Genomic DNA, 115,343 nt, shown 5'->3' on the forward strand with positions numbered 1-115,343 from the left:
CACTCAATGAGGGAGCAAATTTTTTCACTTCGGCTTGCCAGTTATAGATCAAACTCGCCGGTGCTACGATCAAGGCGTCCAATGAACCTTTTTCTTCTTTCTCCGAAAGCAGAAAAGCAATGGTCTGCAACGTTTTCCCTAGACCCATTTCATCAGCTAAAATGCCACCAAACTGATAATGACCTAACATTTTCAACCATTGGAAGCCTTGCTTCTGATAGTCTCTAAGCTCAGCTTGCAAATTCTTTGGTAAAGTAGCTTCGTAATTCGTAGGATCGATCAAGTCTTGAGTCATTTGTTGGAAAGAATCGCCAAAACTAGCATTACTTCCCGTAAATTGTTCTTTGATCATCAACCCTTGATTTTTTGGCACTTGGATAACGCCATCGTCTGAACGGATCGTATCTCTGAACTGTTGTAGGATTTTGCTTGTTTGTTGGAATTCTTCTGAATCAAACGATAATACCTGTCCACTTTCTAAGGTATAAAATGAATCATTTCTTAACAAACTCTGCAAAACATTGTCGATTTCATGCTCGTTGATTCCTGTGACATCAAAGCGGATATCTAGCCATGATCCTGTTTCTTCTACTTCGATCTGTGGTTGGTGTTTTTGTGCGTCTAGATATAATTCCCGTAATTTTTTTCCTATACGGACTTCTCCAAATTGACGAAAAACAGCTAATTCTGTCCGGAAAAACTGATACAATGCTTCACCTTCTGGTAATGGACGTTCGTAGCCCGTTTTATTTTTCCGGTAACGGTACATACGAAACAAATCAAGGACCCGCTGTTCTTGCGCCGTATCTCTCAATATTTCGGTAGTTTGCTCAGCAAGCGTTTCATGTCGTTCATCTGTGGAGAACACAACATCTCCATATACAAAATCGATTCTTGCTTGGATTTGCCCTTTCATTTTTTTAAAAACAAAGACAAACTCTACTGGAATATCTGCGACTTCTGCCGTCACTTCATCGTCAATAGCAACGGTTCCTATTTGATCTAAAAGCGGTAAAATTTCTTTAAATAAAGAAGACAATTCTTTTTTTTGAAAGGCAACTTCTGGCTCTTCAAAACGTTTCATCAGTTGTTTCCAAGTCAAATAGATCGTCTGTTGCTGCTTAGTCAAATGATAGATAGTACCTTGTCTGATCCCCCACTGGTAGTGAGACAAAAACAAATCAAAGTCACTTACGGCAGTCAGTTGATACTGTGTTTCTTTCTTCTTGACTTGAAAACTTAGCGGTTTCGCATCGTCTGAAAATTGGATGCCATGATAAGTTTGATCATTGATCTGTAGTTTCAAACGTGTCGATTGATTCATACGCTCTAACAAAGATTTCGACTGATCGATTGGCAAAAGTAAGTAACGCTTGTCTAATTTCCCTTTTACCAAGACACCGTTTGCGCCTAACAATGTTTGCGTCTGTGCAATACCTGCGAATAGATCCAGTAGTTGTTGATCTTCTTGTTGGAAAACTCGATGCTCTAAACGGAATTGATACTGCTTATTGACCGTATAGTTTTCCTCGTCCGTGTACGCCTGTAGAAACTCATAAATATTTTTTACGATGTATGTTTTCTTAGGTGTTTCTAAAAAGCCCACACGTAGATACACCGCCAAAATAGAAAGTTCTGGATGGTATTGATTGGTTTCGATCTGTTCGACATGATAATCGATCACTAAGGGTTGCAAGGATTTAGTAGAAGTCTTCCCTTTTAATCGGGCAAATCCTTTTGTCAATAGTTCTCCTTCACTGGTCTTTTTCGTCGGTTCGATCATTTTTTGATCTTTCTGCATGATACGAGAAAGTTGTTTCGATCGTAAATAAAGTTCTACTGCAACAGTGTGCTTGCAATAATGATGTTCTTCCCAGTATGGGCATTGACAGTAGTCGATTTCTTTTGCTGTACCATCTAAATCAACTAAATACAGCTCACTACCTAAAACCTCTGCATGCCACACATTTTCTTCTTGATCTGGGACAACCGATAACACACGGTCTTCTTGCAAATATTGACGCCCTCTTGCAATGACTTTTTCCGGAATACTCCATTTCATTGTTATCAATCTCCCTTCTTAACCAAAATGGTAGCGTATTTCACTCTGTCCACTACCTTTTGTATCAATTCGTATTTGTTGCAAGACACGTTCTTTCAACTCACGTACATGGCTGATGATCCCGATCATCCTGCCTTCGCTTTCAACTGTTTCTAATGCTTCCATCGCCATTTCTAAGGCTTCTTCATCCAGTGAACCAAACCCTTCGTCAATAAACAATGCTTCGATCGTGACCCCACCAGCTTGCGCTTGAATCACTTCTGCCAAGGCTAAAGCTAATGATAATGCAGCAATAAAGCTTTCGCCTCCGGATAAAGTATGCGATCCTCTGGTCGTTCCTGCTTCATCATCGTACACGTTGATCTCCAGACCAGTCTTTCCGCGGTAGCTACCGACTTCTTCATCTAATTCAAACTGATAGCGGCTTTTTGTCAATCGTATCAGATGTTCATTAGCGACTTGCAAGACTTCTTGTAAATAAACTTGCAAGACATAACGTTCAATGCTTGTTTTTTTAGGATTCTCGCCATTCATCGTCTGTGATAATTGTTGCAACTGGATCAATTCATCTAGTTGTTCCTGACTATTTTGATAACTTGTAGTAAATGCCATGATCACTTTCTGATTGGTTTTATACTCTTGTTGCAAGTGGTAGATCAATTGTTGTTGCTCTTCAATGTGTTGTTTGTTTTTTTCGATTCGTTCACTCAACACTGTCAAATCTTGGGATTTTTCATCATAGGTGACATGTTCCAATTGTTCTAAGCGAGTGGAAAGAACCAACTGTTTCGTTTGATACTCCTTGATCGTTGTTTTTCTATTTTCGTATGTGACTGTTTCTTTTAACAACGCTGCTATTGCTTCTTGCGAAGAAAAGTCAGTGTGTTGCTCCAAGAAACTAGAGATTTTACGTTGTTCTTTTTCAAATTGAGCAGTTGTCTTTTCGATTTGTTCAGACAACGTTTCGATTTTAGTCGTCAAAACAGCTGATTCTTGCTGGAGTTTCTCACCTTGGGCCATTTGCTCTTCTAATTCTTGCTTGCTCTTGCTCGACTGTTCGGCTAATTGATCAGCTTCTTTTGCTAAAGCATCAATGTCTTCTGTTCCTAATTGTTGACTCAATCCTGCCATCTCACCTTGGAGTCGTTGGATTTTTTCATTATGGAGCATTTGTTGAGCTTTGATCTGTTCACTTTGTTCTTTGTTGCTGGCTAGTTCTTCCATGACCCTGGCATGTGCTTCTTCTGCTTTTTTGATTTCCTTTAAACGAGCATTGAGGGTCTTTTCTATTTCCGCCAACCCTTGAACAATATCTTCTTGCACATCTATTTGGAAAATGGCTTTTAACTCTGTGTTCAAATAAATTGCTTGTTTCTCCAACTGTTGACTCGTTTCCATTTGTTGCTGGCTTAAACGATCAAGCTGTTGTTTGATTTCTTCGATTTCTGCTTCTTTTCGACCAATTTCTTGATGCGTTTTTTCGATCGATTGTTCTGCTTGGACCATTTTTTCTTCAAGCACAGCTAAGTTTTCCTGCACTGATTCACGATTATCCGGTGTCAAGGGATGCTCCGTTGCACCACACACTGGACAAGGTTCACCAGGTATCAATAGGGTTTGTAAATAAGTAATTTGTTGCTTTGCCCAGTCGCTTTTCCATTGATTGAACTCGTGTGTTTGTTGTTCAAGTAATTGTTGTTTTTCTACCAATTGCTCTGTTGTTTGTTCAAAGTACTGATGATTTTTCACTAGTTCTTTGTCAAGGTGAGCAAGGTGTTGCTGTTGTTCACAGTAACGTTCCCCTTCTAAACGTAACCGTTCATAAACCAACTGTTTTTCTTGTAGTTCCCCTTGTGTTGCTAAAACGGTTTGACTCGTTTGTTGTCTTTCTTGAAGGATCAATTGCTGATCTGCCAGTTGTTGGATTTCTTGCTGTAATTCACTGACTTTTTTTTCCATTACGGAAAGTTCCGATTGTTTTTCTCTAAAGGTATCAGCCACTGGGATCAATCGTTGCTTTTCTTGGAGCGTTTGACTCATTTTTGCTATTTTTTGTTCGAGATTTTCTCGTACGTCCGCCTGTTCTTGCCATTTCTGTAAATCACTTGCCACCTTATTGAACGTAATAATTAGTTGCTGTTTTTCACTTTTCTGTGTGGTAAGTGATTCTTGGTATTCTTGGCTACGTTCAAGCGGGGTGCGCAATTGCTGAGCGACTTCATAATGAGAAACCCATCTTTGGTGCTCCTCGATCACTTGCTGTTGCTCATTGAGCGCTTGTTGTTCTGCCAATAATTGTTGCTTTTCTTCATAAGCAGATTTTTGATTTTTCCCGTGATAGTAATCTGTCTCGCTGATTTTTTGTTCTTCTTTCAGTTGCTCTAATACTTCTTGCTCTGATACGAGCCTTGTTGAAATTTGATTTTGATACTCTTGCCACTCATTGATCACTGTCTCAAAAGATTGTAGACCAGCCGGTTGCTTCTCCTCATAGGAACTAAATTGTCTTTGCAATAAGACTAATTCTTGCTCCAAATGATCCAGTTCTTTTTGCTTGTTCTTGGCTTTTTCTTTCAATTGTTCGGTGAATCGTTGAAAGAATTGTGTGCCGAATAAGTTACGTAAAACTGTTTCTTTTTCACTACTAGAGGAAATCAAGAAATTCCGAAATTCTCCTTGCGGCAGTAAGACGATCTGTGAAAATTGCTTCGCATCTAAATTCAATAGTTCTTTGATTTCTTGATCGACTTCACTCCGTTTTGTTAATTGTCGAATTTCTTTTCCTTTTTCATCAAAGATCGTTAAACTTACTTTTGCCGTCTGTTTTCTCATGCCCTCACCCTTGCGTTTAGCTAACAATTGTTCAGGCTTACGTTCGACTTCATACCGCAACTGTTGATGTTCAAACGAAAAAAGGACACTCGTTTCGTCTTCAGGTGTCGCAAATAATGACCGCATCTCTTTGCCAGACCGCAACCTTCCAGATGTTTCTCCAAAAAGCGCATAGGTCATCCCATCAAAAATCGTTGTTTTGCCAGCCCCTGTTTTTCCTGTAATCAAAAACAAGGCCGCTTGGGTCAATTTTGAGAAATCAATCGTTTCATCGATAAATGGGCCAAAATTTTTCAATCGTAATGTCTGTGGTTTCATACTTGATCATTCCGTTTCTGTGAGTTCTTGCAACGTTTCTTCTAACCAGCTCATTTGTTGTTCTGTCATTGGCTCATCCACCATTTCAGTAAAGAACGTTTCCGCGAGTTTTTTTGGTTGCTTGATTTCAAGTGTCTGTCGTTTGCTTGTGGAACGATGCCGTCCATTGACACGTTCGACACCAAGTATTCGAGGATAGATTGCTCGTAATTGGTTCATCATGTTAGGAATAACTGCGCGATCTTTTAAATAAATCTGCAAATAATTTTCTCGGTTGATCGTATGGTAAAAACTTGGGTCTAATAATTCTTTAAAACTAGCAGTTACTTCAGCAATATCATACAAAGGTGTGATTTCTTGAAAATCCAACACCAAGGTGTCAGTTAGATCAACGATCCAAACACCTTTTTTCTGATTGATCTCTGAAAGTGAGAATTTAAGTGGCGAACCACTGTATCTAGCATTTTCTTGCTGCAAGGCTGCTTGATTATGAAGATGTCCTAAAGCGACATAATCAAATGGCTCCAATAGACCGCCTGGAATCGCATCTAGTCCACCCACTTCGATTTTTGTTTCTGAATCTGATTTCTTACTACCTGTCACAAAAAAGTGACTGACTAGCACCTGTTTTTTTGCAGGATCAAAAGCGAGTTGCATCTGGTCAACCACTTTTTCCATTGCTTGTTGGACCGTACGGATCGTATCATCTTCAAAATAACTTCTAGCGGAGATTGGTTCAAAATAAGGCAATAAGAAAAATTGAGTATTTTGATAGTCGATAGGTTGGAAAGATTCAGCAAATCGTGTGTGTAAAAAGAATTTTGTTTGGCTGAACCATTCCGTGCCAGCAGATAATCGAACACTACTATCATGGTTTCCTGAGATAGCGAAAATCGGGAATTTTTCGTTCAGGTTCCAGTCGATCATCAACCGATTGAACATCTCTACGGCTTCTACGGCTGGGATACTTCGATCATAGAGATCACCTGCAATAACGATTGCATCCACTTTTTCCTTTTTCGCAATCGTTAGAATCTCAGATAGTACATGTTCTTGCTCTTTAAGTAAATCATAGCCCTGCAATTTTTTTCCTATATGCCAATCTGCTGTATGTAAAAAACGCATCTCATCACCTCAAAAAAATATCCTTCTTACTATTATAACACTTCCATCAAGGACATGACAGCTAGAATCACTTGCAAAAAGGCGGTTTTATAACAAAAAAAGCGATAAAGAAGCGGTGTCTTAGACAATCCGTTTCTTTTATCGCTCATCGAATAAAGAACAATTATTCTGTTTCATTCTTTTTTATGATCTCATATTTAAAATCAGGATTTACTTCCTTGTCTAGTTTATCAAATGCAGCTTGTGTGCGTCGCTCGATTTCTGCCATTCCTTCCTTGTCAGTTTTTTTGATATCTGACAAGTCGATCGGTTCACCAAAGCGAACAATCACTCGTTTGCGTTTGAATAGATCACCTAGCGTGAGAGGACCTTGATACACAGCTGGAACGATTTTTACTTTGGCCATTTTGGCTATTAACGCCATTCCACCTTTCAACTCGGTCGCATGTCTTGTCCCACTTGGAAACATGATCAATCCTAGATCGGTTGATTTTAGAATCTTGACAGGTGTCTTGATCACACTTGGTCCCGGATTGTCTCTTTTGACTGGGAAAGCATTCGAACGTGTTAAGATGAATCGTAAAACAGGGTTTTTGAACAATTCTTCTTTCGCCATAAAACTAAACGATTTAGGTGATGCAGCAACAGCGAGATACAACGGGTCCCACCAAGTGCGGTGTGGTGCAACAAGTATGTAATTCTCGTCTTTTGGTAAGACTTCTTTATTTTCATAACGGGCATTGCCATTGATAACAGCTAAAATCACTTTAACGAGCCCGCGCATAAATCGATAGAACATATCCTCTTCCTTTCTTTGCTTCTCGTTCCTATAGTATGCCTAAAAAAGACCGATTTGACAAGTTCTCTTGGTTCTTTTGAACAAAAATAGTATACTACATACGATTAGTTTTTTCATTTGGAGGGAATTAGATGCTTCACGAACATGAACGTATTGACCAATTATATGCAAAAGATATTAAGATTATCCAAAGTTCCCAAGTTTTTTCCTTTTCTTTAGACGCCGTATTGCTCGCTCATTTTGCTCGTGCGCCAAAAACCGGCCAAATCGTTGACCTTTGTTCGGGGAATGGTGCTGTCGGACTATTTTTAAGTAAACAAACACAGGCAAAGATCGATGCGATCGAACTACAGCCACGCTTAGCTGATATGGCCCGTCGGAGCATTTCATTGAATCATTTAGAACAACAAATGACCGTGCATACGATTGACTTAAAAGAAAGTTTAACGGTTGTCAGACACAACTCTTGTGACTTAGTCGTCTGTAACCCCCCTTACTTCAAAGGCTTACCTACAAATAAAAAAAATCCAAATGAGCATCTAGCAATTGCCCGACATGAGATCCATACAACGTTGGAAGAAGTGATCCAAATCTCAGGCAAGTTATTAAAAACAAATGGTCGCTTGGCTCTTGTGCACCGCCCAGAACGCTTCTTAGAGATTTTGACCCTTATGCAAACCTATCAGATTGCACCGAAACGTGTTCAGTTTGTTTATCCTAAAGTAGGCAAAGATGCAAATATTTTATTGATTGAAGGAATCAAGCAGGGAAAAGCCGATGGTTTCAAAGTTTCTCCACCTTTATTCACCTATGATACGCAAGGTGAGTATACCCCTGAACTCCGTGAGATGCTTTATGGAGACTAACCATTACTTTTATGTGTTGCACTGCCGAGATAATACGTTCTATGGAGGATATACCACCGATTTGGCTCGTCGTTTACAAGAACATAATAATGGCACAGGCGCTAAATACACACGTTTGCAAAAGAGACGTCCTGTAAAAATGATCCATGCAGAAGGATACGCCACAAGAAGTGAAGCCACGAAAGCCGAAGCCGCGTTCAAAAAACAAACACGCCGGCAAAAAGAAACCTATTTGAAGACACATCCTTCTCTTTCTTTACCTGATCAAACGGAGTAAAAGGAATTTTTAGAGAAAAAGAGTGCCTCAACGAAAGATCGGAAAACGATTTTCGTTGAGGCACTTTTTTTGTGAAAATTATCCCACTGCTCAGGTCAAAACATTGCTGTCACAACTTCAGTTTTTATTCACTTGCTTGAGTACTGTCAGATAAAGTATCGCTCGTACTAGTTGAAGAAGTCTCACTTGTTTGACTTGTCTCAGATTCTTTTGTTCCACCTAATAGTGCTTCACTGACTAGATGGATATAATTCAACATACCATCTGGATTTGGATGGACTTGATCATCATAGAACCATTCACTATGGTCATTACTATAACCATACCAATCGATCACTGTCATATTGTCATATTTCTTTTCCATTTCTGCGAGCATGGCATTGACTTCATTTTGCCAGCGCTTCGTTGGCACGCGGACATTGACCCAATAAACTTTTCGATCCCCGATTGCGCTCATCAAGCTATCAAATTGCGCCTCAGAAAAAGAGCCATTTGTTCCTAGCCCAATTAATACCGTATCCTTCAATAGATCTCTATTTTTCAGTTCTTCGATATAAGGAAGGCTTGTGTAGAGTTGACGACCGACATCGCCATCTACGACTACTTGCGGATAAAGTTCTTTTAAATCTGCCGCAGCATCTAACATGACTGAATCACCAAATGCAGTCAGCTCTAATTGTTGGGCTTTTTCCCCTTGCGCTTTGGTCAAATCATATTTATCCAAAATCGCTTGGTCAATAGGTGCTACATTATTGCCTTGATTATTCTGACTTTTTTCAGCTAATTTTTTACTTTCAGCAATATTCTTTTGTAATTGCTCTTGGTCGGCTGTCACAGCATTTTTAGGTGCTGTTACGAACCCGACTAAGGCAATCGCTACGACTAAGGTTCCAGGGACCACCCATGGCTTTTTCCAACTGAAAATAGGTTTAGTGAACCAGCCTTTGACGACACGAAACGTTTTACTATAATCAAAGCGTGCCAACGGACGTTCAATAAAGCGGTACGACAGTTCACTGATCAATAAAATCAACGTGATTTCAATGACCGTGTGTAATAACACATGATCAGCGATACCTGATACTTTCGCTTCGTAAAAAATCATCACCGGAAATTGGTACAAATAGATCCCATAACTTCGTTTACCGATCCAACTAAAGACCGGATTCGTCAACCAGCGATTCAAGCTCGCACCTGGATGCGCTGTGACTGCCACAAGAACCATACATAAAAGACTGACTAAAAAGAACCCGCCATAATAGATAAAGCTCAAATGGTCATCTAAGAAAAAGAAAAAGAGTATCAACGTGATCAATGAAGTAAAACCCGCTAAATTCAATACTTTCTTTGCTTGTTTAGGGATATTTTTCTTTAATCGCGTACTTGGCCAAACAAAAGCCAATGCACTACCCATCCAAATCGAGAACAAGCGAGTATCTGTCCCATAATACACACGGGTAGGATCGCCATTTGGCGAGTATAGCACCATCATCAAAATCGCTGATGCAATAGCTGTACCCATAATGACATAAAAAATATTTTTTTTCTTACGGACAAATACCATGAGTAATACAAAGATGATCGGCCAGATCAGATAGTTCTGCGCCTCTACTGCTAAGGACCAAATATGGGTAAATGGCGACTCATTTGCAAAACGATCAAAATAGGATAATCCATTATTGATCTGCCACCAGTTATTGACATAGAATAAACTGCTGAGTACAACGCCCCGAAGATTATTTAATAATCCTCGCTGGAATAGCGTAATATATGCTGATGCAGTAATAAGCAAGAAAACGAGCCCAGGATATAGTCGTTTCATTCGCCGAACGTAAAATTGCCAAATATTGATTTTTCCATTTTGTTCCCACTCTTGTCGTAAGAGATCGGTAATAAGATAACCTGAAACGACAAAAAATATCGGAACTCCGAGGTAACCACCCTTCATACTTGTTGGCAACAAGTGGTATAAAATAACCCCGATGACCGCTAATGAACGGATCCCATCGAAGCCCGTGATATACCGGCTATTTTTTAATCTTTTTTGTTTTTCCATTCAATATTCCAACTTTTCATAAACTTTTTTCATTCGTAATATACGTGCATTACCAAAAAATAGCAAGCAAAAACTTCATAAAAGTTGCCACTTTATACTATAATCCCATAGTTCATCAAAAAAGGACACATTTTTAAGTAACTTTAACAAAATTTCAAATATAACAAGTTGACTAATCGTTACTTGAATAGGGTTTCATTATTTTTTTATTTATTTTCGTTGATGAACGAGAAATACTTGAATGATTTCTACTCTTATCATGGATAGACATCTGGAATAGCCATTTAAAAATTTGGACTCCCCAAAAAAAAGGAATCAATAAAAGCTATTCTGCTTTACTTGATTCTTATCGGAACATTGTAAATAATCGAAACATCTATGCTCCCTAGTTCTAATCACTCTAACACTCCTTTTCTATGATCACTTTAATAACTCATTCATACTTATTATGAAAAACATCACCTGTCCTTTAGCAGACAGATGATCGTTCTCTTTTGTGTCATATGTAATATAAATCATATAGTATGCTGAAGAGCTAGTGGTGCCAGATCCCAGTTCGGAGTTTTTTAATGGAGTTGAAATCTCATTTAATACAATTTCATATAAATCTTTTGGAAGTTTTAAATGATAACTAGTCTGCTCACCTAATATAGTAGAAATCCATAAAAAATTTCCTTATTGCCCCCTCATCTCCACTAATATTGATAGGATTTAATTCTAAAGTTAAATTATATTCAATAAGTACAGGTTCAATCTTCGATAATATTATACGAAATGTACTTTTAGAATAATTATAAAAAAGCTGCTTCATCTACTTTTCTCAAATTACCATAAAATATATCATTGATTACTTTAAAAAGAACCTCATTTCCAAGTAATTTCGCTTTCTTTTTTCGATAAATAATTCGATCTACTTCTTCAAATCTATAACCTGTACGTTTTACCAAAAAGTTTAAAGAGGATCCAAAATAATCCTTTAAATCCAGAACATCTTTTAATAATCTGATTATTAATAAATCTCATTTGAATGTTCCGCATAACCCCCTCTTATTTATCCTTATTCTTAAATCGTAATTACTATATACTGGAAGAGGCTAATTTATCAAGTTTTTTACCTTTTATTACCAGAAAGGAAAATTAGAGTGTACCCTAAATAGACACTGGCAGTTTATTGTTATTCTCCTTTTTAAATGATAAATTTTTCCAGTTTTATTTGACATACTTTCCTTGGTAGATTAGGTCTCGCTGAAACATTTATGTAAAAAATAGTGGTAGTAGACCGAGTGGTAATCTGATAATCAAATTATCGTTCGGTCTACTACCACTATTTTCTGTACGGATGTTCCAGTAAAGCCACTCTCTTTAAGATTGTTTAATAATATTTAAAGAGGACACGCCGAAAATTTTACTAAAGGTGATTTAATTGAAATAAAACTATTTGACAATGAGTCATATTTTATACTTATTCTATAAATACCTCATTGGTTCATTCATACTTTTAGAGAAGAACTTAGTTAATTATTTGTTTAAAAACAAGCATAGTATGTTATCTCATTTTCCTAAATTTCCAGTCACTTTTTGGATAGGATCTATTTTATTTCCATTTTTATCCATAATTATTGTACGATTTACTTCATTCTTATCATGTTTTATTTTTGAAGTAAATATCCAAATAAAAATCATTGATATTAGAAGAATCAATAAAATTACAAATAGAGGTTTTCTTTTCATATAAACTCCTAATTTTTGAACGTTATATCACATATCATGTTCAAAAAAGATATAAATAATGTTTTTTTCTTTTCTATAATGGAATTATGCTATAAGTTTGTCCATTAACAGGATTATCTACAGCAAAATAAAAATAGCCAGCTGTTTCTAAGGTATAAGGAGAGCCGCTTAAAGGCATATTGTAAACATTTACTACAGAAGCTGGATCAGGGCGATCAGTCACAAAGCAAGCAAATCCTCCTAATGAAAAAGTCAACCTAGCTCTATTTGTACTATTAAGTCCGAAAATATAGCCACTATATCGTGTGCCTGCTCCTGAAAATGGGTTAGAGTGATAGTTAGATCCAAAACTCAGCCACTTTAAAGTAGTCGGGGGTGTTGTGCTTTTGGTTGTACAAACAGTATTTCAGGTTTGACTTCTTGTCCAAACTTATTATAAATAACAGTTTCTTCTGAGGAAGTTAAGGTCACCTGTTCAGCTTGCACCTCAGTATTCATGATTCCAAATATTGAAAAAACAAAAAAACTTATGCCTAACAAAATATACTTTTTCATTTTTTATACCTCCTAAGTATTTCATCATAATAAAAATTTGTTTCTCCTCTTATTCTCAAATATTCTCCTTTCCATTTTATAATTTAAATCACCCCTTTGTTATAAAAACGCTTTCTTTAGAAAGGATGACAATTCCCTTCTTAATTATATAATACTAAAAACAAATAGACAACTAATGTTAATATCGTGCGTCATTTAATATTCAATGTTATTTAATGGTATATTTACGTTGAATAACTTTATATAGATGAAGACAGCAACAAATAACTAATTTAAACTAGAACAGAGTAAAAAGAAGTTAATCTGTTTTCTTTGATTAACTTCTATCCACATTTCAATAAATAATAGAAAAAACTACTATTTCTGTTCACAATAAATAACATTTTTTTATTAAATTTTTAAAGCTACTTCAAGTTTTGTCTGCTATAATTAAAAAAAGTCTTTAAGGAGAACTAAATAATGCTTTTAATTAAATTTATGTGTACTTTAATATATTACGCTAGTTTTATTTATACAGTCTACAAAGTCAGGCAGATCCAACAGGAGTATTCAGATATCATGGCTGTATATAAACAAGAAGGAGAGCGTGCTTTTCCAAACCTGACTGAACAAGAACAAAAGAGACGAAAAAAAGCAATCTCACAATATTATGAAAAAAAGGACCCTTCTTTTGCTCTAAAAAGAAAATTTTCATTTATCGTTTACGTTATTGTCTTTTTTATTTTGGCACGTGTCATTCGCTACTTTTTCCCTATTGAAGACGTCCCTAAAAATTTGAATCATATAATTCCCTATTTGGGAGTAGCCCTTACCATCAGTGCTGTTACAGGCTTTTACTTAATTAAATCCAAAAAAAATGAACGCGAAATATTTAAACAGTATTTAATAGATCATCCTAAAAATGAATTACAATTTGTTTGGGTTTCAGAAAAACTTCAGGCAAGTTTTATGCAAAATACAAATAAAAGATTTATAGTCCATCTTACACTAGGTATATTAATGATATTGTATCCTCTTTTTTCTTAGATGGGGTTATACATTAAAATCATAACTCCCCTTCAAAAGGGTGGTTTGCTCCAAGGCTATAAGCCCTTAACACCGGCCAGCGCCTAAAGAAGCTGGCCTTGCCACTTTTGCCTACCTTTAAAAAGGTGTTTGTTCTACTCTCTAATCCTTAAAAGGGTCCTCATATTCTCGAACACTTAATTTATCTAGCGCTATATCATGTTTCTCTTGTTCTTGAATGTATTTCCTTATGGTCGCTTCATTCAATCCCACAGTGCTTACATACCCTTCTGCCAAAAAGTGTCGATTGCCAAACCTATATTTTAAAGTTGCATGCTTATCAAAAATAATTAATGCACTATTTCCTTTTAGATAACCCATAAAACTAGACACGCTCATTTTTGGTGGGATACTCAATAATAGGTGGACGTGATCTGGCATCATATGCCCTCTAAAATCACCACTCCTTTATACTTACATAATCGTTTGATAATCTCTTGTGTACTTGCTCGATATTGATTATAGCTGATTTTTCTTCTATACTTTAGTGTGAATACAATGTGGTATTTGCACAGCCACTTTGTATGAGATAAACTATTTGTTTTATTACCCATTTCTTTTCCCTTCCTTGCGTTATCAATATAACCTGAACATCATATTTTAACGATGTGTAGGGCTTTTTGATAGAATCATTTGTTCCCACTTCACCCCACCCGAATTGCGGGTGTTTTTCTGTTTCGCTCACTTTGCGAGCTCAACTTGGTCTAAAGACAATAATAAGAACCGCAAAAACAGTTCCCATGTTTTTGCGGTTCAAATCTTTTAGTTAGCTTTCTTTGATGAAATCTAAAATGGAGCTAATAACTAAAGCAATTACTCCCGCTGCTGTTACTGTTGTCGCCCCTGCACCAAGCCACGCAACAATAGGTGGTATTACTAAGATTAATAAGAAAATACCTACACCTGTTGCAATTGTATAGAGCGTTCTTTCAAAAACCTCTTTAAAAAATCCTCCGATTTTATTTAAATCAATTTCAATTTCATATTTAACAGAAGCAGTAATTTCTGATCCTTCTACTGTAAATTTTTGCATATTAATGGCAAGCGATACACTAATTTTCCCATCTTCATAGCCACCACTTAATTCTACATCACCATTTTCGATAGCTGCAGTTAAACCTTCCATGTTAGCTTCCAATTTCCCAGTAATACCACTACCTAACATATCAGAGACTTCACTAACAAATGCTGGATCAATTTTTCCATTTATGATACTAAATGTAATAAGATTATCATTGGCATCTGCGGATTGAACTGTTCCGGCTAATGTTTGTGTGAGTGTGACAGGTCCAATAGAGAAAATGGGCATTTCTACTCCTAATTCAAATTGTGCATTATCAATTGCTTCATCAATCAATTTAAGTCCCAGATTTTTTAGGACGCCAATAGCTGGATCAACCGCACTAACAGTCGTTACACCTGGATCGATTCCAGAGACATTCAGTTTATCAATCATCACTAAACCATCTCCTGAGCCAATTCCATCGCTTGGTTCACTAAATTGGTCAAAAGCCCAATCTGTTGGTTGAGAAAAACCAAGATTACCAGACCAACCAGTAGACATATTCGATACATAACTGGCCACGGTATAGCCTGCTTCAGAAACACGCATACACACATTGCGAGTACCATAAATCCCTACATTAAAACGAATCCCATTTCTCGTCGCAACATCATGTAGTCCACTGAAATAAGGCAGGATGTTTGTCGTAATATCTGAGTCTAGCGCATCCACATCCACTGCAAAATAAATGATTGTTCCTTTGTCAAATCCTAGAGAGTCCGCAGCCGCAAATGCTGTATTTGCATCTGATACACCTTGGTTGTACGTATAGTAGCTTACCACTGGATTATTGTCCTGATAAATCGGAATGATAGCCATTCCAGCATTAATAATATTATTTGCTTCAGTTACCGTTAAATATTTTGGAATAAAGTTATTGCCGACGGTTCCCGTTAAGTAACGACCTACGTATTGTATTCCAGCTTCTTGCAAGGTTGTGATTTGCGCAGGAGTTAGCTGTTCTGAAGTATCTACCGCATTGAAACTACGGTTAGGATCGCCAGAAGAAAGCATCAAGGACATCGCAGTAGTTAAGTCAGGATAACCGTCTGTTACTTCGGATAAATTCAAGAATAATTGGAATAATGATAATGAGTCTGTTGTCTCGGTATCTAATGCTCCGCTGAATGGGACACCACTTGGACGTACATTGATCAGATTTTGATAAAGTGCATATTGGAGAAGTAACACTAATCCGCTATTACTTGCTACTTGGCCACTATCTGCTAACTGTCTATAAACTTCTTGTGTAGTTGGACCGAATACACCATTTGCAATATCGCCTAGACCTTCTTCTACTTGGACCCCATAAATCAAGGCAGTATTTGTGGCACGTTGATAGATCCCGTCACAAGGTAAGATTCCTGTCCATTCCGAATACTTTCTATTTAAAGTTTGTTGCATTTCACGTGTTCGTGCATCGCCTCCTTGAACTAATACAAATGCACTCATATCAAACAAAGCTTTGGCCCATATTGAATCTAACGTACTAGTTGGATTCTCAAATCCAGCAGCCATTTTCAATCCTTTGATTGCATCATCATTATTGAGCGTATAAACTGTGTCAAATTTCCCATTTCCCATCCCTTTGCAGCGAAAAGCACCATCGACCAATTTTACAATTGGGCTTTCATACTTATTAATTAAGTTGGGCGTCACTTGCTGATCCCATAGTGCTGAAGTGGTCTCACCAAAATTATTGACCAATTCTGTAATACCTAACTCATGTTGCACTGCACGAATCAAACCATATACCGTATCCCATCCAGTACGGCCATCTTCCGGAACTGAACCAAAACTAGGTACATCTCCATAAGTTTTATTCAACCATTGTTGTACTTCTAATACCCATGGATCTTCTCTTAATTGTTTATCATTTACGTTCATTTTTTTCACTCCTAAAAATTTATTTTTTGATTCGAATCACTTAGATATGTCGAAGATTTTCGTCATTTGTGACTGGAAATAGAAAAAAATTTTCTTTTTCCAAGTATTTCTTGAATCTCCGCTTCATTCGCTCAATCTTTTTCCGCATACGTGCGTTATATTCTTCAAAAAACATATATCTCACCGCTTCAGCACACGAATAGCCTTCCACTAACAAAGAAAAGAACTGGGCATCATCAGGAGCAATTACTTGATACTTCATTAAAATCTCTTTGATCATCAATGTACTCTCGTCTAAAAAACAGGGTGGAAAGCAGGCACTGGACTCATCAATCATTTGCCAGTGCCCACTTGCATAAGTAATGCCATGTTTATCGGTGGATTTCCCTGATTTTTTCTTATATAAACGCCAAACATTTTTTTCTGCAATAAATAATCGATGGAGAAATACATTTTTAAAGTTAAAATCATTTTTTTGTTCTTCTCGAAAAACTTCGATTGCTTCCCAAGTTGCGAAGAGGTAGGCACTATAAAAATCTTCAAACGAAATGTATGCGCCTACATTACTTGCTGAAAAATGTGAATATTTTGCACTTTTTTTTAAATACGGAACAAAATTCAACAAAATTATTTCTAAACGTCTTTCATCTTGTTCTTTTACATAATCCTCTACTTCTATGATTCGTTCTGTCCAAAAATCCATGTTTCCCACTCCAATCGTCCTTTTGGATGGGTATGTCGTAAAATAAGTGTAACGTGTGACAGGATAATAACAATTTTTTTTATTTCTTTTTGTCATTTAATCCACTACAGTGTTTTTCTCATTTTCTTTTCAATGGATTTTAAGATTTCCCGAAAGTAAGTCGTCACTTCTGTTTTTGCCGTATTTTCAATAATACTTCCAATTTCATTAAAAATCAGACAGGTCGTAAAAACTTTGACCAATGTGAACTCTAAATGAACCTCATTTTGTAGCAAAACAAAGTCAACGATTCCTGTCAAAATAAGTAACACAAAATGGCTAAGTTTTTTCCAAAGGCCTTGCCAACTTAATGTAGAATACCAGGTGTGATTGACTTTTGCTTTGAGCCACCCCGTCATTAGATCTAAAAGAACCACAAGGAAAAAGATATGAATCAATGCCTGATCGGTAGCAAAGATCTTTGTCAAAGCAGTCATCATAACACCTCCTTTGTAAACTGAGTATTTAGCAGAAAATCTCACAACATTTCTGATAGTATTGTTTTCTAGATGTCAAGCCATTGTATCCACCATTTACACGTAAGGTCACTTGTTCAACGGTTGGATTTCCTCCACAGTATTCATTCATCCCGTTTGAAAACCACCAGAAACCTGCACTGGTCCATGGATAAGTAGCAGCTACATACTTTGCTCCTTGATTTAAAATTTCTGGATCCAATACTGAAGCGGCAAATCGGGTATAATTACTGCGTCCAGTTAGCTGGATATAACCCGCTCCTTTGTATTTTTTCCCGTCTTCCGGATAATAATTACCTAAATCACTCCGCCCTTCATATGACTCTCCAGAAGCCAACTCTTCCCGCCAAACTCCACAACCTGATTCGTGGCTGCATTGACTAATGAAGTGACGCAAACTGTTCAAAGAGACAATTTTATAAGTCTGCAGGCAACGATTCAATTCTGTGACATCTTCTGCCGAGATCGAATACCAGCCGATTGCTTGTAATTGTCCTAATGATACGGCTCGACTTTGGGAATTTCCGTTCCTTTTTTCTATAAACAACCATTGACCGACTTGAATTAAATCAGGATTCGGAAGGTTATTCCATGTTTGAAGTTGCTGGACCGTTACACCAAAGCGCAATGCAATCTCACTCAATGTGTCTCCTACTTGTACCACGTAATTCTCCCCCTTTTCTTGGGTTTCTTGGATCAATAGTACTTGTCCAACTTGAATATAATCAGGATCAGCTAACTGATTCCACTGTTGGAGTTGAGGTACTGTGATCCCAAACTGTTGAGCGATTCCACTTAACGTATCGCCTGTCTTTACGCTGTAGTTCATCTCTTTTCCTTCCTTCTGTTGTATTGTCGCGACTTTTCGTATACGTTAAGATATGTCGTGAAAAAGCAAATTTTGTGACAAAAAAATGAATGACCTGAGGAAATTAGCCCCATCATTCGTTTAAATAGCTATATTTTTAGTTTAAGTTGATCCTTTCTGCCACACTACTAGTATAATGAACGACATTTTAATACTAACTATTGATGTGTTTTCTATTGCTCAACTTAGTTGTGATTCCATAAATTCAAGCTTATTACAAATACACAAATATCCAACAGAGTATACCCTGTTGGCCCAACAATGTTGTTTATATAGCTATATTGATAACGAAAATTTTGATATACAAATACTCTGCCATGCTTGAAATTCTTTAAATGTTGAAAAAAATAAACACAAGTTTTCTACATCCCGTTTCCCATCTTATTCTTCCTAGATCAATTAAATAATAGTTGAAAAAATAATAAATAAAAACAAAAGTAAAATCCCAATAAGTGGTTCAATCCAAATTTTTTCTGAATTAATAAATACATTCTTTTTATTTTTAACTAGTCCTCCACCATATTCTTTTGGAAGGGTTAGTTCAAAGAGAAAACCAAATAATAATGGTATCAAAACTGCATACTTAGGTCCTCTTATTAGTAAGTAGACAGCTGAGCAACTAAGGAAGAACTATATTACTTTGACTATTCTGATAGAACGAATCGTTTTAATTTCAAGATACTGTCACCTTTCTTTTATACAAGATCCATAAATTTATCTTTCTTACTTCTCATTTCAATATATCACGTTATTTTTAAATAATCACAACTCTATAATAAAGTGTCGTTTTAAACGCAAAACCGCTAAAAATTTAGAATCTGGACTATAGGATTATGTAAAAACTAATAACTTTTAAGTTCTTTAGATTTAACAAAATAACAAAAAAACACAGCGATAACCGATCAGTTATCCACTGTGTTTTATCTAACTATTTTACTAAACTCTATATTCCATCTTCATAAAAACGTCCGAGAATTTGGACATTTTCCGCAATACTGACAAATGCTTGCGGGTCAGAAGATTTCATTGCTTCACGTAACAAAGGAAGCTCGTAGCGAGTAACGATCGTCATTAAGACTGTTTGTTTATCGTGCTTGTACGCACCTTCTGCTTCATTGATGATCGTGATCCCACGACGCATACATTTTTGGATCGCTTCAATCACTGCTTCAGGATGCTTAGTCACGATCATGACTTGCATCTTTTTTTGTTTCGTATAGACGACATCCGTCACTTTGCCACTCACAAAAATCGACAAGGCACTATAAAACATATACTGCCAACCGAAGAGCAAGCCCGCTACGAAAACAATCAGTGCATTGAAATAAATGGAAATCGAACCAATGGATCGTCCTGTTTTTTTACGGATCGTAATACTCACGATATCTAATCCGCCAGAAGATAAGCCATTTTTTAATGCTAAACCAATACCAACCCCATTGACGGCACCACCGAATATCGCACAAATGATCGGATCGGTCGAAAGAATCGTTTGTGGCAAGAGATGGATACTAAGCGAGGTTAATGTCACAGTGATAAATGTAAAAATCGTAAATTTCTTTCCAAGTTTAAACCATGCTAAAAAGAATAATGGGATATTCAGCAAATACAACGTGGTTGAGACTGGAATCTCAAAACCAATCACTGATTTTGAAAGCGTCGTTAAGATTTGCGCAAGACCGGTTATCCCACTTGAATAGATGTTTCCTGGTTGATAAAAAAAGTTCAATGCAACTGAAGCAATCAGTGCATAGACGATCGACACCGAAAGTTTGGTCGTATAATCATGATACGCCCAATTTTCGAAAGTTTTTTTCATGAAAAAAGCCTCGCTTTATCTGGTATGCCCTTATTATATGATCTTTTAGGATTTAATCAAGAGACTTCTTTGAAAAAAAGATTGGAAATTCCAATATCATACAAAAAAGGTTGTGTCAGCGTCACAAGTCCGAATCAATCGCGACTTATCTGTGACCCTTTCACAACCTTGGTGTTTCTATGAAAATAATTTATCTCTAGTCGTTGTTATTCAACATCTGTTACATCGATGTTCAACTCAAATAATTGAAGATCAGAAACAGTGCTTGGCGCATCACTCATAACATCAGCTGCTTTACCATTTTTAGGGAAAGCAATGACTTCACGAATGTTTTCTTCACCTGCAAGCAACATCACAAAGCGGTCAAGCCCTAAAGCAATCCCTCCATGTGGTGGGAAGCCATAATCTAATGCACTTAACAAGAAACCGAATTGTTCTTCCATTTCTTCTTCAGAAAAGCCTAGTGTTTTTAATACTTTTTCTTGTAATTCTCTTGTATGGATACGTAATGATCCCCCACCTAATTCATAGCCGTTCAAGACGATGTCATACGCTTCTGCATAGACTTTTGCCGGATCAGTTGCCAATAACTCGACGTCGGATGCTTTAGGCATCGTAAACGGATGGTGAGCAGAAACATAGCGGCCTTCTTCTGCTGAATATTCAAATTGTGGCCATTCTGTCACCCATAAGAAATTGAATTTTGATTCGTCGATCAAATCTAATTCTTTTCCTAAGCGAGAACGAATCGCTCCAAGAGTGGCTGCAACGATTTCTTCTTTATCTGCACCAAATAATAAAATATCCCCAACTTCAGCGTTTGTTGCTTGGATCAATGCTTCAGATGCCTCGCCCATAAATTTCGCAATAGGACCTTTCAAGCCATCTTCTTCTACTTTTAACCAAGCTAGTCCTTTTGCGCCAAACTGAGTGGCATATTGTCCAAGATTATCTAAATCTTTACGTGAATACTTGCTTGCTGCATTTTTCGCATTCAGCGCTTTGACCACTCCACCATTTTCAAGCGCCATTTGGAAGACTTTAAATTCAACGTCTTTCACAACCGTGCTCAAATCGATCAATTCCATGTCAAAACGTGTATCTGGCTTGTCACTTCCATAACGGCTCATCGCTTCATCATATGTCATACGTGGGAATGGCAAAGTGACTTCGATACCACGTACCTCTTTCATCACTTTAGCAATCAAACCTTCTGTATAGGTTTGGATTTCTTCAGCGGTCAAGAACGTCGTTTCGATATCGACTTGTGTAAATTCTGGTTGACGGTCGCCACGTAGATCCTCATCACGGAAGCAACGAACGATTTGATAGTAACGATCAAAGCCAGCATTCATCAGCAATTGTTTGAACAACTGTGGTGATTGTGGTAAAGCATAGAAATGCCCCGCATGGATACGAGAAGGTACTAAGTAATCTCTCGCTCCTTCTGGTGTTGATTTGCCTAAATAAGGTGTTTCAATATCCAAGAAATCATGGTCATCCAAGTAATGACGGATCGCTTTCGTTGTATCATTGCGCAATTTGATATTTTTCGTCATTTTTGGACGACGTAAATCAAGATAACGATACTTCAAACGAATCTCATCATTGATCGTTTGTTCATCCTCAATCAAAAATGGTGGTGTTTTTGCTTGATTCAAGATAATGATTTCATCCGCGATGATCTCAAATTCACCCGTTGCCATTTTAGGATTGATTGCCAATTCATCCCGTTTTTTTACTGTACCTGTCACTTCAATGACATATTCACTACGGCATTTATCAGCGATTTCCCACGCTTCTTTATTGATTTCTGGATTAAAAACAAGTTGGACGATTCCTTCACGATCACGTAAATCAATAAAGATCACGCCACCTAAGTCACGTCTTTTTTGTACCCAGCCTTTTAATGTAACTGTTTGTCCTAACTGCTTTTCTGAAACCAGTCCACAGTATACTGTTCGTTGTGCCATCATTTTTCCTCCTGTTCAGTAGATAATGTCATTTCATCATAGACTTTATCAAAGTGGTCATAAATATCTTCTAATGCAAAGCTTTTCTCTGTACGATTAGCCATTGATTTGACGTTGATCGTTTGATTGGCTAATTCATCCGCACCAATCACTAAGACCAACTTCGCATCGGCTTTGTCTGCTGTCTTAAATTGTGCTTTCGCTTTACGGCCCATAAAATCACGATCGGCGGAAAAACCAAAATCACGGATCGCTTGAACGATTTTTAACGCTTCGATATTTGTTTCTTCGCCTAGTGCTACTACATAGGCATCTAATGTATTCATTACAGGGACAGCTACTTCTTCTGCTTCCATCGTTAATAAAATACGTTCGATCCCCATCGCAAAACCAAATCCTGGTGTTGCTGGCCCACCTAGTTCTTCGACCAAGTTGTCATAACGACCACCTGCACAAATCGTTGCTTGTGCGCCCATTTTAGGCGCGTCACTCATCACTTCAAAAATCGTATGCGTATAATAATCTAACCCACGAACCATATTACTATCGATTTCATAAGGCACATCTAACGCATCCAACATGGCAATCACTGTTTCAAAATGTGCTTTTGCTGTTTCACTTAAATAATCTAAGATCGAAGGTGCTTCTGCTACGAATTTTTGATCACGTTTGTCTTTACTATCCAATACACGTAATGGATTTTCATGTAAACGACGTTGTGAATCTTCGCTTAATTCTGCTTCAAACGGTACAAGGTAATCGATCAACGCTTGACGATACGCTTGTCGCGTTTCTTGATCGCCTAAAGAGTTGATCACTAAACGGATTTGACTGATTCCTAATTGCTTGAAGAAGTCTAATGCCATCACCATACTTTCAACATCCGTCGCGGGATTGTCTGAGCCAAATGCTTCGACACCGATTTGATGGAATTGACGTAAACGACCTTTTTGAGGACGCTCATAACGAAACATTGGTCCCATATAAAATGTTTTGTAAGGTTTTGTATATTCTGGTCCAAATAATTTATTCTCAACAAATGAACGAACGATTGGTGCAGTTCCTTCTGGACGAAGCGTAACATGACGCTCGCCTTTATCATAAAAATCATACATTTCTTTTGAAACGATATCAGTCGTATCCCCTACACTACGAGCAATCACTTCATAATGCTCAAAAATCGGTGTGCGGATCTCATTATATTGGTAATCTTTAAATAATAAACGGGCAGTTTCTTCAACAAATTGCCATTTTTCAGATTCTCCAGGTAAAATATCATTTGTTCCTTTTGGTCTTTGGAAGCTCATATTTTTCTCTCCTTTTCTTCACGCTATGTAATCAATGCAAACAAAAAACACCCTTGTTCGCCATGAACAAGGGTGAATGATTAATTCATACACGGTACCACCTATATTTGAAAGATTGCTCTTTCCTCTCACGATTAACGCTCGTTTACGGGACGGCTTTGCACGCGTCCATCTCCAGAGTGTCTTTCAGAAACTACTTGTTTTAGATCGCTCTCAGCCACGACGATCCTCTCTTATAAAGCATTTAGTTACTTACTCGCTCTTTCATCGATATTTAGATATTAATTATAACCTACTAAAAACACAGCGCAAAGTCAAGTAGATTCTTATTGATTTCTTTTTCAAAGTCATTTTGATTTAGCTTTTTTTCTTTTTGATTTAGACTAAATAAAAAAGGAGGTAAAAAAATGTCAGAAGTAAAAATTGGTCATTCTCAAGTATATGCCGAAGCAATCGGCTTAGGTGCAAATGCCGTCGGCGGGCACAATCTTTTTTCAGGATTAGCTGATGAAACTGGAAAAGAAGTCGTCAGAGCAGCCTTAGATAATGGCTTGAACCTTATTGATACTGCTTATATTTATGGAGAAGGTCGTTCGGAACAATTGATTGGAGAAGTCTTGCAAGAACCGGCTTATGATCGTTCCCGTATTATTATTGCCACCAAAGCAGCACATCTTCCAGATCAACCGAAAAAATTTGATAACTCTCCTGAATTTTTGAAGAAATCAGTTGATGCAGCGTTAGAACGTCTGCAAACAGATTACATCGATATTTTTTATATCCATTTTCCAGATGAAGCAACACCTAAAAATGAAGCAGTTGCCGCTTTACACGAACTGAAAGAAACTGGGAAAATCCGTGCCATTGGTGTGTCTAATTTCACTTTAGAGCAATTGAAAGAAGCCAACCAAGACGGCTATGTCGATATCGTACAGGATCAATTTAGTTTGATCCATCGCACAGCGGAAAAAGAATTATTCCCTTACCTCGAAGCTAACGAGATTGGTTTTGTGCCTTATTTCCCACTTGCTTCAGGTTTATTGACTGGCAAGTATGATCTAGAAAGTCCGAAACATTTTTCTGAAGACGATCCTAGAAAGAACAAACCAAACTTTCAAGGTGAACGTTATGAACGAATCATCACAGCGGTCGATCAACTCAAACCGCTTGCTGAAAAGTACCAAGCAACCACTGCTCAATTAGTCTTAGCTTGGTATATCGCACACCCGCGGATTTCATTTGTCATTCCTGGCGCAAAGAAACCAGAACAAGTCGCAGACAATGCCAAAGCTTTGGATATTCATTTGTCTTTAGAAGATGCCCAAACAATCGATCAGTTATTCCGAGAGTTTAAATAGTACTCAAAAACAACCATCGCGAGAAAATGCGGTGGTTGTTTTTTTATTATGTACAAGATGTTTCAGCATAACCTTAGCTTTTTTTTCATTTCGTCATGCGAGAGACTTTCATCAAGTTTCTGATGATCCTTCATCGCTTCATTATAGATAGCCAAGTCAATTTGTTTTTCTAGCGTACCTAATATCATCGTTCTAGCTAATTCCGATATTGTCAGTCCTTTCAAATCAGCCATTGCCAAAATAAATGATTTTTCTTCCTCTGATACACGAATTGTAATTTCGCTCATTCCTTCACACCTCCTGTATATTTTTATAGAAGGATGTCGGGAGAGAAGGACTCTAATTACCTAAGAGGCTACTTCTCTGCCCACTACCTAATCCATTCTTACGTAAGAGATAAAAGCGAATGTTACTTTTGTCTCTCCCTCACTGAGCAATCCAAGCTAATCCAAGCTGAAAATCCACGTTACTCTTTATATAACAATCCTCGACTATTCGGATAAGTCGGAAATTGATTGAATGGAATCGTCCAGTCTTGTTCTGGTACAGAAAAGGCAAAACGATTCACTAATTGATCGGAAAAAACTCGTAAACTATGCAACGTGATCCATTCACCTGCGCATCGGTGCATTTTTCGGAAGTCACCGCCACCTTGCGCAATCATCTCATACTCTTCTTCATAAGAGATTTTTTTCGCTTTACCAATATACCGTTTGATCAAAAATGCCTCTGGTGAATCCACTGTCCGTTCATCATGATTTGTTCCATACAAATCTAAAATTACCCAACTGTCTTTAGGGATGCGATAGCCATCTACTTCAACATCTTGTAAAGCAAATGCCGGTAACATTGGGAAAAATGGGTAATACCGACGCATCTCCTGAATAAAAGGATCTTGTAGTTCCTTAAAATCGTTTTTTAGTTGTTGGTAGATATCTGGTCGGCTGAAAAGAGCATGCCCCATCAATACCGCCCAGACGGTCAATGCCACGGTTGGTCGAATGATATTCAATAATTCTACCGCCGCAATATCCAATGGTAAGAGATTGCCCTTAAGATCGGTCGCATGCGCAAAAGCATACAGGGCGACATTTTCTTTTCCGGCTACTGGATTTTCTCGTGCTTCTTCCAGCAACTCTTGTGCCCATTTCTCTGATTTTTTTCGATTGTCAACGCCTTTAAAATGATCGATCGGTGAAGTCACTGTTCCACTGATCATGGAGATCTGATAATCTGCCAGTTGGTTGATTTCTTCTTCTGAGTAATCAGCTAAGTTGATTCCCGACCACTCACATATAGCGGTAAAAAGTACTTTTTTACTCAAATCAAATAACTCAAAGGTACCATGTTGTTGTTCCAATTCATGTGTCAGTACGCGATCCAGTATTTGATGATAGTCTTCCATTCGCTCTGGCGTCATCAAATCCATAAAAATTGCTTTACGATGATGATGCTCTGCACCATCTAAGGACTGCACCCCGTCCTTTCCAAATAATGTTTTTTGGACCATTTTAGGCATCGCACCTTCTCGTTTGAAATTTCTCGGATCATAAAAACGTTTCGCTGCCTCTTCTCCATAGATGATCACAGCTTCCTTATTGAATATCTTTGCTTTCACAACAGGTGATTGGGCTTCTTCTCTTAGCTTTCCAAGCATTTTGTAGCCCTCATTATAGTATTTTTTGATTTCGGTCATTTTGATATCGACCACTGGAATTTCTTGCATATTTTTTGCTCCTCCTAATAAATAACTTTAGATATTATTAGGATACTCCTTGTACAATAAAACTGACAAAAGAAGTGTTTGAGCCCAAGCTATATCAATTATTTTTCTTGTGCTACTTATACCCGAATAAACAACTTCTTTATAAATCATTTAAATTAAATAAGATTTCATTATAACGTTCTGTGGCTCTTTCACTCACTCGTCCTTTTTCACAAAAAGATAATTTTCTTAACTTAGGTACCACTCTTTCCACTCGAATCATTCCTTCGTCTAGCTTTGAAGTCAGCGCATGAAATGCCTCTTTGAAGCGCACGTCTTTTCTAGCGTATTTGTAAAAAGACAAAACATAGACATAATAAAATAAATTATAGCTTCTAAAGGGATATTCTACTTGCATGAATAATGTTCCGATCCCGTGATGGCAAGGTCCAATCGGTTGTTTGATCGTCCAATGGGACAATAAAAATTCCACCGCTCGATCCAACCGCTCATCGTTGTTGATCCATTCGGAGAAACGAAAGGCATCCAAAACTGTTAAGGTCGTCATCGGTGTAGAAAATTCGGTTTCAGGGCCTTTGCCAAAACTATACTTATTGCACTTCCATCCGCCATCTTCTTCTTGGGTAGCGAGAAAATACTCAAATGTTTTTTTTAGTCTCTTGTCTGTTGCATGATCTAAATAACACAATGTTCGAAGTGCAGCAGCCGTATGGCAGGGGTAGATCGCACCCTTTGGCGAAACTTTGAATCGTCCATCTTTCCGCCATGCTTCAAATATCAAATTCGCCGTTTCTTGCATGACCTTTTCTCCAGGTAAAACACCGGCATCTAAAAGATACAACGGGCATTCTAACGTAGTAAAAGGGGCGCCTTTGATCAATTGTTTATCTGGCGTTGCCCAATAATCAAAGCCATTATCATAACGATGTGACAGTATTTCATCTATAGTTGCTTGATTTCCATTAGCCATTGGCAAGCACCTCCTATGTTCAATTTTATCGCATCTCAGTACTTATGACGAACGAAAACCGAAAGCGCATTCTAAAATTAGGAATAAAGTAAACAAAAAAAGGCTGATTTTGAGAAACTCCATCAAAATCAGACTAATCTTTTTATTTTTCATTTGTTTTGAGAATCAATAATGATCGTCACTGGGCCATCATTCACAAGAGAAACCGCCATATCTGCACCAAATTCTCCTGTTTCAACGGTGATTCCTCGTTGTCTTAGCCCTTCGTTAAAGGCTTCGTATAAAGGAATCGCTGTTTCCGGAAGTGCTGCTGCGATAAAACTTGGTCGATTGCCTTTTTTTGTGTCTGCAAAAAGAGTGAACTGAGAAATACTCAACAGCGCTCCTTTGACATCTTCAATACTTAAATTCATTTTTCCTTGTTCATCTTCAAAGATACGCATCTGGGCAATTTTTTTGATCAAATAATCTACGTCTGTTTGCGTATCTGTCTCATGAACACCTAGCAAAATCAACAAGCCATGATCGATACGACCCACTTCTCGTTCGTTGATCGATACAGCTGCTTGACTCACTCGTTGGATCACTGCGCGCAAGGTACTACCTCCTAGCCATTCATCCGGCGTACGCTATATACATCCGGTACGGTCTTGATTTTATCGACAATACTTTTCAAGTGTGACAAGTTGCGTATCCCTACTGTCAAATGGATCGTCGCCATTTTGTCTTTATTCGTTCGTGCTTCGACACTGTTCAAATTTTTAGTCATCGCATTCACTGTCTGCAAGACGTCATTTAACATGCCAGAACGATTATAGCCATAGATCTCTAAATCAGCATCATACTCTTTGTTCGTATTTGAAGTGTCTTCCCATTCAACGTCGATCAACCGTTCTTCCACATTTGGTTTATCCGGTTGGACATTCGGACAGTCTTTGCGATGGATCGAGATACCACGTCCTTTGGTGATATAGCCCACGATGTCATCCCCTGGTACAGGATTACAACAACGGCTGATCCGGATCAACAAGTTTTCAACACCTTGGATGACGACGCCACCTTCATGACGAACCTTCATTTTTTCAGGCTCTTTTTTAGGTTGATTCATCAACTCTTCTGCTTCTTGTTTTTGTTGCTCGATTTTTTGTTCTTTCCGCTCTTTTTCAGTCAAGCGATTAGCCATCGTCAATGGACTTACTTCGCCATAACCAATCGCGGCATACATGTCTTCTTCTGTTTGGAAATTCAAACGTTCTAATGCGTCATGTAATTTATTTTTTGAAAGGATCTCCTTTGGTACAAAGCCAAGATCTGTAATACACTTCACTAAAGCTTCATGACCCTTCGTCACATTCTCGTCTCGATCTTGTCCTTTGAAGAAACGCTTGATTTTATTTCTCGCTTTACTAGTAGCTACTAATTTCAGCCAATCACGACTTGGTCCAAATGAATTTGGCGAAGTCAGAATCTCGATAATATCACCATTCTTCAATTTGTAATCTAATTGGACCATTTTCCCATTGATTTTAGCACCAGTCGTTTTGTTCCCGATATCTGTATGGATGCTATAAGCAAAGTCTAACGGTCCTGATCCTTTAGGAAGCTCAGTCACATCGCCTTTTGGAGTGAACACATAGACTTTATCACTAAAGATATCGCCCTTCACTCCCTCCATGAATTCAGAAGCATCGTAACTTTCATCTTGCAATTCGATGATCTCATGGAACCAACTTAACTGTTTTGTCATCCCATCAGGTTCAACTTTGTCGCCTTTTCCTTCTTTATACGCCCAGTGAGCAGCTACCCCAAACTCAGCGATTTCGTGCATTTCTTGGGTTCGGATCTGGATCTCGACAGGGTTGCCTGCTGGTCCGATAACAGTTGTATGCAACGATTGATACATATTCGCTTTAGGCATCGCGATATAATCTTTGAATCTACCTGGCATGGGTTTCCATTTCGTATGGATCGCGCCTAGTACTGCATAACAATCCTTGATCGAATCTACGATCACTCGAATCGCTAGTAGATCATAGATTTCATTGAACTGCTTCTTTTGATCTTTCATCTTACGGTAAATCGAATAGATGTGCTTCGGACGGCCATAGATCTCTGCAAAAATCCCCAATTCTTCCGTTGCTAAACGGATATCCTCCACTGTACCACTGACATAATTTTCACGTTCTTCTCGTTTTGTTTGCATCAAGTGGACGATTCGATAATATTGCTTTGGATTGAGATAACGCAGCGCCGTATCCTCTAATTCCCATTTGATTCGACTGATCCCTAAACGATGAGCAAGCGGTGCGTATATCTCCAATGTTTCTTGCGCAATGCGTCGTTGCTTATCTTCCCGCAAATGCTTTAACGTACGCATGTTATGTAAACGATCGGCTAACTTCACCATGATTACACGTAAATCTTGAGCCATAGCTAATAACATTTTGCGGTGATTTTCCGCTAGTTGTTCTTCGTGGGATTTATATTTGATTTTCCCTAACTTCGTCACTCCGTCCACCAACATTGCCACGTCGTTCCCGAAGGCTTCTCTTAAATCTTCTAAGGTTACTTCTGTATCTTCTACCACATCATGTAAAAAACCAGTGGCAACCGTGTGGGGGTCCATTCGGAGATCTGCAAGAATCCCTGCAACTTGGATCGGATGGATGATATAAGGTTCTCCTGATTTACGAAACTGTCCTTCGTGGGCAGTGGTCGCGTAGTCACATGCTTTTTGCACAAAAGCGACATGTTCAGGTCCCATGTATTGGCTAACCATCTTAATGACGTCAGGCCCTGTTAATATTTCTTCTTTTGGCATGGGAAACATCCCCCTTTCTATTCATAATCAAAACAGATATTTTTTATCGTGAGAAAGCATTTTTTTATAGCTTAGGATTAAATAATTGTTCTTATTATACCGATTGTGTCAATGATTTTCAATTCCGTACAAAAGGAAAAATGCCCCCTTCACTTTGAGGGATCAAGAAAACAGAAAAAGTCATTCATTTGTTTTGGAGAGAATCGTTATCCCTAACGATTCACTCACCTATTACTTGCTAGGTGCTTGTAATTCAAGCTGAAAACTGGCGGCACTTAGCAAATACAATGGTGCAGTTTCTGTTCGTAGGATTCTTGGACCAAGACCACAAAGAATGCCACCTTGTGATTCAAAATGAGCGACTTCTTGTGGAGATAATCCGCCTTCTGGGCCAAACACTGCAAGGATCCGAGTACCTGGTAAAACAGATTGAAGTATTTTGGCTAAATTAGCGGCTTCCCCTTGTTTTGCTGATTCTTCATATGCAATCAGAAGGACATCATACGAACTGAGCGTCTCATAAAATTCCTTTTCTGTCTCCATTAAAGATACTTGCGGGACGACTTGGCGATGCGACTGTTCCGCCGCTTCCTGTGCAATCTTGACCAATCGTTCTTGTCGCTTTTTGCGTTTTTTGGCATCCCATTTGACGACAGAAGCCGCAGCAGGAAATCCCACAAACCCGTGAGCGCCTAGCTCTGTCCCTTTTTGTACGATCCAATCCAACTTATCCCCTTTAGGATATCCGCTAGCAATCGTGAACTTGCAGGGTAATTCTTTTTGAACACTTTCTTTCGCCACTTCGACTAAGAAAACTTCATTCTCGTTCATTTCATTGATTTCTGCAATGATCGCGATTTGGTCGTTAAATGCTAAATAGACCTGATCTTTCACTGCCATTCGCATGACTCTTACCATATGGTGATAGGCTTCACCTTCTATTACAAAACGTTCTTGTGGTCGATAAGGTTCATCTAGAAAATATCGTTGCATTTAATCCACCTCAGGTTTTTTTAGCATAATGGCATACCAATCTTTTTGTTGGAACACTTGATCGACAACAAAACCTTGTTCTTCCATCGCTGCGAGAACCATTTCTTTCTTCTCTTCAATGATTCCAGAAACGATCAACGTCCCAGTTTGTTTTAGTAAACGCCACGCATCAGGGATCATCAACAAAATGATATCAGCCAAAATATTAGCTACGATCACATCACTCTCGATCTCAATACCTTTTAATAGGTCATTGGCCGACACATGCACATCTTTGGCTACTTCATTTAGATCCATATTTTCTTTTGCTGAACGTACTGCCACTTCATCGAGATCATACGCATAGACTTCTTTTGCCCCTAAATGCTTCGCCGCAATACTCAACACTCCAGAACCAGTACCGACATCTAAAACCGTTTCTCCACCTCGCAAGGTCGACTCCAGTGCTTGTAATGTCAAAGAAGTCGTTGGATGCGTACCTGTTCCAAACGCCATCCCTGGATCTAATGTAATGATTTTTTCTAATGGATCAGACGTTTGGTAACTTTCCCAACTTGGTACGACAGTTAGTAAACGTGTGATCCGAACCGGATGATAATATTTTTTCCAAGCCGTTGCCCAATTGCTTTCTTCGACTTCACTCACCGTCACAATGTTCTTACCGATCGCTAATCCAAATTCGGGTAATTTTGTCACACGTTCTTTGATAAAAGGTAAAATTTCCGGTAAAAAGATCGTTTCAGGGAAATAAGCCATCACGATGGCACCCTCTTCAATCGTTGTAAAATCTTCTTTTGTCAGGATTTCTCCATAAGGATCAGATTTAAAATTTTCGACGTCCAATGAATCTTCGATCGCGACACCACTCGCTCCTGCTTCCATTAAAATATTTGCGACTGCTTCAACCGCTTCACTCGCCGTTTCGATTTTGACTTCATTCCATTTCATATACGTTGCTCCTTAATAGCTGGGATAGGGTAGATATCCATCTTTTTCATTTTGTTGTTTTTCTTCGACTAAACGTGTGAACACATGGTTGTCCCATTTCAATTCAAAGACAGCTGTTTCGTCTTCTGCATCTAAAAAATCTAAAAGATCACTTTGACCTTGTGCTAATACATCATTCAAGTAGTCAATCAGTGCCTCGGCTACAGAACTCGCTAACCCTTTCTTTCCTTCATAAGGGATCACTGCCAGGTAATCTTGCTCATCAAATGTAGATTTTTCTGGGTTGAATAGTAAAACACCATCTTCAAATTCAATGATTTCTTCTTCCGAGACAACCCCTTGGGCATCATCTAATTCAAAATGCGCTTGATTTTCTGCAAATAAACGTACCACAATCTCAATCGTATGGTTTTTTGTGTCCCAATCTAACGCCACATCATAATCTGTGATCTTCTTTTCAATGGCTGTATCAAGGTAATCCAATATTGTTGTTTTCTTCATTTTGTTTCCTCCAACCCCAGTCTTCATCGACTTGGTTCTTTTTTTGTAATGAAAGATACGGATTTCCAGCAACGACAAAACGCAATGGTTTTTCCGTCCATTCTCCTTTATTCGGTATACCGATTCTAGGCAACGCCAATATTTTTTTTGGTAGCCGTTTTTTCTCAAAAACCAAACGCAACGAGCTATCACGAATCGACTGTCCATATAAATCTGGTGATAGACCTAAGGCTGCCACTAATTTCCCCGGACCATTACTAATATCAGGACCCGCCTTCCCTTTGCGATTCAGGCTCATTTTCTCAATCCCTTCAACCGGCTCAATGGCCCGGATCATCACCCCTTGTGGTACTCCTTCGGGTTGTGTGATGATATTTAAGATCAAGTGGGTGTGCATTGTGTAGAGATAGATTGTTCCTGGTTCTTCATACATTGCACGCACTCGAGGCGTACGCCGCATACCATAACTGTGAGCAGCCAGATCTTCCGGACCTAAGTAAGCTTCTGCATCTACGATATAGCCACCTAAGCGCCCATTTGGTGTTTCATATTCCAGATACATTCCTAGTAAATCTTTTGCCACTTCTGCCGTTGTTTTATTTAATAAAAGTTCATCTAATTGTTTTTGATTTGTCATTTGCTTCACCACCTTTATCATACACAATATTAGGCAAAGAAGCTATGAAAAAAGCGGGTCAGAAAGTTGGCGATTGCCATTGCTGAGCTAGAGAAACCTATTTCTAGCTTCTCGCCCTATTCTGACGATTCCTCCGCCTTTTGCGCCCCTTTATCCTATGAGATATGTTATAATAAACGAACGAATAATCCAAAGGAGGCAGACTGATGCAACAACCATTAGCCTATCGGATGCGTCCGAAAAATATCGATGAAGTCGTTGGCCAACGCCATTTAGTTGGTGAAGGTAAGATCATTCGCCGTATGGTTGATGCAGAAATGTTATCTTCCATGATTTTATATGGACCACCCGGCACAGGAAAGACAAGTATCGCTAGTGCCATTGCTGGCTCAACTAATTTTGCCTTTCGGATGTTGAATGCCGCGACTGATTCTAAAAAAGATCTACAAGTTGTCGCCGAAGAAGCTAGAATGAGCGGTACTGTGATTCTTTTACTTGATGAAGTCCATCGATTAGATAAAACAAAGCAAGATTTTTTACTTCCGCATTTAGAAAACGGACGTATCATCTTGATTGGGGCAACCACTGAAAATCCTTATATCACTATTAATCCAGCAATCCGTAGTCGGACACAGATCTTTGAGGTAAAACCGTTAGACGAAGAAGATATCCAATTAGCCATTCATCGTGCATTGTCCGATAAAGAAAATGGCTTAGGAGAATCATCCATCAAAATAGATGAAAATGCCTTGCTTCATTTATCTCGCGCCACTAACGGCGATTTGAGAAGCGCACTTAATGGCTTGGAACTTGCTGTACGTTCCACTAAAAAGCAAGAAGACGGCACAATTCATCTCACCCTTGCTATTGTTGAAGAGTGTATCCAGCGAAAAGCATTGACGCATGATAAAAATGGGGATGCTCACTATGATGTGATCTCCGCCTTTCAAAAATCCATTCGTGGGAGCGACGTGGATGCTGCATTACACTACTTGGCACGTTTAGTCGAAGCTGGGGATTTAGCAAGTATTTGTCGTCGCTTGATGGTGATCGGTTACGAAGATATTGGGTTAGGCAACCCTGCTGCTGCGGCTCGAACAGTCAACGCTGTGCTAGCTGCCGAACGTTTAGGTTTACCAGAAGGACGTATCCCTTTAGCTGATGCAGTCGTCGATCTTTGCCTTTCACCCAAATCAAATTCTGCCTATACCGCATTAGATACAGCCATTGCAGACATAAGAGCAGGAAAAGCGGGCGAAGTTCCTGATCACTTAAAAGATAGCCATTATCAAGGTGCCAAGTCATTGAATCGAGGTGTAGACTATCAATATCCTCATAGCTACGAAAATGCTTGGGTCGATCAACAATATCTACCTGATAAACTGAAACATACACAGTATTATCAACCTAAAAATACTGGGAAGTACGAACAAGCCTTAGGACAGCAATATCAGCGCATTAAAGAATGGCAGAAAAAAACACAATAACTACCGTCATTGAAAGCGTTCAAAATTATTGAGCGCCCACATTGCTCTTTTTAAATCCATGTGCTACTATAGAAGTGGGAAATCTGTGATGTTCGAATTGTCCTCTTTGTGTGTTGACCGAACATTTTTATTGATATCTTGGGACCTGTCTTGTGTCACAGCTGGTAACATGCCTTATCATTTGGTAGTTCGATGCGACGACCATGGGACCCACCTGCTTGAATTCGCGGGATCAATACTACAGGACAAACAACGGCATTAACGGAGATTACCATTTTTTTACCTATTAAGAGGCAGTACCGATTTATCGGTGCTGCCTCTTTTATGGTATGATTGGTTTTAGAAAAAGTAGGAGTGGATACAATGATTCGTTTATTGATGGCGATTGCAGCCTTATTGCTATTATTTGTCAGTTATTACTTATTTAAAAAACAAACGATTTTTTTCGTTCTTATCGAACAGAATAAAAAGAATCAAGATTTTCTAAGTATTTTCGGTTCGATCTACGCGTTTTTAGGACTTCTAGGACTCGTTGTCGTAGCAATCAATCATCGGTTTTTTGCATTACTTTATTTAGTCATCGTAATCGTTGTTGCCTCTGTCTTCAGCATCGGTTTTGCCAAAAAAATGACGAAACCTGACAGTAAATAATTCTCATTTCTTTGAATTTGCTTTACAATAGAATTGTAAACCAAGTATCTTTTTTGAAGGAGTGAATGCTGATGTTACAACAATATAGAAAAATCATGGTTGCGGTCGACGGTTCTGAAGAAGCCGAATTAGCGTTTAAAAAAGCAGTAAACGTTGCTTTAAGAAATAACAGCGAGCTTTTATTAGCTCATGTCATTGACACACGATCTTTCCAAACTGTTTCATCCTTTGATGGCATGTTGGCAGAACAAGCAACAGAAATGGCCAAGCAAACACTAGCCGATTATGAGATGAAAGCTAAAAAAGCTGGATTACATCAAGTGACAACTGTGGTAGAATACGGTTCTCCAAAGCATATCATTGCTAAAGAAATCCCTGAAGACCATGAAGTGGACTTGATCCTTTTAGGTGCAACTGGACTCAACGCAGTCGAACGTCTATTTATCGGTTCTGTTTCAGAATACGTTATTCGCAATGCAGCATGTGATGTTCTAGTCGTACGTACAAACTTAGAAAATCAATTACCAAAAAAAGAAGATAAGTGATTATTTCATAAAAAGCATTGAGAAATTTTTATTTCTCAATGCTTTTTATTAGTTAGATTCTGTCTTTGAACGTAGCATGAGCAATCTTTCTTTGCTATCTACTGTGCCTTCTGTAACAGGAGTAATTGATTCATACGACAAAGAATTGGTAATAATCACCATTACCGTATCATCATAACCGGCCTGCTTGAGCTTTTGCTGATCAAATCTTCCCAACAGCTGGCCTTTCTTTACCTTATCTCCTACCTGAAATTCTGTCGAAAACCCTTGACCATTTAATTCAACTGTATCAATACCTATATGGATCAAAATTTCTCCACCAGCATCTGTTTTCAACCCATAGGCATGTTTCGATTCATAAACAACAGTCAGTTCACCATCGGCTGGAGCAAATAAAAGTCCTTCCGTTGGTCTGATTGCTATTCCTTTCCCCATCATCTCTTTAGAAAATACAGGATCTTCCACTGTCTGCAGTGATATCAGTTTACCAGAAACAGGAGCGACGATCACTTCTTCTATCACACGTTCCTCCTCTTTTGCAACACTCGGTACATCTGCTGTTTCCGGTTCTTCACTAGCAAGTAGGTATGCGTGTTTTTTTCCATAAAGATATGTTGTAGTGAAACCAACGAGTAAACTGATCAGGATACCTATCATGAAAAAAGGAATCTGATTAGGCGTAATTGAAATAAAGCCGATGACGCTGGCGGGACCTAAAGCAATAGCAAGTACATGGAAAAAACCGATGAACATGGAGGAGATCCCGGCAGCAATCATTCCACAAATAAATGGAAACTTTAATTTTAGATTGACACCAAAAATTGCTGGCTCTGTAATTCCTAGTAAAGCAGAGATGCTAGCAGAAGTTGCTAAACTTTTTTGCTTTGTATTTTTAGTCAATAACATGATGGCAAGTGTGGCTGCCCCCTGTCCAACGTTTGCCATTGAAGCAACTGGGAAAATAAATGTTCCTCCCGTTCGAGCCACATCAGCCAATAAAGATGTTTCAATTGCTGGAAAACTTTGATGAAGACCAGTGATCACGATTGGTGAATAGAACAAACCAAAAATCCCTAAGCCGATTGCTCCAGTTGTTTGATACAACCAACTCAACCCTGCTGTTAAGCTGTCTCCGACTGCTTGCATCACTGGACCAACCACAACGAATGTCAAAAAACCTGTAATGATAATGGCTAACATCGGTGTAAATGTATAATCAAATGCATTAAGTAAACGTTTATGGAAGAATTTCTCTAAATTCGCCAAAATCCATGAAACAGCTAAAACTGGTAAGACCGATCCTTGGTAACCTGCTTGAGCAATGTTTAACCCAAAAATATTCCAATAAGGCATTGTTCCTTCTGCCACAGCATTTGCTACGCTGTACCCATTGACCAGCTCCGGCATCACCATCGCCATTGCCATTGCTGCTCCTAGATAAGGATTGCCACCAAATCTTCGCGTTGCTGAAAAACCTACTAGGATCGGGAGAAATGCAAATGGAGCAGAAGCCAGTAAATTAATAATGCTAGTCACATCTTTTAAATTAGGATACATCTCAATCACTGATTGTGGTCCGAATAGATCTTGTGCGGTCAAAACATTATTGATTGCCATCAATAACCCACCTGCGACTAAAGCAGGAACAATTGGTACGAAGATATCAGACAGTACTTTGATCAAGGACATAAAAGGATTCTGTTTCTTCCCTGATTGTGCTACCGCTTTCAAATCGTCAGTCGACGCTTCTTTTGTACCGGTCAGCTGGATAAGTTCGTCGTAAACGTTATTCACATCACCTGCGCCTATAATGATTTGGAATTGATGGTTTGCTTCAAAGGTTCCTTTTACTTCATCAATGGCATCTAGTGCCTTTTGATTCACTTTCGCTTGATCTTTTAATACTAAACGCAAACGAGTTGCACAATGTGCGGCAGCTTGGATATTATTTTCCCCTAGTGCGTCATTGATTTCTTTTGCCACTTTTTTATAATCCACTTTTTGTCCCCCCTATATAATCTAAACATCAATTTTTTTGTAACCGTTATCCTAGCTTGAGTATGCCACGACACTTCACAATTGTCAAACGTTTATCAAAAATAAATCTTATCTTTTATAATAAATAACTAGAGAGAATGATGAAACAAACAACAATAATGATATACGTTTGACATTGATGCTGGTTCGAGCTATTCTATAATAGAATACGTTTACAAGGAGTCGTACTTATGAATAATAATTTTAAATGGACACGTCAACTACGTTATCAAGCTTATCAGGCGTGGCCTCAAGAGTATCAAACACTGTTAAAGGAACAAGTAGCTCATTCTCCTTGGCGTTTGGATTACCACATTCAACCACCTTCTGGTTTGTTGAACGACCCAAATGGTTTTTCTTTTTTCAACGGCAAATGGTACTTATTTTACCAAGCTTATCCGATGGGCACTGTTCATGGGCTAAAATCTTGGTACCACTTGACTTCGAAGAATTTAGTCGATTGGCAAGAGGAAGGATTGAAACTTCTACCCAGCACATCATATGATAGTCATGGCGTCTATTCCGGTTCAGCACTTCCGGTTAATGACAAATTATTTTTGGCCTATACAGGCAATGTCCGTGATGAAAATTGGGCACGCACTTCGTATCAGTTGGGTGCATGGATGCAACCTAATGGCGAACTATCCAAATTAACCACCCCACTGATTTCTAAGCCACCTTACGGCTATACACAAGAATTTCGAGATCCTCAAGTGATTTTTTATAAAGACGAATATTTGTTATTGTTGGGTGCACAAAATCAAAATAAACAAGGGGAAATTTTAGTTTACCGTAGTCCCGATCTAGACACTTGGTCTTACGCAGGTCCTTTACAATTTACGCAACAATCGATGGGATTTATGATCGAGTGTCCTAACTTAGTATTCATTGACGGAAAAGCGCTATTACTCTTTTGTCCACAAGGCTTAGAACAGTCAATTTTGGAGTATCAAAATATATACCCGAATGCTTACATCATCGGAGAAGCCTATGACATCGAAACGAATCAACTTACCCAACCTTCAACCCTTAAAAATCTTGACGAAGGCTTTGATCTTTATGCTACTCAAGCATTCAACGCTCCTGATGGTCGTGCCTTAGCAGTTAGTTGGATCGGGTTGCCTGAAATCAGTTATCCGACTGATCCATTTGGCTGGGCTCATTGTTTAAGTATCGTCAAAGAGTTGACGATCGAAAATGGGACACTCCATCAACGTCCTGTAAAAGAAATGAGTCAATTACGGATTGAGCCGCCATGTTCTTTGAATCAATCAGTCTCACAGATAAATACCGAGCAAAATCGCTACGAAATCGACTTAGAGTTTAAAGAAAATCAAAGTGGAAAAATTCATTTATGTAGTGATCCCATGGGAAATAACGGATTGATCCTCTCTTTCGATCGCAGGCATGGTAAAATGAAAATAGATCGTAGCTTATCAGGAGAAGTATTTGCAGAAGATTATGGTGTCACAAGAGAATTTACAATTTCACAAGAACCTTTGTCTTTACAAATCTTTGTTGATATCTCTGTAGTCGAAATCTTTATCAATGACGGTAAACAAACGGCTACTGCCCGAATTTTCCCTTCAAGCGAACAGACCACACTCTTGATCGAATGTGACCATGCCTTCTCAGGAACGCTTTGGAAGTTACGTAAAATGAATGAATAGAGGGTAAGTTAAATGGTTGTTAAATTAACCGATGTAGCCAAAAAGGCTGGAGTCTCACCAACCACTGTATCACGTGTCATCAATAACTACGGCTCATTGAGCCAAAAAACAATCGATAAAGTAAATCAAGCAATGAAAGAATTGAATTATCAACCCAATTCATTGGCCCGTTCTCTTCAAGGAAAAAACACCCAATTGATTGGCTTGATTTTTCCTACAGTTGCCAACCCTTTCTTTGGTGAATTAGTCGAACAATTAGAAAGTAAGCTATTTGATTTAGGATACCGTTCAATATTATGCGATAGTGCAAACAATAAAGAAAAAGAACGAAACTACCTCAACATGTTAGCTGCAAACAAAGTAGATGGTATCCTTGCTGGAGCGCATAATCTGGGTATCCAAGAATACGAAAATATTGAACTACCCATTGTCTCCTTCGACCGCTATTTAGCAGAAGGCATTCCAATTATCAGTAGTGACAATTTACGCGGTGGATACTTAGCTACCGAAAACCTTTATTTAAAAGGTGCCAGAAACATTGCCATCTTAACTGGCTCCCAAGAATCAAATTCACCGACCAATCAACGATTGAATGGATATTTGGCATTTATGGAAGAATTCCAGTTAGAGCCGCACGTGTTTCATTTTCATTCTACTGCCCGCTCAACTGCTTTAAAAAATTTAGAGATCAAACGGATTTTAGAAATGGAAACAATTGATGCTTTATTTTGTACAGACGATTTAACTGCTATTTTAGCCTATAATCTCTGTCAAGAGTTGCATATTAAAATTCCTGAAGAAATAAAAATCATCGGGTATGATGGAACAAAAATGATTCAAAATTATTTCCCACAGCTCTCGACCATCGCACAACCAATTACAGATATTGCTGACATCTTAGTCGACCTAATACTCCAACGGATCCAAGATCCAGAGAAACCACTTGAATCCAACTATGTGTTACCAGTGAAATTGATCCAAGGAAGCACGACATGAAACAATCAGCGATTTGAATGAAAGTATATCTTCTATTTTCCCATTAGCTAGAAGATATACTTTTCTTAGGCGTTGCTTCTAGCTTCGTTCAGCTGATTTAAATTAGGCAAAAAACCAAAAAGAGCTGGACAATGTCCAACTCTTTTTTTAGAACCCTTATGTTAATCTGACTAATTTCTTAGCGTCATCCAAATCACGCGGACAAACATCCATTACTTCTTTATTTGAAGCAACTTAACGCAAGCGTTCTACATCACGTGCAATCATTAATTCTTCATCTGTTGGGATGACTAATACTTTGACTTTTGAGTCTTTTGTTGAGATGTCTAACTCTTCACCACGTAATTTGTTCAATTCTGGATCGATCTCACAACCAAACCATGTCATACCTTTGATCACTTCGTTACGCACATGACCATCGTTTTCTCCGATACCCGCAGTAAATACGATTGCGTCAACGCCGTTCATTGTTGTTACATAGCCACCGATATATTTACGGATACGGTCAACAAATACATCATAAGCCAAACGGATCTCTTCTTTATCGTAATTGTTTTCAAGGTCACGCATATCACTAGATAGATTTGTTAACCCTAAAAGACCAGATTTTTTGTTTAAGATATCAACCATTTCATTGATATCGATCGATAATTTTTCCATTAGATAAGGTAAGATCGCTGGATCGATATCACCAGAACGAGTACCCATCGTTACACCAGCTAATGGCGTGAAGCCCATTGATGTATCAACAGATTTACCACCGTCAACAGCAGTAATCGAAGCACCATTTCCTAAATGACAAGTAATGATTTTTAAGTCTTCGATCGGCTTACCTAACATGTCTGCCGCACGTTCAGAAACATAACGGTGACTTGTTCCGTGGAACCCATATTTTCTCACTTTAAAATCTTCGTAGTAAGCGATTGGTAAGCTGTACAAGTAATTGTGTTTCGGCATAGTCGCATGGAAAGACGTATCAAAGACAGCTACACTTTGGATATCTGGCAAAATTTTCTTAAATGCTTTGATTCCCATTAAGTTGGCAGGATTATGCAATGGTGCAAATTCTGCTAATTCTTGGATGCGTGCCATTACTTCTTCATCGATGACTACAGAGTCACCATAAGTTTCTCCACCGTGAACGACACGATGTCCGACACCTGTGATTTCATCATATGCGCCTAAAATATTTAATTCGATCAATTGATCCAATAACATTTTTACAGCAACTTCATGATCATCAATATCTAAGATTTGTTCAAATTTTTGGCCTTCACCATACTTGATTGTAAAAATTGAATCATTTAATCCAATTCTTTCAACGATTCCTTTAGCAACTACAGTTTCTTCTGGCATTTGGTATAACTGCCATTTTAAACTTGAACTTCCAGCATTGATTGCAATTGTTTTTGACATGTTACTCTCCTTTTTGGTAAATAGTTATAAGGAAGCTGATTTCCAGTTTTTAAATTCGTTAAAAAACTTCGTCACCTTCTCTGGTTCTTTTAGTGAATCAAGTTTAACAAGCAGTACTTCTTTGGTTTGTTTTGCTTGTTCGCCTTTTTTCTGTAAAATCAAAATACTTTTTTGTGATTGCTTATTTCGGAACAACTCATCCGGCAATTGGATCATACCTTGAAGATAGCCTTCTTCTTTAAACCATTTTTTAATGTACTCGCTTTGCTCTGTCTCCAAGAAATTGCTTGGCATCAAGAACAAACCGAAACCATCTGGCTTGACGTATTTCATTGCCTGTTCCAATAAAAGATGATGAGCATAACTGTGACCTTCTGTCGCGCTTGTCAAAAAGTCTTGCGCTTTTTGATCATTCGGATAAAATCCGATTGGCAAGTCACTGATCGTGACATCAACTGGTTCGATCAATAAGTCTTGTAATCCATCTTGGTGAAAGTATTGAACACTCGCTTGCGTCAACTCACTTGTAGAAGCCGCAACAGACAGTAGTGTATCATCGATATCCACACCAAAACCTTCTGTATGGTATCCAGCAATGTTTAGGTTTAAAAGAACTGTTAATAACAAATTGCCCATTCCTGCTGAAATATCCAAGACACCGATTTTTTCTTTATGATCAGGAAATAGTTGTTCAATCAAGAAAACAAACAAGAAACCAATACTATCTGGTGTCAATTGATGGTTTGCTTGTAAGTGCTCGGTTTGACTTCCCTTTAACAAAAGTAACTGCGATAAACGACGCCACTCTTCCGGTTCAAATGATAATTCACTCAGTTTTTGATAAAGCTCTGAGATCTGTTGGGTTGTCTTTTCATTTGGTACACCATCTACTACACGTACTTGATAGTTGTCTCTTAAATTTTCGGCATTTTCAACATAAGCTTCTAAAAAAGAAGTTCCCAATGCGTTTTGTAAAAGCTGAATAGCTTCCAGGTTTTGCTCAAACCCTTGTTCCATTTTTTCTGGTAACATCGTGCGCCTCATTTCTAGATATATTATAACAATTATTTTACCTGTTTAATTCTAACGAACAATCGCTAAAATTTCAATCGTTTTCATCCTTTTTCTTTGTGAAATAGCGAACATTCAACACCTTCAAAACAGCTGTATTACAGAAAAGAACGGTTATTGCTTTGGAACCTCTTAATCTGTAGTATTATCTGTATCAATGACTCGCTCTGTAAATTCAAATCGGAAAGGTGAAACAGTTATTACTAACTCCACTAGGTCCTGTTTGACTGTATACTGGACCGTGCCTACATTGTAATCATACTCCCCTTTGCCTTGCTCTTCCAACTGATTGGATTCCATCATAAACATTTGCTTGATGATCTTTGCTTGGTAATATTTTTTGATGCGTAAATAACTGTCTATTTTCAGACGATAACTTTCAAGTAAGCCTTGCATGAAGAATATACACAATAGAAAAAGTGCCAAGGTCGAAAACAACACATTCCCTTTTAAACGCTTATGTTTTTTGCTTTGTCCAAATACCATACTTGTTATCTCCATTCATAAATTCGACATGCAGTAAAATCACTTGATCTTCTTCTTTGAATTGGACACGCGTAACACCTGTCAGCATAGGCTGATGACCACCAGTAGTTCCACGTTTTCTGATCATTTGCTGATAGCCTTCTATGACGAACGTTTTCTCGTTTTGATAATATAAGCGATTCTCAATGATCGAAATACGTTGACTTGAAGCAAGTTCGTTTTCGAATTGAGCTAAGAAAATCAACCATTCTGTTTGTTCGTCTTTTTGAAAAAATGTATTCATCTTTTCGCTTTGTCGAATGAAGAGACCAAATGATAAAAGAATCGTATTTAGAATAAGTAACGCAATCAAACATTCAATCATTGTAAAAGCAGATACTTTATTTTTTCCGTTCAATGACGATCACTTCATTTCCATCACTGATTGAAACTTTCTTTATTTGCTGGCTTTGCGTATCGATTACTGTAGTTCCCTGCTCCCACTCCGCTGGTCTTGTCGGCAACTCTCCATACCTACGATAGTTTCTCACGTCTTCATACAATGTCCTCAACAGAAGAATTTCTCGGTCTTTGGTTTGTTCTTGTTGGACCAAGAATAAATTACCAGAACTCATAATATAAATACTCATGGCTGTGATCATTAGCGCGGTTAGCGATTCAAGCAATACAAAGCTAGCTTGATTGGATTCTTTTGATATAACGACCACCTCCTAGTTGGAATTGGTAAATGATTCTTTGTTTCTTTTCTGGCCAATAAAATTCATATGCCTTCAACGAGCTTTCGTTCCCTGTCTTCGCTGCATAAGTAATCGGTGCATGACGTTGGATGGTCAAAGCTTCAGGGATCGGCAACTCTTGCCACTCCATTGATGAGTAAGGAGGCACCTCAAATAAAAGACTATGGCGCTTTGGTTCATAATAAAAACGAGTAGCTTGTTGATGGATAATCGCACTTTGTTGTACGAGATCGATCCTTTTTTCCAACTGATCAAAAAAACGATGGATCGATTGTTCTTTTTCTAAAGAATGGAATGAGAGGACAGGAAAGATAAAAAAAGCAAGGGAGACAATCAAGACCATGATTGTTTCTGCTAAAGTGTAAGCTTCGGTGAGGTATTTGTTAGTTCTTGCGATACGCATCGGCATGTTCCTGTTTGATGTATCCTTCTCGTAACAGCTCATCAATACTTGGAATTTTCCCTTCGTTTTGTAATGCGTAAAGTTCACTTTGAGCATCAATCAGTTGCATGACTGCTTCACGACCTTCCTTATTGACATGATCACGATAACGAGAAATATTTGGGATAAATAGTAAAACCAACGCACTAATGACGAGTAAGACAATCAACATTTCAATAAGTGTAAAACCTTTTAGACGAGCCATTCTTTTTCTATTCTTCATATTAGGACCTCCTCAATATTTCCATATACTGGCAACAAGATAGCCGCATAAATCAGTAAAATCAATACAGCAATCCCTAAGAAAAGGACTGGTTGGACCCAGTGCAACCAACGATGGATCTTTTGAAAAAATTCTTTACGTGTCAGATCACTGTAAAACAACAATTCTTTGCCTAAATTCCCTTTAGCTTCTCCTTGTAGTACGATTTGACTAAACTCGGTCGTCAAAAAACGGTATTGCTCAAATTGTTGCGCTAAAGGAATACCTAGTTCGAGCCCTTCCATTAATTGATACGCTAAAGACTGGACCAAACTTCCTTCTTTAGTTTCTTTCAAACAGCGAATAATTTGTTTCAAGTCGAGGCCTTCATAAAATAGTTTGCCTATTTCTAACGCTAGATAAGCTGATTGATAGGAACGATAGATCTTTCCAATCATCCATTGCTTACTGATCCACTCACTTCTTTTGACAACTCCCCACTTTTTCAAGCGGAAAAAAATCACTGAACCACAAAAAATACTACTACCAAAGGCACCTAAGAATAGCCAATGACTTGATTGAAGCAGTCGAATCCCCCAATGTGTCGTGGTGACCATATCGGACTGAATCAATTGAGGCAAGACGAACTCACGTAGACTAACTAAAATGCCGACTAAAAAGACCAGCAATACCAGTGGATAGCTGATGACCTTTTTTAATTCTTTCCGAAATTGTTCAATCAATCGAAATTGTTCAGCGATGCCCTTTAAAGTTTCGACTAAATTTCCATGGACTTCTGCCAGTTCCACCTGTACGAGTTGCTCTTGCTTAAACCCCAATTGCTGAAGAACAAAATGAAAAGATTCGCCAGCTTGAAGATTTCTTTTGGCGAAATGGACATAAACTTGTGGTATCAGTCGAAGCAATTCCAATAAATCAATCGCTTGCTGTAAACTAAAGCCATTCAAGAGTAATTCACCGATCGTTTGGATAAAACGAGCTTGTTGCGTATGATCCATAGGTTTAAAATGGATAGGATTGCCAAACATTTTTTTGTGCCTCTTCATAACTAGCTCTCCATTCTTTTCTTTCGATTTCATTGTCAGAAAAACAATAAGACCACAATGCCGTTGGTTGTTCATTGAAATCAGGCAGCAACTCTTGATAGACAATGCCGGACAAACATTCGTCAAATCCATCGTTGTTCGTTAGTTCCTTCATCCTTGCCAAGGTTCCCTTGAGATCTCGTGCATGGACCGTAGCAAATACACGATGGCCCGTCAATGCTGCTCGAATTGCTGCATCTGCTGTCTTTTTATCTCTGATTTCACCGACAATCAATAAATCAGGACGATGACGTAAGGCTAGTTTTAATAGCTGATCATAAGTCTGGTCAATTTTTTCATTGACTTGTAACTGTAAAAACAATGGCTCCTCAATTTCTACTGGGTCTTCGATCGTGATTACTTGTTCTTCATTCCTACGAGCAAGGTGATACATCAATGACGTTTTACCAGAGCCGACCGGCCCACTAAACAAAAATAATCCACGGTTGTTCGTACTCCGCTCAATAACTTGCAAGTCTTTGGGGACAAAACAGCGAAAACTTTTCTCCCTCAACGCATAGAGTATCCGGATAACCAAGCTCTCTCTTTGTAAATAATCACCTACTGATGAGAGTCTTAGCCTTATCTTTCGTTGATCCACTAAATAAGTCAGTGAGCCTAGTTGTGCTTTTCTTCTTTCACCGATATCCATTTGTCCTAGGTACTTAAAACTAGCGATCAATTGTTGGCCAATCTCAAGGGAGATCGATTTTTGGAATGTTCGTCTTTTACCTGTACGAAAATAAACCTTAAAATCTTCTACATATGGCAAAATATAGATATCTTGCACTTTATTTTTAGCTCCTCCACAAATGATCTCATTAGCTAAATCTTTTATCTTCATTTCTCTGCCCTCCAAGAAAATATACGTCTTTTTAAGATGAATCGTTTATTTTTACAAAATTTAATGAAAATCATGGGTTAAATCCGAATTTATGTTATACTAGTAAAAATTTATTTGGGGAGGTTTCAGAGTGGATTCGCACTTAAACAAACACATTGCAGTTGCAGGAAAAAAACAACCCGCTGATTTAGTTATCAAACATGCAAAAATTGTCAACGTCTTTACGAAAACAATCATGGAGGGTGATGTCGCTGTCTGCGACGAAAGAATCGTAGGTATTGGGGAATACGAAGGTACGACGATCTATGATGCAAAAGGACAGTATTTAGTTCCTGGTCTGATCGATGGTCATGTGCATATCGAAAGTTCTCTGTTAGCACCTAAAGAGTTTGCGAAAATCTCTCTATTACATGGTGTGACGACAGTAGTAACTGATCCTCACGAAATCGGAAATGTCGCCGGAAATTTGGGCCTTGAATTTATGCTGGCAGATGCAAAAGAGACGCCGATGAATATATTCATCATGCTACCTTCTTGTGTGCCTGTCACACCATTTGAAACAAGTGGCGCTGTCTTAGATGCAAAAGCACTTGCTCCTTTTCTTGAGTATCCTGAAGTACTTGGTCTAGCTGAAGTAATGAACTATCAGGCAGTCGCTTCAAATGAGCAAACGATTATCGATAAATTACAGCTGATGCATCAAAAGAACAAAAAAATCGATGGCCACGCCGCAGGAATCAACGGGGACGACTTAAACGTTTATTTAACTGCTGGCATTCGTACAGACCACGAAGCAACGACCGCCCAAGAAGCGGAGGAGCGTTTAGCGCTAGGAATGTATTTGATGGTTCGAGAAGGAACCGTCGCAAAAGATCTACAGGCACTCTTACCTGCTATCACACCTGACAATTCACGTCGCTGTTTATTCGTGACCGATGATAAATTGATCGATGATCTTGTAGCAGAGGGTTCAATTGATCATATCGTTCGTCAAGCAATCTTGGCGGGAATGGATCCACTACAAGCCATCCAGATGGCTTCATTGAATGCGGCAGAATGTTTTGGTTTACAACATTTAGGGGCAGTTGCGCCAGGCTATCAGGCAGACTTTTTCTTAACAGATGACTTGAACAAGTTGCCGATCAATACCGTGTTCCATCAAGGAGAAACGGTTGTGGCAGATGGACAGTTGGCTCCTGATCTTACAGAAATAAAAAATCAGCCAGCGATTGACGCGTTACCCAAAATGGCAGTTGCACCATTTGATCCAAACTCATTGACATTGGCTTTAGATTCAACAACCGCTCATGTCATCGAGATCATTCCAAATAGTTTGTTGACAAACGATTTATTGGAGCAAGTTCAAGTCGATAATGGTTCTTTCACTCCTTCAGTGGCAGATGATCAACTAAAGATTGCTGTCATCGAACGACATCATGCTACAGGAAATATTGGTCTAGGAATTGTCAAAGGGTTCCAACTAAAAAGGGGTGCCTTAGCTACTACTGTGGCTCACGATTCACATAATATCGTCGTTGTAGGAACAAATGATGAAGATATGTGCTACGCTGCTGAACAATTAATCAAAAAAGGCGGTGGGATGATTGTTGTAGATCAACAAACTGAATTAGCTTGTTTACCATTACCTATTGGCGGTTTGATGTCACTCGAATCTTATGAAACAGTTAATCAGCAATTACTGAACTTGACTGACCAAGCGCATCAGTTAGGCGCAAGTGAAGCATTCGATCCTTTCTTGACACTTTCATTTTTAACATTATCAGTTATTCCTGAATTGAAAATCACCGATATGGGACTCTTCTCTTTTTCAAAATTTGCCTTGATTCCCGTCTGTGACCAAAAAGACTAAAAAACAAAAAAGAAGAGACAAGAACTTACAGTTCCTACTCTCTTCTTTTTTCTATTCGGTTTTGTCCACAAACTGCGCTTCTACACGATAGATCCGTTGTCCTCGAGAAGAAAACTTCTCTTCATATTCTGTCATGATATTGTCCTCAAAGTCACTTTGATGTAGATCAAGCCAGACTTTTTTTAACCGCATTCCGTATTGTGAAAAACTAGCCAACGAATATTCAAATAATCCTTGATTATCTGTTTTGAAATGAATTTCACCATTTGGTTTTAAGATCTCTTCATCGACAGCTAAAAATGTACGATACGTCAATCGTCGTTTCTCATGTCTCTTTTTAGGCCATGGATCTGAAAAATTCAAATAAATCTGATCGATCTCATTCTCTGAAAAGTACTCAGTCAAAGCGGAACCGTCCACGTGCAATAATCTTAAATTAGGTAATGGTTCCTCCAATACTTTGTCTAAAGCAATGGACACGACACTTACTTGCATTTCAATCCCGATATAATTGATTTCTGGATGAGCTTTGGCCATCCCAGTAATAAACTGTCCTTTTCCCATGCCGATCTCAATATGGATTGGTTGATCATTACCAAATAATTCTTTCCATTTTCCGCGCCATTTTGTTGGCTCGTTGATGACGATTTCTGGATGAGCAGCTAACATCTCTGCTGCATTTGGTCGGTTGCGAACACGCATCTTTTTCTTCCTCTCTATTCCTACAAAAGATTGTTCCTTGTATTTCACTGAATTTATTATAAATTGCTATTGGTATTACCCCTAAAAATAAAAAAATCAACTGAATAGCCGAGCTTAACCACTAAAAATTCGTTTAAGTTGTAAAATCTCTTCATTCATTCGTCGATAATCTTCACGTTTGCAGTAGCGTGTGATTTCTTGTAATAGGTTCATCACCGCATACCAATGTAATTTTTCTAAAATTTCATCTGTTGGTCGGATACCGTAGCTGATCAACCACTTATTCCAACTAGACAATGGCACGTAATTCCCTAAAATAGTCGCAATATCTACCGCTGGATCAGCGAACATGATTGAATCCCAATCAACTAAATATAAATAATTTTTACAGACTAACCAATTCCGATGATTGACATCTCCATGCACGACCGCTAGTTTTTCCTTGTCCACCGAAGGAATTTGTTGGCACAAATAGCGATAAACGAGTTGTAAAAATTGATTGTTTTTTAGGCTATCAGGCAAATCTTGTTCATAATATTGCAGCATTTTCTGGGGTGTCAATACCCTCCCACCAATTCGAGAAAGCATTGTTTTTAAAGACGTCGAATGATGTAGATGGTACAGTACATCAATGACATCATTTCTTTGGCCAATCTCACTAGGCGTCAACAAGCGACCTTCCAGCCATTCTTGTGCGGTCAAGGTATCGCCATCTCCTGTTCGCTTAGTCCACACTAATTTCGGCGTAATGCCTTCACGAGAGAGTGCAGCGAGCATTGGCGTTGTGTTCCTCTTGATAAAAACTTTGTCTTTATCACGCATGCCTATGTATGTTTTTCCTGTGTCACCTTTGATGGGGCGTAACCGCCACTCTTGGTCTAACTGAAACTCCATCGCGCATTCTCCCGTCCTCTACTATATGTTTGCAGTATCTATTATTCTAGTCGCCCAAGTCTTGAACGTCAAGCACATATACGTTCTTTTTCTATGTTTTACCCTCTAAAAAACCAACTTTTATCAAAATAAAAAAAGTCCCTAGTGATTTCTTCTTATTCATAAGGTTTAGCACACTCTTTTTTGTCCATGGAAAAAAAGAGGAAAGTTCGAAAAAACATAAAGTGATTTCGAACTTTCCTACAAGAATTCCTATTTATTTCTCATAAAAAAGTGAGGGTTCTCAGCTCACTTCAAACGTTACTTCTGAATTCCGAGCCAAGAAGATTCCTTTTTCTAGTCAAGCCACTTACTTTTCAAATGCTACTCCGCAATCTTCTTGATCCGAGATGGCACGTACCATTTGATTAAGAGTCCGTTGACAACAAGATAGACCAAGATAGGTAGCCATCTTTCATTCCCATCCAGAACAACAGCAGCGATCACTCCAAATAAAACAGCAACAAAAGTCAATAACCAAGTCAAAAGACGTTGGAGTGCTCCACTTTTTTGACTCTCTTGGATAGGATACAATTGGACCAAGATCATATAGCGAAACTGACTATATAAAGGTAATAATTGAAAGCCAATCAAATATAGAAATAATGATCCAATGCCTAAAGTAAAGTATAGATCGTTGATTCCGGCGATAATGATCGAGCCAATCACTGTTAAACGTACGTACAAGCCAATAAAGTCTGATCCTCTAGCAAAGCGACGAGCAAATAAATAAAGATACGTGTTTTTCGTTTCTTTCTTGATTCCTTGTAACACCGGATCAAGATAACGGCGCCTTTTGACTTTTGCGGTGATCTCTGGCACATCTGTAAACAAATTAATGAACTGATAGATTTGGTGCAAACGTTGTTTTTCTAATTGGATCATTTTTTCCCAGTCTAAATGAGCGGACATTTTTTTCCATAAGAACACATAATAGATCCCAGCTTGAATAGATGAAAGAATCAAGCCCAACCAAATATTCCCATAAAAAGAGAGGAGTAAGATACCAAATGACGAGACCCACCAACCATACTTAAACAAGTTTTTACGCGTTTCTTCCATACGATAAAAATCTGCTCGCTTCACTTGTAAATGACTAGACTTCAAACTCCATAGTATAAGTAGATAAACAAAAAACAGCGAAAATGGTTGTTGCGTTGAAACCACAACTAACGGCATCGCAAATCCACACACTAATCCTAGAAAAACCATAGGAAAAATACAAGAATAACGAAAAGCTCGTTGCAAATAGCCTTTCATTTCTTTTTCTTTCGGTAAAAGAAAAACTAAATCTGCTGGCTCCGCAAAAGTCGCGATTTTTCCAACGATCAAGCAAATCATCCAAATCAATGAAACGATGATACCTCCAATCGAAAAAGGAGCCTCGAGTGTTTTTAGCCAGTTAGAATAATAAAGGCCTAGACCCCCAATCAAAAATAAACAGACTAGTACAAAATGGTCGTTGAATACATAGCGTAAATATTTCATCATTTTTTTATGATGTTTTGCTAGTCTTTTTTGAAAAAAATCATTCATAACCTTGCTCCTTCGTCAATGCGATGTAGATTTCATCTAGGGATGCTTCCGGCATTCTAAAAGCAGTTTGCAACTCTGCTAACGTGCCATCTGCTCTGATTTCTCCTTCATGAAGAACAACAAAACGGTCACAATATTTTTCAGCAGTGGCTAAAATATGCGTAGACATCAAAATACCAGACCCCTCATTTTTCATCTCAACCATTAATTCCAACAAAGCATTGATGGCTAATGGATCAAGACCCAAAAAAGGCTCGTCGATGATATACAAAGATGGCTCAATCAAAAAAGCACACAAAATCATGACTTTTTGTTTCATCCCTTTTGAAAAATTCGCTGGAAACCACTCTAAACGATTAGACAAACGAAACGTGTGTAACAATTTTTCTGCCCGTTTCATCGCGATATCCATTGGAATGTTATAAGCCATCGCCGTTACCTCAATGTGTTCTTTTAAAGTAAGTTCTTCATATAATGAAGGAGTTTCTGGAATATAACCAATTTGTTTACGATAATTTTCTACATCCTTTTTAAGAGATAACTGATTGATTTCAATTTTACCTTTCGTTGGTTCAAGCAAACCGATAATATGCTTGATCGTTGTACTTTTTCCTGCTCCATTCAAACCAATCAACCCAACCATTTCTCCAGGTTGTACGTTAAAACTGATATCTTTCAAAACAGGTAAATGACCATAGCCACCTGTAACATGTTCGATTTTTAAACTCATATTTCTTCCTCCGTTAATATATTGTCTTCATTATACCACGAAGCAAATCACGTCCAATTATTTTTTACGTGCATTCTCATGAACTTATGTTAAAGTTGAGGTAACGAAACTTGAATAAAAGAAAGGTGTTTTTATATGGACAATTGTATTTTTTGTAAAATCATCAATCAAGAAATCCCTAGCTATAAAATCTATGAAGACGAGAAAATCTATGCGTTCTTAGATATCTCTCAATCAACTAAAGGACACACATTGATCATTCCTAAAGAACACGTAACTGATATCTTTGATTACAACGAGGAATTAGCCAGTGATGTCTTTGCCCGTATCCCAAAAATTGCTCGTTCCATCGAAAAAGCATTCCCGGAAATGGAAGGTTTAAATATTATCAATAATAATCGAGAACTAGCCTATCAAACCGTTTTTCATTCCCATATCCATTTAATTCCGCGTTATAGTAAACAAGATGACTTCTCCATTCACTTTGGAAACCATCAAGCAGATTATACAACGGAAGAAATGACTGCTATCCAAGAAAAAATCAAAGAGCAGGTGACGTTTCATGGTTAAAAATTTTCTAAAAGGATTAGTATTCGGTGCTGTTACCGGTGCAGCAGCAGGATTATTATTTGCACCACGTAGTGGAAATGAGACCAGAGAGAAATTGATTGCAGAATTAGATGAAGCAACTGAATTAACCAACGAATTAAATAACAGTTTAAATCATTTTAAACACGCGTTATCTGAAACAAAAAAAACAGCTGAAACTGTTATTCCACCTTTTCAAGAATCAATCGAAAAAGACCTTGAAAATTTCAAATTCCAAGCAGAACCACGAGTTACACAAATCCAAGAACAAGTAGAAAAACTTTCGGCACATTTACCTGAAAGCTTGACAGACGTGCAATAATGATCAAAAATCAAGCACTTTTGATAACTATATGTCTTTTTCATGTACCTAGATGTATGGAATGTGACAAAAATTTGAATTTTGTTTGAAACTATCAGTCAGAACGTTTTTATTCGCTAATAGATATGGTATAGTAATATTTGTGAAAACCAATAATAAATTACAGGAGTGCAAAACTTAAATGAAAAAGAAAAAAATAATTTTAGCTGCGACAAGTGCGTTAGCTATTCTAACACTAGCAGCTTGTTCTGGTGGCGGGGATACAAACAAGGATATCGTAACCATGAAAGGCGGCACAATCACCGTCGCTGATTTTTATGAAAAAGCAAAATCTGAATCCGCTAACCAACAATTACTTCAACAAATGGTGATCTATGATGTATTCAATAGCAAATACAATGACAAAGTTTCAGATAAAGAAGTAGATGCTGAATATAATAAAACAAAAGAAACTTATGGTGACAGCTTCGAGACACAATTAGAATCTGCAGGATTTACAGAAGAAAGCTATAAAGAATTCCTTCGTAATAATCTTGTCTTTAAAGCTGGGATCGAATCTCATGTGAAATTGACAGATGAAGACTTGAAGAAAACGTGGGAAACATTCCATCCAGAAGTAGAAGCACAAATCATCAAAGTTGCTAGTGAAGACGAAGCAAAAGAAGTTAAGAAATCAGCTGATGACGGCAAAGATTTCGAAGAACTAGCGAAAGAAAAATCAACAGATACAACTAAAGACGATGGTGGTAATATCAAGTTTGACTCAGAAACACAAACTGTTCCATCTGAAGTAAAAGAAGCTGCCTTCAAACTTAAAGATGGTGAGATCTCAGATGTGATCACTGCAACAAATCCTTCTACTTACGCAACAGAATACTATGTCGTTAAAATGGTGAAAAACCAAGATAAAGGAAACGACATGGATAAATTCAAAGATCAATTAGAAGAAATTGCGACTCAAGCAAAAGTAAATGACAGCGAATTTACAACAAAAGTAATCGGTGAAGAACTAAAAGAAGCGAATGTAAAAATCAAAGATGACGCATTCCAAAACATCTTGACACCATTTACTTCAGCTACGACAAGTACATCTTCAACTGAAGACTCAGCAACAGAAAGCTCAGAAACAAAGAGTTCTGAAACAAAATCAACTGATTCTACTGAAGCATCTGAAACAGAGCAAAGCACGACTGAATCAACAAACGAATAAGCACTATACGCTTCTAGACATTAAAAATACACGCTAGAGAAAATATAAAAAAAGTGGTTTAGGAAGAGAGAAGTCTTCCTAAACCACTTTTTTGAATACGATCAGTTCTCATTATCCATCTCTGCTAACGGAAAGTAAAAAATTCTTTGGGTTCATAAAAAAATGTTTGGGGAAATAGTCCTTTAGAACCACCTAAAAGCGAATAAACGGCGGGAACAAAAGTCCCCTCTTCGGAAATAAAGCGACATCCACAAAAGGTGAAAAACAACTTTCGTGGATGTCGTCTTATTTATCGAGGCTAAATACTTCTGTCTCGACCTCTTTAAAACTAATGAGATGATATCAATAAATTGTTACGTATCTTTCATTGTCTATCGAACAATTACCATCATTTCTGTTTTGGTACATAAAAACTACGATTATCAAGACCAAATATTCGATCTGTATATTTCCCTGGCTCTGTTTGACGAATCGCAGTAGACATCATTTGCATCGAAGCATCGATCGTGTCGATTTGGTGTAAGACTTCAGCTTCCATGATTCGAGGTCGAACAGGCGAACCATATTCTAACAATCCATGATGTGATAGAACCATATGACGTAAGATCAGCACATCTTCTTCTTCCTCACTGATTTTCAACGCTAAACAAGCTTTTGTGATTTCTTCGTCAATTAAAACTAAATGCCCTACTAAATTACCCGCTAATGTGTATTCTGTTGCCATTGAGCCGGACAACTCGATCACTTTTCCTAAATCATGTAAGATAATCCCCGCATAAAGTAGTGGGCGATTCAATTCAGGGTATTCATCAGCAATCGCTTTACCTAAGTGTAACATCGATACTGTATGATAAGCCAATCCACTAGCAAATGCGTGATGATTTCGTTTTGCTGCTGGATATTCAAAAAATTGTTTTTGGTATTTATTGAGTAAATAACGCACGATTCGATTCCAATGTGCATTTGTAATCTCAAATAGCAATTGGTTGATTTCTTCTTCCATTTCTTCTTTTCTTAATGGTGCTCTTTCCATGTACAAACTTGGATCACTCGGTTCATCAACTTTTGTTAAACGCATATGCAAGATTTTAACTTGAGGATTCCCTTGATAGACCTCGCGTTTACCATTTAAAAAAACAACTGTTCCAGGCGTAAATTTTTTGATCTCGTCCTCTGATGCATCCCAATATTTGCCATCAATTGTTCCTGATGTATCTTGAAATGTAAAAGCGATAAATTTCTTACCGTTCTTAGCGATTCTTACATCTGCATTTTTGATCAAAACGAATTGTTCGAATTGTTCATCAACGACTAATTCACGTATTTTTTTCACTATTTGCACCTTCTAACTTTCTCACAGATTGTTCTAGCTCATGATAATAGCTTACCATTTCTTGATCAGAAGACAAGCAGATTACTTGATAGGTTTTGCTAAATTCAGCTAGTAGTTTAGCTAAACGGTATTTTCTCTTATGGTCGTAGTGTAGCCAGCCATCATCAATGATCACTGGACAGATCGAACGTTTCGCTTCCAAAGCAAGATATGCAAAACGCATCGCCATGATCATCTGGTCCTTTGTCCCTGTCGATAGTTCATAAATTGGAAACTCATCTGTACCATTTGTTAATGTCAATGTATCGTTTTTCAATTGTATTTCTTGGTACTGTCGATCAGTTAGGATACTTAGAAAGTCTCCAGCTAATTTGAGTAACTGTGGTAATTGCCGTTCACTTAATTCTGTCGAAAGATCACCTAAAAATGTCCCAGCAATCACTAAGCCGCCCCACTCTTCAAATAAAGTTTGTAGTTGAGCTTTTTGTAGACTTTCCTGTTGATATAATTCATCTAATGTCCCATCTTGTTGTAATCCCTCAATTTGCAACTGTAAGCGTTGACGTTGCTCACTTTTCCTACTTTCTTCCCTCTTTAGTTCTTGCAATCGTTCGGATTCACGAGCAATCTGAGTCTGCAACTGGCTATAAGTAATGACAGTTTTAAAAATTGGGGAAAGAATATGCGTCAATTCTTCAAAACGCGCTTGTTGTTGCTTCGTTTGCTCCGCCTTTTGTAAAAAAATCGGTACTTCTGATGGGTAAGAAAGTTCTGCTCTAGTAAATTGTTCTTTGTATTCTTCTAACCACATTTTTTGTTTCTTTTTCAATGCGTTGATTTCTTGCTTCAATAAAGTATTCTGTTGATAACTTCTAGCATATTTCATTTGTTCCATCTCTTGGATGAACGTGGTTAATAGCGCCATTTTTTCCGAGAGAGATTTATGTTGGAGTGGTAGCCATTCTTTTGCTAGGTCAAGTTCCCCATCTATCTGTAAGAGTTGTTCCTGTATCTCACGTTCTCGTTGTTGCTTTTTTTGGAAAACAGCATAAAGCTTTTGATAATCTGTTACTTCTTGGCCCTCATTTTTCATCGTTTCAAGCGTGTTCATTATTCCTAATGAGTGATGATAGGCAAAATCAGCCACTGATTGTTCCATTTTTTGTTGCTTTCGTTTATTCTCATTGATTGTTTGAGTAATCTCTTCTAATTGTGCCAATACAATATCCAGTTGCCCTAGTTTCTCTTGCCATTTCCCTTTGATTTCTGGCAAATTTTGGTCTGTAGTGTTCTTAGGTTTCCTACGAGTAAACGTATAGCCAACCACTCCCAAAGCAAGCAATGGCCCCAATATTTTTCCAGGCATAGGTAAGATTAAACCAATCACAGCTAACACTAACGCACTAACGTAAAATTTGAAAAAGGATTGTTTTTCTGGAACATCTTGGGTCGGTCTTGTTTGGAGCAGCGTTGGATGGGCTAGTTCTAATTCATTGATCTCTGCTTCTAGTGTTTGTTGCTGTTCCTTCACAATATCAAAACGAATCGCTAACTGACTGTGCTCATCATTTAATTGTTGCGCCATCGTATACAAAGAACGCCACTCTGGATCATCAATAAATTCCTGTGGTCGTTGCAATCGATCCCAGCGCCAACGTTGTTCTAAGATTTTCAATTCTGACGCTGTTTCCCTTGTCTCTACTTGCAGTCTTTGCCACTCATCCATTAATTGCTCAGTTGAAAATTGCTTTTGCTGTAATGCTTTCAACTCTTGTTCTTGTTCTAAATAAAAATAATAACGTGCAGACTGCTGATCCATCCCACTATGTCGCTCTAACGAAGCTTCAAGTTCTTCCAGACGTTCGTTCATTTGTTGATAACGTTTGGTAAATACTTCTAAATCTTGTATTAGTGATTCATCCGGTACTTCAGCTAGCATATTTTTTTTCAGTGATTGCCACTCTTCATATAAAGAGAAATTCAATTCTTGTTGATGATACAGCGTAAGTTTTTGATTAATTTGTTCGATATCATGCACTAAGAGCTGTTGTTGTTCTGCTAGTCGTTGTTCCTCCATGATCCATTCACTATAGATCGCCTCTTGCTCTTGCTTTTGATGAATCTTTTCTTGTAGTTGTTTCCATTCATTTAGTCGCTGATTAATCACTAATTTTTGACCTTTTCTTTTAAACAACTTATCAGCTGATTGATAATATTCTTGTCTTTTTTGAAAGACATGAGAACTTCCAGTGATTCCTAATGAAATCAACGCGTCATGTAATTCTTTTTCTGTTAAATGAGCAAGTTCACTCAGTTGTTCTTGTTGAAATGTAAAAACCTGCTGGAATAACTCTTTCGTCAAAGGTGAAAGTAGTTTTTCTAAGAGTTCATCACTTCCACTTTGGCCATTACATGTGACCTTCGATTTACCTCTATTTTGTTGTTTATATCTCTCAACATAAATTTCTCCATGTACAGGATGATTCAGCCATAATTTCCCACCATATGCAGACCCGTCTCTCGGTGTGTAATCTTTCTTTTTCTTCCCTTTTGATGGAAAACCAAAAAGGATTGCTTGAATAAATTGATAAATTGTTGACTTTCCCGCTTCATTTTCACCGTAAATCAACTGATTGCCAGAGGTAAAATCAAAGGTTTGTTGACGCCACTTTCCAAAAGCTGCTATTTCGATTTTTAAAATATTCATTCAGTACCCCCCTCAAACAAAAAGTCTTGCCGAATGATTTCTTGGGCCTTTTCTATCGTAGATTCTTGAAAATCCGGTAGCAGATCCAACACTTTGATTGCCTCTTGATTTGTGTAGGCTTCTTGTAATATATGCTGAAAATCTTCTTTTGTTTGGTAATTTTCGAATAGTTGTTCAAACATCAATGTTGAAGCAGACAAAGAAATTTTCACCTTGTTATCTCTTTCTAAAGTAGATATACGCCAAATAACTAAATTCGAAAATTTCCTGTTTGTTTCTTCCTTCAAATAATCTAATAATTCTCCAGAATGAATACGATCCAACACTTCCTGATCTAAGTGTTCATAATCAATGATCTCAAATTCAACGAGTGTCATCTTATTGGGTTCCACTAATTCTTGTTGGATTTTCTTCAATACATCCGTCGTTTGTTTCACTTCTCTGAGAGAAATTTGCTGGCGTTTCCAATAAACCTCTGCTACTTTTATAGGTGTTGTTCGACAAGACGCTCCTTGAAGTTCAACTAGAACTATTGAAGTCGCTGACTCTTCTTTTTTTGTATGTCCTTGTGGTGCACCAGGATAAAGAATTGTTCCTTTTTCATTTAATTTAGTTGGCACATGGATATGGCCTAACGCCCAGTAGTCATAGCCTTTTGCTTCCATTTGCTTTGCTTGAAATGGTGCATAATTCCCATGAGTTGACCCAATTTCACCATGATAGAGTCCAATATGATAGTCGACAGCAAAACGTTGGGGAAATTCAGGTACCTTTTCCTCAGTGATCCATTGTTTTGTGTAACTAAAACCACTGAGTGCGATCGTTTCACCAACATCCGTCGTCATTTGCAGTGTCTCTACAGTTTCCGAAGTAAACAAAGAAAGATTCTCGGGGAATTCAAACCAATATCTCTCTTTTTGATAAAAATCATGATTACCAAATGTTAAAAAAACTGAGATATTGTGTTCTCCTAAGCGCTTGATTTGTTCCGAAAAATGCTTTTGGATCTTTAGCGAAGGACGATTCTGGTGGAAGCTATCCCCTACCAGTAAAACAAAATCAACCTGATGTTTGATTGCTTGTTCCACAAGATTTTCAAGTACGGTCAAATTAACCCGTAATAATTTCTTTTGAACTTTTCCATCAATTTCCACTAATCCTTCAAATGAACGATCCATATGCAAATCTGCCGCATGAATAAATTTGACCATTAAGCTACTACCTCCCTATATACAAGATAATAAAATATAAGTTTGTCTGTATCGCTTTACTAAAACAGATCGATATCTGTTGACATTTTTTGTTTATACATGATTTATCATAACATTTCCATTGCTTTTTTTCAGCAAAAACCGAAAATTTGTTCGCATCCAGACAAAAAAAACAGCTGAACTTTCGTTCAACTGTTTTCATTTGCGTGGCGGCGTCCTACTCTCACAAGGGGCAACCCCTCACTACAATCGGCGCTAAGAAGCTTAACTTCTGTGTTCGGCATGGTTACAGGTGTATCCTTCTCGCCATCGCCACCACACTTGGTGTTATCTATATTTGAGTAAATCTTGTTCACTCAAAACTGGATTTGAAGTATCAGTAAGAAACTCTCCGAGTTTTTTTATTTTATTTTGGTTAAGTCCTCGATCGATTAGTATCAGTCCGCTCCATACATCACTGTACTTCCACTCCTGACCTATCTACCTGATCATCTCTCAGGGATCTTACTTTCTTAAAGAAATGGGAAATCTCATCTTGAGGTGGGCTTCACACTTAGATGCTTTCAGCGTTTATCCCTTCCCTACATAGCTACCCAGCAATGCCCTTGGCAGAACAACTGGTACACCAGCGGTAAGTCCATCCCGGTCCTCTCGTACTAAGGACAGCTCCTCTCAAATTTCCAACGCCCGCGACGGATAGGGACCGAACTGTCTCACGACGTTCTGAACCCAGCTCGCGTGCCGCTTTAATGGGCGAACAGCCCAACCCTTGGGACCGACTACAGCCCCAGGATGCGACGAGCCGACATCGAGGTGCCAAACCTCCCCGTCGATGTGGACTCTTGGGGGAGATAAGCCTGTTATCCCCAGGGTAGCTTTTATCCGTTGAGCGATGGCCCTTCCATGCGGAACCACCGGATCACTAAGCCCGACTTTCGTCCCTGCTCGACTTGTAGGTCTCGCAGTCAAGCTCCCTTCTGCCTTTACACTCTTCGAATGATTTCCAACCATTCTGAGGGAACCTTTGGGCGCCTCCGTTACTCTTTAGGAGGCGACCGCCCCAGTCAAACTGCCCATCTGACACTGTCTCCCACCACGATAAGTGGTGCGGGTTAGAGTGGCCATAACGCAGGGGTAGTATCCCACCAGCGCCTCCATCGAAACTAGCGTTCCGACTTCTACGGCTCCTACCTATCCTGTACATGCGGTACAGACACTCAATATCAAACTACAGTAAAGCTCCATGGGGTCTTTCCGTCCTGTCGCGGGTAACCTGCATCTTCACAGGTACTAAAATTTCACCGAGTCTCTCGTTGAGACAGTGCCCAAATCGTTACGCCTTTCGTGCGGGTCGGAACTTACCCGACAAGGAATTTCGCTACCTTAGGACCGTTATAGTTACGGCCGCCGTTTACTGGGGCTTCAATTCGTACCTTCGCTTACGCTAAGCACTCCTCTTAACCTTCCAGCACCGGGCAGGCGTCAGCCCCTATACTTCATCTTACGATTTTGCAGAGACCTGTGTTTTTGATAAACAGTCGCTTGGGCCTATTCACTGCGGCTGATCTGACGATCAGCACCCCTTCTCCCGAAGTTACGGGGTCATTTTGCCGAGTTCCTTAACGAGAGTTCTCTCGCTCACCTTAGGATTCTCTCCTCGACTACCTGTGTCGGTTTGCGGTACGGGTCGTTGTTTTCTCACTAGAAGCTTTTCTCGGCAGTGTGACGTCAGGAACTTCGGTACTATTATTTCCCTCCCCATCACAGCTTGTCCTTAAAGTTAGAAGCATTTGACTCCTATCAAGACTTACTGCTTGGACAGACATTTCCGATCGTCTGCATTCCTTAGCCTCCTGCGTCCCTCCATTGCTCAAACAAAAACAACGAGTACAGGAATATCAACCTGTTGTCCATCGCCTACGCCTGTCGGCCTCGGCTTAGGTCCCGACTAACCCTGGGCGGACGAGCCTTCCCCAGGAAACCTTAGTCATTCGGTGGACAGGATTCTCACCTGTCTTTCGCTACTCATACCGGCATTCTCACTTCTAAGCGCTCCAGCAGTCCTCACGATCTACCTTCAACGCCCTTAGAACGCTCTCCTACCAATACACCTAAAGGTGTACTCCACAGCTTCGGTAATATGTTTAGCCCCGGTACATTTTCGGCGCAGGGTCACTCGACTAGTGAGCTATTACGCACTCTTTAAATGGTGGCTGCTTCTAAGCCAACATCCTAGTTGTCTGTGCAACCCCACATCCTTTTCCACTTAACATATATTTTGGGACCTTAGCTGGTGGTCTGGGCTGTTTCCCTTTCGACTATGGATCTTATCACTCACAGTCTGACTCCCGGATATGAATGAATGGCATTCGGAGTTTATCTGAATTCGGTAACCCGAGATGGGCCCCTAGTCCAAACAGTGCTCTACCTCCATCATTCTCAATTCCGAGGCTAGCCCTAAAGCTATTTCGGAGAGAACCAGCTATCTCCAAGTTCGTTTGGAATTTCTCCGCTACCCACACCTCATCCCCGCACTTTTCAACGTACGTGGGTTCGGTCCTCCAGTGCGTTTTACCGCACCTTCAACCTGGACATGGGTAGATCACATGGTTTCGGGTCTACGACTACATACTCAAACGCCCTATTCAGACTCGCTTTCGCTGCGGCTCCGTCTCTTCAACTTAACCTCGCATGCAATCGTAACTCGCCGGTTCATTCTACAAAAGGCACGCCATCACCCATTAACGGGCTTTGACTTGTTGTAGGCACACGGTTTCAGGTTCTATTTCACTCCCCTTCCGGGGTGCTTTTCACCTTTCCCTCACGGTACTGGTTCACTATCGGTCACTAGGGAGTATTTAGCCTTGGGAGATGGTCCTCCCGGATTCCGACGGAATTCCTCGTGTTCCGCCGTACTCAGGATCCTCCTAGGTGCCTTCCAAATTTCATCTACGGGGCTTTCACCCTCTTTGACTGACTTTTCCAAGTCATTCGACTATCTGAAAGAACTACCATATCGGAGTCCTACAACCCCAATGAGCAAGCTCATTGGTTTGGGCTTTTCCCGTTTCGCTCGCCGCTACTCAGGGAATCGAATTTTCTTTCTCTTCCTGCAGGTACTTAGATGTTTCAGTTCTCTGCGTCTACCTCGTATACGCTATGTATTCACGTATACGTAACATCCTATAAAAGATGCTGGGTTCCCCCATTCGGAAATCTCTGGATCATAGCTTACGTACAGCTCCCCAAAGCATATCGGTGTTAGTCCCGTCCTTCATCGGCTCCTAGTGCCAAGGCATCCACCGTGCGCCCTTATTCACTTAACCTTATCAACCTTGCGGTTGGGTTTTGATCTTTCTTCTAGCGATAGAAGTCCAATCAAGAAAAATAAGCAATTGAACTTATTAAAAAACTCATTCAACGCGGTGTTCTCGGTTTGTATTACTTACATTTTTACTTCAATATCCAGTTTTCAATGAACAAAATTTTAAGAGTAGACCTCTCAAAACTGAACAAAGTATCGACAAACGTGTGTAGTCTCCGTAATATTCCTTAGAAAGGAGGTGATCCAGCCGCACCTTCCGATACGGCTACCTTGTTACGACTTCACCCCAATCATCTATCCCACCTTAGGCGGCTGGCTCCAAAAAGGTTACCTCACCGACTTCGGGTGTTACAAACTCTCGTGGTGTGACGGGCGGTGTGTACAAGGCCCGGGAACGTATTCACCGCGGCGTGCTGATCCGCGATTACTAGCGATTCCGGCTTCATGTAGGCGAGTTGCAGCCTACAATCCGAACTGAGAGAAGCTTTAAGAGATTAGCTTAGCCTCGCGACTTCGCGACTCGTTGTACTTCCCATTGTAGCACGTGTGTAGCCCAGGTCATAAGGGGCATGATGATTTGACGTCATCCCCACCTTCCTCCGGTTTGTCACCGGCAGTCTTGCTAGAGTGCCCAACTAAATGATGGCAACTAACAATAAGGGTTGCGCTCGTTGCGGGACTTAACCCAACATCTCACGACACGAGCTGACGACAACCATGCACCACCTGTCACTTTGCCCCCGAAGGGGAAGCTCTATCTCTAGAGTGGTCAAAGGATGTCAAGACCTGGTAAGGTTCTTCGCGTTGCTTCGAATTAAACCACATGCTCCACCGCTTGTGCGGGCCCCCGTCAATTCCTTTGAGTTTCAACCTTGCGGTCGTACTCCCCAGGCGGAGTGCTTAATGCGTTAGCTGCAGCACTGAAGGGCGGAAACCCTCCAACACTTAGCACTCATCGTTTACGGCGTGGACTACCAGGGTATCTAATCCTGTTTGCTCCCCACGCTTTCGAGCCTCAGCGTCAGTTACAGACCAGAGAGCCGCCTTCGCCACTGGTGTTCCTCCATATATCTACGCATTTCACCGCTACACATGGAATTCCACTCTCCTCTTCTGCACTCAAGTCTCCCAGTTTCCAATGACCCTCCCCGGTTGAGCCGGGGGCTTTCACATCAGACTTAAGAAACCGCCTGCGCTCGCTTTACGCCCAATAAATCCGGACAACGCTTGCCACCTACGTATTACCGCGGCTGCTGGCACGTAGTTAGCCGTGGCTTTCTGGTTAGATACCGTCAAGGGGTGAACAGTTACTCTCACCCTTGTTCTTCTCTAACAACAGAGTTTTACGATCCGAAAACCTTCTTCACTCACGCGGCGTTGCTCGGTCAGACTTTCGTCCATTGCCGAAGATTCCCTACTGCTGCCTCCCGTAGGAGTTTGGGCCGTGTCTCAGTCCCAATGTGGCCGATCACCCTCTCAGGTCGGCTATGCATCGTGGCCTTGGTGAGCCGTTACCTCACCAACTAGCTAATGCACCGCGGGTCCATCCATCAGCGGCACCGTAAAGCGCCTTTCAAAACGAAACCATGCGGTTTCGATTGTTATACGGTATTAGCACCTGTTTCCAAGTGTTATCCCCTTCTGATGGGCAGGTTACCCACGTGTTACTCACCCGTTCGCCACTCCTCTTTTCCCGGTGGAGCAAGCTCCGGTGGGAAAAGAAGCGTTCGACTTGCATGTATTAGGCACGCCGCCAGCGTTCGTCCTGAGCCAGGATCAAACTCTCATAATATGCTAGTTCCTCACAGCGAAAGCTGATGTGGAACTGTAGTTCGAAATTTACTTTCGAACATCATAATAGTTCATTTGTTAAGCTCAATTGTTTGCTAGCATATTGCTTGCTTGTTAAAAATGTTTGTTGTCTTGAATTGAATCAAGACGCCCTACACATTTGGTTTGTCTTACTTTGTTCAGTTTTCAAAGGTCTACGTGATAAATGAAACACAACTGCCTCAACTTATCGTTTGTGATTGCCGTAGCAACTTTTATATCTTAGCAAACCATCGAATGATTGTCAACTATTTTTTAAAAGTTTTTTGAGCCCGTTTTTCACGAGGTCGTTTTAGCAACTCACTTATCATAACTTATCGTTTGTTATTTGTCAACAGTTTATTTTGTTTTTTTCTTTGCGAAATCAACACGTATGAACTTATCTCTCATAACCAACTTCGTTATATTATCATAAGAAAATATGATTGTCAACAAAACTTTTAAACAAATTTCATGATTGTTTTCATGTTTCAGCAACGTTGACTATACTATCATTAAAAAAAAGATTGGTCAAGGTAAAATTTAACTTTCACTGCACCTAATCTTTTTTTATTTATTTCACTCCATTTCTATTTCCTGATAGTTAAAATAATCAAAATCAGCATAGCTCCCTCCTCTTACATTTAAATCATGAACACCTATACCAACAAAGTTTCCTGTAAAACCACCTGATAGTGTCTGCACATCAATTTTAGCACCGATTTTTTTCCAGTCTTGCGAACGTTTCACATAAAATTGCCCAAAAGTCTTTTCAACAACTACTTTGATCACTGTCTCTCTTCCTCTTAGCGGATAAATGTCAGGGCTAATCGTAACATGGCCTTCAACTGCACTAAGTAATCGGAGACACTTTCCTATCATTTCATCCCAGGTCAAACAGCAATAATAGTAATTTTCTTCATTTAGAAAAAGAAGTAGTCCAGCCATTTGGTTGAAGTGCTTTGGCTCATATTCCATTTTAGTTTGTGCAATAAATGAAAACGTTGTTTGTCGTACCGCTAATAAGTGTTGGTCAAACATTGACTGCAGTGATTCTCCTGCGAGCATCCTTAAGTAGCCATATCGACTAGTCAAATCGCACCAAGTTGTGTCTGGTAAACAACGACGAGCGTTCCAACTTTGTTTCATTTTACCTTCAAAATCATCAAAAAAACAAGAATTGATCTTTTGGATCACTTTCTCTTGTGTTGGAATGGTGACGCTCTCTCTTGGTTCATTTCCTCCTTCTTTTATACGCAACCAATTGTCTTCTGTCCAATACACTTCTTGAATAGCTGTTTCTCTACCTAAGATAGCAACGCCTTCGATAGGACGAGTACAAAGATGGACTATATACCATCTGTCGACTTCTGTTTGAACCAAACTTGCATGCCCTACACATTGTAAGCTTGAGCTTGGGTAACCATTTGCTGTCAACATTGGATTTTGGGGATCAACTTCGTAAGGGCCTAACAAATCACGACTACGACAAACGGTAACGGCATGTCCACTACCAGTACCACCTTCAGCAGTCAGCAAATAATAGTAATCATTGACATAGTAGAGATGAGGTGCTTCGGTCTTTGCGAGTTCCGTGCCTGTAAAGATCGTGTGAATCGGCCCGACCAGTTGTTTTTGTTTTGCATCATATTCTTGAATGACGATCCCTGCAGATTTATTAGGTGTCTTTAGTCGATAGTCCCAGATTTCATTCAACAGCCATTTCTTACCTGTACGCGGATCATGAAAAAGAGAGGGATCAAAACCACTACTATTTAGATAAATTGGATTCTCCCAAGGTCCCTCGATATCTTCCGCAATCATCATGTAGTTGTGAACATCTTTAAAAGGACGTGTTACGCTTTTAACATCTGTATAAACAAGATAAAACCGTCCATCTGAGTAACTGATTTGAGGCGCCCAGATACTTCCATTGATTGGATGACCCTTTAATGATACTTGATTCGTTAAAATATCCGTTTTATGTTCCCAATTGATTAGATCCGTTGACTCATATACACGAATGCCTGGTAACCATTCAAAAGAAGAAACGATCACATAATAAAAGCTACCCACTTTTAAAATATTCGGGTCAGGATTAAATCCACGAATGATTGGATTGATTGCTTTACTTTGAAACATCTGCTTCCCACCTCTGCTCTATTTTTTGGCGATACATACTTGAACCCGCTGCTAATAGATAGAAAAAGACAAAAGGATAAGCAATGAATTGTGTACCGAACAACAGCAAGACTCCTGAAACTAAATAAATGAGCGCTGCCATCGGACTTGCTTTTCCCTTCAACGATAAATAAAGAGCCAAACATAATCCACTCAAAGAGAGGAACAGACTCACACTAAACAATCCTGTTGTTTTTCTTAATAACTCAAACGTTTCTTCCACACTGCCAATGTACTCTAGTGAGAGAGCCTGATAGGTTTCTCGAAAATTTGAAAGAGACATTTGATTGAACGTTACAGCAATTCCACCGAAAAACAACAAAGCAGCAGATCCACCGATCAAACCAAAACTTATTTCCCATTTTTTCGTCATCTAATCGTCCTCCGTTTCAACAGTGATCCATGATTCGCGACAAATTTCTCCTTGGTATCTATTATTTTTTTCGTAATAGCGTGCTGTTTGTCTGTTTTGTTTCTCATCCCAATCATGCCAACCACTTTGGTGGACATGCGCTCCTACATCACACTCTTCAAATGTCACCTGAGCATATGGACGCCAAGGCCGGCCTAAATAGATAGAAGGTACCTCGAAATCTGCAACGATTGCACACCTAAAAAAAAGAAAACCTCGTTCTTGTACTTTTACCGTTGAAGCGGCTGTGATATAGCCATTAGAAAAACACGCTAAACTCTTGATGGTACAATGGTCAAATACCGCATCTGCTCCACCAAAAATAAAATCGACAGTCCCTTCGATCCAACATCGTTCATAATATTGTCGACAATACTTGCGTTCCTTCGTCACTGGTGTAAGAAAGAGACGACCATCTTTTTGTGTAGCCGGCAACGGTCCTGTGCACAATGTATCTTGTTGCCCACACAATCGACAATTGATCAACTGGACTTGATGAGCATGATTGAACAGCGCGACTGCTTGCCCCACTTGTTCTCCTGCACCGGCGTTATTGATGATCTGTATATTTTCGAGACGAATGTTTTCTCCTTCAAGAAATAGCGTCGCGGTTCGAAACGTTTCTCTTGCTTCACCAGATGAAAGTGTTTGTTTCGCAAAACGGCACCCAACAATCTGTACTTCTCCTTGTCCTAGCATTTGGAAATTCGATAGCCGACATTCGACATATTCATGATAGACACCTTCTTGAATAATCATGGTCTTTTTTACGCTATCCGGCAATGAGCTAAGATGAGCAATTCCTGCTTGGATGGTCTGATAGTCTGCTTGCTCTGAGAATGGGTCGATCACGATTTCTGTTTCCATTACAGGTGCTCCTTTAAAAATGCTTGCCACTTACTTCGCATGTCACGTGTTTCAAAGTGTCCACCATTTAAAGAGTGTCCTTGAAAATTCATTGGTACTCCCAGTTGTTGATAATACAAATCTAGCTGTTTATTCAAGTGATAGACGCCTTCTGTTGGACACATTCGATCGTTTGTCCCTACTATAGTAAGCCGTTTACGAGGAGCAATTTTTTGCTGGATAGCTAGGGTCGTATATTCCTTCAATAAATTAGGAATATAATAATAGTAACCGTGGCAATCTAACATCTGATGTTTCAAGAGCGTTTCAACCTCTACTTGGCTAGCTAGGTCAATACATACTTTCACACGTTCATCCAATGCACTTGTCCACCAACTTAATAGTCCACCCATAGATAACCCCATCGTTGCGATACGTTGTGTGTCAATATCTTCTCGTGTTTCCAAGTAATCGATCAAGCTTAGCACATCAAAGATCCGCATTCCCCAAAGTGTTCGTCCTGTTAATAAGAATTGCTTAAAAAGTTCACTTTCAGCAATTCCACTGCGTTCTTCAAATCCCCAAGCATCGATTGCCCATACCCCATATCCCATACTCGTCAAAACCTTCGCAAACGAAGGTTCCACAAAATAGGATGCACCTTCTAACAATTCACTTTTTCCAAGTGAAAAAGCGCCACCATGCGAGTGCAGATAAATCACAACAGGCAGAGGCTCCCTCTTTTTTGCTGGATAAATATAAATGGCAGGAACAGGTTCAAGATCATTTAATGCCAATTGATAATACTCAATTACTTGATCATCGTTGGTTTTTTGTGATAAACAGCTACCACTCGGTCTCAAGCAACGTGCGTCTCTCCCTAAGTACTCAATCAACTCCATTTTATTTAAGTTCCTTCTATAATAGATACATTCTTTTTATCCAACTCTGTCGATCGCATACGTTTAATTTCGATATCTTCCGAATCTTCAATCATGATTGCTGGTCCTTCATGATGATTGATCGTGATCTGCTGGAAAGAAATATGTTTACCAAACCGCACATAAAATCCTTGTTGGCGCATGGGTTCTAAACCCGTCATCATAGCTGGCACTCCCACTTTTGCATCTTTTGCCATTGATATATCGACATGATCGAAAGAAATGTCTTGAACCGCTTGTTCTGCTAACCCATAAATAAAACCTGCGGAAGCATGGACATTTCTAGCAGTGATCGATGAAAAATGAATACGCCGAACTTGTGGCGTTCGCTCATCGATTGGATACACTTCTTTGTCCCAGACGTAAGGATCTTTGCCACGAGGCCCGCAAAAATAATAAAGATTGATGACAAACGGACACAGTACTTGGTCCATGATCAAATTAGTTACTCGGACATCTTCGATCATCCCCCCTCGACCTCGGCGTGTCTTTAATCGAATCCCACGATCGGTTTGTTGGAATACGCAGTTCGAAATCGTTACATTCCGAATCCCGCCACTCATTTCACTTCCTAACACTACGCCACCATGACCGTGTACCATCGTACAATTGGTGATCGTGATATTTTGACAAGGTACCTTATTAACGGCATCCTCTGTCCCTGCTTTGATTGCAATACAGTCATCCCCAACATCAATATGGCAGTTACTGATATGCACATTGTGACAAGACTCTGGATCAATACCATCTGTGTTCGGGGAATCAGCAGGATTACAAATGACTACATGATCGATCGTCACATCTTGGCAATGATTCGGATGGATCGTCCAACTTGGTGAGTCGACCAACTGGATATCACGAATTGTTACTCGTCGACAATGATCAAAACCAAGCAATTTTGGCCGAGGGTACTCAAGTGTTTCATGCTCCTCTCGAAAAATGCGCCACCAGCTAGGACCACTACCATCTAATTTCCCTAAACCAGTGACAGCAATATTTTCTGCATGTTGCGCATAGATACATGAAGCATAGACCTTTTTAGGTACACCCTCCCAGCTGGATAAAATAGCTGAATACTGAGCTGGGTCATCTGTAAATTTCAATACTGCTCCAGGAGAAAGATACAACTCCACATTACTTTTCAAGCACAATGGCCCCGTTAAAAACTGCCCACTTGGAATGATTACTCTTCCCCCACCTGCTTCGGCTACTTGATCAATGGCTTGTTGGATCACCGTCGTGTTGAGTCTATCGACTGAGGCACCTAAGCTTAAAATATTTATCACTTAGATACACCTTCCACTTCTACTAAGGCTTGCAAAAAGGCACCAACACCTTTTTGATCGTTACATACAATTGGTTCACTAATATAGTAAGCATAAGAACCATCTCTTTGGTCTGCACCACCTAGACCTGCAACTTGGCAATTTTTATTCAGATTCAGCCAGCCTTCTTTTGTTTCCAAAACAAATTCATCAAACAAACCTTGATAAGATTTTTTCAACTGAGGAAACCACACTTCTTTCTCCAGTATTCCTAAGCGAATCCCCTTTGCCATCGCATAAACGAACATACTGCTTCCTGAAGCTTCTAAATAATTCCCTTTACGTTTCGTTTCGGTTGTTACTTGGTACCAGGTGCCAGTTTCTGATTGATAAGGCAATAATGCTTCCAATGTGGATGTCACAATTTGCCCCAATAATCGACAGTCCACTTCTTTATGCAACAACTCGTAAGTATCGACACACGCCATCAAATACCAACCAATTGAGCGGCTCCAAAAATGATGGGATAATCCCGTTTCTAGATCTGCCCAAGGTTGCTTCATCTTTTCATCCCATGCATGGAACAATAAATTCGTTTTTGAGTCGAACAATCGCTGATAACTGATCTCAAATTGACGTAAGACATCTTGATAATCTTTTTTCGGCGTAAAGGTTTGGATAAATTCTGCATAAAAAGGCGCTCCCATATACAAACCATCTAACCATATTTGCCAAGGATAGATCGCCTTATGCCAAAACACACCTTCAGAGGTCCTTGGATGATTCGACAATTGTTTGGCGCAATTTTCTGCTGCTTTGCGATATTTTTCATCTCCTGTTTCTTTATAGAGGATAAAGAACAGTTTTCCAGTATTGATATGATCGATATTGTATTCTTCTAATTTATAGCCTTTGATCGAGCCATCTTCTTGTACGAAGTAGTCAATATTTGTTTGAATAAAGTCTAAGTACTTCTTCTCCTTCGTTTTCAGCCATAACAACTGAAATCCTTTCAAAACGACACCATAATCATATGACCATTTTCGTTCATATCCTTTATCTTGATACAAATAAGGTGTACGTGCCATAATACTATCTGCTAATTTCTCTGACCAATTCAATCTTCTTCCTCCAATCAATCATTTTAAAAGAGAAAGGGCTGCGGTTGGAATAGTTACAGCCCTTTCTTTGATACATCTACTATTACTGTGCAGCTTTATAAGCCTCTTCATATTCTTCAGCAATTTGATCGCCACCTTGGGCACGCCAATTGCTGATTGCTTGTTTGAATCCATCTTCATCTATTTGTCCCATAATATACTGGACAGTTGCATCGATCATGATTTTTTCGATTTCTGAACCGACTTCATTGTTTTTCTCTGAATCTAATGGAACCGTTGGATCTAACACAACAAACTGTTCATTTTCTTTGACTAATTGATTGGATAATTCTTTCTCTGGATCAGCATCTTTAAATGAAAATGTAACTTCACTTGGTCTTGAACTGGATAATGGTTGCACTTCCTGTTGCCAAAGATCCATGTCGATGTATTCAATCGCGCCATCTTCTTGCAATTGGTAGTGTGTTCCTTCAATACCACCTGTCATCAATTTATACATATCTTCTTCTAATAAATCATCGACAAACTGGAGTAATTTCTTCAATTGTGCTTCATCTTTGACCGAGGATTTAGGAAATGCCAATAGTCCCCCTACGCCATTTCCTTCTGACCATACATGGTAATCCCCATCTTCACCATCTGATATTTTATTTACTGGCACAAGCTCCATCTCTGGTTGAATATCTTTCCCCATATTTTTTAGGTTTTTGATATCGATCATCCCGGTATAGATCCCTGTTTTACCTTGTGCAAATTGTTCCTGTTGATCTGTCTTTTGAGTCACTGCAAAGTCTTGCGCTAAGTAACCGTTTTCAAATAAGTCTCTAGAAAAATTCATCGCTTTCATATACTCATCTGTATCAAATTCAGGTGTAAATTGACCGTTACTCTCTACTTTCCAACCATTCGGTGCACCGTAATACGATGTAAATAATTTGAAGCTCGTGTAACGGATATCACTCGGGGCGCGATCGCCAAAACCAACTGTATCATCGACACCATTGCCGTCTGGATCATTTTCTGTGAATTGCTTCGCTACTTCATAAAGTTCATCCAATGTATCTGGTACTTCCAATCCTAGATTGTCCAACCAATCTTTTCGGATAACTAAACCTGCACGAGCGTAATCTTTTTGCATAGGTACGCCATATAGTGCACCATCGATACTTGCCGCTTCGATTCGATCCTCTGATATCTTACTTAAATTTTTGTAGTCAGCTAAATAATCAGACACATCCCAGAAAACACCGGACTTTAACGCATTTCGCACAGAGGAATTTTTTAACATAGCAATTTGTAGTGTTACGATATCTCCCAGCTCATTTGAAGCTAATGCAGTGGTCAACCGTTCCTCTTTTGACGCATCAGGAATCCAGTTGAACGTCAATTCTGAATTGGTTTTCTCCTCGATTTTATCAACGATCGTATCATTAGGCGGCGAAGCTGTATGTAAAATGTTCAACCACGTGATTCGTGTTTTTCCATCCTCTGTATCTGCGGATGTATCACTTGAATCATTGCCACAAGCTGATAAAGCAAGTATGCTGAGCAAACCGATTCCTGCTGTTACTAACATTTTTTTCTTCATAATTGTTCTCCTTCACTGAATGTATTTTTATCTATTGCTACTTCTTTCTTTTTAAGACGATCAAATAGTTGCACCGCTGTCCAAGTGATGGCAAAAAAGAAGAAGCTACTCCCCATGAATGTCAACATACCAGGCACTAAGCGAATAATTACCGCATAACTGCCAATAATGATTAATAGTAAAACAAGTGAATAATGTAACTGAGAAAAACCAAACAAAAAAGCCATTTTGATTTTATAAAACATCCCTTGCCATTGGTAATGGGCCATAATCGGGAAAATATACAGCGCAGATAACACGTAAAAAAAGCTGATGACCAAAATCACTACGCGTAAGTACCAATTTTGGATATAGGCAAGATCTACGTACAGGACGAAAGCAACTGCAAAATATAACCAACTGATCAACAACGTTTCTTTGTAATTTTCTTTAAAATAGCGAAAGTACGTATGTGTCAGTGGAAAATCTTCAGATGAGCGTAGCCACTTTCGGATCACTGAGACCATTGCGTAAGACGCTGGACCAAAAGTGAATAGTCCGAGACCCAAAACGACTAATATTCCCCACAAAAAATTTAAGTAAACGAGTTGCAGGAGTCTGATCAAATTTTTATTTGTACTCTCTAACTTTTGCAACATCTGTTTGCTCCTTTTCTAGTACACACCGTCTTCACCCAATTTTTTTGCTACCTTGTTCGCAAGTACGACCATAAACAAGCCCACTACACCTTTGAATAAGCCCATTGAAGTACTAAAACTTAATTGTCCATTTTTCAATCCAGCAGTATAGATATATGTATCAAAAATCTCTGCCACACTGCGATTCAATGAATTGAGTAGTAAGTACATATGCTCAAATCCTAAGTCAAGTGTTTGACCAATTTTTAAAATCAACAAGGTAATGATCACTGGACGGATCGCAGGTAATGTCACATGCCACGTCTTACGTAAACGTCCTGCCCCATCCATTTCGGCTGCTTCATATAATTGCGTATCTACTGCGGTGATTGCAGAGAGATAAATGATCGTTGACCACCCTAGTTCTTTCCAAATCACCTGTCCAATGTAGACTGTTCGTGTCCAGTCAGGCGACGTCAAAAAACTTATTTTATCTAGCCCAATACTGGCCAAAAATTCATTGATGACCCCACCGTCCACATTCAAAAAGACATAGGTGATTGAGACGATGATGACCCAAGACATGAAATGCGGAATGTAAATGATTGTTTGGATACTATTCTTGAATCGCTTGTTCGTTACTTCATTCAATAGAAGTGACAGAATGATCGGCATTGGGAAAAAGACAAAAATATTCAGTCCAAACAAAATCAGCGTATTCCTCAACAGCATAAAAAATGTTGGCTCAGTAAATAATCGAATGAAGTGCTTGAAACCAACCCAAGGACTACCAAGAATCCCCAGATAAGGTTGATAGTCTTGGAACGCAATCACTAAGCCACCCATAGGTAAATATCTGAAAACAATGAAATAAAGGATTCCTGGAAGAATCATCAAGTACAAAAATTTATTCGTTTTGATTCCAGCAATCGTCTTCCTTCTTCTTTTTATTCGTTCTTCCTTTTTTGATAAAGTAATTGAACCCAGCTCTCTTTTTACACTCTCCATAAGCCCTCCTTGTTAAACATTGTGTGACTTTAACCGCTATCCACAGCATAAAGGAAGAAAAGTAATTCCGTATATAATCATTTTCACTGACGTAGGTAACTGGCGATCATCACTTGATTCCTCACTTTCCGCTTCATCTGATCGATTTTTTAGGGAATGCCCGTTGCAGCTATATGAAACCTCATGATTTTCCTTCCCTAAAAAATGATTATGTACGTAATTTCAAGCAGATGATAGATTGGAGGTACAAAAATACTTATGGTTTAAGGAGGGTTCTCTCTAAATGAAAAAAAAGGTTTCGCTTGGAGAAAAAAGCTTTACGATTTTTAATTCCATTTTTCTACTATTATTAGCTTTGATCTGTATCGTACCGTTTTTAAATATCATCGCCACTTCATTTGCTTCTACACAAGAAGTCGTAGCAAAAAAATTCATCCTTTTCCCTACTACGTTTTCTTTAGATGCCTATCGTTACATCTTATCTACACCAACGATTTTCCGAGCTTTAGCTGTTTCTATTGGGGTTACTGGGCTTGGGACGGTCGTCAGCATGTGCGTGACTTCATTGATGGCCTATGGATTATCACGTAAATATCTTTTTGGGCGAGGATTTTTTAACTTTATGGTTGTCTTTTCCATGCTCTTTAGTGGTGGAATGATCCCGACATTCTTAGTGGTGCGCTCCTTGGGATTGATCAATTCGTACTGGTCGATGATTTTACCTGTAACTGTCAACGCCATGAACATGATCATCATGCGTAACTTTTTTCAAGCTTTACCTAATAGTTTAGAAGAATCTGCCAAAATGGATGGCTGTACTGATTTTGGAGTCTTTTTCAAAATTATGTTGCCCCTTGCTTTACCTTCCATTGCGACGATTTCACTTTTTTATGCTGTGACCTATTGGAATACTTATATGACGGCGATTTTATACATTAACGATTCTTCAAAATGGCCGATTCAAATCTTGTTACGTCAAATCGTGATCGTGTCAAGCGGGATGCAGGCAGAAAGTAGTGCTGTCGATATCATTCCACCGGCACAAACGATCAAAATGGCCGTCATCGTGATTGCTACAGTGCCAATGTTGGTTGCTTATCCATTTGTTCAAAAGTACTTTGTAAAAGGGGCATTGGTCGGCTCTGTCAAAGGTTGACCCTTTCATACTTAAAGATACGCTTAAAATTAATTATTCATTTAAATAGCACGATCTAGGAAAAACTAATTTTTCAAAGATCGTGCTATTCCTCACAATAAAAACAAATATTTTTCCTGAGTAACTCATGTAGGACTTTAATGATCGGTGTCACTAAGTTGTCCTCAGCGGTTTTTCTTACGGTACTCACCAGGAGTGACGGATTCTTTCTTTTTGAAAAAGCGAATAAAATTTTGTGAGTTACGATATTTGAGTCTTTCTGCTATTTCTTTCACGGATAACGTCGTCTCCGTCAACCACTTCTTAGCGATCTCTAAGCGATAGTTCTGAATGAAATCTCCAAAGTTTTCACCGGTTTCTTTTTTAAACACGTTACTCAAATAGTTAGGATTATAATGAAGGCGATCTGCCACCATGTCTAGCGACAGATCACAATCATATTCGCTATAGATGATATGGATCATTTTTTCTGATAACGATTTAAACTCTTGCTCCGTGATTTCTTGAGAGTTTTTTGTGATCGGTTGAACAAATTGTTCTAACAGCAATTGTTCAAGTTCTTGAGGATGATAAGTATATAACACCTTAACATATATTTGCTTCAATTCTTCAAACTGCGTAATATTCACACCCAATAGTTGCCCCAACTGAACAAATTCATTGACTAAACGAATAGCTACAACTTCTCGATTCAATCGATTTTTATTTTGAGTGAACATCTCAACGATCAATTCGTGAAGAAGGCAACTGACGTGTTCGTTTCCTGAACGGATTGCTTCAAATAAACGATTTTGTTTTTCCATCGGATATTTGATCAGTGTCTTCTCCTGTTGCTCTGAGATGATTTCATGGTAGAACACAATTGAATTTGGTCCAGTGTTTACCCGATGATATAAGGCTTCTTTCGCTTGGTCGACAGATTGCTTACTGTCATTCAGCGTAGTAAAACAATCACTGATCCCAATGCTAACAGTCAATTTGAGATATTCTTGAATCATTTTTTGTATCTGGCGACAGTGATCCATTACTTTTTTATTCGCGAATACTTCTTCCTTTGGACTTCGATAAATCGTTGCTTGCATTTCTTCGTTTAGCACGATAGGAATCATTCGTTCTTCTTTAGGAACAATCTCAGCAATCATTTGGTTGATAGCCAATAGTAATAAATCTCGTTCTCCTCCATGGCTCTCTTCTAAAAGATCGATCTGCACGATTGCTGTATAGTAACATTCATTTTGCGAGTCATAGTTGAACTGCTGTAATCGTTGATCCAATTCCCGTTTTTCCACACGATTTCTAAAGAGGCTCAAGACAAATAAAGTTTCTAGTTGTGGTTTCTGTGTAATCAAATTCGCACTTAATAATTCATTTTCACCAATTACTTGGCTCACTGACTGGACAACGTTCTCTAATTTCTTCCCAGACAAGCCTTCCGAATGGAGATTCAGTCGGTCTTGAATCTGACTGATAGGACGAACATATCGTTCAGAAAAGATATAGGACAAGCCCCCCAGTAAAATGATCAAAGTAAAGGATACAGTGGCTAATCCGATTTGCAAGTTTCGGACAGTCGTACCTATAGTTGCAGGATCGATCTCTAATTGATACTGCCATTGATTGTAATCAGATTGGAGCAAGATGAAATTCCGACCATTTCTTTGAACCACTGTTGGTACATTCGCTTCGATATTTTGGACTGTTATCATCCCTTCTTTTGATGATTCAGCATCAGTAAAAAGTATCTCTGCTCCATAATAGATCGTTAAGCGGTCTTCATTGCTTCGTTCAATGATTCGTTTCAGCGCCTGATGGTCGATCGAAGCAAAACCTAGCGCATACTTTTCACTGACTGCTTTAGGTAATGCAACAACCATTTCAATTCCATCTGGTTGTTTCGTCCAAAAAACTTGTTGATCCTGATGGACGTACTGGGCTTTTAAATCAGTCACTTCTTGTGGTGATAGTTGATTCAGCGACCCATTCACGACACCCCAACCGCCTTTTAGGCTGACTAACTTGAACGCATTTTCCTCCATTGCGATCGTTTCAATAAAATTAAGTTCTTTTCGTACTTCGGAATAAATAGTGTAGTCGGTATGATTCAAAGGAGATTGAAATATTTCGGAGAAGTTTTTAGTGGAGCCGTATGTAGCGAAAGAATACTCGATCGTTCGAAACTTCCATTCTACATTTGTTTTGATTTGTTTCAATAGATTTTGTTTATCTAGTAAATAGTTCTCTTCAATCGAGTCATAGGTGTTGGTATAGATAAATAAGCTAAAGCCAATGACCAGTACCATACCGATAATAAAAATCGGTAAAAACATTTGATAAAACAACATTTTATTTTTCATCAAACTTCCTCTCCTCCCGAAATTAAAAGGCTTACATTTTATGTAAAATTGATTATCTTCTAAAGCAATGAGTATCTTCACTCTTTCAGATTAACATACTACTATTTAAAAACATAATTTTTTTTGAAAGAGTCAAACCTAACGATATCAAGCTATGTTGACTAAAACTTCTATTCATATTACGATGAATGCGCCACCAATTGATTGATTTAAGCATGAACACGAGCAATAGATTTTGCTATCAACAAAAAACACCAAATTCGTGAAAAATAAGCATGTAGCCGTCATAAAAATAACAACTATTGATAATTCTCGTTACGTTTCAGAGATTTTTATCATAAAATTTTTGTCTCACAGAAAGGAAATCATTCAATGGAAAGATTAACTAAAAAGCAATACCCTAAAAATCAAGCTGCAATTACTTGTCTACAGTTTGGTGAAGGGAATTTTATGAGAGGATTCGTTGATTGGCAACTTCAGCAGTTAAACAATCAAGGCCTCTATCAAGGAAATGTTGCAATCGTCCAACCACTAGCTCACGGACTAAGTGACAAGCTGGCTGAACAAGATCAACTCTATACAGTTCTACTCCAAGGGTTAATTGATGGTAAAGTCATCGATACGACAGAGCCGATCACTGTGATCGACCGTACGCTCAACCCTTACGAGCAATGGCAAGAGTTCCTCGCATTGGCAGAAATCGATGAATTAGCCTTTGTCTTTTCTAATACGACAGAAGCTGGTATTAGTTATCATGAAGCCGATACGCAAAATGATCTCCCCCCAACAAGCTTCCCCGCAAAATTGACTGCCTTTTTGTATCATCGATTCAAAATGAATAAAAATGGACTCACGATCATCCCATGCGAACTGATTGATCGCAATGCAGAGCTTTTAAAAAAATTCGTTTTACAGTATGCAAAAAATTGGCAGCTTGAAACAGAATTTATCGATTGGTTACACCAAGAAAATCATTTTTATTGTAGTTTGGTGGATCGGATCGTTCCTGGGTTCCCGAGAGATGAAATCGATGAACTGCACCAACGATTGGGATATGACGATCAACTGTTGGTAAAAGCTGAACCATTTATGTTGTGGGTGATCGAAGCACCGGAGGAATTGAATGAACACTTACCATTAAAAAAAGCAGGTCTGAATGTTGTCTTGACTGATGATTTGACGCCCTATCGTGAACGAAAAGTCCATCTACTCAACGGTCCTCATACTGCAATGGTGGCGATTGGTCTACTGTCAAACGTCTCAACAGTCGAAGAAGTCATGAAAGATCCTCTACTATCCGATTACATCAACACATTAGTGACTAGGGAATTGATCCCAATGCTACGCTTACCTGAAGAAGAGTTGCTGGCATACGCTAGACAAATCAACGAACGGTTCTTAAATCCTTTTGCACATCATCAATTACATGCGATTGCTTTGAACAGTGTTGCCAAATTTCAAACACGATTACTACCTATTCTAAAAAAATACATTGAAAAAAGGGAAGCACTTCCTTCCTATCTGACTGTCTCATTTGCTGCCTTGATCTTGCTTTATCGTGCCGATCATTCGAAAATCCATGTAAACGATGACCCTATGGTACTCGCTAGTTTCGCTGAAGCTTGGGCTGAGCCAGAGACTGCTGTCCTTCAACTATTGAAAAATCCAACGCTTTGGGGCGAAGATCTATCCGTACTTCCTGATTTAACAGAAACAGTTTCACATTACGTGACAGAGATCGATCAAAAAGGCATTCGTAACGTATTATATGAATTGAAAGGATGAAAAACATGACTGATCCAGATTTCTCCACTCGAATCATCCAATTACACCCACAGGACAGCGTTGTCGTAGCTACTACCACGATTCCAACGAATACAACACTTCGCTTCGATGATTTTACATTAACTACCTTTGAAGAAATCCCCTTAGGTCATAAAATTGCTTTGTCTGATTTGAGCGCAGGGGCTGATGTGATCAAGTATGGCTATCCGATTGGTCATCTCTTGACGGATGTCAAAGCAGGACAATGGATACATACGCATAATATCAAAACAAATCTTTCTGGTGAGGAAAGCTACCAATACCAACCAAAATCACGCCCCATCGTCTATCCACAAGAAAATCGCACCTTTCAAGGCTATCTTCGTGAAGACGGACAAGCTGGGATTCGCAATGATCTCTTTATCGTTCCAACCGTTGGCTGTGTCAATGGAATCGCTGAATTGATCATCCAAGAATATAAAAAACGACATGCAGATGACAATCCTTTCGATCATCTCACGATTTTAAAACATCCTTATGGTTGTTCTCAATTAGGCAAGGATCATGAGAATACGAAAAAGATTCTAGCTGATGCGATCCATCATCCGAATGCTGGCGGTGTGCTTGTATTTGGATTAGGTTGTGAGAATAATACGATACAAGAATTAAAGACTAGTTTAAATAAATATAACAAACAACGAGTAAAATTTTTAACTGCCCAAGATGTCACTGATGAAATAGGACATGGCGTCTCTTTGCTTGAAGAATTAGCAGAAATCGCACGAAGAGATTTCCGTGTTCCTGTTCCTCTGGATAAACTAACGATTGGGCTAAAATGCGGTGGTTCAGATGGGTTGTCAGGGATTACTGCAAATCCATTGCTAGGTGCCTTTTCTGACTATTTGATTTCACAAGGTGGTAGCACGATCTTGACGGAAGTGCCCGAAATGTTTGGTGCCGAACAAGTTCTGATGGCACGAGCAGAAAATCAAGCAGTCTTTGAATCGATCGTTCAATTGATCAATGATTTCAAACAATATTTTCTCTCTTATAATGAACCAGTCTATGAAAATCCTTCTCCCGGAAACAAAGCAGGTGGTATCTCTACCTTAGAAGACAAGTCACTTGGTTGCACCCAAAAAGCAGGAAATTCAACGGTAGTCGATGTGTTAGCTTATGGTGAAAAAGTACGTAAAACTGGGCTGAGTTTACTGGAGGCACCTGGTAATGACCTTGTTGCCGCATCTGCGTTAGCTTCTGCTGATTGTCAACTCGTCTTGTTCACCACAGGCAGAGGAACACCTTTTGGTTCTTACGTTCCCACGCTAAAAGTATCAACCAATACACCTTTATTCGAACGAAAACAACATTGGATGGACTTTGATGCTGGTAAATTGTTGACTCAATCCATGGCAGAGGTCTTACCTTTATTTATCGATAAAATCATCCGTGTTGCGAGCGGAGAAGAGACAAAAAACGAAGCCAACGATGTAAGAGAACTAGCTATTTTTAAAAATGGTGTCACACTTTGATTTTTCTTATCACTACCCAATTTGAAATTGAAAGAAGTGAAGTAAATGTTTTTATCTGATGATTTTTTATTAACCAATCAATGGTCAAAAAAACTGTACCATTCATCTGCTGAAAAAATGCCGATCATCGACTATCACTGTCATCTATCACCAAAAGAAATTTATGAGAACAAACCTTTCATTAATTTGACAGAAGCCTGGTTGAGTGGCGATCATTACAAATGGCGTTTGATGCGAGCCTGTGGTGTTCCAGAAGAAAAAATCACTGGTCACGCCTCAGATTACGAAAAATTTTACGCTTGGTGTCAAACGGTGCCGAAAATCATAGGCAATCCTTTGTATACTTGGACACATCTTGAATTGAAACGTTTCTTCCAAATCGATTTACTGATCAATGAAGAAAATGCTCTTAATATCTGGGAACAAGCAAATAAACGGTTAGCTGAACCAGCGTTTCGTCGACGAGAGATTGCGAAAAATGCGAAGGTGACTGTCATTTGCACAACAGATGATCCCATTGACGAGTTAGTCTATCACGAATTATTGGCAAAAGAAGAACCTGATCTCACAGTATTACCAGCGTTTCGACCAGATGCTGCATTAAATCTCACCCACGAGGGATTTTCTGAATGGTTGTCAAAATTGTCTCACGTAATTGGCAAACCAATCGCTGATTACACTTCTTTGATCACCGCATTGAGTCAAAGGATCGACTATTTCCACCTGCATGGCTGTCGCCTATCGGATCATGGATTAGATCGCTTGTCCTATCACAAAGCTTCTGAAAAAGAACTTGAACAGATTTTCCAGAAAGCATTGGCAAAAGAAACACTGACACAGACAGAAATTGATGCTTATCGAACAGAAACACTCAACCGGCTGATCCCTCTGTATCATGCGCATGGTTGGACGATGCAGTTGCATCTCCATGCTTATCGTAACTGCAATACCCAAGCATTCACACGCTTAGGGCCAGATACTGGTTACGACGGGATCAACGATCAACCACTAACCAGCCACCTGCAACAGTTGCTGGATCATGCCGAGAAAAACGATCAATTACCGAAGACCATCCTTTATTCGCTCAATCCAAATGATTATCCCTTACTGCTTGCTCTGATGGGTAGCTTTCAAAAGGAAACGGCTGGAAAACTCCAACTCGGTTCTGGTTGGTGGTATAACGATACCCGAGCAGGCATGCGTGAACAGATGACACAACTTGCTGATAGCGGTGTTTTAGGAAATTTCGTCGGTATGTTGACGGATTCTCGCAGTTTTCTCTCTTATACACGACACGAGTATTTCCGACGTGTTCTCTGTGAGCTGATCGGTGAAATCGTGGAACGAGGCGAAGCGCCCGAAGACATCCATCTTTTAGGAACCTTAGTGGAAGATATCTGTTATACAAATGCGCGAAACTATTTCGGTTTCTTTGAGGAAGAAAAGTGACTATGCAAACGATCCATATCGCAGGCGATTCCACTGCTTCAATCAAAAACCTGACTGCTCGACCAGAGACCGGCTGGGGAGAAGTCCTCGGTAAATACTTCCAACCTAAGATTCGGATAAACAACCGAGCAAAAAATGGCCGTAGTTCAAAATCATTCATTGAAGAAGGACGATTCACTTGCTTGAAAGAAGAATTTCAAGCGGGAGACTTTTTACTGATCCAGTTTGGCCACAACGACCAAAAAATCACTGAAGCAAAAGGAACAGAACCATTTGGTGGGTATCTGGAGGCACTTGATATCTATGCGCAAACAGCCTTATCCTTAAATGTACAGCCAATTTTCTTGACCCCTGTCACACGACGCCTTTACTTAAAAAATGGGGAATTAGATCCGAACTGCTTAGGAGAATATCCAAACGCAATGAGGCAATTCGCAGAAAAAAATAACTACCCTATTTTGGATGTTTTTACTCGATCACAAACTACTCTTCAACAGTATACGCAAGAAGAAACAAAAAAATTCTACTTGCATTTACCAGTTGATACTTATGAAAATTATCCCTCAGGCCTTTGTGACAACACCCATTTTAGTCCAGAAGGCGCTGCTTTAGTCGCTCAACTCGTCGTTGAACTACTAAAAGAAACAGATTTTTCATTAGTAAATTACCTTGAAACCTCTTCTATCTAAAACTCGATTCAAAGAATTTACAATTTTCCCCAGACAAAGCGTGTCTGAGACATTAGGACTCTCGCCCCCCTAAAACCGAATAAACGGCGGGAACAGAAGTAACCTCTTCGAAAAATAAGGAGCCACCCACAAAAATTTTAAAAACAATTTTCGTGGATGGCTCCTTATTTCTTGAGGCTAAACACTTCTGTCCCGACCTCATTCAGTCTATTAAATTATGACTCACCGACACAATCAAAGACTTTGTGTTTGATTGTTATTCTTTGGTTTTTCCGCTAGCGAAGGCCTTCTAGACGTAATTGCCAAGCTGACACCCTCTTTTAATTTTTCAAACATAAAAAGATCTTTATTTTCTATTTGTGGACTTTGGCGGATTTCTTGAAAGATCATTCGTTGGTCTTTCACCGTATAACGTGCATATTCGTGGATATAACGATGAGTTATCATGAGCGAAAGAAGAGAAAAAGGCGTGTGGTTCTTTTGTTTTTCTGTTAACCGCTGGTAAATGACTCGATCCAGTTTTTCTGCCCAAATCAAACTGTTTTGATAATGCTCGAAATGCGTTTTTGTGGATACCCAACGAAAATGTTTATCATAGGCCCATGAATCTTCGACAAGTTGATGTTTCATTTTTTTTAGTGTCTGTAGTAACTCTTTTGTTCGTTTATGTAGAATAAATTGATTGAAAAGGGCTAAGTCAAAAGGTTTTGTAACATTCAATTCTTTAATAGGTGCGTTAATTTCAATTGTCATTTTTTTTCGCATAGGTTCACATCCTCTCATTTGTTTATTGGTATCTTTCTGCAACTTAATGATAACAAAGGATGATCATTGCCTGTCCATCACTTTTTCTCCTGAAAGAAAAAATTGTTTTTTATAAAAAAAACTGGCATGAAATCCTTTAGAGATTTCATGCCAAAGAGTTATTTTGCTGATGACTATTCGCTGTACAAGTCGCGTACTGGTGTCATGATGATACGGTTCAAATCATTGATGATCGTGCTGAATCCTTGTTCTTTTTGCATCAAGTCATTGATAACTTCTTCTGTTTGGATTTTCATTGCCATTTCTTGGGCTCTGGCAGCATCTTCATCGCTGAATTCTTGTCCGCTCATTTGTTTTTCTTGTAATTCGATTTGCATTGCTTGGAAATCTTTGAATAGTTGATGTGCTTCTTCATTCGCTTTTACTTTTGCATAAGCTTCTTCTAGCTCTTTGAATTCTTTTAGTTCACGAATCTCACGTTCGATTTGATTTGCACTATCATAAATATTTGACATACGACGGCCTCTTTTCTTCTATTTAATAAACTCTATTGTAACATGAGGTGATTCGTTTTCAAAGTGCCTACTCTCCCTGGAATCGACGCCATAGATCTCGTGTTGCATCACCGATACCTTGTACGCCTTCTCTCAGCATATCACCAAAATTCCTTAGACCGTCTTTCGCTTGTTCACCATAACGATCTAAATTGTCTTGCCAGTTCCCCTGATTCTCTTCATTGGTTTGTGAATTATCTGGTACTTGATCTGCTGGGACGACTTGACCACCGGTAGCATAGGCATCCGCAACATTGAATCTTGTTTGCTCAGTGTAAGGCAAGATGCCTTCTGCTGCCGATTTGAAGACTTTCCCCACCACATTGCCACTTGTACCTTCTAAGTAGTGAAGTTCACTCGTTTCTTCAAATCCCAACCAAGTAGAGATGACTACATCTGGGGTATATCCAACAATCCATTGGTCATTCGCTTTTGTTGCATCAAAATTGGTTTCTGTCGTTCCTGTTTTTCCTGCCACCGTATAACCATATGGATTCGCTGCAACACCCGTTCCATTTGAGAACGTACCTAGTAACATGCTGGTCATTTGGTTCGCCGTTTCTTCGGAAATGACCTGCTTTGGTTTACTGTTGGTATTATCAACGATGACTGCTCCAGTAGAGTCAACGATCTTGGTGATCAAATGCGGTGTATACATCTTCCCATTATTGGCAAATGAACCATAAGCCCCCGCCATAGTCATAGGAGATACCCCATTTTTCAAACCACCTAACGCTAACCCATAATACTTGTCTGAATCAGCTAAAGGTAAGCCAAATTCTTTTGTCTTATCAAAGCCTTTTTGAAGACCAATCTCATGAAGTAACCACACAGCTGGTAAATTCAAGCTTTGAGCAACCGCTTGATACATCGGTACTTCCCCTTGATAGGTCCCATCAAAGTTGTGTGCATCATAATAAGATTGTGGTTTATCTTCAAGAATACTTGACGGTGTATAGCCAGCTTCTAATGCGGGAGCAAACACACTAAGCGGTTTGATCGATGAACCAGGTGAACGTTTCATCTGCGTCGCAAAGTTGAATCCTCTAAAGACATGTTCCCCACGTCGACCAACGAGCGCTGCAACCCCGCCTGTTTTCGGATCTAGTGCAACTGAACCTGATTGGACCATGGCGCCATCTGTCGCATTTGGAGGGAATAACGCATCATTTTGATAAGTCGCTTCTAGTTGTTGCTGATAATTCTGATTCAATGACGTATAGATTTTATAGCCTTTATTCATGACATCTGCTTCATCTAAGCCATATTCACTAACAGCTTCATCAATCACTGCATCAAAATAATAAGGATAACGATAACCAGACTCCGAACCAGTATACGTATCATTCAAATAGTGCGTGATGTCCGTTTGAGACTCAGCAGTTGCTTGTTCTTCACTGATTTTACCATTTTCTGCCATCACACTTAGCACTGTGTTTTTCCGATTATTGGCATTTCCCGGATGATCGATTGGGTTGTAGATACCAGGCCCCTTTAGCATCCCCGCTAACGTAGCAGCTTCAGACAGAGTGACATTGTTAGCATCCACTCCGAAATAGCGTCTAGAGGCATCTTGCACGCCCCAAACCCCATTACCAAAATAGGCATTGTTCAGATACATCGTTAAAATTTCTTCTTTGCTGTACTTCTTCTCGATCTCAATCGCTAGAAAAAGTTCTTTTGCTTTTCGGTCAAACGTTTGATCTAGTGTAAGATACGCATTTTTGGCTAACTGTTGGGTAATTGTACTTCCGCCACCCCCGCCTGTACCACCAGATGTAATCATCCTTACTGCTGCTCTGGCAATCCCTTTGATATCAAAACCAGGATGTTGATAAAAATTCCGGTCTTCGGTCGAAATAACGGCATCTTGGATCAATGGAGAAATCGCATCTAACTCCACATAAGACCCTTTTTGCGCATACAACGTCCCAGCCTCTTCATTATTTTTATCATAGATCACGGTCGATTGACTCAAACCAGATTTCAGTGTTTCAACATTCGCTTGTTTTGCTAATACAAATAGATAAATACTCGTGATCAATACGAAGATCAGTCCGATCAGTAAAATCAACTTGTTGATATGATATTTTTTCCAAATGCGCTTGCGCCAGCGATGGAATTGTCCAAGGTAAGGCTTAATCCATCGCCAAAAACTGATGAGCGCAGTTTTTATTCTTCCTAACATGCTCTGAAAATCCATTCACTTCTTCTCCTGTCTATTGATCTCATTCTTCTCATTTTAACATAACTAATTATGCGTGACGTCCTGCTTGAGATGTAGGTGTACGCTTTGTTTATTCACAATGTGGATAGTTTAGCATATGAAATGACAGAAATTTTCCATTTTTTTCTTAAATATCTGTTAAAAATGTTACAATGAATCTGAATTTCAATGAAAGGTGTGAGCATGTGGACATCACGATCACGTTACCTGAATCTCATCCAACGATGACGATTCGAGAATTACTAGAAAACGAGTGGCTTGTACCAAGAAAAGTCCGTCACTTTTTGCGTATACGTAAAAACGTCTTAGTGAATCGCGAACCTGTTTTATTCCATCACGAAGCAAAAGCTGGGGACCAGATCACTTTGCACTTTGAGGAAACTGACTATAGTTACCAAGATGTTCAATTGGGGGAAGCAACAAAAGTCAGCGTGTTGTACGAGGACGAGCACTTGATCATTGTTAATAAACCAGTCGGTATCAAAACGCATCCGAATGAACCGACGGAAACGAATACGTTATTGAATCATCTGGCTGCTTACTTAGCTCAAAAAAACCAACGTCCATATGTCGTTCACCGATTAGACAAAGAAACAAGCGGGGCTGTTCTATTCGCTAAAAATCCTTTTATTTTGCCTATTTTAGGTAGAATGTTGGAACAGAAAAAAATCTACCGCCGTTATCAAGCCGTTGTCTGGGGTAAAATTTCTCAAGATGTAACAATCACAGACAAAATCGGCAGAGATCGTCATGATCGTCGCAAACGAGTGGTCGATCCAAGAAATGGGCAACCAGCCAGCACACATGTCCAAGTCGCCGAAGTTTCGGCAGATAAAACAAAGGTCTATTGTGTCCTAGATACAGGGAGGACGCATCAAATCCGCGTACACTTAGCGCATCAAGGCCACCCCATTGTTGGTGACCCGCTCTATCAAACGAAGTCAGCGAAACGTTTGATGCTCCATGCGTTGGAACTCCATATGACCCATCCATTTACACAAGAAAAAATCATTGCACGAGCATTGCCGGGATTATGGTAAACACTTGAAAATAGTCATAAAAAAAAGCTGAGATTTGGGAACTTAATACGGTCCCGATTCTCAGTTTTTTCCTATTTCTATCAAAAAATATAAATCGACAGTAAGCATCTATATGTTTCACTTACATTATATGTATATAAAACATCAAGGAAATCATTCATATGAATATTGAAAGAACTAACCTTTCGTCACAAATTGCTGTAGCAACCAAAGCGACTGCTGTTACTATGGAGAACATGACCGCTGCAATAGATACTGGCTATGAAAAATTGATGCAAGCTGTTGCCCAACAAGGTGCCCAACTGATTAGCGCCCCCTACTGTGCTTATCTGAATAGCAACGAAGACTTTACCGTCTTTGACATTGAGTTAGGGATTCCTATCAATACAGCTATTTCTGCAAGTGATGAGGTGTATATGAGTCAAACGTATGGTGGAAAAGCCGTTATCGCCACACATCAAGATTCTTACGCCACACTTGAGGCAACATACGAGGCAATGCTGGTTTATCTCCAAGAAAATCATTTGGAAAATACAGGCGTTTATTATGATTACTATCTAAGTAATCCGCTTGATACACCGGAAGACCAATTATTGACACAAGTTGTTTTTCCAATCAATTAAGTTCGGATTCATGTTGCTCCAAACCAGTCTCATTTGCAACGATTATTTCTTGTAAATAATACTTCTATGACCAATAGCAAATATTTCAATTATAATTTCAGAGTCAATTATATTTGCTAGTATGCGATAATTCCCAATGCGGTACCGCCACTCACCACCTCGATTTCCCGTCAATCCTTTACCGTGTTGTCGAGGGGTGCTGGTTCCTTCCAAATTTTTTCTAATCCAAGCAACAATTATTCTTGCCTGATTTCGATCCATCTTTCTTAACTGTTTCTGCGCTTGAGGCATATAGATAACTTTATACTTCATCTAACAACTTCTCCATGTCAGACTGAGAAATCCCCTTCTCTTTTTTCTTTTTAGAAAGTGCCATTGCATCTTTTAATAATTTTAAATCAATCTCATCTTCGATTTTATCAAGTACTGACGTCCTGTAAAGTTCCGTCAATGATGAGTTATGTGCTTTAGCATATTCTGCTACTAGTTCTTTTTCATCATCTGGAATTCTAAATGTAATTGTGGATTGTCCCATAATCTACCCCTCCCTCTAATTTGTAACAACATCGTACTAAAAATACATTCTTTTGTCAACACAACGTTAGTACGTAACATATAGAATAAAAAAGAACGGCTACCAATAATGACAGTCGTTCTCTATACCTATTTTTATTCAAGTTTCCATCTAAAAATTAAAAGTCGCTATTTTCTTCTTAGATTTATGCAAATGCGTTTGCTTCTCGATGTGCCTTTTCCGCTAACAGCAGACTTCCAATGATCCCACTTTCATTCGGCATGCCCCATTGAACAATATACTCATCTACTGGCGGTGTTTCCATGTAACCAGCCATCAATGTCATAAATTGTTCTCTCACTTTTTGTAGTAAGTGTGCTTGATTCATGACACCACCACCTAAAATGATTTTTTCTGGCGCTAACGTCAATGTATAATTGACTAATGCTTGTGCAAGATAATATGCTTGGATATCCCAGACAGGATGATCCTCAGGTAAATTTTGTCCTTTGATTCCTGTACGTGCTTCGATCGATGGTCCAGCAGCTAATCCTTCTAAACAGTCTTTATGGAAAGGGCAAGTTCCTTCGTAGTTGTCTTCTGGATGACGTTTGACCATGATGTGTCCCATTTCCGGATGCGCACTACCAGAAAGGATATCGCTATTCAACACGACTCCGCCACCAATACCTGTGCCGACAGTCAAATAGATGCAGCTATTTTTACCTTGCGCCGCCCCTTTCAACAATTCGCCATATGCCGCAGCATTGACGTCGGTTGTCCATGCCAAAGGAACGTCGTATCGTTGTTTGATGCTTCCTAAGAAATCAAAATCTCGCCATCCTTGTTTAGGCGTAGCTAAGACATAGCCATAACGCTCATTGGTTGGATCAATACCGATGGGGCCAAAGGAACCGATTCCAATTGCTTCTAATTCAAAACGATCAAAGAAATCAAATACTAACGCCAACGTTTCCTCTGGTAAAGTTGTCGGTACACTGATTTTTTCAATGATTTCTCCCTGATTTGATACTGCACAAATAAATTTTGTTCCACCTGCTTCTATTCCACCATACATCAATTATTCCTCCTCAAAGCCGACTGTCCGAATCTCATAAGGCTGGAGCATTTCGTCAATCGTCTCTTGACATTCTTCTTCAAGGAGATTCAACCGTTTGCCTTTTTTGCCATTTTTCATCAAATGTAACGATTCTAAATGACTAGACATATTGAATCCTCTCGCTACTAGTTTATCATTAAGTTTGCTTCGTTTCAAAGCAGTAATTGCAAACGTTTCCCCTTCGATTGATAAATATTGTTTTTTCGGTGATAGTTTGCCTACTTGATTGGACAATTGCTTTGTCGAAAATGGAATTTGAGCTGCATAAGCATGTTTGTATGTGTCAAATTTATCTTTTCCGGAGTGAACCTCTAAACTGTAATCGAATTGGTGAACACCTAAACACTGTGCCTCCGGTGTCGGGAAATAACCCCAGTCGCCCATCTCACCGACGCAACGCAGTAATGTCACCGCAATAGTTTTTCCATCCAAGATTTCATATTCATTCAAACCAAAATTACCAATCGTTATCCCTTGGCTTTCATCCCCTAATTGGACAAAGGCATGTTGATGCTGGGGATTGGTCGGGTTCTCCCAACTTGCAGAGACTTGATTTGGACGAGCTACGACTTCAAAAATACTATCTGCTTCGTGTTGTTCCACATGTAACTTCGTCGGGAATAAGACACGTAAGCGATGATCTTTCATCTGATTGTCGATAGTTGTTTTAAAATCGATCTTTTTGCTCTCTGCACGCAACGTAATCAGTGTTGTGATTGTCAGTGGCTTTGTTTCTTTTGCGCGTTGGGCTTGTCTAAAGCGGAACTCTCGTACCATTTGTTGCTCTTTTTCTAACCGAGCATCTGCAGAAATAGGGATGTCAATGGTTTGAGTTAGCTTGATTTGAGCGATTTCAGATGTATCCTTGATGATCTCAACAGTACTTGTCGGTTGGTCTTTTGAAAGAATCGCTTTTTCATTCTCTGGTTGCTTGAAGATATATTCGTTACCGATGTCACCGACGTCTTCAAATGTCAATAACTCTTCAAATTCTTGCCCGGTCGTTTTATCCAATAAGGTCAATGTCCCATTTTGCTCAATGGATACATGCACGAATTGATTTTCAATACAGCTTCCTGCTTGAGTAATCATCGACTCTTGTTTTTCATCCGCAACTCCTTCAACTAAAGCGAATGTTTCCCAAGAAAATGCGGGCATTTCATCAATTGGTAGCTCAATCGTGACATATCTTGCCATATATGGCACTCTAAAGCGATCTTTCGGTAAATCATAGCCAAATGATACAACTTCTTCAGAAACCAAAGCTGGGATCTGTTTTTTGTCAGACGTTTCCACATGGTAGTATTTCTTAGGTTGCTCCGCCAATTCTTGATATAGCTCCTCTGGAATCCCTTCTGCAAATCGTTTTCGTTCCAACTCTAAAGTGATTACGGCTGACCCTGTTTTGGTCATTCCAGCGGTATTAAAAACGACAAAAGGATAACTTTCCTTCGAAAATCCACTGGTATCAATAGCTGTTGCCAGTTGATCCAACGCTTCTTGTGCTAAAAATCTCCCCACTTCATTGGCTTTTTCAAAACGCGGGATCATTTCTCGATGTACGGAGTCAACTGAACATCCGCAAATGCTATCGTGAGGATGGTTTTGCATCAGTGTTTTCCAAGCATAATCTAATTGATCGTGGGGATACTTTCCTGTTACTTCATACGCCATCGTTGCTAAAGGTTCTGTGACATTTTCAAGTTGACGCTGTACTTTTGTGTTCCACTGTTTGAGATAAACTCTCGCAGAAGCTGTATTGGCTAACGTATACCAGCCATCGGTTTCTTGACTCGTCAATTCTCCTTCAACTGCGCCAAGATCCTGAGGAAGATCCTGTTGTACAGTTGCTAGATAATCCGTAAAGTTGGAATGAATAAATTCATATTCAGGATACAATTCATTGGCTAATCGAATTGCTTTTGTTATATCTTTTTGTACAGGCTGGTGATCCACCCCATTCATCATCAGTAAATGGTCCGTTGACGCATATTGCTCGGCATCTGCTAACTTCTGATCCCAAAAACGAATCGCAGCCTCTTTCTCAGCTGGAATCTCATTCCCATTACTGTACCAGTTGGCAAACAATAACCCAAAAATCTCCGTTTGATCAGGACCTTTCCACCACATCTCAGAATATTGTGACGAATAGTTCTCAGCTTCTAGTACTTGATTATCAAAGCCAATCGGTTTCACCCCACGACCAAACGCAGCAGCTTCTAGTCCTACTTGCTTCATCATTTGTGGCGTTTGTCCCATATTGCCAAAGGTATCAGGGAAATAACCTAGCATGACCGGCGTTCCCCATTTGCGACTTTCTTCCATACCGATCAACATATTCCGAACATTTGACTCTGAGCTAATTAAAAAATCATCCTGTAAAATATAAAATGGTCCAATCCGTAATTTCCCTGCATCGATGGCTTGTTGGATTGCTTCTCTTTTTTCAGGACGTACTTGTAGATAGTCATCTAAAATAATGGTTTGTCCATCTAAATGAAAGCTGTTGAAGTCTGGATCGGTTTCAAACAGCTCCAACAAATCATCCATTAACTCCACTAATCGCATGTGATGTTGCTCATATGCCATGTACCACTCACGATCCCAATGGCTATGAGAAATGATATACACTTTTTTCTTCATATCTATTCTCCTCCTTATTTTTCCACTCGGATATCAAAGTAATCCATGACTAACTCACAAAACATCATGTTTGCCCAAGAAAACCACTCTCTTGTATAGTTTTGCGGGTTGTCCACATCAAAACCTTCGTGCATCAAGTGTGTCCCTGCATCGGTCGCTACTAGTAAGTCAAGGATTCGTTCTTTTTCTTGTTTGTCTTCTGTCGTCATTCCTTCCATCGCTAGGGCGATTGGCCAAATATAATTCTCGGGCGTATGCGAAGAACCAATTCCTTTTGCATACTTCCCTTCATAATAGTAAGGATTCTCTTCACTTAACAAAGTGTTTCGCGTATTTATATAGTGTTCATCTGTACTGGAGCAATAACCCAAATAAGGTGCTGAAATCAAATTAGGCACATTGCTATCGTCCATTAATGAGGCATTCCCTAAGCCGTCTACTTCATATGCATAAATCGTTTCACCTTGTTGATTTTCGATTTTTCCATAGGTGGCAATCCCCTCTTGGATGGCTGTTTTTAAGTCGTTTGCTTTTGCAACGATTTCTTGGTCTTCAAGAATTGAGGTAAAAATCTCTTCCACATATCCTAGAATAACTACAGCAAACATATTGGATGGGACAAGGTAGCCATATTGACAGGCATCATCGCTCGGACGAAATCCTGACCAAGTCATACCCGTGGGCGCAATCGCCGATCCACGTCCCTCGTTGACTAACGTATCTTCTTTTCTTGTGGTGTCTCTTGTAAAGTTGTAAGGCGATTGTCGATGGTCTTGTTCTACTTGGAAAACTTCTAAGATTTTTTTTATTCCCTCAATAAATGAGTGGTCAAATTGATCTGTACGTCCGGTATTCTTGTAAAGTAAATAAGCTAGTTGAACAGGGTAGCATAAAGAATCGATTTCATATTTTCTTTCCCAGATCCAATCGTTCATTTGAGTGTGATCGGTTTGATGCCCTGCGCCATTTGCTTGTTCATTGAACGCATTTGCATATGGATCGATCGTGATATAGTAAAATTGCTTTTTGACTAACCCACTGATCATGTCAGCTAAATCTTCATCCTCTTTCGCAATCACTAAATAAGGACGAACCTGCGCGGTGGAATCACGTAACCACATTGCAGGGATATCTCCTGTGAGTAGAAAAGTTGTCCCATCCTCTTGCCTTTTGACTGTGGTCAATAACGTATTCGCAAAGGCAGAAGAAAAATTCTTAGCCCAATCTGCATGCTCTTCTCCACATTTTTGTATCATGTCATCCATAAATCGCTTCACTGAATTAGGTATATCTTTATAAGCCATATTATATAAACTCCCTTTTATTTGATATGTCATTATGGATTATACCTGCTTATACTATAAATGTCTACGCTTTCAATAAACTTTTTTCTATTTACTTTTTCAATTATTATGCTATGATTTAGTTATGATATATCATTAAGAGGTGTAATTATGGAGCAACCATTATATAAAACAATATTTTTAGCGCTAGAAAAAGCAATACATGATGGAACTTTACCTGTCGACAGTCAAGTTCCCACTGAAAAAGAACTATCCCAACAATACAATGTTAGTCGGATCACATCCAAACGGGCATTGACAGAATTAGAACAACTAGGATTGATTTATCGTGTACGCGGAAAAGGAAGTTTTGTTAAAGCTCCCAAAAAAGGTGTTCCTTCACGTAGTCTCTCTACTCAAAAAAGAATCTTATTTCTTTTGCCTTACTTGTCTGATTTATCCGTGGGTGACTTTACTCAGGGCTTGAATCCAATCATGCAAGAACATCAATTCGAGGTCATGATGACGACTTTAGATTTTTTAGAAACAAAGACAGCCAATGATCTGATGCAAGAATTTGATGGCTTGATTTATTATGCTTTTGAAACAGATCAACATCTTGACTTGCTTTTTGAGCTTTCCTTAAAAGACTTTCCAGTGCTCATGCTAGATAAAAAAATATATGAGTTACCTTTTCCAACTGTCTTATCGGATAACTTTCAAGGTGGTTCTTTAGGAACTAATCAGCTGATTGAACAAGGACACAAAAAAATTGCTTATCTTTTTGGCGATTTATCCCATCCACAATCCGTGAGACAACGCTATCTCGGTTATCTTGAAGCACTGAATAAAGCAGAGTTATCGTTCCATACTGCATTAAATGATCCAATGGCGACCACTAATGAATTAGCTAACTATATTCATACACATGGCGTTACAGCGTTTGTTTGTGAGAATGACTTAGTGGCAATTCAAGCAATGACTACGTTAAAACAATTGGGTTACACCATTCCCAATGATTTTTCCGTCATTGGGTTCGATGATATCCAAGCTGCTGCTTTGGTTGATCCGCCTTTAACAACGATTGCCCAAGATTTTCTCCAATTAGGCGAACTTGCGGGCAAAGCGATGATCCAGTGGTTACAAACAAAAGAAAAACCGGCTGACATCAAACATCCTGTTACTTTGATCCAACGACAATCGACAAAGGAGTATACACATGGACATTCAACAAATTGATACACGTCATGGCACTGCGAATCAAGCCAACTTTTCTAATGGGAATTGCCTGCCTTATACAGGCGTTCCTTTTGGTATGAACTATTTTGCCCCACAGACAAATGAACAAAGAGGTAGTTGGTGGTTTCACCCCGATGACCGGATTTTCCAAGGCTATCGTTTGACTCATCAACCTAGTCCTTGGATGGGGGATTTCAGCCACTTTTTGATGACTCCGTTCAGTGGAGTATTACAAGAACCCACGGTGTTCCATGCCCAAAGTTCGTATCGCCCAGAAGAATGTACTTTTTGTCCCACCCACCTTTCCATTGACCAATTGCGTTACGGTATTCAATCGACATTAATCCCTAGTATGTATGGCGGCATCCTTTCCATCACTTACCAACAAAATGATAGCGGATTATTACTAACTTTTCCTGGCCGTTTCCGTCTTACTGCAAAAGATGCCTACACGCTAGAAGGCCAAGTCACTCATTTTGCGGGTGCAGAAGATCCGAATTTCACTTTTTATTTTGTTTTGAGTCTCGATCAGCCTCTGACAAGTAGTGAACTCGAGCATTCTAGCGAAAAAGCAGACACTGTAGCTCTTAATTTTGGTCATATCAAGCAACAGACGATTCGGCTAGGGACGTCATTCATCAGTAATGAGCAAGCTCACCACAATTTGGAACAAGAGCAAGAAAAACAAGAAAAAGACTATCTTTTAGACAGTCGGGAGCAATGGCAAAACTACTTTGATCGAATCAAAATCAACCATCATGATCAAAAACAAACGCAAACGTTCTATCACAATTTATATCGGACATTCCTATTCCCACAAACCTTTTACGAAATTGATCCAGAAGGAAAAAAAATCCATTATGATACCACTAGTTGTACAGTAAAAAATGGGATTCTTTATACAAATAATGGTTTTTGGGATACGTACAAAACGGTTTACCCACTCTTTTCATTGATTGCGGTCGAAAAATATGAAGAGATGTTGGAAGGTTTTTTAAACAGTTATCGAGAAACTGGCTTCTTACCTAAATGGCTTTCTCCAGATGAACGAGGTCTCATGCCTGGAACATTGATCGATGCAGTGATCGCTGATGCTGCCATCAAAGGTATCGGCAGTCAGAATATGCCGGAATTTTTAGAAGCCATGAAAAAAGGGGCGACAGTTCAAAGTGATCAACAAAATTATGGTCGCCAAGGGACAATCGATTATTTGAAGTATGGCTACGTGCCAAACCATTACCATGAATCGATCAATCACACACTTGATTATGCCTACAGTGATTTTTGTATCAGTCAAGTTGCTCAAACACTAGCTGATGTTGAAACAACTCATCACTATCAGCAACAATCCATGAACTATCGCAATGTTTTTGATACAACAACTGGTTTTATGCGTTCAAAAGACTGCTCAGGACAATTCCGTCCTGATTTCTCCTCTATCTCTTGGGGCACAGATTACGCAGAAGGAAGTGCATGGCAAAGTAGTTTTGCTGTTTTCCATGACTTTGCAGGACTGATCGAAGCGCATGGTGGAAAACAAGCTTTTGAGAACAAATTAGTTGAATTATGTAATCAACCGCCTAAGTTTGAAGTCGGTGGTTATGGGTTTGAAATCCATGAAATGAGTGAGATGGCAGCAACTGAATTTGGACAATTAGCCATCTCTAATCAACCAAGTTTTCACTACCCTTATCTTTTCCATTACCTTGGGAAACCCGAAATGGCACAACCTTTGATCAAACAGTTGCTTACGCAACTTTTCGATGCATCACCTACTGGCTATCCTGGCGACGAGGATAATGGCAGTATGGCCGCTTGGTATATCTTTAACAGTTTAGGTTTTTACCCAGTTACACCTGGAACCGGTGAGTATGTCATTGGTATCCCACTGTTTGATCAAGTGATCTTAACACTTTCAAACGGCAATCAATTGACTATCCATGCTACGCCTAATCAGCCCCAACAACAGTTTATTCACCATGTAAGTCGAGATGGCTACACTTATGAAAAGCTATATTTTACTCATAAAGATTTACTAAACGGTGGCACGATCAACTACCATTTAGGCATTGTTCCTCATACTAAAACTTATTCAGAGGATAGCTTGCCTTATTCTTTAAGTCGCCAAGAATCATATCAGTGGTTCAGCTAGAAAAGAAGCGTGGTTAAGGAAGCTTCTACCCCAGTGCTTACTCTGTAGTTAATTCCATTTGCCACCCTCTTCAGCACTAATTTTAGAGAATGTGCGACTTCATTAGGACTTTATTGAATGATTGATTTCACTCATGACTCGTTGTTTACAGATGACTCGTTGAGATGCTATACTAATGAAAAGAAGCGATGCGTGAACATCGCTTCAATGTAGCCGTTTTGTGGTAGCATGTTTTGAGCTAAAATAAACCCGTCAACTTCTGCTAAAAGTTTATGACGGGTTTATTTTTTATCGCTTTTGCTTATTGTCAGCATAATGCCAACAAGCGCAAACATCAACGATCCGAACTGGATCATCAATGCCAGTGCTTCCGCAACAGACAAAATGGCTACTCCCTTCGTTGAAGTAGGAAAATGCTCATACGCATCACCCCCTGAGTAGCTACCATCATAAACAATCTACATCGTCCATTTTAACATAGAACCCATCACATATTTTATGTTTTTTGTTTTTTTATATGATTGTTTTTACTTATTCAATCATATAAAAAAAAGAATATAAGAGAACTACGTTCGCATACCCTCTGTTTTTTTATTTTCTTTCTCAAATGATTTTTTATTCATGACTCATTATTTACAGATGACTCGTTAAGATGCTATACTAAAGAAAAGAAGTGATGCGTCAACATCACTTCAATGTAGCCGCATGACGGTAGCAAAATTATTTGGAAATTCCCCGTTAAATCTCGCTAAGGTTTATGACGGGGTTATTTTTTATCTTTTTTGCTGATTGTCAGCATAATGCCAACAAGCGCAAGCATCAACGATCCGAACTGGATCATCAATGTCAGTGCTTCCGCAACAGACAAAATGGCTACTCCCTTCGTTGAAGTAGGAAAATGCTCATACGCATCACCCCCTGAGTAGCTACCATCATAAACAATCTACATCGTCCATTTTAACATAGAACCCATCACATATTTTATGTTTTTTGTTTTTTTATATGATTGTTTTTACTTATTCAATCATATAAAAACAGAGATAATGAGATGTTAAATCTCACGATCTCTGTTTTTTATTCAGATGAAACTTCCTTCTGTTTGACTTTGATTTTCTCGGTATTCTGAAGGCGACTGTCCAACGATTTTTTTGAATAATTTTGAAAAATAGGTCGTATTATTATAGCCGATTTCATTAGAGATCTCATTGATATTTTGATTACTATGGATCAGCAACCATTTTGCTTGTTCCATTCTTAAGTGATTCAAGTACGCAGAGAAGCTTTTTTTAGTTTCTTTTTTAAACAGTTGTCCTAGATACATGACATTCAGATGCAAATGTTCTGCGACTTCTTTCAAGGTTAAAGGTTCTTTGTATTTCTCATGTAAGATTTGAAGAACTTTTTCGACATTTTGGCTATATTTTTGATTATGCTGATTTTCCAATAAAGATAATAAGAGTTGATGCAACTCTTGGACAGATTTTGCTTGATTGATTTTTTGGATACCTGTTAAGTATTCATCATCTTCTAAACGGATCAGCTCACGATGGATATCCATAAATAATAAAAAACTGAAATGACGGATATCTTCAGGCGACATGACCGCCTGTTGGAACTGCTCAAAAAAATCCGAGATCATTTGTTGTGCGAGCGCTAATTGCCCACTTTTCAATACACGACTGAATGAGACAAAATCAATCGATTGTTTGATTCCTGCTTGTTCAGCATAAAAAATACGTTGATTTTGATCGCCATAAAATTGATGTAGTTGTAAGTTATCTTTTGCATGCTGGAAGCTTTGGGGTATCGTTTCCGGGTCACAAGATTCATCCCCAATACTGATCAACCAATTTTCGCACATCAGCGACTGTTCGACAAAATAGCTAAACCGTTCTACTGCCTCCTCCTGAAGTAACAGAACAAATAAAACAAGTTCCCCGTAATTTCGTTGGTAATAAAAGGGTTCTTTTCTTGTTGTCAACCATTGACGAATTGTCGTTTCAGCCTGTCTAGGTACTTGTGCAAGCAATACACGGCGCTGACGTTCGCCTAGTTTTTCTAATAGTTCTTCTTCACTAGGTTCATCCAATTCATCATTCAACCATTGGCTAAAGAGAATTTCTTGGTACACTTCTTGTTGGTTTTTTTGTTGTCTTTGATGATCTAAGCGTTTCTTGACGGTTTCAAGACTAGTAATCAGTTCTGCTTTATTGACTGGTTTCATCAAATAGTTGACTGCGCCTAACTGCATCCCGCTTTTTAGATAATCAAATTCTTGGTACCCTGATAAGATCATAAATTCAAAAAGATGTTCTTTTTGAGCAGCTTCGATAAATTCTAATCCATTCATCTCAGGCATCGTTACATCTGTGACGACTAGATCAATTGGCTGTGTTTCTAAAATCGACAGTCCTTGCATAGCATTTTCTGCGGTAGCAACAACGTTAAATCCTAAATTTTGCCAATCGATGATTTTTTGTAAGCCAGCTAAGATCATATATTCATCATCAACTAATAGTACGTTATAAGACATCAGCAGCTCCCCTTTTTATTTTAAAAGTGATATGGATCGTTAATCCACCAGTTGCATTTCTAGCTAATGTCATCTGATAACTCGGTCCAAAACTAGCACGTAACCGTTCATTGACATTTTGTAAGCCGATCGATCCACTGAGTTCTACTTTGCTTTGCGCCAACTGTGCGTTGATTTCAGCTAATCGCTCTTCTGTGATCCCTTTGCCATTATCACGGATCAAAAGATGAATCAGTCCATTTTCCTCAAATACTTTTACACTCAATGCGTTATCAAAACGAGTAAAATCAATACCATGTTTAAAATAATTTTCTACTAATGGTTGGATGATAAATTTCGGTACTTCAACCTCTTCCAATGCTGATTCGATCGTGAAATGATAGGCGATGCGACTAGGATAACGCATTTGATAGAGGTACACATACTTCTCACAAAAATCCAATTCTTCTTTTAAATGAATCGTCTTTTCTTGATTGGTGTTATTACGTAATAATGCAGAGAAAGCATAGACAACATCTGCTAGTTCTTCACTGCCTTCACTGATGGCATACATTCGAATATATTCTAATGTGTTGTATAGAAAATGCGGATTGATTTGCGCTTGTAATGCGCGCATGTGCGCATCTTGTTGCTTGATCTCTAATTTGTAGATATCTTCCACATATTGATTGATACTGCCTAGCATCTCATTGATTCCGACTGATAGGTCTTTTAGCTCGTATTCAGTGATACTAGTATCCACACGAGTATCCAAATTCCCTCTAGCCACTTCATCCATGGCTTCCATGACACGATCGATTTGTTGAGAATAACGTTTGAACGTCTTGTATAAAAATAAAAGCAATAAACCATCCAATAAAATGACGCCAATAATTAACGGTGCTAAGCTTTTTTCTGTTACTTGGCGAACCGTACGCTTATCTAATGTGGCTAAAATACGATAATCGTCGGACACCTCTTGCGATTGGATAAAATTCGATTTTTCTAATTTCTCCACTGGTAATGTAGAATCCGCTTGTAGGGTCTGATTGATCAACTTTTCCTGCTTAAAGATTCGTTCTTTGCCCAGTGCTCGATCATGAAATGTATACAACCGATTACTCGTTCCGGAAATCATGTAAAGAGATAATCCATTGAACGTATTTAAATTCGTCAGCGCTGCATCAAGTTCATCTTTATCAAATCCTACAAACATACTGCCAATTTCTGCGCCACCTTGTGTAATCGTCATTTTGATATAAAAAGCCTGTTTTAATTGTGGCGTTCCCTGCTTGACTACCCCGCCTTTGTTCTCTCTAGTGGACTCAAAATATTCTGGTAATTGGTTGAACACAAGGTAGACACTACTTACCTCTTCATAATTGACATACATATCACGAACTACGTTAGGGAATGAAAGAAAATCAGCAGATTGTCGTTGTCGGTCGTACGCATACATCAAATATTGATCGATCGGTTTAGTTAAATAAGTGGTGGTATTCTCGATTTTATCTGAATCCCCTACAAATTGATCTTTGATCACTTTACTTAACGTTGTTTTATCACTAAGCGTTCGCAACGTACTTTGAACTGCTTCATTCACTACTTGTTGTGCCTGGATTTGTCTTTGGATGAATGTATGCACACTGATGATGATCGTTGCAATCATCGTCAAAGCAATCATCATGATCGCATATTTACGCAATAAACGGTTTAACAACGTTCCTTTTGAAAAGATAAAATCTAACCTATTCATATGTTTCCAACTGCAAGTCCAGATTTTCCCGCCATTGTTTGGTGATCGTTCCGTTCCAAACTGTAAGTAACCCAATCAAACCAAATAAAATCAACCCTTTATAATTCCACGTCACCCAAAGAATCAGACCACTGCCAAGGATGATTTTTAAGAAAGTTGAAAAACTTGCGAAACTGGAAATCAAACTCAACTTCAGCAGATTTCTTAAAGTCATTTGATAGCCACTATCTAAAATCATACTATATTGATACGTCGCATAAGCGTACAACATGCTGAACAGTATAATAAAATCAATCACTAAGAAAAGAATCCCTTGAATCTGTACAGATAAATACAAGTTATAACTAAGCAAAAAAAGACAAGCCGAAAAAAGACCAAACAATTGATTTCCTCGCACGAAGGACTGTTTGAACATCTGCCAACTTTCTCTGATCGTGATGTCTTTATATTCGAAACCATGGAGATAAAACTGTTCATTGACAACTTTCCAAGCTGGCCCGATTCCTAAAACGACGCCGCCACACACAGCTAAGCCCCAAAAATACAATGTCAATTTCATGATGACCCATACGCGTATGAATACTGTTTCCAATGCTCTACCTAACACAGAACTTCCCCCTTTATTCTTCATCTTATCCTATTATACAAAAACATACTGTAACCTTGAGCATATTGGAATATCTAAAACCAAATAAATGGTGTTCAAGAAGCACATCTTCGGTCATCAGCTAGAAGTAACTCCTTCGGAAATAAGACGAAATCCACAAAAATTCAAGAGCAATTTCCGTGGATTCCGCCTTATTTATCGGAGCTAGACACTTCCGTCACAACCTTAGCTTTGATTAGTTGTTTTCTTGTCGGAATGTATCATATTGTTTTTGCATTTCTGTCAGTACTTTGTCGTATCCAGCTTTATCTAAGGCATCCATTAGTTTTGGTAAGGTTTCATCTGGATCGACAGTTCCAGTGTTCAATCCATCAAGGTATTGATTCATGACATTTGAGATATTACTCAATTCAGTTTTTACGCTGTCTGTATTAAAGCTGAAGCCTAAGATTGGAGAAGTTTCAGCTTCTGCAATCGATTGATCTCTTTTAGCGATCATTTCATCGGTAATCGTATCTTGTGTATAAAGAATCTTATTGTTTCCAGTATTCCAAGCAGACATGTGTGTTTTTGGCTGATAGCCGTCTAATAATTTTACTTTGTCATCGCCAACTTTTTCCCATGCCTCTCCTTCGATTCCCCAAACCAAGCCGTTAAGCAATTCAGGATCGCTATTCAATAACGCTAAGAACTCTACTGATTTCTCTTTGTTTTTTGATGTATTAGAGACAACAAAATTTGCCATTTGCGCTTGTCCTGTTGATTTCAAAGGAACAGTAATTGGTTTCGATACTAATTCTTGATTTGCAGCATTTGTTAAAATCGTATCGCCGTAATCGTATGGTCCTTGTGTTTCTCCACGCATCAACCATGTATTACCTTCTAACGGATAATCTTTGTTACTAGTCGCTGCATCACTAGGGATCAATCCTTGATCATACCAACTATGCATCGTCCGTAACAGTTCGATGTAATTTTCATTGTCATATTGATTAATGATTTTTGTTTTGTCGCCATTCAAATCAACCGCAAATGGCAAAGTATTTCCTAATGGATAATCAAAATCCCCTTGTACTTTAAATCCTTGGCCAATGGCAAAAGCCGCTGTATTCGGTTCTTTTTTATGGAATTCTTGTAAAACTTTTTCTGCATCTGCATACGTTTCAATACCATCAATCGATAAATTGTATTTATCTAATAGTGGCTTATTGAAGGTCAACACTTGTTGTGCAAAGACATTGCCGTTTACTGGGAACGCATATAATTTCCCATTGACCAGATTACCTTTGATATATGCTTCATCCAAAGAATCATACGCTTCTTTTCCATACTCAGGAGCTAATTCAGTCAAATCTGCAAATGCGCCTTTTTGTGCATTTGATACGTAGTTGTTGGCAAAAGCAATATCGTAATTTTCACCAGATGAGATGATAACGTTCATCTTCTTCTCATAGTCACCCCAACCAATGTAATTGATATTGACTTTTACACCAATTTTTTCTTCAATACGTTTATTCGCGACTTCCAGCAGCTGGTCAAGGTTATCTGGTTTGTCACCGATCTGGTACATTTGTAATGTCGTCGTATCACTGGCCGCTGCATCGTCTTTGTCACCTGAACCGCCCCCACAAGCTGCTAAACTGATTGCTGTTAGTGCTGAGAATCCTGTAAAAGCTAATTTTTTCCATAACTTCATATCTTTTTCCTCCTATTTTAGTGCTTTATTCTTTGACGCCGCCAATCGTTAACCCTTTAACAAAATGTTTTTGGAAAAATGGATAGCTGATCGCAATCGGTAATGTTGAGATAACAACGATTGCCATACGAGCGGACTCTCCAGGAACAGAAGCAAGACCGCCGGCTAACTGACTACCTGCTCCAGCATTTTGAGTAAGATATTGGATATTGCTTTGAATCTTCATCAATAAATATTGCAATGGAACGAGATTATCGTTTTGAATATACAGTAACGCATTGAACCAGTCATTCCAATAACCTAAAGCTGCAAATAAACTAATTGTCGCAATTCCTGGAATCGCTAAAGGTAAGACGATTTGTACAAAAATCCGAAGTTCACTCGCCCCATCTATCCTAGCAGATTCAATGATCGAATCAGACACCGAACGTTTAAAGAATGTTCGCATCACGATAATATTGAACGGACTGACCGCCATCGGTAAAATCAATGCCCAAATCGTATCTTTCAGTTGTAATAAATTCGTCATCACTAAGTAGTTCGCAACCATCCCTGGTGAGAACAACATCGTAATCAAACAAAAGACTGTAAAGAAACGACGAAATGGAAAGTTGGATCGAGAAATAGCATAAGCATATAAAGAAGTTGCTGTACTATTGATCAACGTTCCTACTACTGTCACAAGAACAGTGACGAAAAGAGCCTGAAAAATTTTGTTTTGCATCTGGTCAAACAAAAAAGTATATCCAAATGTACTAAGTGTTTTAGGCCAGAAACTATACCCTTGCGTGGACAAAATGGATTCATCTGTAAAAGAGATCGCAATTACAAAAATAAATGGTAATACACAAGAAAAAGCAAAAAGTGCAATCAAAATATTGGAGAAAAAGTTGGTGGTTTGACTAAACGAGCGAATCTCTACTCGTTGAACTTTCTTTTTATTCATTTTTCTCCTCCTTAGAACAATGCCGATTCGCTGTCAAAACGACGAGCAATCGTATTGGTGATTATTAATAAAACAAAGCCGACGACCGATTGATACAGCCCAGCTGCGGCCGTCATACCAAAGTCGCCAGTGGATGTCAGCCCATTATAGATATAAGTATCTAAAACTTGTGTCACTTCATAAAGCGCTCCGGAATTTCTTGGGATATTGTAGAACAAACCAAAGTCCGCTCGGAAAATATTTCCAACTGCTAATATCGTCAAGATCGTCATCAGAGGGATCAATTGTGGAATCGTCACATGTTTGATTTGTTGCCACTTGCTTGCGCCATCCACCATCGCTGCCTCGTAATACGTCGGATCGATTCCCATAACTGAAGCAAAATAGATGATACTGTTATAGCCGATCCCTTTCCATGTTCCAATAAAGACTAAAATAAACGGCCAATATTTAGGATCATTATACCAATTGATTGTTTCTCTCCCACTTGCTGCCAGCCATTGATTAAAGATCCCTTTATCTGGACTTAAAAACGCATAGACAAAGTAACTAATGATGACCCAAGAAAGGAAATAGGGCAGCAATGACATGGTCTGGTATACTTTTACCAATCGTTTATTTCGCAATTCACTCATAATGATTGCAAACACGACAGATATCAAAAGATTCAGTAAAATAAATGTCACATTATATAAAATCGTATTTTTGGTAATCAGAAAGGCTTGATCAGAAGAAAATAAAAATTTGAAATTCTCCAATCCAACCCATGGGCTCTCTCTTAAACTGGCAAGAAAGCCATCCGCAGAAATATGGAAATTTTTAAACGCAACGACATTTGCTAATACCGGGATGTAAAAGAAAAAAATCATCCAGATCATCCCAGGGATCGCCATCAAAACAAGCGCCTTATAACGCCATAAATTCCCAAAAAAACCTTTTAACCCCTTCCTTTTTCTCATATAAAAACTCCTTTCACCTCATTCGCACTGTCATTATAGCGCTTTCAAAAGATATAATAAATGAACAAATCATAGGGAAAATGAAACAAATTATAGAGAAGATTGTAAAAGAATCATTTTGATCTGAGGCGTGAGACAGAAAAACGAAAAATAGCTGTTTTAGGTTGCCATCTATCATGATTTCAATAAATAAACAAAAAAACTTACAGGATTTAGGAATGCGTTCCTGAATCCTATAAGTAGGTTTTGTTTCTATTGCTCTATCTATTTTTAGTTTAAATGCAGTTAGAAAAACTTTTATGTACTTTGCTGTTGGATGCTTACATAATAATGTATGACTGTGGTTGGATAATAATTAAGTCAGTTTATTTGCTCTACATACGCATATTTTTATAAATCTATACTTTTATTTGGTGAGAATGTGAAAAAAAGAACTCCGTAATAAAACTGATTACACATGTACAAAAAAAACAATAATATTTATGAAACCTTTTCACTGTATTAGTACTAATACAGTGAAAAGGTTCTCTTAAATCTCTGAATACTAATAAATTCTATTATAATAGTGTAGAATACTAACACTATAGAAAGTATTAACATAAAAAAAACCATTGAAAAGAAAATCGAGTTTCTATGATGTCCTTGTAAATCATAAGGCAAAATAGAATTGAATAAAGAAAATAGTTTCATATTTAGAAAGATACAAATGATATAGCTAAGACTTAATCCAATTATGTAGATAAAAAAAATTTTTAGTAATAATTCTCTCAATACATATTTAGGTTGGATTCCCAAATATATTTTTGTTTCAACATCTGTTCTATCAATTACCTTGATTAGTAAAATTTTATTTCTAAAGTCAAATAATATATATATGCTAATTATCACTATTAAAAAGGATAAAATATCCCTTCCAAAAGAAATTTGCATAATTAAAAACTGATTTCCATCTAAACTTAGTTGTGCCGACTTTAAATTGCTACTCATTATTTCTTGTTCCATGATTTGAATAAACCTTTGTAAATACAATTGCAAAAAGACACACTCAAAAAATAGGATGCCAATAATAGTAATCGAAACAACATATCTAATCCCTACTTTGTATGCGCTTTTAATACTTCTCCTAACAAGATATAGGTTAGATAAAATAGTTGGACCCACATTGATCATATACCTTCTCTCCTTTAGTTAACTTAATGATTCTAAATTCAGATTCTTTTATAAAGTTAGGATCGTGAGTAGACATAATAATCGTAGAGCCTATTTTATTCTTTTTTTTCAATAACTCAAATACTATTTTTGCATTTGCCTTATCTAAATTAGCTGTCGGTTCATCAGCAATAATAATTTGGGGATTCGCAACGATTGCTCTGGCAATATTCACACGTTGTCTTTCACCACCAGATAAATTTCTAGGTAAATTTTTTATACATTGATCTATTTTTAGATCTGCTGTAACTTCCTCAACTTTCGACTGTATCAATGAGAATGGATAACCTAAATATTCCAATTTATAAGCTATATTTTCAAATACTGTCCACTCTTCAATCAATCTTGTGTCTTGAAAAACTACCCCCATCATTTCCCTTAAATTTTGTAATTCGATATAGTTATATTGACATAATTCTTTATCCTTGATTTTCAAGCTACCCGTATTATACATTCGTCTCCCTTGAATCAACTCAATTAAAGTGGTTTTTCCCGAGCCACTTTCTCCTATCAAAAATACAAATTCTCCATGTTCAATTTGCATATTTATATTTTTTAATACTTTATTGTTTTTATGTTCCACTCCAAGATTATCCATCAAGATGAAATTATTCTTTTTCATACTTCCCCTCTGCCTTGTTTTGAAATATTGACATAGAACCTACCTATAGATATTTTCTCTGAACTACCATCTCACATAAATAAATTATTATTCCTGGTTATAAACTAAATAAACTTTTAAAACAGCTTTTTTTCATTCGTTATGTACCTCCCATTTTGGGAAAATAGAAATATAATAGAGCATAATATTTCCTAAAATATTATTTGAGCAAATTACATAATTAATATTTTTAGTTAATAAAAAATTCAAATGATTTATACACTGAGTATAATACATTATATATTTATTATTTTGTTTTATCCGTCATAATTGGTTGATTTAACATCATAATCGTATATGGAAATTACTTTTTAGTTCCTTCTTGTGTTTAGACTTTCCACTATACACTTCTTTGTCAGCCCTAAACAAAAAGCTTATAGGATTGAGTAGTATACCCCAATCCTATAAGCTGTGTTTCAGGCTCTATTTACTTCTTACTTGTGCCAATTCATCTGGTGTCATTTGGCGATACTCTCCTAGAATTAAATCTTCTGGCAGAAGAAAATTCCCCATACGTATCCGTTTCAAGTAAGTGACTTCTTTTCCAACGGCTTTTACCATCCGTTTCACTTGATGGAATTTGCCTTCATGTAAGATCAAGCGGATACGAGAAGTGTTTGTTTTTTCATCGACTGAGTCAATGAACAGTTTTGCAGGCAGGGTCTGTTCCTCTCCATCAATGAGTAACCCTTCTGCAAAGGCTGACACATCTGCTTTCGTCATCACACCTTTGACCTCTGCCAAGTATTCTTTTTCTACGTGTTTTTTAGGAGAGAGTAATTGATGTGAAAACTGTCCATCATTGGTCAGGATCAACAATCCTTCTGTATCTTTATCTAACCGACCGACTGGAAATAAATCTTCCCGAAAATCTTCATCAGAAAGTAAGTCGATGACGGTTTGATCATGATTATCTTGAGTTGCTGAAACTACGCCGGCAGGTTTATTCAAGATATAATAAAAATCTTTTTGATAATGTAAGGATTCATCTAGATACATCACCGTGTCTTCGGTTTCTTTCACTTGATATTTATCACTTTTAATACAGTTTCCATTGACTGTGATCAAGCCATTTTTGATTAGCCCTTTGACTTCTTTGCGGCTGCCAAGACCGATGTCAGCTAAAAATTTATCTAAACGCATGTGATTGTCCCCTTTTCAAGCAATGCCTGTCTTATTTGATGCGCAAACGTCGGCGTAAGCGAATCATCCCTTGACGACCTAATAACTTATCTGCGAGACGAAGCTTAAGTGCCAGATACGTATAAACCAAACCACCCACTCCAGCGACTAAAACAATTAATATTAGTGATTGGAACTTACTGTCTTGGTTCAAGAACATCCCAAAAATCATTTTCGTCAGCCCAGCTGCAAGGAGCATCAACAGAGTAAGAATAAAAATCAATAAGGTGCGGCGCCATACAAATTTCCGATTGAAGCGAGCCACTTGATGGATTTTCTTTAGTATCAACGAACAAGAAATGATAAATCCAATCATCGTTGCGAGCAATGGTCCATACACTTCAAAAATACGGATTGCTGGATACTGCAAGACTAATTTTACGAGAAACCCAACCAGTAAGTATTGGATCGCCGCTTTATTTTCAAACATCCCTTGGAGCATATTCGATACAAGCATATAAAGTCCTAGAAAAAGACCGACAAAACTTGCTTGGATCAATACTTGGCTTCCTAGTTGATCTGGTGTATAAAATAAAGTATTCAAAGGGTATGCCAAGAGCATCACTCCACACGTTGCAGGAAACATAATAAAGGAAAACAACTGTAAATTACTGCTTGTTAATTTTGCTAGTCCACGACGATCCTTGATCGTTACCGCTTCCGTGATCAAAGGTAAGCCTGTCGCAGCAATCGACGTCGCTAAAGCAATGACGACCATTGTCAACTTGTCAGGATTCGCACTGAAATTTGAAAAAAGATCCAATAATTGGGCATTGGAATACTCAGTGGTATCCGCCATGATTTTAATAAATGTAAATTGATCGACTAATTTAAAAATCGTGATCCCCGATCCTACGATGATAAAAGGAATCGCTTCTTTGATCGTATCCAACAATAATTCTTTCGTGGCAATGGTCACTTGGTTTTCACTGTACTGCACACGAGCTGCTGTATACGCTTGATGTTTCTTCAAAAAATATAATAAGACAGCCAAGCTGACGATCATCCCAATAAATGCTGCAAAAGTCGATTGAGTCACCGCAGTTACGTAGTCACCTGACAGGACTTTCATGATGATGAATGTAGAAAGCAACAGATAAAAAACGCGTGCAATCTGCTCAACGATTTGCGAAAGTGCATACGGCATCATTTCCTGATTCCCTTGGAAGTATCCTCGAATAACACTCATACAAGGAAACACTAGTAGTGCTGCACTTAATGAGCGCATGATTGGAATCAATTCTTCCCCACCACCAGAGGCACGAGCTAACCAAGGCGAGGCAAAATACATAAATCCTGCAAAAAACACTCCTAAAACAGCCATCATTTGCATTGCTCTTAGAAACAACCGGTGAGACGTCCCGTATTCATTCAATGAATTGTAACGTGCGGTTTGTTTCGCAATGGCAGCTGGAATCCCTGCAGTTGAAATCATTAAGAATAACGCATAAATATTGTACCCCATATTGAATAATCCATTGGCAGCCTTTGCATTTTCGCCCATCCAAGCATACCAAGGAATAATATAGACCGCACCAAGTAATCGAGAGATCATATTACTTGCAGTCATCCAAGCAGAACCTCTAGCCATTTTCTCTTGAACTGTCAAATTTTCTACTGCTGGTTTTCTTTGATTAGTCATTGATCAGATTCCAACTTTCTTCAAAACATTACTCATATTTTAAGTGTAAATCCACAAAGTAGCAATCTTTTTATCGGCTTTTTTTATTTTGTAGCGGTTGTAGTTTTTACGTAATCACTGTTTTATTTCACTCACAGGATGAACTGGTTCTCTATCTTCGTTCTTTCGAAATCATCGCTTTTTCATTTTTTTCTAAGTTGCTATTTACAACAGTTGCATATTTTTTTGCATAATCACATTTTCTATTAAAACCTTCTATTTCGAATTTAGTATATAATTTTCTACTATTTTGATCAGAGGTAACTATAGCGTCTCTTGTCTTTCCATCATTCGTTGATTTTATAGGAAACATTTTGCTTGTAGGTACAGTCTTTTTAGATGAACGCTTGCTAGGAATTAGTTCTTCTGCAAATTTACGATCTATCTTATTTAACACATAGTCTAACGCTGCTTCCCCTTTAGTCGGACCTCCTTCTTTAGCTAACAATTCTTGCAGTTTAGGGTTAGTTTCTACTTCTTGTATTAATTTAATTAATTCATATACATCATATTTTGCACGTTGTCGCCTATACTTGTTGATACATGGGATGATCGAATTCATAGTGATTTCTGGATTCATTGTCCTATTCCTTCTTCCATTTTTTATTTAAATAACAATTTTTAGATTGAAACAAGATAGATTATTCTCTTTACCATCTACCATCCTTTTAAGGTTTTGTTTTACTTAGACTTTCACGCTCCGACCAAACGTTTATCTTCGTTCTTTAGAAATCGGATGATTTACCTTTTTAGTTAATGCGGTGTTTACTGCCTGTGCAAATTCATTCGCCGAACGAATTTTACGTGTGAAGTATATCGGACTCTCTTTCATATCCTCAATGGATTTTTTGGCCATTTGTGGGCTCTGCGACGAATCTTCTGTAGCCTTTACATCATCAAATTTGTTTGCGTGTTTTGTTCTACTTGTAGTCAAGTCGCTTCGAGTGATTCCTGCTTTTGATTGTTGTTCGTTGTTGCTTTTAGTGACAACTTGCGCCTTCTTCGCCTGTTCTAAAGCAATTCTATCGGACTTTCGATCGCCTCTTATCATTCCCCATGCTCTTCTCCACAGTAACTGAATTGCTCGACCGATTTGCTTTAGGGGTCTGAATCTTTGTTCACGATGAGGTTGATCTATCGCCTCATAAAATGAGTCTTCTTTGCATACAAAGTTGTTTTCTAGTCTGGCTATTACATCATCTTCTGGTATATTATAATGTGAAACTATATATTTAAAGGCTATAAGCCTCTCCTCTTTCGATAGATCCTTTTTGTTCAATAACTTTTCCCCAAATTCACGTATTTCTTCATCAATCATTTTCTATTCCTTCTTTCTTTTTTATTTAAGACTTGCCTTGCAGATACTATCAGACAGACCTAGTTTGTTTCTGTCCTTTTAACGTTTTTTCTACTAAAAGGTTAAAGCTGAGACCAAACGATTTACCCTCGTTCTTTAGAAACCACAGCTTTTTCTTTTTTTGAAAATAAGTTATTTGCCGTTTTGGCAGCTTCATTCGCCGAACGAAGTTTATGCGGCAAGTAGCTTGGACTATCCCTTACTATCTTAGTGGACTGCTTCTCATTTTTTTGGATCGTTTTTGGCTTTGGTAACGAATAATTCCCAACTGTTCTAGGTTCTTTCCTCTTTGTTCTCCTGCCTATTTTTTGGATTTTTTCAACTATGTATGACAAAATTCTTCGTCGTTTTGATTTAAGCTGTAGAGAGGTTCTCCCTAAAGATGGAACACTGTTGACTGTTTTTTTTGTTCGTTCTTCTGAATGTTGCGTGATTCTGCCTCCACCGAACTCTTCCTTCGCCTTATTTAAGGCTACGCTATTTAAAAATTTAGAATCTAGTAGATTTCTCCACCCCCTGGTCATCATTCCCAGTTGTTTCCCACTGTCTTGACTCGCTTGTTTGGCTTGTTCCCTAGGTATCAAATGATCTTGTGAACTATAGCTATCGTCTAGACTATAGTAGATTGAGTCAGATTCTATACTATACATTGAACTATCCTCTAGATGATTTTTTGAATGTAAAGATTCAACCTCTCTGCTCCGTTCAGATTGCTCTCGTTTCTCTTTAGATACAGTATTTCTCTTTGATAACTGCTCATTAAATCCGCTTATTTTTTCAGAATTCATTTTTAGACCTTCTCTCTTTTTATTTCAATCAGTGATTCCTTAGTAAGATTTCCTTATCTCGCTTGATCTGCTGTTGGATATCAGCAATGGAACACTTCTTTACTACATTCATTGTTTTTTTGTGCACTATTTCCTGTTGGAATACCACTTTTTTATTATGGAAATCTGCCCGTTTCTCTCGTATCCAATCATTTGTTCCTGTCCACTTTCCATATTCTATCTTCTTTCATTTTTACTTAAATCACCTGTTCCTGAAAATACGTAACAAAAAATATGCTATAATAAACCAAATAAATACAAAGTGAGGGATGATTCAATGAGCTTCTCCTTAGAAGATATCCGCAACTTATTGTTAAAAGAAAATCTGTTAAAAGAATTTGTATCACCACAGGGGTGGCATCTTTATGCTCCAGAAAATAGAGTATTCAAGAAATTAAGTTATGACTCACGTCAGGTCGACGCTGAGACATTATTTTTTTGTAAAGGATTAAATTTTAAAGAAGAATATTTAACTGTCGCAATTGCTCAAGGGCTTAATTACTACGTCGCCGAAGAACCTTATGAGAATGAAGCATGTGGCATAATCGTGACCGATATTCGCAAAGCAATGGCGATTCTTTCCATGGCTTTTTATGATTATCCACAAAACAAGATGCTAGTCATCGGATTTACTGGGACTAAAGGTAAAACCACCGCTGCATACTTTACAAAAGCCATTCTAGACCATACGACTAACTATAAAACTGCCCTTTTTTCAACAATGAATACCACATTAGACGGCAAGTCTTTTTTTAAATCGAATTTAACGACCCCAGAGTCACTTGACTTGTATCGCATGATGGCTGAAGCAGTAGAAAACGGTATGACACATCTTGTCATGGAGGTTTCTTCTCAAGCCTACAAGACGCAACGTGTTTATGGACTAACTTTAGATGTTGGGATTTTCTTAAATATCTCTCCAGATCATATCAGTCCGATCGAACATCCTACGTTTGATGATTACTTTTATTGCAAACGACAGTTGATCTTAAATTCAAAAAAAGTGATTTTAAACCGTGAGAGTGATTACTTTGATTTATTAGTGGAAACAGGTCAAGTCCACGGTATTCCTGCAATCACTTACGGACGAGCAGATACAACAGATGTTCAAGTGAAAAGTTTAGAA

Annotated in this window: 97 protein-coding genes, 3 rRNA genes, 1 other RNA gene, 1 pseudogene and 1 other annotated feature (2 of these 103 cut by a window edge); of the genes and pseudogenes, 24 read left to right on the forward strand and 78 right to left on the reverse strand. The window is 38.7% G+C overall.

Annotation, left to right across the window (positions count from 1 at the left end; translation table 11 throughout):
• From IGJ19_RS12795 to IGJ19_RS12810, 4 genes are all read right to left on the reverse strand, one after another.
• Positions 1-2,062 carry the 5' portion of an SNF2 helicase associated domain-containing protein gene (locus tag IGJ19_RS12795; RefSeq protein ID WP_430604180.1) on the reverse strand. The gene continues 1,133 nt to the left of window position 1, outside the view, so the window shows 2,062 of its 3,195 coding nt (coding positions 1-2,062); the start codon lies at positions 2,060-2,062; its stop codon lies beyond the left edge, outside the window.
• Positions 2,063-2,080: 18 nt separating this feature from the next.
• Complete coding sequence (locus IGJ19_RS12800) at positions 2,081-5,212, reverse strand: AAA family ATPase (protein WP_430604181.1); 3,132 nt, start codon at positions 5,210-5,212, stop codon at positions 2,081-2,083.
• Between the two features lie 6 nt (positions 5,213-5,218).
• Entirely contained in the window at positions 5,219-6,337 is a 1,119-nt protein-coding gene (locus IGJ19_RS12805; protein WP_074801302.1) for an exonuclease SbcCD subunit D, read from the reverse strand.
• 163 nt (positions 6,338-6,500) lie between these two features.
• Positions 6,501-7,136, reverse strand: a complete 636-nt coding sequence (locus tag IGJ19_RS12810) for a lysophospholipid acyltransferase family protein (RefSeq protein ID WP_010734236.1) — start codon at positions 7,134-7,136, stop codon at positions 6,501-6,503.
• Positions 7,137-7,267: 131 nt separating this feature from the next.
• On the opposite strand from IGJ19_RS12810, the gene IGJ19_RS12815 reads away from it, so the two are divergent.
• Together IGJ19_RS12815 and IGJ19_RS12820 are read left to right on the forward strand one after the other, a co-directional pair.
• Positions 7,268-8,002, forward strand: a complete 735-nt coding sequence (locus IGJ19_RS12815) for a tRNA1(Val) (adenine(37)-N6)-methyltransferase (protein WP_430604182.1) — start codon at positions 7,268-7,270, stop codon at positions 8,000-8,002.
• Entirely contained in the window at positions 7,992-8,279 is a 288-nt protein-coding gene (locus IGJ19_RS12820) for a GIY-YIG nuclease family protein (protein WP_086335186.1), read from the forward strand. The genes IGJ19_RS12815 and IGJ19_RS12820 overlap by 11 nt, the downstream gene beginning before the upstream one ends.
• 124 nt (positions 8,280-8,403) lie before the next feature.
• Here the strand turns inward: IGJ19_RS12820 and IGJ19_RS12825 are convergent, their stop codons facing one another.
• From IGJ19_RS12825 to IGJ19_RS12845, 5 genes are all read right to left on the reverse strand, one after another.
• Positions 8,404-10,335 (reverse strand): acyltransferase family protein, encoded by a 1,932-nt coding sequence (locus IGJ19_RS12825; protein ID WP_430604183.1) that lies wholly within the window; start codon positions 10,333-10,335, stop codon positions 8,404-8,406.
• Positions 10,336-10,975: 640 nt separating this feature from the next.
• Entirely contained in the window at positions 10,976-11,146 is a 171-nt protein-coding gene (locus tag IGJ19_RS12830; protein ID WP_081355946.1) for a helix-turn-helix domain-containing protein, read from the reverse strand.
• A gap of 740 nt (positions 11,147-11,886) precedes the next feature.
• On the reverse strand, positions 11,887-12,066 hold the full coding sequence (locus tag IGJ19_RS12835; RefSeq protein WP_071866489.1) for a hypothetical protein: 180 nt from the start codon (positions 12,064-12,066) through the stop codon (positions 11,887-11,889).
• 73 nt (positions 12,067-12,139) lie between these two features.
• Positions 12,140-12,289: a hypothetical protein gene (locus IGJ19_RS12840; protein ID WP_176285300.1), complete on the reverse strand. Its 150-nt coding sequence runs from the start codon at positions 12,287-12,289 to the stop codon at positions 12,140-12,142.
• A 137-nt stretch (positions 12,290-12,426) separates the two neighbouring features.
• A complete protein-coding gene (locus IGJ19_RS12845; protein WP_086335188.1) occupies positions 12,427-12,621 on the reverse strand; it encodes a hypothetical protein in 195 nt (64 codons plus the stop codon).
• 558 nt (positions 12,622-13,179) lie between these two features.
• On the opposite strand from IGJ19_RS12845, the gene IGJ19_RS12850 reads away from it, so the two are divergent.
• Entirely contained in the window at positions 13,180-13,647 is a 468-nt protein-coding gene (locus tag IGJ19_RS12850) for a hypothetical protein (RefSeq protein WP_229078109.1), read from the forward strand.
• A gap of 141 nt (positions 13,648-13,788) precedes the next feature.
• On the opposite strand, the pseudogene tnpA reads toward IGJ19_RS12850, so the two are convergent.
• The 8 genes and pseudogenes from tnpA to hisS all read right to left on the reverse strand — a co-directional run bounded on the left by tnpA (position 13,789) and on the right by hisS (position 23,821).
• Positions 13,789-14,240, reverse strand: a pseudogene (tnpA, locus tag IGJ19_RS12855) (IS200/IS605 family transposase).
• A gap of 212 nt (positions 14,241-14,452) precedes the next feature.
• Positions 14,453-16,636, reverse strand: a complete 2,184-nt coding sequence (locus tag IGJ19_RS12860) for a glycoside hydrolase domain-containing protein (RefSeq protein WP_430604184.1) — start codon at positions 16,634-16,636, stop codon at positions 14,453-14,455.
• Between the two features lie 40 nt (positions 16,637-16,676).
• A complete protein-coding gene (gene bacL2 / locus IGJ19_RS12865; protein WP_430604185.1) occupies positions 16,677-17,339 on the reverse strand; it encodes a BacL2 family protein in 663 nt (220 codons plus the stop codon).
• Positions 17,340-17,443: 104 nt separating this feature from the next.
• A complete protein-coding gene (locus IGJ19_RS12870; RefSeq protein ID WP_071867732.1) occupies positions 17,444-17,815 on the reverse strand; it encodes a phage holin family protein in 372 nt (123 codons plus the stop codon).
• 28 nt (positions 17,816-17,843) lie between these two features.
• Positions 17,844-18,683, reverse strand: coding sequence for a LysM peptidoglycan-binding domain-containing protein (locus IGJ19_RS12875; protein ID WP_071867731.1), 840 nt, complete (start codon positions 18,681-18,683; stop codon positions 17,844-17,846).
• A 982-nt stretch (positions 18,684-19,665) separates the two neighbouring features.
• Positions 19,666-20,541 (reverse strand): YitT family protein, encoded by an 876-nt coding sequence (locus IGJ19_RS12880; protein ID WP_010734230.1) that lies wholly within the window; start codon positions 20,539-20,541, stop codon positions 19,666-19,668.
• A 206-nt stretch (positions 20,542-20,747) separates the two neighbouring features.
• A complete protein-coding gene (gene aspS, locus IGJ19_RS12885; RefSeq protein ID WP_430604186.1) occupies positions 20,748-22,514 on the reverse strand; it encodes an aspartate--tRNA ligase in 1,767 nt (588 codons plus the stop codon).
• On the reverse strand, positions 22,514-23,821 hold the full coding sequence (gene hisS / locus IGJ19_RS12890) for a histidine--tRNA ligase (RefSeq protein ID WP_034687180.1): 1,308 nt from the start codon (positions 23,819-23,821) through the stop codon (positions 22,514-22,516). The genes aspS and hisS overlap by 1 nt, the downstream gene beginning before the upstream one ends.
• A 65-nt stretch (positions 23,822-23,886) precedes the next feature.
• Positions 23,887-24,098 (reverse strand) — a binding site (T-box leader).
• Positions 24,099-24,228: 130 nt separating this feature from the next.
• Between hisS and IGJ19_RS12895 the strand changes: the two genes are divergently transcribed.
• The gene (locus tag IGJ19_RS12895) at positions 24,229-25,179 is read left to right on the forward strand and encodes an aldo/keto reductase (RefSeq protein ID WP_430604187.1); all 951 of its coding nucleotides are present in this window, start codon (positions 24,229-24,231) and stop codon (positions 25,177-25,179) included.
• A gap of 62 nt (positions 25,180-25,241) precedes the next feature.
• Here IGJ19_RS12895 and relB (IGJ19_RS12900) read toward each other — a convergent pair whose 3' ends face one another.
• The 9 genes from relB (IGJ19_RS12900) to IGJ19_RS12940 all read right to left on the reverse strand — a co-directional run bounded on the left by relB (IGJ19_RS12900) (position 25,242) and on the right by IGJ19_RS12940 (position 33,775).
• Positions 25,242-25,466 carry a type II toxin-antitoxin system RelB family antitoxin gene (relB, locus tag IGJ19_RS12900; protein WP_430604188.1) on the reverse strand — a complete coding sequence of 75 codons (225 nt, stop codon included), beginning with the start codon at positions 25,464-25,466 and terminating at the stop codon, positions 25,242-25,244.
• Positions 25,467-25,645: 179 nt separating this feature from the next.
• Complete coding sequence (locus IGJ19_RS12905) at positions 25,646-26,905, reverse strand: cytochrome P450 (protein WP_430604189.1); 1,260 nt, start codon at positions 26,903-26,905, stop codon at positions 25,646-25,648.
• A gap of 139 nt (positions 26,906-27,044) precedes the next feature.
• Complete coding sequence (locus tag IGJ19_RS12910) at positions 27,045-27,875, reverse strand: prenyltransferase (protein ID WP_430604190.1); 831 nt, start codon at positions 27,873-27,875, stop codon at positions 27,045-27,047.
• 149 nt (positions 27,876-28,024) lie between these two features.
• Entirely contained in the window at positions 28,025-28,471 is a 447-nt protein-coding gene (gene dtd / locus IGJ19_RS12915) for a D-aminoacyl-tRNA deacylase (protein ID WP_430604191.1), read from the reverse strand.
• A gap of 11 nt (positions 28,472-28,482) precedes the next feature.
• A complete protein-coding gene (locus tag IGJ19_RS12920; protein ID WP_071867724.1) occupies positions 28,483-30,696 on the reverse strand; it encodes a RelA/SpoT family protein in 2,214 nt (737 codons plus the stop codon).
• 231 nt (positions 30,697-30,927) lie between these two features.
• The gene (locus IGJ19_RS12925) at positions 30,928-31,689 is read right to left on the reverse strand and encodes a 16S rRNA (uracil(1498)-N(3))-methyltransferase (protein WP_086335195.1); all 762 of its coding nucleotides are present in this window, start codon (positions 31,687-31,689) and stop codon (positions 30,928-30,930) included.
• Positions 31,690-32,637 (reverse strand): 50S ribosomal protein L11 methyltransferase, encoded by a 948-nt coding sequence (gene prmA, locus IGJ19_RS12930; RefSeq protein WP_071867722.1) that lies wholly within the window; start codon positions 32,635-32,637, stop codon positions 31,690-31,692. It abuts the gene before it with no gap.
• A 12-nt stretch (positions 32,638-32,649) separates the two neighbouring features.
• Positions 32,650-33,138, reverse strand: a complete 489-nt coding sequence (locus tag IGJ19_RS12935) for a DUF3013 family protein (protein WP_195514308.1) — start codon at positions 33,136-33,138, stop codon at positions 32,650-32,652.
• Positions 33,107-33,775 (reverse strand): DNA-3-methyladenine glycosylase, encoded by a 669-nt coding sequence (locus IGJ19_RS12940; RefSeq protein WP_071867721.1) that lies wholly within the window; start codon positions 33,773-33,775, stop codon positions 33,107-33,109. Before IGJ19_RS12940 ends, IGJ19_RS12935 begins: the two co-directional genes overlap by 32 nt.
• A 206-nt stretch (positions 33,776-33,981) precedes the next feature.
• Here IGJ19_RS12940 and IGJ19_RS12945 point away from each other — a divergent pair, with 206 nt between their 5' ends.
• From IGJ19_RS12945 to IGJ19_RS12960, 4 genes are all read left to right on the forward strand, one after another.
• Positions 33,982-35,262, forward strand: coding sequence for a replication-associated recombination protein A (locus tag IGJ19_RS12945; protein ID WP_086335198.1), 1,281 nt, complete (start codon positions 33,982-33,984; stop codon positions 35,260-35,262).
• A 77-nt stretch (positions 35,263-35,339) separates the two neighbouring features.
• Positions 35,340-35,534, forward strand: a non-coding RNA gene (gene ssrS / locus IGJ19_RS12950) — 6S RNA.
• A 91-nt stretch (positions 35,535-35,625) separates the two neighbouring features.
• Entirely contained in the window at positions 35,626-35,913 is a 288-nt protein-coding gene (locus IGJ19_RS12955; RefSeq protein ID WP_071867720.1) for a hypothetical protein, read from the forward strand.
• A 71-nt stretch (positions 35,914-35,984) separates the two neighbouring features.
• Complete coding sequence (locus IGJ19_RS12960) at positions 35,985-36,458, forward strand: universal stress protein (RefSeq protein ID WP_010734215.1); 474 nt, start codon at positions 35,985-35,987, stop codon at positions 36,456-36,458.
• A gap of 48 nt (positions 36,459-36,506) precedes the next feature.
• Here IGJ19_RS12960 and IGJ19_RS12965 read toward each other — a convergent pair whose 3' ends face one another.
• Positions 36,507-38,456, reverse strand: a complete 1,950-nt coding sequence (locus IGJ19_RS12965; RefSeq protein WP_071867719.1) for a sucrose-specific PTS transporter subunit IIBC — start codon at positions 38,454-38,456, stop codon at positions 36,507-36,509.
• 230 nt (positions 38,457-38,686) lie between these two features.
• On the opposite strand from IGJ19_RS12965, the gene IGJ19_RS12970 reads away from it, so the two are divergent.
• Both IGJ19_RS12970 and IGJ19_RS12975 read left to right on the forward strand, forming a co-directional pair.
• Complete coding sequence (locus IGJ19_RS12970; protein ID WP_430604192.1) at positions 38,687-40,165, forward strand: sucrose-6-phosphate hydrolase; 1,479 nt, start codon at positions 38,687-38,689, stop codon at positions 40,163-40,165.
• 12 nt (positions 40,166-40,177) lie between these two features.
• Positions 40,178-41,161, forward strand: coding sequence for a LacI family DNA-binding transcriptional regulator (locus tag IGJ19_RS12975; RefSeq protein ID WP_430604193.1), 984 nt, complete (start codon positions 40,178-40,180; stop codon positions 41,159-41,161).
• A gap of 234 nt (positions 41,162-41,395) precedes the next feature.
• Here IGJ19_RS12975 and IGJ19_RS12980 read toward each other — a convergent pair whose 3' ends face one another.
• The 9 genes from IGJ19_RS12980 to comGA form a co-directional block, all read right to left on the reverse strand.
• The gene (locus tag IGJ19_RS12980; protein WP_062806107.1) at positions 41,396-42,577 is read right to left on the reverse strand and encodes an acetate/propionate family kinase; all 1,182 of its coding nucleotides are present in this window, start codon (positions 42,575-42,577) and stop codon (positions 41,396-41,398) included.
• A 24-nt stretch (positions 42,578-42,601) separates the two neighbouring features.
• Positions 42,602-43,609, reverse strand: a complete 1,008-nt coding sequence (locus IGJ19_RS12985) for a class I SAM-dependent methyltransferase (RefSeq protein WP_161643452.1) — start codon at positions 43,607-43,609, stop codon at positions 42,602-42,604.
• Positions 43,610-43,780: 171 nt separating this feature from the next.
• A complete protein-coding gene (gene comGG, locus IGJ19_RS12990) occupies positions 43,781-44,134 on the reverse strand; it encodes a competence type IV pilus minor pilin ComGG (protein ID WP_019722632.1) in 354 nt (117 codons plus the stop codon).
• Positions 44,106-44,531 carry a competence type IV pilus minor pilin ComGF gene (comGF, locus tag IGJ19_RS12995; RefSeq protein WP_254905439.1) on the reverse strand — a complete coding sequence of 142 codons (426 nt, stop codon included), beginning with the start codon at positions 44,529-44,531 and terminating at the stop codon, positions 44,106-44,108. The genes comGG and comGF overlap by 29 nt, the downstream gene beginning before the upstream one ends.
• Positions 44,515-44,748, reverse strand: a complete 234-nt coding sequence (locus IGJ19_RS13000; protein WP_071867715.1) for a hypothetical protein — start codon at positions 44,746-44,748, stop codon at positions 44,515-44,517. The genes comGF and IGJ19_RS13000 overlap by 17 nt, the downstream gene beginning before the upstream one ends.
• 58 nt (positions 44,749-44,806) lie before the next feature.
• Entirely contained in the window at positions 44,807-45,274 is a 468-nt protein-coding gene (gene comGD, locus IGJ19_RS13005; protein WP_081367463.1) for a competence type IV pilus minor pilin ComGD, read from the reverse strand.
• Positions 45,255-45,536, reverse strand: coding sequence for a competence type IV pilus major pilin ComGC (gene comGC, locus IGJ19_RS13010; RefSeq protein ID WP_430604194.1), 282 nt, complete (start codon positions 45,534-45,536; stop codon positions 45,255-45,257). Before comGC ends, comGD begins: the two co-directional genes overlap by 20 nt.
• Positions 45,533-46,582, reverse strand: a complete 1,050-nt coding sequence (gene comGB / locus IGJ19_RS13015) for a competence type IV pilus assembly protein ComGB (RefSeq protein WP_430604195.1) — start codon at positions 46,580-46,582, stop codon at positions 45,533-45,535. Before comGB ends, comGC begins: the two co-directional genes overlap by 4 nt.
• The gene (comGA, locus tag IGJ19_RS13020; RefSeq protein WP_086335201.1) at positions 46,539-47,465 is read right to left on the reverse strand and encodes a competence type IV pilus ATPase ComGA; all 927 of its coding nucleotides are present in this window, start codon (positions 47,463-47,465) and stop codon (positions 46,539-46,541) included. The genes comGB and comGA overlap by 44 nt, the downstream gene beginning before the upstream one ends.
• Before the next feature lie 130 nt (positions 47,466-47,595).
• On the opposite strand from comGA, the gene ade reads away from it, so the two are divergent.
• Positions 47,596-49,335 carry an adenine deaminase gene (gene ade / locus IGJ19_RS13025; protein ID WP_086335202.1) on the forward strand — a complete coding sequence of 580 codons (1,740 nt, stop codon included), beginning with the start codon at positions 47,596-47,598 and terminating at the stop codon, positions 49,333-49,335.
• A gap of 51 nt (positions 49,336-49,386) precedes the next feature.
• Here ade and trmB read toward each other — a convergent pair whose 3' ends face one another.
• The 4 genes from trmB to IGJ19_RS13045 all read right to left on the reverse strand — a co-directional run bounded on the left by trmB (position 49,387) and on the right by IGJ19_RS13045 (position 53,236).
• The gene (trmB, locus tag IGJ19_RS13030; RefSeq protein ID WP_071867710.1) at positions 49,387-50,037 is read right to left on the reverse strand and encodes a tRNA (guanosine(46)-N7)-methyltransferase TrmB; all 651 of its coding nucleotides are present in this window, start codon (positions 50,035-50,037) and stop codon (positions 49,387-49,389) included.
• Between the two features lie 114 nt (positions 50,038-50,151).
• Positions 50,152-50,931: a phosphotransferase family protein gene (locus IGJ19_RS13035; RefSeq protein ID WP_071867709.1), complete on the reverse strand. Its 780-nt coding sequence runs from the start codon at positions 50,929-50,931 to the stop codon at positions 50,152-50,154.
• A 363-nt stretch (positions 50,932-51,294) separates the two neighbouring features.
• A complete protein-coding gene (locus IGJ19_RS13040; protein WP_071867708.1) occupies positions 51,295-52,506 on the reverse strand; it encodes an ABC transporter permease in 1,212 nt (403 codons plus the stop codon).
• The gene (locus IGJ19_RS13045) at positions 52,499-53,236 is read right to left on the reverse strand and encodes an ABC transporter ATP-binding protein (protein ID WP_010734191.1); all 738 of its coding nucleotides are present in this window, start codon (positions 53,234-53,236) and stop codon (positions 52,499-52,501) included. Before IGJ19_RS13045 ends, IGJ19_RS13040 begins: the two co-directional genes overlap by 8 nt.
• Positions 53,237-53,371: 135 nt before the next feature.
• Here IGJ19_RS13045 and IGJ19_RS13050 point away from each other — a divergent pair, with 135 nt between their 5' ends.
• From IGJ19_RS13050 to IGJ19_RS13060, 3 genes are all read left to right on the forward strand, one after another.
• Entirely contained in the window at positions 53,372-53,806 is a 435-nt protein-coding gene (locus IGJ19_RS13050) for an HIT family protein (RefSeq protein ID WP_071867707.1), read from the forward strand.
• Positions 53,799-54,146 carry a YtxH domain-containing protein gene (locus IGJ19_RS13055; protein WP_010734189.1) on the forward strand — a complete coding sequence of 116 codons (348 nt, stop codon included), beginning with the start codon at positions 53,799-53,801 and terminating at the stop codon, positions 54,144-54,146. The genes IGJ19_RS13050 and IGJ19_RS13055 overlap by 8 nt, the downstream gene beginning before the upstream one ends.
• 181 nt (positions 54,147-54,327) lie before the next feature.
• A complete protein-coding gene (locus IGJ19_RS13060) occupies positions 54,328-55,356 on the forward strand; it encodes a peptidylprolyl isomerase (protein WP_010734188.1) in 1,029 nt (342 codons plus the stop codon).
• A 388-nt stretch (positions 55,357-55,744) separates the two neighbouring features.
• On the opposite strand, the gene IGJ19_RS13065 is transcribed toward IGJ19_RS13060, so the two are convergent.
• The 15 genes from IGJ19_RS13065 to IGJ19_RS13135 form a co-directional block, all read right to left on the reverse strand.
• Positions 55,745-56,689, reverse strand: a complete 945-nt coding sequence (locus IGJ19_RS13065; RefSeq protein ID WP_071867704.1) for a 3'-5' exoribonuclease YhaM family protein — start codon at positions 56,687-56,689, stop codon at positions 55,745-55,747.
• Positions 56,673-59,396 carry an AAA family ATPase gene (locus tag IGJ19_RS13070; protein ID WP_430604197.1) on the reverse strand — a complete coding sequence of 908 codons (2,724 nt, stop codon included), beginning with the start codon at positions 59,394-59,396 and terminating at the stop codon, positions 56,673-56,675. The genes IGJ19_RS13065 and IGJ19_RS13070 overlap by 17 nt, the downstream gene beginning before the upstream one ends.
• Positions 59,393-60,607, reverse strand: a complete 1,215-nt coding sequence (locus IGJ19_RS13075) for a metallophosphoesterase family protein (protein ID WP_430604198.1) — start codon at positions 60,605-60,607, stop codon at positions 59,393-59,395. The genes IGJ19_RS13070 and IGJ19_RS13075 overlap by 4 nt, the downstream gene beginning before the upstream one ends.
• 204 nt (positions 60,608-60,811) lie before the next feature.
• Positions 60,812-60,927 (reverse strand): 5S ribosomal RNA (rrf, locus tag IGJ19_RS13080).
• Positions 60,928-61,018: 91 nt separating this feature from the next.
• A 23S ribosomal RNA gene (locus tag IGJ19_RS13085) occupies positions 61,019-63,933 on the reverse strand.
• A 230-nt stretch (positions 63,934-64,163) separates the two neighbouring features.
• Positions 64,164-65,724, reverse strand: a 16S ribosomal RNA gene (locus IGJ19_RS13090).
• The 16S, 23S and 5S rRNA genes sit together here, the layout of an rRNA operon.
• A gap of 596 nt (positions 65,725-66,320) precedes the next feature.
• Positions 66,321-67,883: a glycoside hydrolase family 43 protein gene (locus IGJ19_RS13095; protein ID WP_086335594.1), complete on the reverse strand. Its 1,563-nt coding sequence runs from the start codon at positions 67,881-67,883 to the stop codon at positions 66,321-66,323.
• Positions 67,870-68,295: a DUF4064 domain-containing protein gene (locus IGJ19_RS13100; protein WP_071867563.1), complete on the reverse strand. Its 426-nt coding sequence runs from the start codon at positions 68,293-68,295 to the stop codon at positions 67,870-67,872. Before IGJ19_RS13100 ends, IGJ19_RS13095 begins: the two co-directional genes overlap by 14 nt.
• Positions 68,296-69,201, reverse strand: coding sequence for a pectinesterase family protein (locus tag IGJ19_RS13105; protein WP_161642625.1), 906 nt, complete (start codon positions 69,199-69,201; stop codon positions 68,296-68,298).
• Entirely contained in the window at positions 69,201-70,082 is an 882-nt protein-coding gene (locus tag IGJ19_RS13110) for an alpha/beta hydrolase family protein (protein WP_142433567.1), read from the reverse strand. The genes IGJ19_RS13105 and IGJ19_RS13110 overlap by 1 nt, the downstream gene beginning before the upstream one ends.
• A 5-nt stretch (positions 70,083-70,087) precedes the next feature.
• Positions 70,088-71,407, reverse strand: a complete 1,320-nt coding sequence (locus tag IGJ19_RS13115) for a glycoside hydrolase family 28 protein (protein ID WP_161642628.1) — start codon at positions 71,405-71,407, stop codon at positions 70,088-70,090.
• Positions 71,404-72,507: a glycoside hydrolase family 88/105 protein gene (locus tag IGJ19_RS13120; RefSeq protein WP_071867559.1), complete on the reverse strand. Its 1,104-nt coding sequence runs from the start codon at positions 72,505-72,507 to the stop codon at positions 71,404-71,406. The genes IGJ19_RS13115 and IGJ19_RS13120 overlap by 4 nt, the downstream gene beginning before the upstream one ends.
• An 82-nt stretch (positions 72,508-72,589) precedes the next feature.
• Positions 72,590-74,095 (reverse strand): extracellular solute-binding protein, encoded by a 1,506-nt coding sequence (locus tag IGJ19_RS13125; RefSeq protein WP_071867558.1) that lies wholly within the window; start codon positions 74,093-74,095, stop codon positions 72,590-72,592.
• Positions 74,092-74,733, reverse strand: coding sequence for a YesL family protein (locus tag IGJ19_RS13130; protein ID WP_071867557.1), 642 nt, complete (start codon positions 74,731-74,733; stop codon positions 74,092-74,094). The genes IGJ19_RS13125 and IGJ19_RS13130 overlap by 4 nt, the downstream gene beginning before the upstream one ends.
• A 15-nt stretch (positions 74,734-74,748) precedes the next feature.
• Positions 74,749-75,720 (reverse strand): ABC transporter permease, encoded by a 972-nt coding sequence (locus IGJ19_RS13135; RefSeq protein WP_074801325.1) that lies wholly within the window; start codon positions 75,718-75,720, stop codon positions 74,749-74,751.
• Between the two features lie 283 nt (positions 75,721-76,003).
• On the opposite strand from IGJ19_RS13135, the gene IGJ19_RS13140 reads away from it, so the two are divergent.
• Positions 76,004-76,876 carry a carbohydrate ABC transporter permease gene (locus IGJ19_RS13140; protein WP_023520460.1) on the forward strand — a complete coding sequence of 291 codons (873 nt, stop codon included), beginning with the start codon at positions 76,004-76,006 and terminating at the stop codon, positions 76,874-76,876.
• A 164-nt stretch (positions 76,877-77,040) separates the two neighbouring features.
• Here IGJ19_RS13140 and IGJ19_RS13145 read toward each other — a convergent pair whose 3' ends face one another.
• Positions 77,041-79,230, reverse strand: coding sequence for a helix-turn-helix transcriptional regulator (locus tag IGJ19_RS13145; RefSeq protein WP_195514321.1), 2,190 nt, complete (start codon positions 79,228-79,230; stop codon positions 77,041-77,043).
• A gap of 372 nt (positions 79,231-79,602) precedes the next feature.
• Between IGJ19_RS13145 and IGJ19_RS13150 the strand changes: the two genes are divergently transcribed.
• Genes IGJ19_RS13150 through IGJ19_RS13165 form a run of 4 tightly spaced genes read left to right on the forward strand, consistent with a single transcriptional unit; the run spans position 79,603 to position 84,664 of the window.
• Complete coding sequence (locus IGJ19_RS13150) at positions 79,603-81,015, forward strand: tagaturonate reductase (protein WP_074801333.1); 1,413 nt, start codon at positions 79,603-79,605, stop codon at positions 81,013-81,015.
• A 5-nt stretch (positions 81,016-81,020) separates the two neighbouring features.
• A complete protein-coding gene (locus IGJ19_RS13155; protein ID WP_430604199.1) occupies positions 81,021-82,526 on the forward strand; it encodes a UxaA family hydrolase in 1,506 nt (501 codons plus the stop codon).
• 45 nt (positions 82,527-82,571) lie between these two features.
• Positions 82,572-83,975 (forward strand): glucuronate isomerase, encoded by a 1,404-nt coding sequence (uxaC, locus tag IGJ19_RS13160; protein WP_430604200.1) that lies wholly within the window; start codon positions 82,572-82,574, stop codon positions 83,973-83,975.
• A 2-nt stretch (positions 83,976-83,977) separates the two neighbouring features.
• Positions 83,978-84,664, forward strand: a complete 687-nt coding sequence (locus IGJ19_RS13165; RefSeq protein ID WP_176285351.1) for a rhamnogalacturonan acetylesterase — start codon at positions 83,978-83,980, stop codon at positions 84,662-84,664.
• Between the two features lie 234 nt (positions 84,665-84,898).
• Here the strand turns inward: IGJ19_RS13165 and IGJ19_RS13170 are convergent, their stop codons facing one another.
• From IGJ19_RS13170 to IGJ19_RS13180, 3 genes are all read right to left on the reverse strand, one after another.
• The gene (locus IGJ19_RS13170) at positions 84,899-85,429 is read right to left on the reverse strand and encodes a hypothetical protein (RefSeq protein WP_071867566.1); all 531 of its coding nucleotides are present in this window, start codon (positions 85,427-85,429) and stop codon (positions 84,899-84,901) included.
• A 173-nt stretch (positions 85,430-85,602) separates the two neighbouring features.
• Positions 85,603-85,944 carry a YlbF family regulator gene (locus IGJ19_RS13175; RefSeq protein ID WP_010734167.1) on the reverse strand — a complete coding sequence of 114 codons (342 nt, stop codon included), beginning with the start codon at positions 85,942-85,944 and terminating at the stop codon, positions 85,603-85,605.
• A gap of 67 nt (positions 85,945-86,011) precedes the next feature.
• Positions 86,012-88,186, reverse strand: coding sequence for a PBP1A family penicillin-binding protein (locus IGJ19_RS13180; protein ID WP_074801345.1), 2,175 nt, complete (start codon positions 88,184-88,186; stop codon positions 86,012-86,014).
• Between the two features lie 209 nt (positions 88,187-88,395).
• Between IGJ19_RS13180 and IGJ19_RS13185 the strand changes: the two genes are divergently transcribed.
• Entirely contained in the window at positions 88,396-89,250 is an 855-nt protein-coding gene (locus IGJ19_RS13185) for an RluA family pseudouridine synthase (protein WP_071867549.1), read from the forward strand.
• Positions 89,251-89,411: 161 nt separating this feature from the next.
• The gene (locus tag IGJ19_RS13190; RefSeq protein WP_074801351.1) at positions 89,412-89,873 is read left to right on the forward strand and encodes a GyrI-like domain-containing protein; all 462 of its coding nucleotides are present in this window, start codon (positions 89,412-89,414) and stop codon (positions 89,871-89,873) included.
• Between the two features lie 42 nt (positions 89,874-89,915).
• On the opposite strand, the gene IGJ19_RS13195 is transcribed toward IGJ19_RS13190, so the two are convergent.
• The 5 genes from IGJ19_RS13195 to IGJ19_RS13215 form a co-directional block, all read right to left on the reverse strand.
• The gene (locus tag IGJ19_RS13195; protein ID WP_019723048.1) at positions 89,916-90,185 is read right to left on the reverse strand and encodes a type II toxin-antitoxin system RelE family toxin; all 270 of its coding nucleotides are present in this window, start codon (positions 90,183-90,185) and stop codon (positions 89,916-89,918) included.
• Complete coding sequence (gene relB / locus IGJ19_RS13200; RefSeq protein WP_019723047.1) at positions 90,175-90,408, reverse strand: type II toxin-antitoxin system RelB family antitoxin; 234 nt, start codon at positions 90,406-90,408, stop codon at positions 90,175-90,177. Before relB (IGJ19_RS13200) ends, IGJ19_RS13195 begins: the two co-directional genes overlap by 11 nt.
• Positions 90,409-90,592: 184 nt before the next feature.
• Positions 90,593-91,465 carry an ROK family protein gene (locus IGJ19_RS13205; RefSeq protein WP_074801357.1) on the reverse strand — a complete coding sequence of 291 codons (873 nt, stop codon included), beginning with the start codon at positions 91,463-91,465 and terminating at the stop codon, positions 90,593-90,595.
• Between the two features lie 3 nt (positions 91,466-91,468).
• Positions 91,469-94,150, reverse strand: a complete 2,682-nt coding sequence (locus IGJ19_RS13210) for an alpha-mannosidase (RefSeq protein ID WP_430604201.1) — start codon at positions 94,148-94,150, stop codon at positions 91,469-91,471.
• 14 nt (positions 94,151-94,164) lie between these two features.
• Positions 94,165-95,454, reverse strand: a complete 1,290-nt coding sequence (locus tag IGJ19_RS13215) for a glycoside hydrolase family 125 protein (RefSeq protein WP_115358327.1) — start codon at positions 95,452-95,454, stop codon at positions 94,165-94,167.
• Between the two features lie 150 nt (positions 95,455-95,604).
• On the opposite strand from IGJ19_RS13215, the gene IGJ19_RS13220 reads away from it, so the two are divergent.
• Complete coding sequence (locus tag IGJ19_RS13220; protein WP_074801368.1) at positions 95,605-96,672, forward strand: GntR family transcriptional regulator; 1,068 nt, start codon at positions 95,605-95,607, stop codon at positions 96,670-96,672.
• A complete protein-coding gene (locus IGJ19_RS13225) occupies positions 96,653-98,824 on the forward strand; it encodes a GH92 family glycosyl hydrolase (RefSeq protein WP_430604202.1) in 2,172 nt (723 codons plus the stop codon). The genes IGJ19_RS13220 and IGJ19_RS13225 overlap by 20 nt, the downstream gene beginning before the upstream one ends.
• Positions 98,825-99,105: 281 nt before the next feature.
• Here IGJ19_RS13225 and IGJ19_RS13230 read toward each other — a convergent pair whose 3' ends face one another.
• The 14 genes from IGJ19_RS13230 to IGJ19_RS13295 all read right to left on the reverse strand — a co-directional run bounded on the left by IGJ19_RS13230 (position 99,106) and on the right by IGJ19_RS13295 (position 114,178).
• Entirely contained in the window at positions 99,106-99,210 is a 105-nt protein-coding gene (locus tag IGJ19_RS13230; protein WP_430604573.1) for a putative holin-like toxin, read from the reverse strand.
• A 380-nt stretch (positions 99,211-99,590) separates the two neighbouring features.
• A complete protein-coding gene (locus IGJ19_RS13235) occupies positions 99,591-99,692 on the reverse strand; it encodes a putative holin-like toxin (protein ID WP_219907008.1) in 102 nt (33 codons plus the stop codon).
• 210 nt (positions 99,693-99,902) lie between these two features.
• A complete protein-coding gene (locus tag IGJ19_RS13240; protein WP_108146100.1) occupies positions 99,903-101,357 on the reverse strand; it encodes a response regulator transcription factor in 1,455 nt (484 codons plus the stop codon).
• Positions 101,347-103,092 carry a sensor histidine kinase gene (locus IGJ19_RS13245; RefSeq protein WP_108146101.1) on the reverse strand — a complete coding sequence of 582 codons (1,746 nt, stop codon included), beginning with the start codon at positions 103,090-103,092 and terminating at the stop codon, positions 101,347-101,349. The genes IGJ19_RS13240 and IGJ19_RS13245 overlap by 11 nt, the downstream gene beginning before the upstream one ends.
• A complete protein-coding gene (locus IGJ19_RS13250; RefSeq protein WP_108146102.1) occupies positions 103,085-103,699 on the reverse strand; it encodes a YesL family protein in 615 nt (204 codons plus the stop codon). Before IGJ19_RS13250 ends, IGJ19_RS13245 begins: the two co-directional genes overlap by 8 nt.
• Before the next feature lie 235 nt (positions 103,700-103,934).
• The gene (locus IGJ19_RS13255; RefSeq protein WP_019723327.1) at positions 103,935-105,395 is read right to left on the reverse strand and encodes an ABC transporter substrate-binding protein; all 1,461 of its coding nucleotides are present in this window, start codon (positions 105,393-105,395) and stop codon (positions 103,935-103,937) included.
• A gap of 25 nt (positions 105,396-105,420) precedes the next feature.
• Entirely contained in the window at positions 105,421-106,341 is a 921-nt protein-coding gene (locus IGJ19_RS13260) for a carbohydrate ABC transporter permease (protein WP_019723328.1), read from the reverse strand.
• 11 nt (positions 106,342-106,352) lie between these two features.
• A complete protein-coding gene (locus tag IGJ19_RS13265; RefSeq protein WP_272018022.1) occupies positions 106,353-107,300 on the reverse strand; it encodes an ABC transporter permease in 948 nt (315 codons plus the stop codon).
• A gap of 1,138 nt (positions 107,301-108,438) precedes the next feature.
• Complete coding sequence (locus IGJ19_RS13270) at positions 108,439-109,131, reverse strand: cell division ATP-binding protein FtsE (RefSeq protein ID WP_081367455.1); 693 nt, start codon at positions 109,129-109,131, stop codon at positions 108,439-108,441.
• A 462-nt stretch (positions 109,132-109,593) separates the two neighbouring features.
• Positions 109,594-110,313, reverse strand: a complete 720-nt coding sequence (locus IGJ19_RS13275; protein WP_071867535.1) for a pseudouridine synthase — start codon at positions 110,311-110,313, stop codon at positions 109,594-109,596.
• Positions 110,314-110,344: 31 nt separating this feature from the next.
• Positions 110,345-111,994, reverse strand: coding sequence for a putative polysaccharide biosynthesis protein (locus tag IGJ19_RS13280; RefSeq protein WP_430604203.1), 1,650 nt, complete (start codon positions 111,992-111,994; stop codon positions 110,345-110,347).
• Positions 111,995-112,145: 151 nt separating this feature from the next.
• Complete coding sequence (locus IGJ19_RS13285) at positions 112,146-112,613, reverse strand: hypothetical protein (protein WP_086335579.1); 468 nt, start codon at positions 112,611-112,613, stop codon at positions 112,146-112,148.
• A 132-nt stretch (positions 112,614-112,745) separates the two neighbouring features.
• Positions 112,746-113,351: a hypothetical protein gene (locus tag IGJ19_RS13290; protein WP_430604204.1), complete on the reverse strand. Its 606-nt coding sequence runs from the start codon at positions 113,349-113,351 to the stop codon at positions 112,746-112,748.
• 122 nt (positions 113,352-113,473) lie between these two features.
• Complete coding sequence (locus IGJ19_RS13295; protein WP_430604205.1) at positions 113,474-114,178, reverse strand: hypothetical protein; 705 nt, start codon at positions 114,176-114,178, stop codon at positions 113,474-113,476.
• Between the two features lie 316 nt (positions 114,179-114,494).
• Between IGJ19_RS13295 and IGJ19_RS13300 the strand changes: the two genes are divergently transcribed.
• Positions 114,495-115,343: the 5' portion of a UDP-N-acetylmuramoyl-L-alanyl-D-glutamate--L-lysine ligase gene (locus IGJ19_RS13300; protein ID WP_071867530.1), read on the forward strand. Its footprint extends 654 nt past the window's final position; 849 of the gene's 1,503 nt are visible here — the first part of the coding sequence; it begins with the start codon at positions 114,495-114,497; the stop codon falls past the right edge of the window.

This window comes from Enterococcus sp. DIV1368b (assembly GCF_050529595.1).
Classification (GTDB): Bacteria; Bacillota; Bacilli; order Lactobacillales; family Enterococcaceae; genus Enterococcus_B; species Enterococcus_B mundtii.

Bases quoted from the DNA above. Each gene is read 5' to 3' on its own strand.
- IGJ19_RS12800 (WP_430604181.1), bottom strand. From the start codon at position 5,212: ATGAAACCACAGACATTACGATTGAAAAATTTTGGCCCATTTATCGAT.
- IGJ19_RS12805 (WP_074801302.1), bottom strand. From the start codon at position 6,337: ATGCGTTTTTTACATACAGCAGATTGGCATATAGGAAAAAAATTGCAG.
- IGJ19_RS12810 (WP_010734236.1), bottom strand. From the start codon at position 7,136: ATGTTCTATCGATTTATGCGCGGGCTCGTTAAAGTGATTTTAGCTGTT.
- IGJ19_RS12815 (WP_430604182.1), top strand. From the start codon at position 7,268: ATGCTTCACGAACATGAACGTATTGACCAATTATATGCAAAAGATATT.
- IGJ19_RS12820 (WP_086335186.1), top strand. From the start codon at position 7,992: ATGGAGACTAACCATTACTTTTATGTGTTGCACTGCCGAGATAATACG.
- IGJ19_RS12825 (WP_430604183.1), bottom strand. From the start codon at position 10,335: ATGGAAAAACAAAAAAGATTAAAAAATAGCCGGTATATCACGGGCTTC.
- IGJ19_RS12830 (WP_081355946.1), bottom strand. From the start codon at position 11,146: ATGAAGCAGCTTTTTTATAATTATTCTAAAAGTACATTTCGTATAATA.
- IGJ19_RS12835 (WP_071866489.1), bottom strand. From the start codon at position 12,066: ATGAAAAGAAAACCTCTATTTGTAATTTTATTGATTCTTCTAATATCA.
- IGJ19_RS12845 (WP_086335188.1), bottom strand. From the start codon at position 12,621: ATGAAAAAGTATATTTTGTTAGGCATAAGTTTTTTTGTTTTTTCAATA.
- IGJ19_RS12850 (WP_229078109.1), top strand. From the start codon at position 13,180: ATGGCTGTATATAAACAAGAAGGAGAGCGTGCTTTTCCAAACCTGACT.
- IGJ19_RS12860 (WP_430604184.1), bottom strand. From the start codon at position 16,636: ATGAACGTAAATGATAAACAATTAAGAGAAGATCCATGGGTATTAGAA.
- bacL2 (WP_430604185.1), bottom strand. From the start codon at position 17,339: ATGGATTTTTGGACAGAACGAATCATAGAAGTAGAGGATTATGTAAAA.
- IGJ19_RS12870 (WP_071867732.1), bottom strand. From the start codon at position 17,815: ATGACTGCTTTGACAAAGATCTTTGCTACCGATCAGGCATTGATTCAT.
- IGJ19_RS12875 (WP_071867731.1), bottom strand. From the start codon at position 18,683: ATGAACTACAGCGTAAAGACAGGCGATACGTTAAGTGGAATCGCTCAA.
- IGJ19_RS12880 (WP_010734230.1), bottom strand. From the start codon at position 20,541: ATGAAAAAAACTTTCGAAAATTGGGCGTATCATGATTATACGACCAAA.
- aspS (WP_430604186.1), bottom strand. From the start codon at position 22,514: ATGGCACAACGAACAGTATACTGTGGACTGGTTTCAGAAAAGCAGTTA.
- hisS (WP_034687180.1), bottom strand. From the start codon at position 23,821: ATGAGCTTCCAAAGACCAAAAGGAACAAATGATATTTTACCTGGAGAA.
- IGJ19_RS12895 (WP_430604187.1), top strand. From the start codon at position 24,229: ATGTCAGAAGTAAAAATTGGTCATTCTCAAGTATATGCCGAAGCAATC.
- relB (WP_430604188.1), bottom strand. From the start codon at position 25,466: ATGAGCGAAATTACAATTCGTGTATCAGAGGAAGAAAAATCATTTATT.
- IGJ19_RS12905 (WP_430604189.1), bottom strand. From the start codon at position 26,905: ATGCAAGAAATTCCAGTGGTCGATATCAAAATGACCGAAATCAAAAAA.
- IGJ19_RS12910 (WP_430604190.1), bottom strand. From the start codon at position 27,875: ATGGCTAATGGAAATCAAGCAACTATAGATGAAATACTGTCACATCGT.
- IGJ19_RS12920 (WP_071867724.1), bottom strand. From the start codon at position 30,696: ATGCCAAAAGAAGAAATATTAACAGGGCCTGACGTCATTAAGATGGTT.
- IGJ19_RS12925 (WP_086335195.1), bottom strand. From the start codon at position 31,689: ATGCAACGATATTTTCTAGATGAACCTTATCGACCACAAGAACGTTTT.
- prmA (WP_071867722.1), bottom strand. From the start codon at position 32,637: ATGAAATGGAATGAAGTCAAAATCGAAACGGCGAGTGAAGCGGTTGAA.
- IGJ19_RS12935 (WP_195514308.1), bottom strand. From the start codon at position 33,138: ATGAAGAAAACAACAATATTGGATTACCTTGATACAGCCATTGAAAAG.
- IGJ19_RS12940 (WP_071867721.1), bottom strand. From the start codon at position 33,775: ATGACAAATCAAAAACAATTAGATGAACTTTTATTAAATAAAACAACG.
- IGJ19_RS12945 (WP_086335198.1), top strand. From the start codon at position 33,982: ATGCAACAACCATTAGCCTATCGGATGCGTCCGAAAAATATCGATGAA.
- IGJ19_RS12955 (WP_071867720.1), top strand. From the start codon at position 35,626: ATGATTCGTTTATTGATGGCGATTGCAGCCTTATTGCTATTATTTGTC.
- IGJ19_RS12960 (WP_010734215.1), top strand. From the start codon at position 35,985: ATGTTACAACAATATAGAAAAATCATGGTTGCGGTCGACGGTTCTGAA.
- IGJ19_RS12970 (WP_430604192.1), top strand. From the start codon at position 38,687: ATGAATAATAATTTTAAATGGACACGTCAACTACGTTATCAAGCTTAT.
- IGJ19_RS12975 (WP_430604193.1), top strand. From the start codon at position 40,178: ATGGTTGTTAAATTAACCGATGTAGCCAAAAAGGCTGGAGTCTCACCA.
- IGJ19_RS12980 (WP_062806107.1), bottom strand. From the start codon at position 42,577: ATGTCAAAAACAATTGCAATCAATGCTGGAAGTTCAAGTTTAAAATGG.
- IGJ19_RS12985 (WP_161643452.1), bottom strand. From the start codon at position 43,609: ATGTTACCAGAAAAAATGGAACAAGGGTTTGAGCAAAACCTGGAAGCT.
- comGG (WP_019722632.1), bottom strand. From the start codon at position 44,134: ATGGTATTTGGACAAAGCAAAAAACATAAGCGTTTAAAAGGGAATGTG.
- IGJ19_RS13000 (WP_071867715.1), bottom strand. From the start codon at position 44,748: ATGAGTTCTGGTAATTTATTCTTGGTCCAACAAGAACAAACCAAAGAC.
- comGD (WP_081367463.1), bottom strand. From the start codon at position 45,274: ATGCGTATCGCAAGAACTAACAAATACCTCACCGAAGCTTACACTTTA.
- comGC (WP_430604194.1), bottom strand. From the start codon at position 45,536: ATGAAGAATAGAAAAAGAATGGCTCGTCTAAAAGGTTTTACACTTATT.
- comGB (WP_430604195.1), bottom strand. From the start codon at position 46,582: ATGAAGAGGCACAAAAAAATGTTTGGCAATCCTATCCATTTTAAACCT.
- comGA (WP_086335201.1), bottom strand. From the start codon at position 47,465: ATGAAGATAAAAGATTTAGCTAATGAGATCATTTGTGGAGGAGCTAAA.
- trmB (WP_071867710.1), bottom strand. From the start codon at position 50,037: ATGCGTGTTCGCAACCGACCAAATGCAGCAGAGATGTTAGCTGCTCAT.
- IGJ19_RS13035 (WP_071867709.1), bottom strand. From the start codon at position 50,931: ATGGAGTTTCAGTTAGACCAAGAGTGGCGGTTACGCCCCATCAAAGGT.
- IGJ19_RS13040 (WP_071867708.1), bottom strand. From the start codon at position 52,506: ATGAATGATTTTTTTCAAAAAAGACTAGCAAAACATCATAAAAAAATG.
- IGJ19_RS13045 (WP_010734191.1), bottom strand. From the start codon at position 53,236: ATGAGTTTAAAAATCGAACATGTTACAGGTGGCTATGGTCATTTACCT.
- IGJ19_RS13050 (WP_071867707.1), top strand. From the start codon at position 53,372: ATGGACAATTGTATTTTTTGTAAAATCATCAATCAAGAAATCCCTAGC.
- IGJ19_RS13055 (WP_010734189.1), top strand. From the start codon at position 53,799: ATGGTTAAAAATTTTCTAAAAGGATTAGTATTCGGTGCTGTTACCGGT.
- IGJ19_RS13060 (WP_010734188.1), top strand. From the start codon at position 54,328: ATGAAAAAGAAAAAAATAATTTTAGCTGCGACAAGTGCGTTAGCTATT.
- IGJ19_RS13070 (WP_430604197.1), bottom strand. From the start codon at position 59,396: ATGAATATTTTAAAAATCGAAATAGCAGCTTTTGGAAAGTGGCGTCAA.
- IGJ19_RS13075 (WP_430604198.1), bottom strand. From the start codon at position 60,607: ATGGTCAAATTTATTCATGCGGCAGATTTGCATATGGATCGTTCATTT.
- IGJ19_RS13095 (WP_086335594.1), bottom strand. From the start codon at position 67,883: ATGTTTCAAAGTAAAGCAATCAATCCAATCATTCGTGGATTTAATCCT.
- IGJ19_RS13100 (WP_071867563.1), bottom strand. From the start codon at position 68,295: ATGACGAAAAAATGGGAAATAAGTTTTGGTTTGATCGGTGGATCTGCT.
- IGJ19_RS13105 (WP_161642625.1), bottom strand. From the start codon at position 69,201: ATGGAAACAGAAATCGTGATCGACCCATTCTCAGAGCAAGCAGACTAT.
- IGJ19_RS13110 (WP_142433567.1), bottom strand. From the start codon at position 70,082: ATGGAGTTGATTGAGTACTTAGGGAGAGACGCACGTTGCTTGAGACCG.
- IGJ19_RS13125 (WP_071867558.1), bottom strand. From the start codon at position 74,095: ATGAAGAAAAAAATGTTAGTAACAGCAGGAATCGGTTTGCTCAGCATA.
- IGJ19_RS13130 (WP_071867557.1), bottom strand. From the start codon at position 74,733: ATGTTGCAAAAGTTAGAGAGTACAAATAAAAATTTGATCAGACTCCTG.
- IGJ19_RS13135 (WP_074801325.1), bottom strand. From the start codon at position 75,720: ATGGAGAGTGTAAAAAGAGAGCTGGGTTCAATTACTTTATCAAAAAAG.
- IGJ19_RS13140 (WP_023520460.1), top strand. From the start codon at position 76,004: ATGAAAAAAAAGGTTTCGCTTGGAGAAAAAAGCTTTACGATTTTTAAT.
- IGJ19_RS13145 (WP_195514321.1), bottom strand. From the start codon at position 79,230: ATGAAAAATAAAATGTTGTTTTATCAAATGTTTTTACCGATTTTTATT.
- IGJ19_RS13150 (WP_074801333.1), top strand. From the start codon at position 79,603: ATGGAAAGATTAACTAAAAAGCAATACCCTAAAAATCAAGCTGCAATT.
- IGJ19_RS13155 (WP_430604199.1), top strand. From the start codon at position 81,021: ATGACTGATCCAGATTTCTCCACTCGAATCATCCAATTACACCCACAG.
- uxaC (WP_430604200.1), top strand. From the start codon at position 82,572: ATGTTTTTATCTGATGATTTTTTATTAACCAATCAATGGTCAAAAAAA.
- IGJ19_RS13165 (WP_176285351.1), top strand. From the start codon at position 83,978: ATGCAAACGATCCATATCGCAGGCGATTCCACTGCTTCAATCAAAAAC.
- IGJ19_RS13170 (WP_071867566.1), bottom strand. From the start codon at position 85,429: ATGCGAAAAAAAATGACAATTGAAATTAACGCACCTATTAAAGAATTG.
- IGJ19_RS13175 (WP_010734167.1), bottom strand. From the start codon at position 85,944: ATGTCAAATATTTATGATAGTGCAAATCAAATCGAACGTGAGATTCGT.
- IGJ19_RS13180 (WP_074801345.1), bottom strand. From the start codon at position 88,186: ATGGATTTTCAGAGCATGTTAGGAAGAATAAAAACTGCGCTCATCAGT.
- IGJ19_RS13190 (WP_074801351.1), top strand. From the start codon at position 89,412: ATGAATATTGAAAGAACTAACCTTTCGTCACAAATTGCTGTAGCAACC.
- IGJ19_RS13195 (WP_019723048.1), bottom strand. From the start codon at position 90,185: ATGAAGTATAAAGTTATCTATATGCCTCAAGCGCAGAAACAGTTAAGA.
- relB (WP_019723047.1), bottom strand. From the start codon at position 90,408: ATGGGACAATCCACAATTACATTTAGAATTCCAGATGATGAAAAAGAA.
- IGJ19_RS13205 (WP_074801357.1), bottom strand. From the start codon at position 91,465: ATGTATGGTGGAATAGAAGCAGGTGGAACAAAATTTATTTGTGCAGTA.
- IGJ19_RS13210 (WP_430604201.1), bottom strand. From the start codon at position 94,150: ATGAAGAAAAAAGTGTATATCATTTCTCATAGCCATTGGGATCGTGAG.
- IGJ19_RS13215 (WP_115358327.1), bottom strand. From the start codon at position 95,454: ATGGCTTATAAAGATATACCTAATTCAGTGAAGCGATTTATGGATGAC.
- IGJ19_RS13220 (WP_074801368.1), top strand. From the start codon at position 95,605: ATGGAGCAACCATTATATAAAACAATATTTTTAGCGCTAGAAAAAGCA.
- IGJ19_RS13225 (WP_430604202.1), top strand. From the start codon at position 96,653: ATGGACATTCAACAAATTGATACACGTCATGGCACTGCGAATCAAGCC.
- IGJ19_RS13240 (WP_108146100.1), bottom strand. From the start codon at position 101,357: ATGTCTTATAACGTACTATTAGTTGATGATGAATATATGATCTTAGCT.
- IGJ19_RS13245 (WP_108146101.1), bottom strand. From the start codon at position 103,092: ATGAATAGGTTAGATTTTATCTTTTCAAAAGGAACGTTGTTAAACCGT.
- IGJ19_RS13255 (WP_019723327.1), bottom strand. From the start codon at position 105,395: ATGAAGTTATGGAAAAAATTAGCTTTTACAGGATTCTCAGCACTAACA.
- IGJ19_RS13260 (WP_019723328.1), bottom strand. From the start codon at position 106,341: ATGAATAAAAAGAAAGTTCAACGAGTAGAGATTCGCTCGTTTAGTCAA.
- IGJ19_RS13265 (WP_272018022.1), bottom strand. From the start codon at position 107,300: ATGAGAAAAAGGAAGGGGTTAAAAGGTTTTTTTGGGAATTTATGGCGT.
- IGJ19_RS13270 (WP_081367455.1), bottom strand. From the start codon at position 109,131: ATGAAAAAGAATAATTTCATCTTGATGGATAATCTTGGAGTGGAACAT.
- IGJ19_RS13275 (WP_071867535.1), bottom strand. From the start codon at position 110,313: ATGCGTTTAGATAAATTTTTAGCTGACATCGGTCTTGGCAGCCGCAAA.
- IGJ19_RS13280 (WP_430604203.1), bottom strand. From the start codon at position 111,994: ATGACTAATCAAAGAAAACCAGCAGTAGAAAATTTGACAGTTCAAGAG.
- IGJ19_RS13285 (WP_086335579.1), bottom strand. From the start codon at position 112,613: ATGAATCCAGAAATCACTATGAATTCGATCATCCCATGTATCAACAAG.
- IGJ19_RS13290 (WP_430604204.1), bottom strand. From the start codon at position 113,351: ATGATTGATGAAGAAATACGTGAATTTGGGGAAAAGTTATTGAACAAA.
- IGJ19_RS13295 (WP_430604205.1), bottom strand. From the start codon at position 114,178: ATGAATTCTGAAAAAATAAGCGGATTTAATGAGCAGTTATCAAAGAGA.